This is a genomic window from Peribacillus sp. RS7 (genome assembly GCF_041956845.1).
Taxonomy (GTDB): domain Bacteria; phylum Bacillota; class Bacilli; order Bacillales; family DSM-1321; genus Peribacillus.
In genome coordinates, this window is record NZ_CP168135.1 from 3,978,527 (window position 1) to 4,093,869 (window position 115,343).

Genomic DNA, 115,343 nt, shown 5'->3' on the forward strand with positions numbered 1-115,343 from the left:
CGCGCATAAAGATCAATTCGATTCAATCATCTTTGATTATGAAAAAGCAGCCAGCTTGGCGATGGAACATTTGGGAGATTATGGGTACAAGCGAATTGGCTATATTGGAGGGACAGAACGAATATCCGTTGAAGATGCACAGGCATTGAAGAAGATTTATACACCTGATGCGCGCAAATCCGTTTATGAAAGCAAAATGAAGCAGCGAAATGCCTATGATCCGGATTTGCTGTTTGTAAAAGAATATTCAATTCAGTCCGGCTACGATTTAATGAAAGAAGCGGTTGAAAAGGGCAGCTTGCCAGAAGCATTTTTTATCGCGAGTGACTCTATGGCGATTGGTGCCATAAGAGCGCTCCAGGAGGCAAATATCCGGGTCCCGGAAGATGTAGCAATCGTCAGTTTTAACGATATCGAAATGGCCCAATTTACAACACCGCCGCTGACAACTGTGAAAATCCCTACAGAAGAAATGGGGCGGTTTGGCGTCAAAATGATGCTTGATAGGCTAGAAGGCCGGGAAATGCCCGTAAAGATTATGGTTCCAACCACTTTAATTGTCCGGGAAAGCTGCGGTGTAAAGCAAAAGAAGCGGGCAGAAAATCATTCACTAAAAGATATTCATTTACAATCGGAGGGAAATCCATGAAAAAACGAATGTCATTATCTGTACTTTCTTTATCAGCAATTATGGCACTGACAGCCTGTGGAAATAACAGCGTGGATGGCGGAGGAGAAAGCGGCGGTCAAGTTAAATTAACACTCATGTCCACGGCAACGGTAAAAGCGGACATGGATACTTTTAAAGAAATCGTAGCGGATTTCGAGAAAGAAAATCCAAATATTGATATTGAAGATACATACCCGGGGGACGGTTATGAAGACCTTGCACGCGTTAAAATGGCAGCGGACGATATGCCGGACTTATTTGATACGCACGGATGGGCAAAAAGCCGGTATGGGGAATACACTGAAGATTTAGGTGATATGGAATGGGCAGCAAACTTGGATCCGGCGATGAAGCCTATTTTGACGGACGATGAAGGAAAACTTCACGCCTATCCAATTAACCAGGCTCTGGATGGATTGTCATACAACAAAACCTTGTTAGATGAATATGGCATTGAAGCACCGTCAACATTCGATGAATTCATGGCGGCACTCGAAGCCGTTAAAGAAAAAAGCAATGGAGAAGTGGTTCCATTTTGGTTGGGCGGATCAGATAAAAGCCAATTTGGCCAATATTTTGATCAATTTTCAACGCCTCTCCTTATCACCGATAAAGAAGACAGCTATAAAAAAGAGCTTTTGGACGGTTCCTTTGACTGGTCCAACTACACGTATCTTCCTGAAAAGCTGAAAGAAATGAATGATAAAGGACTGCTGAATAAAGACGTGCTGACAGCCCAGGTAACACAGGGGCCTGAATTGATGGCACAAAATAAAATTGCGTTTACGATGCTGAACGGTTCGATTGGCCGTGAAGTAACGGGGCTGAATCCGGAAGTGAAAGTTGGCACAATGCCGGTTCCGGCTATTCATCCAGGCGATTCACCAAGCTGGATCGGGGGCGAACGACTGACGCTTGCTGTATCGAAAAAATCGGAGCATCTCGAAGAAGCAAAGCAATTTATCAAGTATATTGCCCAGCCGGAAGTAGCGAAAAAGTTCGCGGAAGGTACGTCTCTTCCATCAGCGTTGACAAATGTAGAAGCAGACAACTACTTTGCGGAATTTTATAAACAATATAAAGGAACACAGATTCATCCTTACTTTGATCGCGAGTATTTGCCAAGCGGTATGTGGGATCCAATGGGTTCAACCGGACAAGAACTTATTGCCGGGACGATGAAGCCAGAACAGGTTTCTGAAAAAATGGCACAGGAATACACACGTTTAAGAGGGAAATAACAGCATCGGGAAAAGGAGCGGGCACCAGCTCCTTTTCTCCAATCGCTTAGAAAAAGGAGATGGATAAAAATGGCTGTAGTGCTAACGAAGGCATCTGAAAAAACGAAAACGACGAGTCGAAAAATGAAAAAAAGCCGGCGGGAATCGTCACTGTGGTGGATGTATCTGCCAAGTGTACTAATTGTGTTTTTGTTTATTATCTATCCGTTCTTGGACGGCATCAGGATTTCATTTACAAACTGGAACGGCTTCTCGCAGACGTATGACTACGTTGGGATTGATCAATATAAGCGGATGTTTGCCGACCCTGATACATGGCTAGTAGTAAAAAATACATTGCTTTTTGGCATCGGCAGCACGATTTTACAAAACATCGTTGGACTTGGATACGCTTTATTGCTCAATCACAATTTAAAAGTACGATCCTTTACGAGAACGATCATTTATTTGCCTGTTATTATCAGCCCACTTATTATGGGGTACATCTGGTATTTCTTCTTTGCATTCCAGGGCGGTGCGTTAAACGATATTATTATGTTTTTCGGCAAAGAGCCAATTAACGCACTCGGCAATCCAGCGGTCAATCCTTACATAATTGTATTCGTTAACACGTTCCAGTTTGTTGGCATTGCGATGATTATATATCTTGCTGGCTTGCAAAGCATTTCAAAAGATTACTTTGAAGCAGCGGATATTGATGGGGCGACTGGCTGGCAAAAGTTTAAAAACATTACCATTCCTCTATTAATGCCTTCGATCACAATTAATATGGTACTGAACATTATCGGCGGATTAAAGCTGTTTGATGTAATCGTTGCATTGACGAACGGCGGGCCGGGAAATGCATCTCAGTCGATGTCGACATTTATGTATAACTTGTATTTTTCAAGACAGGATGCGGGATACGCCGCAACGCAAGGGATATTGATGGCTTTGATTATTTTATTCATCAGTATGGCGGCACTTTTCTACTTTAAACGAAAAGAGGTTGAAGCTTAATGGGGCAACTTTCATCACGGACAAAATGGCTGTTGACCGGACTGGCGCTGTTGATCACTGCGTTTCACCTGATCCCATTTTATATTTTAATCACGACGTCCTTAAAAAAGACGGACGATTTCACATCCAAATGGTCTTTTCCCGATTACTTTGACACAGAAAACTTCGCGCTCGCCTGGGAACAAGCTAATCTCGGAAATGCATTTGTAAACACGGCAATTATTACAATCTTCTCTGCAGTGCTTCTCATCTTTTTCGGCTCAATGTCAGCATATGCACTGGCAAGAAGAACAACAAAGCTAAACAAATACATGTATTTGCTGTTTGTAGGGGTTATGGTTATCCCTCCACTTACAGCACTTGTTCCATTGTACCGCCTTGTTGTCGATATCGGACTCATGAATACGCATTTGGTTGCGATTTTAAACAACGTCGCGGCATTTATGCCATTGACGATTTTCTTGTATGCAGGTTTTATCCGTTCAACCATTCCGAAAGAACTGGAAGAAGCCGCAAAACTAGACGGCGCTAGCACGCTTGGTGTATTTTTCAAAGTGGTATTTCCGCTCTTAAAACCGATTACAGCAACAGTATTGATTATCTCATCCGTATACATCTGGAACGACTACCAGTTTGCAATTTTCTTCCTTCAGGATTCAAGTGTGCAGACATTGACTGTCGCACTCGCAGGATTCTTTGGACAGAATGCCAGCCAGCTTAACCTGGTTGCAGCAGCCGCTTTAATGGCGTCGCTTCCGATGGTTATTGTCTTCCTATTCCTACAGAGGTTCTTTATCGAAGGACTGGCGGCTGGAAGTGTAAAGGGATAATCCTTCAGGTCCGGTTTTATACCGGGATTTTTTCTTTTAACATTGTGGGAAAACCTTGAGCAAGCCCACTTACTAAACCTAATGTTTCCTTGGATTATCAGATTTGGATCACATCTCCCTTTCGGGGTTGGCGCCAGCCGCTTAGGTGAACCTTTGAGGTTGGACACAGAATGTCCAGAACACACCACTCGAATGGAGAGGTGCCGATTTATATAGAAAATAAAAAAAGAGCGATCGTTTAATGATCTGAGGAGAAGCAGAGGAAGGAGTTAAAGTATTATTATGAAACAACAAGAACTAGAAGCATTATTTCAAGAGAAGTTTGAACATAACAACTATCGTTTATTTTTTGCACCTGGTCGTATTAATCTAATTGGAGAACACACTGATTATAATGGCGGGCATGTATTTCCATGTGCCATTACTTTTGGTACTTATGCTTTAGCAAGCAAACGAGACGATAAACTTATTCGCTTATATTCAGTGAATTTTCCTGAAGAAGGGCTTATTCAGCTTCACTTGGATAACTTACAATATGACCCAAAACATTCTTGGACTAATTACCCGAAAGGGATGATTCGCTTTTTAAGAGAGGGTGGCTATGAAATTGAGACCGGTTTAGATATATTGGTTTACGGCAATATCCCTAATGGTGCAGGTTTATCCTCTTCCGCTTCGATTGAATTGGTCACTGGTGTTGCAGTGCAGGAGCTCTTGAATCTGGCTATAGACAGAGTGGAGCTAGTTAAAATCGGTCAGAAAGTTGAAAACCATTTTATCGGCGTCAATAGCGGCATTATGGACCAGTTTGCTATTGGTATGGGAAAAAAAGGATTTGGAATGCTTTTAAATTGCCAGACGTTATCTTTTGAATATGCCCCTATTGATTTAAATAATTACCACATCATTATTATGAATACGAATAAGCGGCGCGAATTAGCCGACTCTAAGTACAATAAACGAAAAAGTGAATGTGAGTGTGCGCTTAAAAAACTGCAGGAACACGTAAATATTGCATCACTTGGGGAATTAACGGAAGAATTATTTAACAGTTATCAAAATGTTATTGAGGATGAAGGGATTCGAAGACGGGCAAAGCATGTCGTTTATGAAAATTGCCGGACGATTAAAGCGTTGAAAGAGTTAAAAAACGGTAACTTATATACATTCGGAGAATTAATGAATGATTCTCATCGTTCTTTACGTGATGATTATGAAGTAACGGGAAAAGAGTTAGATGCATTAGTAGAAGCTGTCTGGCAGCAAAAAGGCGTAATCGGAGCCCGAATGACAGGGGCCGGTTTTGGCGGATGTGCCATAGCGATTGTAAAATCTGATCAAGTAGATCAGTTTATTATGGATGTTGGCAGTTTGTATAAAGAAAAGATCGGTTATGAAGCAACCTTTTATGTTGCTCATATCGGAGATGGAGCGAGAGAAATCACAGGGGAGGAATTAGTATGAGTATTTTAGTTCTTGGAGGCGCAGGATATATTGGTTCACATGCTGTTTACCAGTTAATAGAACAAAATTTCAATGTAGTCGTCATAGACAATTTGCAAACGGGCCATGAAAAAGCTATTCATCCTAAAGCTGCATTCTATAAAGGAGATATTCGTGATAAAAGCTTTTTAAGTGAGGTTTTTGAACAAGAACATATTGATGGAGTAATGCATTTTGCAGCGAACTCATTAGTTGGAGAATCTGTAAAAATCCCTCTTAAATATTATGATAATAATTTATACGGTACTCAAATATTATTAGAAGTGATGAATGAATTTGGAGTCAATCATATTGTCTTCTCTTCTACCGCTGCAACATATGGAGAGCCAACTCAAGTTCCGATTACAGAGGACATGCCAACATGCCCAACTAGCCCGTACGGAGAAACAAAATTAGCCATGGAAAAAATGATGCATTGGTGCAGTGAGGCATACGGTATGAGGTATGTATCCCTTCGTTATTTTAACGTGGCAGGAGCCAGGGAAGATGGTGCCATCGGAGAAGATCACTCACCGGAAACTCATCTCATTCCTGTCGTATTAGAAGTACCCCTCGGTAAGAGAGAGTCGATTACTATTTTTGGAGAGGATTATGATACTCCTGACGGCACATGTATTCGCGATTATATCCACGTTGAGGATTTAATAGAGGCTCATATTCTATCCCTTCGTTATTTGCAAAATGGTGGAAAAAGCGACATTTTTAATTTAGGTAACAATCAAGGATTCTCTGTAAAAGAAATTATAAATGCCGTAAGGGAAGTGACAGGACATGCGATTCCGGAAAAGATAGGGACAAGAAGAGCTGGGGATCCAAGCAAATTGGTGGCGTCTTCATCAAAAGCTCAAGAGATTTTAGGGTGGTATCCAAAACGTACGTCAGTTTACAAGATTATAGAAGAAGCCTGGAACTGGCATAAACATAACCCAAATGGGTATGAGGATTAAGGAAGGAGAGGTTTATGAATATTTATCAATTGATTCAAGAGCTGATTAATAAAGGTCTGGAAAAGAAGCTGATCGAGCGGGAAGATGAGTTATATGTAAGAAACCGAATCCTTTCCTTGTTAAATATGGACAACTTTATCGAAGGGGAGCCCATTGTATCAGAAAGAGAGATTCCAGAAATTCCAGATATTTTAGAGTCCCTAATTGCTTATGCTTGTGAGCAAAAAATCATCGAAGACTTTTTGGATGCTAAAGAAATTTTAGCCAGCAAAATGATGGACTGCTTTATTTCAAAACCTTCTGTTATTAATCATAACTTTTATGAAAGGTATGAAGAAAAAACTGAATATGCAACTGACTATTTCTATGAGTTAAGTAAGAATAGCAATTATATTCAAACTAAGAGAATTAATAAGAATGTCAGTTATAGGGTAAACACAGAGTACGGAGAGCTGGACATTACGATTAACCTATCCAAACCGGAGAAAGATCCAAAACAAATTGCTAAAGAAAAAGCGGATGGTGGTACTAAAACAAATTACCCTAAATGTTTGCTCTGTATTGAAAATGAAGGATTTGAGGGAAGAATAGGACATCCTGCACGATCTAACCATAGAATGATACGATTTAATCTTAGGAATGAGGAATGGTTTCTACAGTATTCGCCTTATGTATATTACAATGAACACTGCATTTTGTTATCAAAAGAACATCGTGATATGAAAATTTGCAAGGAAGCTTTTTTACGTTTACTGCTGTTTGTAGAAAAGTTTCCCCACTATTTTACTGGTTCTAATGCTGATTTGCCAATTGTAGGCGGGTCTATTTTAACCCATGATCACTATCAAGGCGGCCGCTATGAATTTGCTATGTCCAAGGCGAAAGATGAGTTTTCCTTTAATATAGACAGCCACCCTCAAGTTAAATTTTCTGTGTTAAAATGGCCAATGTCAGTTATTCGAATGAGAAGTGAGGATATCCATTCATTGGTCGAAGCTGGTGGATATATCTTAGAAAAGTGGAAAGGTTATAGCGATCGATCTGTTGATATTCATGCCTTTACTAATAACACAGAACATAATACAATTACGCCAATTGCAAGGAAGAAAAATAATCTATACGAATTAGATCTTGTTCTTCGAAATAATCGAACAAACATTGAGCATCCGCTTGGTATATTCCATCCGCATCAGGATGTACATCATATCAAAAAGGAAAATATCGGTCTGATAGAAGTGATGGGATTAGCTGTGTTGCCAGCACGTTTGAAATCAGAACTTGCTGAGGTAGAAAAATTTTTAATAGACCTTTCTCATAACATCGCCCATCATCATATGACCTGGGCAGAAGAGTTAAAGGTTAAATATCGTCACAAAATCGATAAAGAGAGTGTAAATAGAATCGTTAAGGAAGAAGTAGGTAAGAAATTCTTACGTTGCTTAGAAGATGCTGGTGTGTTTAAGCGCAATGAAGACGGTGCAGTGGCATTTAAGAGATTTATAGAGACATTATAAGTTTTAACTAACCATTAGCGGGGACCTTCTTCCTCACTGATGATTAATGGATCCGATCGCGCTGTTATGGGAGCTATAAAAACGCAATGGGGTTGAGAATTAATGAAGGGAATTTCACAGAAGTTTGGAGTAATATGCAATCAAGGGGTCCTACCAACAAAACGCGAAAAACATACGCTAAGAGAAATTCAGGATAAAAAATCCGATTTTTCCTACGCTAAGGAGTAACATCAGGAAAATACGGATTTACAATGGTAAGGAAATCCAAATATAAAAAAGCCCAATTTCTTGCTTTCAACACTGAGAAATTAGGCTTTAGTTACTTCATTAAAGCGCCCGATTGTTGAATAAGGTTATTAGTTAGTTGCAATGAATATCCAAAGTGCCCATAAAAATATCCCAACTTATATTGATATAATTACTAATTCCCTTTACGAAAATATTCTATAAAATAAAGTTAAATAATTATAAAAAGCAACTGCCTTCTGCATGGAGGACAAGGTTGAATACTGCGTAGTAATTTCTTGAAAACGCTGTACCTGTGAGTCACAATCAATAAGGGATACATACGCCAAATTTTCCATTGTCGTATATATATACTTTTGCCACCAGCGTGGAAGAAAAGTTCAAACGCGTTATATGAAATTACAAAATTACAATCAAGGAGGATATATCATGCGGACTATGAAACTTGGAAAAAGTACTTTAGAGGTGCCGGTTGTTTCAGTCGGCTGTATGCGCATTAATTCTCTGGAAAAGGCCGAGGCTGAGCACTTTGTCCAATCAGCGCTTGAATTAGGTGCAAATTTCTTCGACCATGCTGATATTTATGGGGGTGGAACATGCGAGGAAATATTTGCTGAAGCCATCCATATGAACGATGATATTCGTGAAAAGATTTTTTTGCAATCTAAGTGCGGTATTCGAGAAGGAATGTTCGACTTTTCAAAAGAACATATTTTAGAATCAGTTGACGGAAGCTTAAAGAGATTAAATACAGATTACCTAGATATTCTGCTGCTACACCGTCCGGATACTTTGGTTGAACCAGAAGAAGTGGCAGAGGCTTTCGATATTCTTGAAAGTTCAGGAAAAGTTCGTCACTTTGGTGTTTCCAATCAGAATCCAATGCAGATCGAATTACTTAAGAAGTCGGTGAAGCAAACAATCGTTGCTAATCAACTTCAATTAAGTATTACCAATACAAATATGATCTCTAATGGATTTAATGTGAACATGGAAAATGATTCTGCTGTGAACAGAGATGGTAGCATACTTGATTATTGTAGACTGAACGATATTACCATTCAGCCATGGTCCCCTTTCCAATACGGGTTCTTTGAGGGAGTATTCCTAGGTAACGACAAGTTTCCTGAATTGAATCAAAAGATTGATGAAGTCGCGAATAAATATGAAGTAAGCAACACAACCATCGCTATCGCGTGGTTATTGCGTCATCCAGCAAACATGCAACCGGTTATCGGTACGATGAATGAAGGCCGTTTAAAGGATTGCTGTAAGTCAGGTGATATCCTTCTTACTCGCGAAGAGTGGTATGGCATCTATCGTGCTGCAGGTAATGTACTGCCTTAATTTCTTTTTTCTATAATTTATACAAATGTAAATAAAGAATCCAAAACACGTCCTATAAAATAAAGCACCCTAAAGTCATTGTTGACAAAGGGTGCTTTATTTTTCAGTTGAACAACCGATAGAGTATTTCTTGTGGTTCTGGTGCAAATATGACTTGTTAGGAACATAGAACCTCAATATCCTTTTCATCTATGAATTATGAGGCTACTCCAAATAATTTATGTATAAATTCAATCTCACTTTGGACAGACTTTACCCCTTGTTGAAGTTGTCCTTTTTTCAGCATATGCATCACCTCCACTCCACATATGATTTGTTTGGCTGTTCGAAACGTTTTTAATCCTAGCATAGAACGGAATCGCTACTTTATAAAGCGATGATCTTGCTCCACTATGTTATTCAAGTACTTCTGTTGTCTAAGTTGCATACCATCAGGTATGCTTTTCTCTTTTTTCAACTCTTCAATTACTATAGGATAAGCCGGATTCTTATCGACCGTCATGACACGAGGCTTAGAAACATGAAAAGACCGTAAAGCTTTCTTGAAAAAGCGCTTTGCAGCCTTATTGTTTCTTGTTTTACTGAGATAAAAATAAATCGTGTTTCCTTTGGAATCCACTGCACGATACAGATACATCCATTGACCTTTTACTTTGATATACGTTTCATCTACTTTTCATGAATCATTGATTGGCTTAAGATGACGTCGTATTCGCTCATCTAATTCAGGACCATACTGTTGAACCCAACGCATAATCGGACATTAATATGGTTTTTAAGTGGAATACAAATGGTGAAAATATCCTTTAATTTTACTAAATAATGAATCTTCTGACCAATAATGCAGGGCCTTTCCCAATGGAATACCATCATTGCAGTTCCATTCAAATCAAAATCTTAACCGATTGCACATCTGTTGAATGATTGTTATCTAATATTAGATACAGAAAAACTAAAGGATGGGGATCCAAATTACCTTAATATTTTGGAGTTTACAGAGCTTTCATCTCTAAATCTTAATTTTGAAATCTTTTTAGACCGCTACATTATTTCACAAGGTGAAGCGTTTTGGAGCTGGCCTATTTACACAGCTGAAAACTACTATAGGACCAGGTAAATTAAAAGAGCGATTGCTAATTAAATGCAGTCGCTCTTTTTCATATTATTTCGACTCGATTTCAAGTATCACTGTTTGTGTATGCTTAGTTTTGTTTGCTTCGTATATAAAAGAGTCTGCGGGATCTTTTAGTTCTGACTCTTCTTTAGATGTCTTTCCTTTAGATACCTTTACATTCGATTGAGTAGAACAACCAATTAGCATTAAGCCAGCAAGTAAAATGACAGCATATTTTTTAATCATATTACAGCTCCTTATTCGTTTGTTAAAAGCATAGCATGGAAAGACATCACTTTTGTGTCACATTTTGAAAAAGAGGGGATAAATGCGAAAGAAGCAGGATTTAAAGCGAAGTCATTAGATGAATACGAAAAATATTCTAAGAAAGATTTTTCAGGTACATTATTTACACAAACTCAAGATACTAAACTAAAAGAGAATAAAGATGTTATTGATTATTACAAGATTCCCGTTGATTACAAGGTATTTCGTTATGAAAAAGGGAAAGAAGATACAGCAGTACCTTCAACGTTATATGCCGATTATGCAAATGGTGTTAAATGCTTACTCTATATTTTTACATGGAGATTTTCCAATGATTAAAATTCAAAATAATGATAGTAATAAAGGGAGAAAACTAGTCGTTTTAAAAGAGTCTTATGGAAATGCATTTGTGCCATTTTTAATACCTCATTATGACGAAATATATGTAGTGGATTCTAGATATTACAATAGTAGTTTAACGAAATTAGTAAATGAAGAAGAGGTAAAAGAAGTATTATTCATCAATAATATATTTGCTGCTAATACGGAGAAAATTGTGAAAACACTTGAAGGATTACAGTGAAAAAGCAGAAGCCTATTCCAAGTGAGGAAACCATGTACGTCTTTGATTGCAGATGCGTAGATTACAAACACTTAAAAGATCGAACTGCCACAGCCTTTAAGGTTGTGGCAGTTTTTGCTTGTAACATTGTTGTCACACTGAGAATGTATGGTAGTAGTTAGTCTTCATACATAAGAGAGGTAGTGTGACTTTGAAAAGAGTAATTTGGAGAGTTATCAAATGCTTGTTCATCCTAAGCATAGTCGTAATAGGAATCATTGTTTCTGCATGTAAAATAGAGCCAAAACGCTTGGTGACAAGGGAATTTGAAGTAGAGCTGTCATCGGAAAGTCGGGAATCTATCAGTGTTGTTCAGTTTTCAGATGTGCATTTGGGTCCTAATTATTCATTACAGCAGCTAGAGAAACTGGTCGATAGTATAAACGAGCTTGAACCTGATATCATCGCTTTTACGGGCGATCTCATAGATGTAGCATCTGAGTTCGAGGGAAGGTCAGAAATAAGTGGCATATTGGGTAAACTAAATAGTAGATATGGCAAATATGCTATTTGGGGAAACCATGATTACGGAGGTGGCGGGGTCAGGTTTTATGAAGACATTATGATAAAATCAGGATTTAAGCTACTTAAAAATCAGAATAGTGTCATTGAACTTGACGGTGGACAGTTAGTAACGATTATAGGGTTGGATGATGCGATGCTTGGACACCCAGATATTGAAAAATCATTTGCGGGTGTTAACAGCCAGGAAGCCAAATTGTTACTGCTACATGAGCCGGATCTTGTAGACGAAATAGAGGCTGATCGTTTCGATTTAGCCTTGGCGGGACACAGTCATGGCGGGCAAGTGGTTGTCCCGTTATTTGGTCCTCTGGTGACACCCCCTTTTGCGAAGATATACACAAAAGGGATGTATCAGTTAGCGATGGACACATATCTGTATGTAAATAGAGGAATCGGCACGACGAAGATAGCTGTGAGATTTTGGAACCCTCCGGAGCTATCAGTGTTTAACTTAGCTATGTAAAACTTAATGCCGAAGGAGGAATAAGAAATGGCTGTTTTAATCGCAGATGATGAGCCGCAAATGGTTAAGATACTTTCAACCTATTTCAAAAAGGAAGGCTTCAATGTCCTGACGGCTAATGATGGGCAGGAAGCATTGGATATATTTGAATCGACCAAGATCGAGTTAGCTATTTTGGATTGGATGATGCCGAAAATTGATGGTATAGAGGTATGTAAATATATCAAGGATAATAGCCAGACTAAAGTTCTGATATTAACAGCGAAAGGTCAAACGGAAGATGAAATAAAGGCCTTACATAGTGGGGCTGATGACTATATTAAGAAACCATTTGATCCACAAATACTACTATTAAGAGCTAAAAAACTTATGAATAATAGCGAAGAAATTAAAGTAAGAGATATTAGGATAATGGAGCATGAAAAAAAGCATACAAGCACGAAGAATTACTACAGCTTACCAAGATTGAATATGATTTGTTGCTGTTTTTCAGTAGAAATAAAGGTGTTATTTTATCGAGGGACAGGTTGGTTGATAGCGTTTGGGGCATGGATTATGATGGTGATCTTCGAACAGTCGATACGCATATCCGGAGACTAAGAACTAAAATCGGTACTGATGTTATCAAAACTTACCGAGGTGTGGGCTATTGTCTGGAGGTGAAGGAAGATTAAAATCGGGAGCAAGTTTTCAGTTGGTGTGTCATCCATTGTTATTTGCACTTTTTTATTTTCGATGGTAGCAAATATTTTCCTGGTAGACAGATATTACATCTATGAGCAAAGGAAGATTTTAGACAAGTTAGCGAGCGATATACGTAGTGTATCTGAAAAAAATTTTGTGAACGACTTGGAACGCATAGAAGAGGAACACGCCGTAACCATAGTGTATTCAGAAATCGGTGGCAATTTGGATCGACTGAATGACAACATAAAATCAGAATTTGAAAGGAAGAAATTAAAGCTAAACAAATTTTGGATTACGGAAAGTACGTTACATACTTTGCAGAACAACAGTGTGAATAAAATCTATGACCAAGGCGTAAGCAAATATAAAGTTCTAACTAAATTTATCAAGATAGATCATTTTATTATTGCCATAGCATTGCCATTACCACATATGGAAGAAACAATTTTAATCATCAATCGATTGAATATATTTCTAATGACTATTTCAGTACTATTGATTGTTTCTTTAGTAGTCATTCTATCTAAAAAAATTACAAGACCTTTAGAATCCTTGAGAGTTTTGTCTCAGGATATAGCTGATTTGAAATTCAGGAAAGAAGAGATTAACACCAATGATGAGGTAGGCGATCTTGCAAAAAGTATAAATAGTATGAGTGAAAAATTAGAGAAATCCCATGATGAAATCAATTGTCAAAATAAGCGATTGAAAGAATTAATGTCAGATGTGTCCCATGAGTTAAAAACGCCACTATCCATAGTGAAAGTGTATGAACAAGGTATAGTGGACGGTTTAGATGACGGAACATTTAGAGATATAATTGAAGAACAGATTGAGAAAATGGATGTCTTAATTGAAAAGATGTTGTTTTGGACAGAATTAGAAAATAGCGCATATACCAAATCTAATTTTGATTTGGGTAAAAGAATGGTAGATATTATGGAGAAATACATGTTGATTCTAAAGGAAAATGATATTGATTGTTCCTTGCATTTTGATGCGAGTGAAGAATATTGTGTTAGTGCAGACAAAGAAGGAATAGATGTTGTTCTCGATAATTTAGTTACGAATGCAATTAAATATTCCAATGATAAGCGAATCGACATTAAGTTAACTAGAGAGGCTAATGGCGTGAAGTTGACAATTGCTAACGGGGTTGGCGACATGGAAGAAAGTGATTTGGACAGTATATGGAGACCTTTTTATGTATTAGAAAAATCAAGAAGTAAGGAGCTTTCTGGCACAGGTTTGGGATTACCGATTATCAAGACCATCTTGGATCATCATAATTTCGATTTTGGATTTGAATTAAAAAATAATAGATTAGTGTTTTTTGTAACATTCGTGTAACACACCGGGACTACACTAGTTATGGAGGTGCAATACATGAAAAAAATACTATCAATCATGTTAATCGCTACAATTGCAACGAGTGTCCTTACCGGCTGTGTGAAGGACAAAAATATACCTAGCAAAGAGGTCCATTCACAAATAGATAATTTAGACTTTAACTTTAGTGTGGATCCAGAAACTTTAGCGTTTGAGGTAGAGTCCAATGGAACTATTGAAAGAGCATCGGAACCACTGGAGAAAATGGAGGTTTCAAATTTAGAAGACAGTGGAGATACTATTACCTGGAGCTATTTAGAAAAGGAAATTGATGTTGAAATTGAAAAAAAAGATGAGTATGTAGATGTATCCATAATATCTAATAAAGATGGAGATAACATGTTCGCGTGGCCGAAAGTGAAAGGTGATGGATATATGCTCCCGTTAAATCAAGGGAAGTATATTCCAAGCAATGATTCTATTTGGAAAGAATATTTAAGTGAAGAAAAAATGAAGGTGATTGAGGCTTTCTCTATGCAGTTTTTTGCAGTTGAAAAAAGTGAGTATTCACTAGTCTATATAATTAAAAATCCTTATAATAGTGAAATTAATTTTAAGAAAAAAAATGATATTGAGTTTACTTTTAATCATGAATTTCCAGCTATTAACGAACAGAAGGAATATGGTTTTAGAATATATGTAACGAAAAAAGATCCAGTAGATGTTGCAAAGACCTATAAAAATTATTTGGTTGAACAAGGGGACTTCAAAACCTTGGGCGAAAAGACGGGAGAAAATAGTAATATTGAAAAGCTTTATGGTGCCCCACATGCTTATTTTTGGAATAGAACTGTGATTTCAGAGGAAAATATAGAATGGGCTATACTGAGAGACGCTATCCCTGAAAAACTGAAATTATGGATTCAGAGGTTACTAAATACTAAAGTTGAGGATGGTTCAGAACTTTCATCGGCCTTTAATGATTTAAATAACTTAGACTATGTAGACAAATATACTAAAAATAGAATTGTCAAAGGCTTAAGTGCTTTAATTCAGCTAAAAGAATTCTATAATCCAGAAATTTTTACTGAAGCAGATAAAGAAACACAGGAATTATTGAACAAAGGAATAGACAATATAAATGCTGTTGAATTAATTGAACTAAATAAGAGATTATTAAAAAGCGTACTTGGAAATGCAGTTGATCCAATAGAGCAGTGGGCAGATGCAAATACTGTAGATGTGATAAAGGATATGAAGGATTCTGGGCTAGAAAATATGTGGATTGGTTTAGATGACTGGCAAGAAGGATTTATTAAACCGGAGTTAGTAAAAGAAGTAGACGATATGGGCTATTTAATTGGCACTTATGATTCGTATCATTCAATCCATGAACCAGGTAAAGAGAAGTGGGAAACTGCTAAGTTTAAAGATACTTCACTTTATGAGAATGCAACTGTAACCAATAAAGATGGGAATAAGATTGAAGGATTCCAAGGTGAAGGTAGAAAGTTGAATCCGACGCTTGCAATGCCTAGTGTAAAAGAAAGAGTAACTTCAATTTTAAATACTGGCTTAGCATTTAATTCATGGTTTTTAGACACGGACGGCACTGGGGAGATCTATGATGACTATACGCCAGAACATGTGACTACTGAAGAGGAAGATATTCATGCAAGAATTAAGAGAATGAAGTATCTGCAAAAAGAATGGAATATGGTAGTTGGAACTGAGGGCGGCAATGATTTTGCTAACAAAAATGTTGCTTTTGCACATGGAATAGAAACGCCATCATTTTCTTGGATGGATAAGGATATGAGCAAAAACAAAGAAAGTGACTACTATGTAGGGAGATACTATTCGAGTACTGGTGGAGTTCCAGAATTGTTTTCAAAACAAATACCTTTAAAGAATAAGTACAAGAAGTTATTTTTGGATTCAAACTACACAATCCCATTGTATAAGTTGGTTTACAACGATTCAGTGATCACGACTTATTGGTGGGGATGGGGAACCTTAAAAATAGAAGATGAAATATCAAATAGGATGTTGTATGAAGTACTTTATAATGTACCTCCTTTATATCATATAGATAAACATGAGTGGGAAAAACATAAAGAAACAATAGTAAGACATTCTAAGGTATGGTCAAATTTTAGCAAAAAAGCAATAACTGAAGAAATGACGGGTTTCAAAATTATATCAGATGATAGGCTAGTTCAAATGACTGAATTTGGTGAAGCATTAAGTGTAGTAGCCAATTTTTCGGAAGATGAGTTTAATTTTCAGGGTGAGACAATACCAAGAAAATCATTGTTAATTATTGATGGAAATAGTAATACTATCTATACACCGAAAAAGTAAGCGTGAAATCGGCAACATTCTAATTGCTTATTTTTCATGAGACAATCTTCCAAGAGACTGAATCCTTGGTTGGCTGCTTTTACCACAACTTATCGCTAGTTTAAAAAAGCATATTACCAGCTTAAATGTAAGAGGCCATTGGAAAAGTCCATGTGAATCAAAAGGCGTTGTTTACTCATTTTTTTGAGCGAACGATGCCTTTTTTAAAAAGTAAATTACTTTCTACACAGTTAAACCCATTTTGATTTATTAGGGGTACAGTCACATACCCATCAAGCTAACAATGGAAATGACTAGATATAAAATGCCCATTGTCGCAAAACGAGCGAGTGATGGAGAAGTAGGCACGCCAAAGAAGCCTACTAAAATATGATTTTTTTGCTAGGCAGCTTGTCTAGGCTTCACCGTCTTTTCATACACAACCCCTAGAATATCAAAAACGGTCTGCTTCTTATATCGATGACATTTACGACCGTTCTTTTTGAGTAGCTGATAAAGGCGATGCAGAATCATTACAAGTTCATTTGGGTCTTCTTTCATTGCTCGAAACAGTAACGGAAAGTAATCTTTAATCATGTAAATCGCTTTGTATTCACTCAGCTCTTGCTTTTTCTTTTCAAGTAGAAGCTGTCGCATTTGAAACATCGTAGAAGAACAAAGGAGAATACCGATGAGTTGCCCATATAAATGGCATTCTAGGCGTTTTTTTTTGATATTTACAAAATGAGTGAAGACCACAATAATATAAGACGGGGGAAGAATGCTCGTGGTGATTGAAGAACAGCGAAATAAGTTTATAAAGCTCGTCCAACAAGATCTGCTCGATGAAACAATTTCCGGGAGATTTACATAAGAGTAGGTTTTTTCGAGGTCCTCATTGTGAGGGCTTTTTTTGTTGCAAATATAAACACCCAATTTATTCTAGGTATTTTAGGAGTAATAAGCGTATATTGTATTGGATGCGCTTCAAAAGGATTATTTTAAAAATAAGCCCATTTTACTAGGTTGGTTTGATATACTAGAAATGGAAAAATTGAGAGGGTCATTTTAATGAGTAGGGAAGTGTAAAAAATGCTCTGGAAAATTTACTTTTGGCTAATTATCGCTATATCGATAGCTTCAATGTTTGTAGAAGCGGTTCATGGTCCGGTGATAGAAACTACGGAGTTATCAGTATTGTTTCCACAACTGGATTATTTGGTTATGTATATAACAAACAATTGTTATCAAAGTCATTCTGGAAATTCGTATTTATAATAACTGTAATTGAAGTGCTTGCATACACAATGTTGGATGTGCTTAATGATCCAGAACTTGGAGTAGGAGGAATGATTTTCGTTACAGCTTTCACGCTTATCATAATGTATCCTTTCTTTCTAGGTTTATATAGATATGGATTCCGTAAGCAAAATTTAGCGTAGTGACTTCATAATAGCAGGTGCATTTGTTTGAATAAGGCATTAATAAAGGAGACCATAAAATATGTTAACAGTCGATAATTATATTGATTCCATTAAAGCTAACCTTGAGAAACATTCAGATTTGTTAGTAGGTAACCTTAAAAATATCATTACATACAACTATTTTTCTGAAATAGATTTGTTGGATTTTACCGCATTTATTGAGCCTACAAATTTTGAAATTTCAATAAGGATGTTCTCTATGGATAGAGAAGCTAACGAAGTTTTCTATGAAGGTAATGACACAACAGTATTTGCAGGTAGTGTTGATGTAATTTCTGATGTAACATACTATCAGTTAATCGACAATTCATTGGATGATTTTCTTGATAATTTTTACGAAGAAAACTATCCAGCAATATACGAGTTAGAACAAAAAGCGTTTACAGATTGGTTTGGTCAATGTTGGAAAAAATCAGGTGGAGATATATTGAGTTTACCATCGTTCTTTGTTTTCCACGACGATACTAAATCATATGAGTTAAAAAATAATCAATGGATTGATGATGAAGAAAAATGGTCATAAAAAACGATGAAGAATGCCTATATATATAGGCATTCTTTTTCATTATCGAAATATCTACATTAACGATTAATATAGCTTAAATTTAAACATCTCAAATTTGCAACCAAAGCTTTCGCAGATTTATACTGAAACAGCTAATCTCAGGCCACTAAGGATCAGTTGGCCATCAAAACAGTTGAATATAACGCAAAGGTTAAAGAGCTTGCTGCAGCTAACAATACGATTAAAACTTGAATGCTACACTTAAATATGCGGAAGAAAAGGCTGGACAAGCTGATAAGTTCGTCATTGATATATATATTCATTTTTTGTTATTGATAGGTTTTTGTATTACTTAATCTATATATTCTCAGACAGCAAGGCTCTTTATCTTGTAAATTTTAAAGGAAGTCTTTTCACTCCAAAAACGAACGGACTTGGAATCGCCTCCAGCTCAGTCCCTTTTACACCTTCCAATTTTGCAAATGTACTTAATAGTGTCACGAGAGCTACTTCTGCTTCTAGACGTGCAAGCGGGGCACCTAAACAAAAATGAATACCAAACCCGAAACTCAAATGAGGATTTAATTTCCTTTCTAACGTGAACCGATTAGGCTCTGTAAACTTTTGTTCATCCCGGTTTGCCGAAGCGACCCAGCAAATTACTTGTTCCCCCTTTTGGATTGTTTTGCCCCCAACTTTGACATGTTCCTTTGTAACACGGCCAATTGCCTGTATTGGAGGATAAAAGCGTAGTGTTTCTTCTACCAATTTTGGTATTAAAGGCAGATTTGTCCTAGCTTGTTCTTGAATGTTTTTATCTTCTGTCATATAGCGTACGGCATTTGTAATCAAATTAGTTGTTGTTTCATTTCCCGCAACTAATAATAAAACACAGAAAGATAGTACCTCTTCTTCTGTTAATTTTTCCCCATCAATTTTTGCTGCTAATAATAGCGAAATTAAATCTTCTTCAGGATTAACTTTTCTCTCTAAAATTATTTTTTTGAAATATTCTTTAAGAAACCCACTTCCTTCCTTACGTTTCTGTGCCATTATTTGAAAGGCTTCATTTGAATTATCTTTGGCACCTGCCACGAGAACATCAGAATAGGTTTTAAAAAGATTCCGATCCTTAGCAGGGACCCCCAATAATTCGGCAATTATTATGACAGGCAACGGACCAGCAAGGTTATGAACGAGATCCATAGTCCCCTTCTCATTAACTTGATCGAGAAGGTAAAGTGTCACCTCTTCGATTTTATTTTTTAAATCCTTCACTGCTTTAGGAGTGAATGCCTTGTTCACTAAGTTTCTCATTTTTGTGTGTCTAGGAGGGTCCATTGTCAAAATGCTTCCTTGAAGAGTTCCAGACCCTCGTTCCGAAGAAAACAGTTTTGGATTTTTTAGAATATAATGAACGTCCTCATATCGAAACACATCCCAGCAGCTTCGAGCCTCGTCGTACCTTACAGGAGTTTTTTGTCGTAAACTATTAAAGATTGGAAAAGGAAATAATTGATCTGCGTTCGAAGCAATTTCGCTCATGGGGATGAGATTAGCATACTGCTCCACTGCGCTTGTTGATTTACGTTCTTGTGTCATGGTTTCATCTCTCCTTTTATTGTGCCTAATATTCATACAGAAAATAGTCATGAACCGGTTCCTTAACTAAGATAACAAACTCGTAATTTGGTTTCAATTGACATAAATTGAGATATTTTTCAATGAGAAGAAAGTAATAACTCGGAAAATTTGATACACCACCTATTAAAAAACTCTTTTGAATTTCATAGCTTCTCGTTTAAGGTCATACCTGTACCCCAAGTCATGCCAGCAGTGTAATACTTAGCTTTTTATATTTATATCTCAATAAACTCTCAAGCTATCCACAAAATTCCTGCATATAATTCTATATTGATAATAAAGAAATAGTTGGGATGAAAGTTGGATACGTATGATATCAGAATAGTGATTCATTACTATACAAGTATGGTGTTTTGAAGGCACCGATAGCAGGATGGGTCAATCCTATATTTGCTTTATATCCGGTAGATTTTAATAGGGACGGGATATATGAGCTCGAAGCATTTCAGAGGATAGCCGGAAGGTACAATGCCGATTCACTCGGAGTTTTACAGACCGTTTTGAAATGGAACGGCAAGCGTTTGGTCCTGACCGTCAGAATGTGGCTATCTTTGGAAGGCATATAGAATTTAGGAAAGGAATGTTCATGAAGAAGGTAACGGGCAAAACCTTCGCCCAAAAGACACCGAAAGTATGAAAGGTATTAAGGGGAATTATATTAATAAAAAGTAATCTAAAATATAGCGGAAAAATGGATAGGGGGCTTAGTGGATTAGGTCTTCCAATATTGATTTATCACATATTTCATGCAGAAATTGTAACGGGAGATCATCTAACAAACCATTATACCTATATTTACTGCAGTCTTATCCACTATTATTTTTAGTCTGCCACTGAAGTTTTTACCAGAAGCAATAGGTGGGTTTCTGCAAAGGGTGTGTCAATCTAGGGATGCTGGCTACAGTTAAGGGAAATATCATAACTATCGGACAGAAAGGAAGTCCTATAAATTGGATTTAATGGTGGGAGGGGAGCCGGATGTGCGGCTCTTTGTTTTTGGGGTATTGTGAAAAAGCCTATTGAGGAGAGAATAAGTTTCAGATGATAAGCTGTAGCTTGGGCAGCTGGTCCAACCTAAGGTAAATGATCATTACTTGCTCATAAGATATTGAACAAGACATCCAGATTACTCCCCCTTTTAATCTCATGACTATACTTATAATAATTTGTGGTAATTGGCGCTGTTAGTGGTAAAGTTATATAATAAAAGAATGATGATAAAACTCATAATCCACGTATATTTGGAGGGAAGATTCTTGAAGAAAAAATCGGTCAATGCGATGGAGGTTGCGAAATTAGCTAATGTTTCCCAGTCAACGGTTTCGCGTGTGTTTACTCCAGGATCGAATGTGTCTGAAAAGACCAAGAGAAAAGTGAAGGAAGCCGCATCAACTTTAGGTTATCGGCCGAATGCTTTTGCCAGGGGATTGATTATGAACAAATCAAACATGATTGGACTGGCCATGAAAGATATCCAAAATCCGTTTTACCATGAAGTTTTAGGGAAATTTTCTAAGGGGCTTCGCGAAAAGGGATATCATGTATTGTTTGTTTATACCGAAAATGATGAGATTCAACAAGAGGAGATTGCCCAATTTCTTGAATACAATGTAGAAGGTGTTATTGTAACGGATGCCTTTTTGTCCTCCAATGTGGTTTCCCATCTCCATGAAAACAACATACCTGTTATTTTATTTAACCGATACAGTAAAGACATTCCGTGTCACTCCGTAAGCTGTGATAATTATACGGCTGGTAGGCGGATTGGTGAATACCTGCTTGAACAAGGGTACAGCAAATTAGCCTTCATTACGGGTAGGAAAAATACATCGACCAGTCAAGATCGGCAAAGAGGATTTTGTGAGTTTTTAAAGTCAAAAGGGATTGATCCGGTCATTGAAGAAGGGGACTATACGTATGATGGGGCCTATGAAGCCGCATTAAAGTTATTGACACAAGAAAATCGGCCTGAGGTCATTTTCGGAGCAAATGATATAACCGCTTTAGGCGCAATAGACGCAGCAAAAACGTTAAATTTATCCATTCCTGAGGATATTGCCATTGTTGGATTTGATAACATTCAAATGGCTTCATGGCCGTCTTATTCGCTCACTACATGGGAACAGCCTGTCGATGAAATGATTGAATTAACCATCAATACTCTATTAATCGAAATGAACCAAAAGGGTTCCAATTCCAAACCAACTCTAGTATCAGGGAGATTGATCGAAAGAAATACAACAAAATCTTAAACTTTTAAAAAAACTTGACAGATGAAAGCGATTTATTTATTCTATGTTTAGAAGATTTCATAAATTCTTAATTTTCCCCATTCAAATGCATACGTATGCATTTCTGAATGGGGCGACAATTAACTGAAAAATGCATACGTATGCATTTTGAAAGTTTTAATCATAGGTTTTCAAAAACAAGGAGGATTTATATGGCAACTTATTTAAAGCAAGGTAAAGCACAGGAAGAAATTGCACAGAATGACGCACAAGTATCCGATACGGTACGTCAAACGATACTAAAAATTGAGCAAGAAGGCGACGCGGCAGTTAGAGAATTATCTGAAAAATTCGATAAGTGGTCACCAGAAAGTTTCCGGCTAACTGATGAGCAAATTGGAGAAATCATTAGCCAGGTTCCTGATCAGACCATTGAAGACATAAAGTTTGCGCAAAGTAATGTGAAGCGATTTGCAGAAGAGCAAAGGAAGTCCATGATTGATATCGAGGTAGAAACACTTCCTGGTGTAATCCTTGGTCATAAAAATATTCCGGTCAATAGTGTTGGCTGCTATATTCCTGGTGGACGATATCCAATGGTAGCATCTGCCCATATGAGTGTATTAACGGCTAAAGTAACTGGAGTCAAACGAGTAATTGCATGCACACCTCCTATAGGTGGGGAAATCCCAGCAGCAACTGTAGCTGCAATGCATATGGCGGGAGCCGATGAGATTTATATACTCGGTGGCATTCAAGCAATGGCTGCAATGGCTGTCGGAACTGATACGATAAAATCCGTTGATATGATCGTCGGGCCAGGTAATGCATTCGTTGCTGAAGCAAAACGACAACTATACGGACGTGTGGGAATCGATCTTTTCGCCGGCCCTACAGAAACACTAGTCGTAGCTGATGAAACGGCTGATGCAGAAATGATTGCTACGGATATTCTAGGGCAAGGGGAGCACGGTCCGACTTCGCCTGGGGCATTGATTACTACTTCTCGTAAACTAGCAGAAGAAACTGTTGTTGAAATTGAGCGACAATTGGGAGTTCTTAAGACAGCAGACGTGGCCCGTGTTTCTTGGGAGGATTATGGCGTTATCATCCTGGTTGATACCATAGATGAAGCAGTACTTGAAGCAAACCGATTAGCATTTGAACATGTTGAAATTCTTACGGAAAATCCGGACTACTTCCTTGAAAATATGACTAATTACGGCTGCCTATTCCTGGGACCTGAAACAAACGTTGCATATGGGGATAAAGTCATTGGCACAAACCATACATTGCCAACAAAAGGTGCTGCACGATATACCGGTGGTTTATGGGTCGGTAAATTCTTGAAGACTGTTACCTATCAAAAAGTAGCGGAAGAAGCCAGTGCCATGATTGGGGAATATGCTGCGCGCCTTTGCCAATTGGAGAATTTTGCTGGACATGCTGAACAAGCACTTCTTCGTGTACGTCGTTATGGAAAAGTACCGGTTAATAACAAGTAAAAAAGGATAGATAAATTAACTAGTGAAAGAGGATACATAAGCTTTTTATGCATCCTCTCTTTTCAAAAAAATGCACGCTCATTATTTTTGAATTTGACTTTGCTGAAAGTGCAGCTAATGGGGGAAGGCGCACGCAAGACAATTTAAAATTTTACAAAATGCAGAAAACGCTTACAAAACAAACAATTTTATTAACAAACAAGTAAAAGGAATTTCTGAGTGATTCAATTTACAACTAACGAAGCTTTCACAATTCAATTTTGTGGTTTGAATATCCTACGGAAAAAGAAGGAAAACGCATCTAGGTTTTAAGCGATATAGGGGGGAAATAATGGATTTATTCATCATAATACTTGCTTTAGGGCTATTAATGTTTATTGCTTACCGTGGCTTTTCTGTCATTCTTTTTGCACCACTTTGTGCGTTACTTGCTGTCATTCTAACAGAGCCCAGCTATGTTTTGCCGTTCTTCTCTAATATTTTTATGGAGAAGATGGTTGGATTTATTAAAAACTACTTTCCTGTCTTTTTGTTAGGAGCCGTTTTTGGAAAGTTAGTCGAAATGTCGGGAATTGCTGAGTCTATCGCCAAGACGATTGTGAAACTAGTCGGCAAAAAAAGAGCAATTTTAGCAGTTGTACTAATGTGTGCCATATTAACTTACAGTGGAGTGAGTTTGTTCGTCGTTGCATTTGCAGTTTATCCATTTGCTGCTAATCTTTTCCGGGAAGCCAATATTCCTAAACGGCTTATTCCAGGGACGATTGCTTTAGGAGCATTATCTTTTACAATGGATGCGCTGCCGGGAACACCGCAAATCCAAAATGTAATTCCTACTTCTTATTTTAAGACAGATATATATGCAGCACCGATATTAGGAATTATTGGTTCGATTTTCGTTTTATCTATGGGTATGATTTACTTGGAAAGACGTCGTAAAAAAGCTCAAGAGGCGGGTGAAGGGTATTTAAGATTTAATGGAGATGGAGGAGAAACGGCAGTTGCTGCAGAATCAGTCAATCCATTACCGGTTCCTTTAGCTGTTAATACAAGTCCAGTACGACAAATATTTGCATTTATACCGCTAGTTTTAGTGGGTGTGGCGAATAAATTTTTTACTATTTCTATTCCGAAATGGTATCCAGAGGGATTTGACTTTTCAAAGATAGGATTAGATTTGTTTGGGAAAGTAGATCTTGCTACAGTAACAGGTATTTGGTCTGTCGAACTAGCTCTAGTTTTAGGTATTATTGCAACAGTTGCTTACGATTGGGGCCGTGTTACAACAGGGTTTCAACAGGGCATTAATGCCAGTATTGGTGGAGCGTTACTAGCAGCTATGAATACTGCTTCTGAATATGGATTTGGTGGAGTCATCGCTTCATTACCTGGATTCGCAACTGTACGTGATGGTATTTCACACACTTTTACGAATCCACTTGTAAATGGGGCCGTTACAACAAACGTTTTATCTGGTATTACTGGTTCTTCGTCTGGTGGAATGGGAATTGCGCTTAGTGCGATGGGAGATAAGTATATACAAGCTATTAATCAATATAATATTCCTCCCGAAGTAATGCACCGTGTCATAGCGATGGCATCAGGCGGGATGGATTCGTTACCTCATAACGGCGCTGTTATTACCTTACTTGCGGTTACAGGCTTAACACACAAACAATCATATGGAGACATCTTTGTGATTACAATTTTTAAGACACTAGCAGCATTTGTAATTATTCTAGTCTACAGCTTAACTGGATTAGTCTAATAATAAAAAGGGATTAGAAGATCATGATAAATTGTACTTAAAGCAACGATACTTTACTTCAATACCAGGAGCTGATTAGCAGCTCTTTTTTGTATGAAAACAAATAAGAACTCCATATTCTAATTTTTGAAGGACGTAAATGTACTATGTCGTTATTTTATCTGGTTACGCAGTTTGTTTTTCAGATGGAGCGATTGTATAGCCTTTCTTTTTTAGGTATTCGATCATTTGTCGATTGATCTTACCGTCTTCATCATAAACATGTTTCTGCCAACGATTTGAAACAAGTCCAACGGTGCACCTTCCAGCACCTTTCATTTATTGTGCTGATTCATGTCCTTTACCGTTTCAATTGCCCTTAGCAATTTGGACCCCAGATATTGTAAATGAGGAACCACCTTTAGCTCCCTTCGTATTTAGATTTTGAGACACCCTCTTATAACTAGACCACTCGGTATATTTCTTAACCTTCTTTTTTTCATGAGTAGTTTCATTTACTCGTTGACTACTAGCTGCGCTAGCTTCATTAGGCATTACAAAGAGCACAAAAGAAATACTAAACATTGCAAACGTTTAAATCTGGTGAAGCATTAATGGACTGACAACTAAGTCTTTTTCCTTTATTAAGAATGGAACAAAAGATTTATTTTTACGGAAGCAGATAATTGTATCTTAAGAGTTAAAGTACACTCATGATTTTAAAAGAGTGTTTTTTTGTGCTGTAACTCACTGAATTATCTAAATTTTCCAAATTATAATTGACCATACCGGGACAGCTGATTTAGAATTGATATGTATATGAAATTATGTTTTTTATATAAAACTAAAAGAAGGAGGAATAGTAATATCTTTTTATGGAGAATTTTTAATTGACTAAAAATTGATTTAGGGAGGTAAGGCATATGTTTAAGAATAAATTGGCATTCGTTCTGCTTTGTTTGGTGTTAATAGTAACTGCATGCGGTCCAAGTGACGAAACAACTACGGAAAATAAAGGGGATTCAGGAGGAAAAAAAGCGATTAAGCTTACTTTTACGGAACCTGCACGGTTATTGTCAGTTGCCCCTTTATATGTAGCCATTGAGCAAGGATTTTTTGAAAAAGAAGGAATAGAAGCTGAGATTGTATCTGGTGGTGGAGGAGCACAAGTCATTGCTTCTGTATTATCGGGAGAAGCTCAGTTTGCGGTCTCAGGTCCTCGAAGTATGTTCACTCCTCTTGACAAAGGTGAAGATTTAATGGCGATTCAATCTTTAAATTCAGCGCTAACTTATCAAATTACTCTCTCTAAACAATATCAAAAGAAAAAGAATGTTTCTAAAGACTCATCACTTGAAGATAGAGTTGCTTCATTGAACGGCGCGACTATTGGTACAAACCTTGTTGGCGATTCTGGAGACGTATACACCCGATATTTAATGCAAATGCATGGTATTGATCCCAAAACTCTTAAAGCCGTCAAATTAGCAGGAGATGGATCGAAGATTGGCGGTATGCAGGAGGGGATTGTTGACGGGGGAATAGCATCACCTCCAATGGGTTTACAAGCGGAAAGTAAAGATGTTGGTGAAATTGTAATTAATACAAGTGAAGAGCCAATGTATGGGAATATGGTCTGGGAAGCTGTTTTTGCTAAAAAAGAATATTTAGAAGAAAATCAGGAAACATCTTTGAAAGTAGTTCGGGCAATAGGGAAAGGTATGGAATTCACACGTAATAATCCAAGAGAAGCAGCCGAATCAATCGTATCTTATTTTGATGGAATTGATGTTGATATCCTAGAGGAATCACTAATCGGATTGAAAAACACTTTTAAAGGCTATGGGGAAATGAATCAAGAAGCTTGGGATAATGCCCAGGATCCATTAGTTGAATTCGGCAAGTTGTCAGGCGTTTCTACTAAACAGGATACTACTGAAGATGTTATTTGGACAAATAGTTATATAGAAGAAGCATTTAAAAAATAATTAGATAGAAAGGAGATGATAGGTAAGATGGAAAATGCACAACTGGAAAAGTTCAAATTGTCCACTCGTTTTTTGGATGTTACTTACGTAAACAATAAAACTGGTGCAGAAGTGATTGCCCTGCAGAATATAAACTTAAATATCAAAGATGGTGAATTTATATGTATTGTAGGGCCGAGCGGCTGTGGGAAAACCACTTTTTTAAATACTGTAGTTGGATTACTTAAGCCAAGTAAGGGAGAAATTCTATTAGATCAGCAAAAAATTGATGGTCCCGGCAAGGACAGGGCAATGGTTTTTCAAAACCCGAGCCTTTTACCTTGGAGAACAGTTTTGGAAAATGTTCTCTATGGTGTTGAACTGCTAAAGCAATTAACGGCAGAGAAGAAGGGAGAGGCTAAAGAATTTATTGAAATGGTCGGTTTAAAAGGTTATGAAAATCATTATCCCCACGAATTATCAGGGGGGATGCAACAAAGGGTAAACTTGGCTCGAGCATTAACGGTAAACCCGTCCTTAATATTACTGGATGAACCATTTTCGGCATTGGACGCACAAACCAGGGAGTTTATGCAAGGTGAGTTACTTAGAATATGGGATGAGACAAAAAAGACAAGTCTTTTTATTACACACCAAATTGATGAAGCCGTATTTTTAGCTGATAGAGTTTTTGTTTTTGGAGCAAGACCAGGACGTGTAGTGGAGGTTGTTGATGTTGATATACCTAGACCGAGAGATCTTCATGTGAAGCGCAGCCCGGAATTTTTAGAGTTTGTAGACCATATATGGTCCATTATTGAACAGGAGTCTTCAAAACAAGGTTTCGATAATAAAGAAAAATAATATAGTGAAAGGAGAATAATATGACGAAGGGTACGATCCAACTTACACAATCAAAGCACAAGATAAAAAAGGCGAAGAAAATAAAAAAAGAAAAGAAGTCGTTTTTTATCAGTGTTGCTTCTGTTTTAATATTCCTGTTGCTTTGGGAAGTTGCCTCTCAAAACGAATGGATAAATCCATTGTTCATTAGTTCACCAGTTGAAATTGCCCAAGCGGCAGTGTTAATGGTCCAAGAAATATCTTTTTGGGAAAATATGAAGGTGAGTGGTTACGAATTTGTTTCAGGCTTTGTTTTAGCCATACTTATTGGAATTCCGCTTGGTGTGTTATCGGGCTGGAATTCTAACTTTAATGCAGTCGTTAACCCTTTCATTTCAGGATTATATGTAACGCCTAAAGTCGCCCTTTTACCAGTGATCATAATTGCATTTGGAATAGGACCAGCATCAAAAATTGTTATAGTATTTTTGATGGCCTTCTTTCCAATAGTGATGAGCGCTCAAAAAGCTATGTTAACATTAGATCAAAACTTAATAAAGGCAGCAAGAACATTTAGTGCAAGTGAATTTCAAATTTTTAAAACAATCGCTTTGCCTTCGACGGTACCATTCCTTTTAAACGGTATTCGCTTAGGCATTGGTCAAGGATTAATTGCTGTAGTTGTAGGTGAATTATTCGCTTCGACTGCTGGTATCGGATATCAATTGACAAGCAATGGTCAAAATCTACAAACAGATCGTATGTTTGTTGGAGTGTTGGTCATTACGATTACGGGAATCATTCTAACTTCATTATTAGGCATTATTGAAAGACGCTTTTCATCTTGGAAACCAGAAAATAGTTAATGAAATTTATAATATAAACGTTATTTTTGCAGTATTGCTTCACAAAATGGTTACAGTGTAAAAGCCAAAAGACAATATTTCAAGTAAGCTTAATTTGGAAAAGGTAATTGTAAACGAGTTTGTAGACAAAAGGGGTTCCTTCTGAATATTTAAACATAGTTGATTGGAACGGAAGGTACGAGACTCCTGCGGGAAAAGCGCGTCCAAGGGAGACCCCACAGGCGCCAAGAGCGCCGAGGAGGCTCCCGGACCGCCCGCGGAAAGCGAGTGCCTGGAGTGGAAATCAACGTTCATATTTTACACTCCCTCAAAAAAATGTAGGCAATCTTAATATCGAGTTTGTCTACAGTCTGAACAAAAGGTGCTTCCTATACGAAGCACCTTTTGTTTAGCATGCTTTTCAAACCTAATCTATCTTTAAATGAAGATTTCCAATCCAATCCCATATGGAATAGAATTTCTACAGCGATGATTACAGCCCAGAGTGTACACAAATTCCTTTTCTTACTATGCCACTTCACAGCGAGATAGGAATTTTATTGAAGTTCTTACGTATCCATGATACCTTCAGGTTATAGTGAATGGTATGGGAGGAATTGGTTTTGAACACTAAAGCATTTTTATTGGCATCCATTACAGTTATTATTTGGGGATCTACATTCGCTGCTATTCGTGCAGGCTTACATGGCGGGTATTCAGCTGGTCATTTGGTACTTGTGCGTTATCTTATCGCATCAGGGATTTTTGTCCTTTATGCTCTATGGCCTGGCGTGAAATTTCGACTCCCGAAAAAAGAGGATTTGTTGAGAATATCGATCCTTGCATTTATTGGTATTAGTATGTACCATATCGGGGTGACATTCGGGGAACTTACCGTTTCGGCGGGAACCGCTGGAATGCTGATTGGTTCAGCACCCGTTTTCATCGCGATCATTGCTGCTATCGTTTTAAAAGAACGCCTCGGCTTATTCGGATGGATTGGTTTAGGAATAGGATTCACAGGGATCACCTTAATTACATTGGGTACTGCAGGCCCTTCGCTAACTATTTCGGAAGGAGCCTTTTTAGTGCTGATGTCTGCTGTTGCTTCTGCGGTGTTTTTTGTTTTCCAAAAGCCGTTGTTTAGCCGTTATAATCCCATTGAATTGACAGCTTATTTCACATGGATCGGTACAATACCCTTTTTTATATTTTTTCCTGGGCTATTTCAAGAAATGCAACACGCTACAATGGAAGGACATTTATCAGCGATTTTTGTTGGTATTTTCCCTGCGGCCATCGGTTATGTTACATGGGCAGTCGCACTCTCGTTAGGAAAAGCCAGCTCCGTATCCAGTCTGTTATACATTGAACCTGTAATTGCCATTTTCATCGCCTGGGTTTGGCTGCAGGAGGTACCCAGTACTCTTTCGGTCATTGGTGGTGTGATTGCGATATTAGGGGTCCTTGTCGTTAATGGGTTCGGAAAGTACAAATCAGTGATGAAAAAAGCAGCATGAAAACGTTTTCTGAACTCGGGATAGCGGGAGTTGGAGAATGTAATGATGGATATAAAGGATGAAATGTTTTAAAGAAAAGTGGGGAGGTAAAATTGGTAAAACGAAAATTCATGGATGCAGATATGAAAGAAGCAATCGAAAAGCTGCTTGAAATTGTTAATCATCAAATAGCTACACGCTGGGTTGCAGACTGTGCTTGGTTTAAAGATTGTTTAAAATCCTAGTAAAGTAGTTGGAAATGACATCGGATCCTAAAGATTCATGGGAGGCAATCACTTGGAAATTGAACAAAGACTGTACGAAATGGTCATTGACTTAATAAAGGAAAGATACCCTGAAGGATGGGGCGGTGCAGCGGCAGTATGGTTAGAAGATGGTACGGCTTTAACCAGCGTAGCTCCTGATATAATAAACGATTCAACAAATCTTTGTATGGAAACAGGAGCCATATTAGAGGCTCATAAATTGAATAAGAAAATTACTCATTCAATATGTGTAGTTCGTGATGATGAGAAGTCAGAATTTAAAGTGCTTTCTCCCTGTGGAATATGTCAAGAAAGGCTTTTTTACTGGGGTCCGTCAGTTAAAGTGGCAGTAAGTTTACCAAGACACGACCTAACGTTCAAAACATTAGCAGAAGTGCAACCGTATCATTGGACTGCAGCTTATGATGAATATAAGGAAAAATGGACTGATAAATAAATTCAAGAAAGTACAATGTCGGTTGAGTCTTAGATAGGGTGCGAGCTTATTTAGAAAAGAGAAAGATATTTCAGGTCTTAAAAGATATACAGATTACGCTAATGAAAAAGAGATAATAACATCTAAATTACTGGTTTTGGAAAAAACAAAATGATGATTAGAGCATGACGGTTTGAAAAATTCAACATTATATTTGGCTCCAAAATAAGGGAATCCCCCCAGGTTGAAAGATCGTTAATTATACCTGGGGATGGATTTTTTCGTCTTTTATATTAATTAAAATTAAATCTATTTTTAAAGTCCCAATCTAATTTAAATGAATTATTTTCACCTGTTAAAAATTTATAATCGACGTAGGATTTTTCTTTTTTAGACATTTCATCGACAAATGGGGAATAGGTACGAAAAAAAAGTTTGTTCTTCTTTTCATCAAATTCTACTAGTCTTAGCCAGCCATTTCCCCCTCGATAATTTGTTTGGTAATTGACTAGCATTTGAATGACATCATTTCCTGCTGTGTTTTGTTTTACACGATGTGCTATCCCGAAATAATGTCCATTTACAGTCATGAACACTTGATTGTGGTTCTTTACAAGTTCATCCCAAATCAGTTTGCCATTAGATGACTCGACGGCATTGGTTTTATCATCCTTAACCTTTGGAAAAATAATATCATGTGAGACGAGGATGGTCGGTTTATCTTTATGCTGATTCAGAACCTGTTTTGACCATTCCAAGTCCTTATGCAGATTTTTCATATCCACTATTAAGACTAAGTATTCATAACTCCCTGCCTTAGCTATTGCATATGAGCTATACCCAGAGTGAGACGACCCCTTATAGTATTTTTTATTCATAAAACGCTGCGGCCCATAATGTGTTAAGAAAGGATCTCCGTCAGCATAGTCATGATTCCCTGCAGCCATCATATATGGAACTTGATTTTTATCCAGATGGGAAATGGCTCCGAGGGAAATCTGCCATTGTTTTTCTGAATCACTATCGACAATGTCCCCAACAAATGTATTCATAACGATATTGTTCTTCTTTGTGTTATTGGAAATCCAGTTCATTTGGCTTTTGAAAATCTCTGGGTTTTGGCTTGAATATTTCTGGGTATCTGGAATGAAAAGGAAATTGTAATTCTTTTTATTCGTTAGAAAGGGTAAAGCCTTGTTTGATCCTTCGAATGGTTCATCATCACGAGCATCCTGCACAAGCCATTCTTTTTCAGTCAAAGCCTTATTAGCAATTCTTATTTCCTGGATATTCCCTTTGAATAGTGCATTAAACTTATTTCCCCACTCAGATGCTCCGATGTTCCAGCCTTTACCTTTAACTGCTGCAATACCTATTACTTTTTCTGATTTTCCGTAATCACTAACGCCATTCAAAGTTAAAGTCGTCGTGTTACCGTCATTAACAACCGCCAAATGGTACCATTCATCAGCATTTAATGATCGAGACCAATTGCTTACATTGTAATTTAAATTAGATGGATGGCTTGTCCATTGGATTTTTTGATCACTGGATACAGTTAAAGCAGAAAGGATTTTCTTCTCACCTTCCAATTTATTAAGATCGGCAGCCTGTCCTTGTCTAGAAAAAAGCCCCATGACACTCTTGGAATCACTTGGCAACTTAAAAATCGCTTCGATGGTAAAACCCTTATCGAATTTCTCCGAATTGATGGGTGAACCCTTTTTGGTTTCGAAATATCTCCCTGAAGGGGCGTTTTCGTAATTAGCGAACGCCAAGCTATCCACTTTTTCGAGATCATGATAATCTTCTTCAGACCATTGAATCATATTTTTTAATTCAGGCGAGGCAGGATCACCTATCGTCACTAACTCTAAATCATTTCCATGTTTGCTCGTATCTTCTATAATTAAATTACCTTTATCGATTGAACCGCTTTTAACATGTTGTTTTGTGAATTTCCAATTTGCCACGATACTGCTTCGATTATTTTCAGCAACGGAATCAGCCGACTTGGCAATACCAGGAACAATTATACATAAGAGTGAGAGACCTATTAATGCTTTTTTCATTCTCATAAAACATTCACCCCATTAATTTTGATTAAGCGATATACATTTCTTCTTTATACTACCTGGATAATTTGTAGCGAACTAAGCCTAGGTAGATCCCGTATAAGCTGCAATATGGTATAGTTTGCTTATCTTTTTGATAACTTATTAAGGATGAGTAAAAAAGACTTATTCCTACAAAACCCATTAGGAAATAAGTACTAATGGATTTGATTTGACTTTTTGAAGGTTCGCTCTAATCAAGGATTACTAGGTAATTGAAAATAGGATCAATATGAAGATTCATTATAAAATTGAACTTCTGACAGCCGGAAGGTAGACAAGCGATGTGCTACTATAAGGACAGTGATTCATCAAGATAACGAGGTGAAAGAAATGGTAAGAAGGAGATAGGTAGCCTCCTGAAATAGATGTGGTTTTAATCTTAGGAGGCTATCTTGATTTATAGGAGATGTATGAATAATGAAACAAAACAAATATGATGATACAAATTTCTTTTCTGCGTATGAGCAAATGCCACGATCAATCAAAGGACTTGAAGCTGCGGGAGAATGGCATGTATTAAAAGAACTAATGCCAAATCTGCGCAATAAGAGTGTACTTGATTTGGGCTGCGGTTTCGGATGGCATTGCCGATTTGCCCGTGAGCAACAAGCTAGTTCCGTGATTGGTGTGGATATTTCGGACAATATGCTTCAAAGAGCTCGTGAAAAAACGGATGACCGTTTCATTTCGTATATTAAGATGCCAATTGAAGACATCGATTTTTCCGACTCTGAATTTGATGTGGTCATCAGTTCGTTGGCTTTTCATTACATTGAGTCGTATGAGGCAATCTGCAAGAAGGTCTATGATTGTCTAAAGCCTGGAGGCACTTTTGTTTTCTCGGTTGAACATCCAATCTTTACTTCTCGAAACGAGCAAGCATGGTATGTAGATAAACAAGGAAATCATCTGCATTGGCCAGTTGACAACTATCAATCCGAAGGTGTACGTGAAACAACCTTTTTAACTGAAAACGTTGTAAAGTATCATCGTACGATTTCAACTTATATAAATGACTTGATTGGTGCTGGTTTCAGCATTAGTGCAGTAAAGGAACCGATGCCTTCTGATGAAATGCTAAGAAGTGTTCCTGAAATGAAAGATGAAAATCGAAGGCCGATGTTTCTAATGATTTCAGCAGTGAAGTAAATGGATTCTTTAAATGATTGAAACAAGTAAGGCGTTTCTACGAAAGTAGGGACGCCTTTTAGTTATTACATTTATTCTCTAAGCAATAAAGCGTTGATTATCGGTGTTAATTAGGTAATGATTAAAACAGTAAAATATGGAAAAAAGGACTTTGGAGGAGGGAAATAGGATGGGGAATGTATTTCCGCTTATTGAAACACGACGATTGATTTTAAGGGAAGTAACGATTGAAGACGCGGGTGATATGTTTAAATATCTATCTGATACGGATGTAGTGAAGCCAATGGGGTTAGATCCATGCCAAACAGTAAATGACGTATGGGATGAAATTAAGTGGTACGAATCTATATTCAAAGAAGGTACGGGAATCAGATGGGGAATTACATTAAAGAATTCAGGTAAGGTTATAGGAAGTTGTGGTTTTCTGAATATGGTCACCAAACATCATCGAGCTGAAATTGGATATGAATTAACTAAAGATCAATGGGGAAAAGGCATTGCGAGTGAAGCGTTGGAAGCCGTCGTTATGTATGGTTATCGTCACTTTCACCTGGAAAGGATTGAAGCCTTGATTGAACCGGATAATCTCCCATCCCAAAAACTAGTGGAAAAGCAAGGGTTTAGAAGAGAAGGATTGCTTAGGCATTATGAATATACCTGTGGCAAATTCGATGATTTATATATGTACTCACTCATAAAAGAAGATCTTAACGGCATCATGCATTGTGAAGACCGCTAACTAAGTGCGCGGTCACATTTTGTCGACAAAGTGGGTTTCGGAATGCATTCATCCCGAAACCCTTTCACGATTTTACGGAGGGAATGATTACCACTTTTTTTAAGGGGATTTTAGCGGTCTCAGGCTGAAGACAAACTCAATGGAAAGCGAGTTTGACTTCAGTTTAAAAAACGTTCCGGTTATTTTCAGAAATCAGCTCCCTTTCGGCCGACTGTATGCCAAGCCACCTAACCGCAGGCGTCTTTGGTGTCTGCCAGTTACTCTCCAGGAGTGTCGTAAATTTCTTCAATCTAATAAGTGTTTCATAAAACAGTAAAAATCCATAATGGAAACTAGTCTTAAACATGGTTCGGGATGAACAGCCTAATGTAAAAAAATTCTAGTTGATTGGAATGGAAGGTACGAGACTCCTGCGGGAAAAGCGCGTCCAAGGGAGACCCCACAGGCGCAAAGAGCGCCGAGGAGGCTCCCGGACCGCCCGCGGAAAGCGAGTGCCTGGAATGGAAATCAACGTTCAAATTTACAAACCCTCAAAAAAGTAAAAGCGGTCTTTTTTTATAGCTGAAAATTCATAAATTTCAGTCTCCCTATTTGCTTGTATAATCTCTTTCAACCTTACAAATTCGGGTTGAGTATGACGAGTACCAATCTTTCATGCCTTTTTCTTGTGCCTTTTTGTGAGCAGCATTTTCTTTCCAAAGCTTTATGGCATCCAGGGACTTCCAATAGGATACGGTAATTCCTAACCCGTTTTGATCTCTTACACTTTCGACTCCTAAATAGCCAACTTGTTGAGCGGCAAGTTCATCCATGAAATCAGCGGTTGAATTGTAACTTGTGTCATCCTTATCGCTTCTTTCAGAAGTGAAAATACAAGCGTAATAGGGCGGTTCAGGGGTATTTGCAAAAAACATGAAATGATGCCTCCTTCTAACTTAATATTCAAAATAATAACACATCCGGAAGAACATGGGGAGGGTCTGTCTCCTGATAAAGCTGATTGTAATATGAAAAGCCATTCCCGGAAAGTAACCATCTTCAGACAGTCAATGATGGTGATGGTGGGCGTTGGTCTTCAGCCAAGAAACTAGCGCAAGACAGAAAGTTCACTAATCCGCAGGTCATAGGAAGAAGGGATTTTTTTCTGATTCACGAATATATTAATTTGAAGGTTTTACAAAAAAAGGAGATGGTTTTCTTGTGCGGGATTCGTCAGTAAACATATAGAAAGGGATGCGTTTTTACCGAAACATCGCGATATTCTTTTGGGAAATGCATTAAAAGATTTATCGGCAGATCCAGATGTTTTGGCTATTTACCTAGCCGGTTCATTAGCAAAAGGAAACTATGATAATTACTCTGATATCGATTTGCACACCATTGTTATACCAGAACGGAAAGCAGGTTTTTTAAAGGAAAAAAGGAATAGAGCCAATAACTGGGGATATGTTTCATTTCACGAAGACTACAATCCTTTATCACCGTACGTTGTCTCTCATTATGAGTCCTTTGTGAAAGTGGATAGCTGGTATCACTCACCTGAGGAAATGGTACCTTCCATTTGGTTAAAAGAGGTTGAAGTCCTTTATGATCCCCTAAATATTATGAGCCATGTTATTAAGGAATCAGCTAAGCAAGTGTATAAACCCTCACCGGATGAAGTTGACCATTGGAGAGGAAAGCTGCTTGCATTTGTCCACGAAACCTACCGAGCTATTATGAGGGAAGAAATATTTCATGCACTATCCAATCTTGATAGGATACGATGGTTGATTGTGTCTGGTTGGTATATGGAAATGGAAGAACACGTAGATGGACCCTATGGAGTATGGACGAAAATCGAAGGTGAAAGAAGTAAATTAGATGAAAAGCAATTATCCCTTTTGGAAGGTTGGGATTGTGGCCGTAATACAAATGAAATCATGAAAACGTTAAGAGATATGATCCCAGAATTCCTTAGACTTAATAAATACCTTTGCACACAAGTGGGTGTCGAAGCAAATGAAGACCATATCAAACGAATAATGGATATGGCTATCTGATACTTTTGCTAAGGTTAAGGGACATCGTACATTTGGAGCTCAGGAAATAACATTAGTGTAATCACTTTTGGAGGGATGACTAAGTGGCAGAATTGGTATATCATGTAGCCGTTTCACTGGACAATTTCATTGCCGATCAAGCAATGTTGGAAGGGGATATCAATCATTCTTTTTTCTTATTTGAAGGAGATCATGTCCCAGACTTTTTATCTGATATCCAGCATTATGAAGCGGTGTTGATGGGAAGTAAAACATATGAATTTGGATTTCAATTCGGAGCTAAACCGGGTGAACCAGGCTATAAGGGTTTGAAACATTATATATTCTCGAGCTCCCTTCAGTTTGAATCGAATGAGGAGGTAGAACTTATCAAAGGAAACGCCGTGGCGTTTATTGAAAACCTCAAGCAGCAAGCTGACGGAAAGCTATGGCTTTGCGGAGGCGGAGAACTGGCTGGAACGTTATTAAAACATAAACTCATTGATCAATTGGTGTTGAAAGTGAATCCAATCATAATCGGTGAAGGCATCCCTCTTTTCGGCAGCGTTAAGCCGAGTCTAAAATTAGATTTAGTTGAAATGAAACAATATCCAAACGGAGTGATTAAACCCACATATAATATTATTTATACTTAGGAATATGGTTAAAACTTCATCTCCCAATTCAGGGGTGTTTTACTGCAGTAGTGGGGGGGCGTTGGAGCAGCCCCTTTTTTAATGCAACAAATCTTCATTCGGAGGGGATATTTAGCATCTCAAGGGCTTTTCTTAATAAAAGTTCCATAAAGATTACACTTTTCAGATAGTTTGCCGTGTGCAACATAGTTATCTATCACTTACTTATATAAAACGATACAAAAAGGTTGCTATAGACCCACCCATTTTTAAGTTGATATTATATTCATGTACTTAATTGTGGGGGGAAGTTGAATGGAAGAACAGAAGTATAATGACCTCAAATTAGGCGAACGTGGTGCAATCATTAGTATAATTGCTTATATTTGTCTATCTATCATGAAACTGGCTATAGGATACATAAGTGACTCAGCCGCTTTAAAAGCGGATGGTTTGAACAATACCACTGATATTATCGCATCGATTGCTGTATTGATCGGTTTAAGGCTAGCTCAAAGACCCCCGGATAAAGATCATGGTTATGGTCATTGGAAAAGTGAAACGATTGCTTCAATGGTAGCTTCATTTATTATGTTTGCCGTTGGTGTACAAGTTTTAATAGATGCAGTTGCTTCCATGCTTAAAGGTGGAAAGGAATCACCTGACATTATTGCAGGGTATGTAGGCGTTTTATCTGCAATAGCCATGTATTTTGTATACCGATATAATAAAAAACTTGCTCTCAAAATTAATAGTAAAGCCGTTATGGCAGCTTCAAAAGATAATATTTCCGATGCTTGGGTAAGTATCGGAACAGCTATAGGGATTTTCGGCTCCCAATTAGACATGCCTTGGCTGGATTCCCTGACTGCAATCATTGTTGGACTATTAATATGCAAAACAGCTTGGGATATATTCAGTCAAGCCTCTCATGAACTTTCTGACGGATTCGATGAAAATAAAATTCATCTTTATAAGGATGTAATTACAAATGTGGATGGGGTCAAGGGGATAAAAGAAATTAAAGGGAGAAATTACGGGAATAATGAAGTGATTGATGTTGTCATCCTTGTCAATTCTACGTTAGATATTAAAGAAGCTCATGATATAGCGACCCATGTAGAAAAAGTGATGATGAAAGATCATGGAGTGTACGATGTTCATGTCCATGTAGAGCCCAATTAACATGAACACTAAGGAAAACGGGCATCAATCAAGCTTTACAAACATATGATACTATGCAATCATTAATTCATTACATTGGAAGGAAAAGGTACCTCATACAATGAAGCAGTAATCTTATCTAATAAACAGTAAATCTAAATCTATTTCACTGGGTGTAAACGGTTAGGATGTTCAATGGAAGTACGCTTGTTAGCTCTCCTGATATTGGTGAGTAAAGTGAGCATCACTTTTTCATTTGAACAAGATTCTTTTTAGATACCTTGTGAGATTTTAATGATTATGTTTAGAGATGGGATTCGTCTGTTCATTTATAGGTACTAATTCATATACAAATACTTTTTCCGTTATCGAAATCGGAGAGGTATATTTGGTTTATGTATATGAATTTAGTAACAGGCGATCTCTCTCTAGAAAAATAGAGGGGGATTTTACATGTTATTTTTAAAAGCTAATGATTTAAAGAAAAGCTACGGGAACCGTGAAGTTATTTCCGTTGATTCACTTCATCTATACAGTCATGATCGTATTGGCTTGGTTGGTAAAAATGGAGAAGGTAAAACGACCCTGCTTTCTATTTTGGCAGGCGTTAAGGAACCTGATTCCGGTTATATAGAGAGCTATGGGACAGTCAGTTACATCCCACAGATAGAAGAAACTGAACAAGAAATAAGCGGGGAGTTAACGAGTATATGGAAACTGCCCAATGAGAATCAAGAAATGGTAAGTGGCGGCGAACGTACTCGAAGAAAAATTGCCGCCGCGTTGACTTCCAATGCGGATGTATTGATCGCGGATGAACCTACCAGCCATTTAGATGTATTCGGAATTGAACAATTGGAAAAGGATTTAAAGTCATTTAATGGCGCAATATTGCTTACTTCACATGATAAATCATTTTTAAATCATCTGTGTACGACAATATGGGAAGTTGAGAAAGGCAAGGTTACTGTATATGAAGGGAATTACGAAGCATATACCTCACAAAAGCAAGCAAAAACAGAAAAGGAAAATAAGGAATATGAAGAGTATACTCGCGAAAAGAATAGGTTGAAACAGGCTGCACAAAACCTCCAAGCCAAATCTGATTCAATCAGGAAAGCCCCTAAACGAATGGGCAATTCAGAAGCAAGGCTCCATAAACGCAGCTCTGGAAAACAGAAGGCGAAATTGAACCGTTCTGCTGAAGCGATTGAAACTCGAATCGATAAGTTAGCAAAAAAAGAAAAACCTAAGGAAGATACCCCCATCATCTTTGATATTTCAGAATTTCCATCTCTGCGCAGCAAAAGGGTCATTCGATTTAATGGCTGTTCCCTGAGCGTCGGATCTAGAATGTTGAAACAACATATTTATGGAGATGTACCCCTAGCATGCAGACTCGCCATCAATGGTCAAAATGGTTCAGGAAAAACCACATTGCTGAAAAAGATAGTGGAAAGACATGCAGATTTATATGTCGCGAAGCCAGCAAAGGTAGGTTTTTTTGCACAACAACAAGAAAATTTGAATGAAAGTAAAACGGTACTTGAAAATGTTTTGGAGGATAGTCCCTACAATCAAGCCTTTATTCGCACAGTATTATCACGATTAGCTTTTAAAGGAAATGACGTTCACAAACAAGTAACAGTCTTAAGCGGTGGGGAAAGAGTCAGGGCTTCGCTAGCAAAAGTTTTTTTGGGAAACTATAATGTACTGGTTTTGGATGAACCAACAAACTACTTGGATATTCATACTAAAGAGGCTTTAACCGAAGTGTTAAAAGCATATCCAGGAACCATCATTTTTGTGACTCATGATCGTTCATTGATTCAATCACTTGCAACACATGCACTTTCATTTGAAGATGAAACTCCGAGAGTAAGGGCTGTAAATCAAGAATCACCAAATTTGAATACTGGCAAGGAAGGTCATCAAGATAAACAGGCTGAATTTCTTATGATTGAAGTGCAAATCATCGAGACACTTGGAAAACTGTCCAGCGTTATGAATGAAGAGGAAAAAGAGGAATTGGATAGGGAATTCCTACAACTCTTGAAAAAGAAAAAGGAGCTTGAAGGTTAAATGCAATCCATTAAAAGGCCCTTCTCATTCGAGAAGGGCCTTTTAATGGATAAAAAGCTATAGTAAGTAAAGAATTTGGTTCCTCAAAACCTGAAGGTGAAAAAACGGTTAAGGAATGTTAAAATTAACCAGACACTTTAAGGAGGTACTTATTTTGATTGGGATTCGAATTGAAAAAATAAATGAAAATTTGATCATTAAATGGCAGTTTTCCAAGGTGACAATTCCCTTCTCGGACATCTTAACACTAACTAATGATGATACGTACGGGGGAGAAGGGAAGAGTGCGATTAGAATCGGTTCTCCGTATCCTGCCACGGACAGAATCATGATCAAAACAACTGAAGAGAAATATATATTGTTCACTTCGAATGCCGTGTCGCTTAAGAATAGATTAACATCATTTATTAATGAAAGTACGACGATCTCGTTCTGTTACTATTAAGTAAACGATAGATTTATAGTTTACACTAAAGCTTAAAAGCTGTTGAAGATATAATTAGTAGACAGATTTAAAAGTGTATACGATATATTAAAAGGGTGGGGCATCTATTGGCAAATAGTCTGCACCATTATGGCATTCGGGTAGAGGTTGCAAAAGATAATAATGATTTAAGGTACATGATTACAGAAAAAGGGATACCGATTCAAGATGCTTGTCTTAGGAATCCCGATCACTAGGCAAAGTGTGTGAAGCAGATGGAAATTAACGATACTGATAAAAATCTTAGAGATATTAATGCAAAATGGTCGAACTTCGTATTCGGATATAGGAAAAGAACTAAATCTATCACGCAATGTTGCACGTGATCGTGTGCAGCAACTAATGGAAAAGGGTGTTATTGAAAAAATCAGCGCTGTTGTCAACGCTGAAGCTGTAGGTAAAAAAGTATCGGCCTTTTTTGAAGTGGATTGCGAACCTGCAGACTTAGTGAAAGTTGCAGAAAAACTAGCTAAAAATCCAAGTGTTGCAAGCTGTTACCAAATGACAGGACCTAGTACTTTACATATGCACGTTTTAGTTGAGGACTTTTCTTCCTTGGAATTCTTTATCAATAATGAACTATACGGGATAGAAGGTATTTCTCGAGTGGAAAGTCATATTTTACTACGTCGTTTCAAAAGCAGATCAGGATTAAAACTATAATAAACTCCTCTTATAATCGGGGAGTTTATTTTTTTTAAGTGATTTTATTGAAAATTAAAAACTTTTGTAAAAATATGTTTTGTTTTTCCGGAAAATAGTATATAGTTATTTTGAAATCGTGCAATTGTTAATGAAAAATTGCATTTTAATTAACAAACGTTAGAAAAAACATTTTTTTCGTTCGTTTTGTTATTTTTTACTTGAAAATGAGTGATGTTACGTTTAAAGGGAGGGGTATTATAATGGCTTTACAGTTAGATCCACATTATTCACCTTACACATCACAACGAAATGTAGTATATGCCAAGAATGGAATGGTCGCTACGTCTCAGCCTTTAGCTGCACAAGCAGGGTTAGATATTTTGAAAAAAGGCGGTAATGCGATTGATGCAGCCATTGCAACAGCTGCTTGTTTGACAGTAGTAGAGCCTACCTCAAACGGAATTGGGGGGGACGCTTTTGCGCTTGTTTGGACTAAAGGACAATTACACGGACTAAATGCAAGCGGTCCAGCACCTATGAATATCTCTATAGAGAAGGTAAAAGAAAATGGACACGAAAGTATGCCAAAGTACGGCTGGCTGCCGGTAACTGTACCAGGTGCTCCGGCAGCTTGGGTAGAATTATCAAAACGTTTTGGCAGACTACCGCTTTTAGAAGTTATGAAGCCAGCAATTGAATATGCTGCAAACGGCTTTCCTATTTCACCTACGCTAGGTCGCTTTTGGAAAAAGGCATTTGAACAATATAAACAGGAATGTACAGGAGCAGAGTTCGAAGCTTGGTTTGAGACCTTTGCTCCTAAGGAACGAGCACCTGAAGTCGGAGAAATATGGTCGTCTCTTGACCACGCTGACACACTAGAAGAAATCGCAAGAACAAACGGAGAAAGCTTTTACAAAGGGGCACTTGCAGAAAAAATTGCAGCAGCTTCTGCGACTTACGGGGGCTATTTAACAAAAGATGATTTAGGAAACTTTAAACCAGAGTGGGTTGATCCCATTAAAGTAAACTATCGCGGCTATGATGTTTGGGAAATCCCACCAAATGGACAAGGTATCGTAGCTCTTATGGCACTAAACATACTAAAAGGATTTGATTTTACAGCAAAAGAAGAAACAAATACATACCACAAACAAATCGAAGCAATGAAACTTGCTTATACTTGCGGAAAGCAATACATTACAGACCCTAAGCATATGGGTGTAACTGCAGAAGAGCTATTAAGTACTTCGTATGGCCAGCAGCGTCAAGCACAGATTGGAAGTGAAGCATGCATGCCAGCTCCAGGTGTACCGCCACGTGGAGGAACAGTGTACCTTGCAACAGCAGACGGAGAGGGCAACATGGTATCTTTTATCCAAAGTAATTACATGGGCTTCGGTTCTGCGGTTGTAGTACCCGGAACAGGAATTGCCTTACAAAACCGAGGACATGATTTCAGCCTTGATCCTACTCATTATAACTGCCTTAAGGGCGGTAAGAAAACATACCATACGATTATTCCAGGATTTTTAACGAAGGATAATCAACCTGTTGGACCATTCGGTGTAATGGGAGGATATATGCAGCCGCAAGGGCATGTTCAAGTCATTATGAATACAATAGATTTTCACTTACATCCTCAAGCTGCTTTAGATGCACCAAGATGGCAGTGGAAGAATGAAAAAACAGTTGAAGTAGAAAAAACATTCCCATCCCACATTGCAGAAGAATTAGTACGAAAAGGCCATGATATTAAAGTGGCGGTAGACTCAGGTTCGTTTGGACGGGGTCAAATTATATGGCGAAATCCTGAAACAGGTGTACTGATTGGTGGCACAGAATCAAGGACAGATGGGGCAATTGCCAGTTGGTAATCCACAGTAAAGGATTAATTTCAATAAACAACTAGACATTTTTGACGCGTTTTTCGCAGCAGCATGCTTGGATATAGTGGGGGACCTACAACGATTCCTCTCGTTCAAGAAGAGGTAGTAGAGCGTTTAAATAGATGACAATGAGGAATTTGGCGAAGTGTTAGGGATTGAATATACGTTACCTGGTCCAATCGCAACAAAGATGGAAATCTACATCGGATTTCAAGAAGGTGGATACCTTGGCTCATTCCTGGCAGCAGTATTTGCAACAGTTGCTCCGTCTCTCATACACATGCTAACTCTAATGGTTCTTCTGTATAAATTTGGAGCTTATCCGCAAGTTAAACGCATGACGCTTATGTTAAACCGACAATTGCGGTGCTTCTTGGAATGATGGCATTTCAATCATTCTATTAATCTTACTTTCAAATAGGAATAGGCAGTTATTTATTAAAGAAAAAAAGTGAAAGTACACCCTGGATTAGTAGTATTTGCTTCATTCATATACGGTGCTATCAATTTGTAGTGTAATCTGTAGAGTCCCTATTTATAGGCTCTACAGATTACACAATAGGGTATGTTCTTAAACCCTACTACTAAAATCACAGATGAGTATTACACTTTATATTCATAATTCTCGAAAATTAAAGCGCTTTCATTTTTAAATTATGATAAAAAATCCAGCCGTATTGATCTTAATTAAAATTAATAAAGTCTATTGTGCTTCCTTATCTAAGTTGTCTCATGTATTGAACCAATATCATTTTATTATCAAAAAAGGATGTGTTTACTGTTATGAAATTAAAATGGGTTGTTATAGCTTTTTTGTCTGTTCTTTACTTGATTAACTTTACAGATAAGGCGATTATCGGGTACGCAGCTATTCCTATTATGGAAGATTTGGATCTAAACTATGGTCAATGGGGTATAGTTGGAAGCAGCTTCTTTTGGTTCTTTTCAATAATGTCTATAGTTGGAGCTGCATTGTCAGATCGAATTGGAACGGGTAAAATGCTCGTTTTCATGGCTATTGGTTTGTCAATAGTACAGTTTGGAGCATTGACAATTTATGGGTTGCCAATGCTAGTTATGTGTCGTGTCCTTCTAGGTGCTATTGAAGGACCGTTTCATGCAACTGCTATTAGCCATATAAGCAAACATTTCGTTCCTGAACAGCGAGGCCTTGCGATTTCCATTATGAATACAGGAAGCATGCTCGCTAAATTTATGGTCCCTATTCTTATTTACATGATTGGAATTTATGGTTGGCGAATGGTAATGGTTTTTTTAGGAGTATTAAGCCTGGTTTGGGCAGTTCTGTGGCTATTAACTTTTAAAGGGAAAAATGAGAGAAATATAGTGAAAAGTGAATCTACCATAGTTTCCGAAAAAGTAAAATGGTCAGAGATATATCCACTTTTTCTATCTTCAACTTTTATCTTTACTTGCCTTGCTCTATTCATGGCTTACTGGATTCTCACATGGTCGTTTATATGGATGCCGACCTATCTTGTTAAAATTGTGCATTTAACACAAACACAGATGGGCTATACAGTTATGTTCATAGGTCTTGGTTCTGCTATTGGTGGTATACTTATCTCATTTATCTCAGATCGGTTACTTAAAAAGACAAAAAATCTTCGAAAATCCCGTGTGCTTGTTGCTGGACCATCTCTAATATTAGCAGCTATATGTTTTTACTCTACAACATTAATCCAAAATGAATTTGGAGCAATTATTGCCTTATTTTTGGGAATGGCGTTTGTAAATGGTATGTTCCCACTTGCACCCCAGATTGTGAATCACTTACTTCCTGAACGAAGAGGATTAATGTCGGGTGTTTTGCTAGGGCTTGCAAACTTGTCAGGAATTATTGGCCCAGCTGTAACAGGTTTTGTTGTCCAATCTGCAGGCGATAACATTAAGACCGGATTTAATTACTCTGTTATAATGACTGCCACTTTATTATTAATTGCCAGTCTTATTTTCAGCATTTTTACTAAACCTGATAAACCCGTTAAAAATATATCATCATCTTCTAGAGTTGTAAATTTATAGAAATTTAAAAGGAAAGCTAACAACCGACCTTTCCGAAAACCGTCTGGTAACGGCGGTTCAATTAAGTTAAATCCAGAATAGAATATCTTTCATAGACGCTTTAGTGCCCTTGATGATTCCAATAGGAATTATCGAGGGTTTTTGTGTAGGGTTCTGGTGCAAAACCTTCAAAACAAGTGCAATTAATCTTTAAATCTGAACATACTGATACTAATCTAAAAGAGATGTGGATCAAATATGGCAATGAAAATTTGTTTAATGAAAGCATTATCAGCCTGAAAATATATTCATCTGACTGTTAGATTTCCGATTTGGGTGGAACGGACAGAGACAATAATGTTGGGGTATCCCCTCAAGAGGTAAGGCCCAGTATAACTCTTTCGCAAAGTCTATCGTTTAGCTTGCAAATCGTAGACAAACACTTGCCAACAGAAAGGACGAATAAATAGAGGGATTTGGGTCATTAAAGCACCTGTTTTTTTGTAGTAAATCCACGGGGAAAAGAGACAATTTTATACGTATAGTAAGATCAATGATGTGCAGAGTACTAGTAGTGAAGGTTTGAACTAGGACATCAAATAGGAATGCCAATTTTGATAAGCATTCCTATTCATTTAGATTTCGCTACTGTTGCTCTCGTTTTCCGGTTTCTTTATAATGGCATATGCAAGGTATCCTATTAAGCCCATGAACAATCCGGTGCCGCCTACAATATAAATCATTGTAAACACTTTTCCGAAGTTTGTCTGCGGTTCAAAACTCGGGTGTCCAACCGTGCTAAGAGTGACAACACAGAAGTAAAGGGATTCAATCACAGTTAAACCTTCCTGCTTAACATAGAAGATGGTGCCGGAAAATAACATAACCATGACCAATACGAAAAGAACTTGGAAGTTCTTCAATTTAAAAGCGGACCAAAGCGCTTTTAAGAAACGTTTCAAGGTGAGGATAAATGAAATCATTGGTAATCGCTTTTCCTTTCGGTTTCATTACAAGTAGTAAATGTTATTCGTCTTGATTAGTTAATCATTCTACTATACAGGAAGACAGTTCAGATTTACAAAAAAAACGCTTTCATTTTGGTCTGGTTTGAACAAAGTTACTCAATTTTATTATTGTCTAATAAGTTTCAGGAATTGGGAATGAATGATAGGGGATAAAGTAAGAAGGGAGCCGATCATGAAACCACGTATTACTGTCATTACATTAGGTGTGGATGACTTGGAAAAATCACTGGAATTCTATCGGGATGGCCTGGGGTTTCAAACAGAAGGGATAGTGGGCAAAGAATTTGAGCATGGCGCCGTTGCCTTTTTCGATCTACAAGCAGGCCTTAAGCTTGCCATATGGGGTCGAGAGGATATAGCACATGAGGCCAAGGTCTCTTTGTCCCCGGCAAGTCCTACTGAATTTACCATTGGTCACAATGTAGGTAGCAAGGAAGATGTGGATATCGTATTGGAACAAGCAAGAAAAGCTGGCGCGATTATAACCGATCCGGCACATGACACTTTCTGGGGAGGATACTCTGCACACTTTCAAGACCCGGATGGGCACCTATGGGAAGTAGTTTGGAATCCGCAGTGGGACATCAACGAATAATGTATTCAGTGTTGTTGGAAGCACCATCTCCAGATCAAGGGGATTAATGCAGAAAGCAAACAGGTTAATAAGATGAAACAAGCACTTTACCTAGAGGTTAAGTGCTTGTTTTTTATTAATGAATTCCCTACTTTTTGCAATCATTTCTTTATTCTTTTCAATCGGTTCGTTATTACTGTATTTCACCTGCGCATTAACGGTATCGTTATCTTCCATGTATTCAAGCAGCAAGTCTACAGCTTTGTCCATCAATCTTTCGATGGGGATATTTCTTTCTTCAACCAGGTTAGTAAGTCTATTAGTCAAATACGGATTGAGTGTAATGTTTATTGGTTTTCTCGTTTCGGAATTAATAGGTCGTTCCACCTTTAGTCTTTTTATCAATTATATACCTACAATTGAAGGTAAACAAATATTAATGCAGGGATATGTATGTAGGAATGGGCTTGTACAGAATCGAAAGAATCAGAGAGCATAAAGGCCCCCGCAATCATGGGATGTATATTTAAAAAAGAGTGGGTGACGCTTTTTATTCTAAACATTCAGATGAAAATCTAGATTTGCCTATTTTGTCATAGTCATTAATTGCTGAATCACTTTTTCACGTAAGTCTTCATCCAACGGGGCTATATTGAAAAGTTCTGAGTAATAAAGACCATCAATTGCCAATCGAATAATGGTTGCTGTTATCGGATCAATATTATCCTGTTCCACTTTCTTTTGAACATATTGATAACTTTGTGAAATGCTCTCAGATAAATCTGGATTTAACATGGAGGCAGCAATTATTCCAATATTCAATTCGGCGTTATGTTCCAAATCCCATTTGGAAACTTCGATTAATGCACGACACCATTTACCTTTTTCAATAGGGTCTACGTTCTCTGCATGTTCATTAAACCGTATATTGAATTTTTCGAAAATATATTCCGCTAAACCGATCATCAAAGCTTCCTTACTTGGGAAGTGATATAATAATCCACCTTTGCTGACTCCTGCTTGTTTTGCCACAGAGTCTAAAGTTAATGAATTAAAATCATTTTGGAGAATGAATTCTGTTGCAGATTTTAAGATATGTTGACGCTTGATACTGGCTTTTGATTCCATATGGTTCGCTCCTTATAAAACAACTGACCAGACGGTCTTTTATTTATTATACCTTTAGATGTTTTTTCATCAAATTGGTTCCATAAATAATAGCGTGTAAAAAGCTGGGGAAATCATTGAATAACGTACACTCACGCATTTTAAGAACATTTTAGAGAAGTAGGGCGGTAATTTCCAATAGGAATAGTCTTAAGAGTATAAAAAGTTCCATTGTTAAAGGGAATCCACGAAAGGGATTTCCTTTTTATTTATTGGAAGGCACTGTACTTCTAAGTAAGTTCTCTATGATTTCAAAGTTTGTAACGGGGACCATAATTTCTCAATAAAAATGTTGACATAATCAATATAACGTTATAATGTTTATTTATTGGAATTATGTGTTTTTTCAGACTTTTAATCAAAAGGGGGAAAAGTTATTGAATAATTTTATGGGGTTACTCGAAGCGAAGGTGCTGCCAGTTGCAAATAAAATTGGTTCACAACGACATCTACTGGCAATCCGGCACGGCGTTCTGGCAACACTTCCATTGACGATCATTGGATCATTCTTTGTAATTCTGCTGAATTTTCCAATTGATGGATATGATGAATGGATTGCTCCTTATCGTGCTGCTTTGGATGTGCCGTTTCGGTTTACAGTGGGAGCTATGGCTTTATATGCAGCATTTGGGGTGGGGTCAGCTCTTGCTGGCCATTATAAATTAGATCAACTCAGTGCAGGCCTTCTATCAGTCTTAGCCTTTCTGATCACATGTGTTGTGCCTACCCAGGTAATGGAATCTGTTCCAGGGGTGATAGAAGCGGGACGCTGGTTACCCATCAGCTCTTTGAGTGCAGCCTCTTTATTCGGAGCTATTGTAACATCCCTGATTTCCGTTGAAATTTTTCATTTTCTAATTAAACGCGATATAAAAATCAAATTACCGGAAAGCGTTCCGCCAATGGTATCGAATTCCTTTGCAGCCTTGATACCAACATTAGTGGTGGTCCTTCTTTTCTGGGGCATTCGGTATGGTTTAGGCTTTGACATTAACTCAATCATCACTACCTTGGTGTCACCTCTCAAAAATCTATTGGTTGGAAATAGTTTAATAGGAGGTCTGCTTACTGTCTTTCTCATCGTTTTCTTTTGGTCTCTGGGTATTCATGGACCTGCAATATTAGGTCCGATCATACGGCCAATGTGGGATTCGGCTATTCTCGAGAATATGGATGCATTTGCAAGAACGGGTAATGCAGCGAATTTGCCCAATTTATTTACCGAACAATTCATTCAATGGTTCGTTTGGATTGGTGGTGCAGGTTCGACTTTATCGCTTGTTGTACTGTTCTTGTTTTCAAAATCGAAGTATTTGAAAGAGCTGGGTAAACTGTCCTTTGTTCCAGGGATTTTTAATATTAACGAACCTATCATTTTTGGAGCGCCAATTGTCATGAACCCCATTTTAATGGTTCCATTCATTGTTGCTCCATTGGTAAATGTCATAGTTTCCTACACATTCTTTCAATTAGGATTAATACCTATGATAATGGCTAAGCTGCCGTTTACGGTCTTTAGTCCAATTGCAGCAGTAATCAGTACAGATTGGACAATCATGGCCGGGGTTCTGGTTTTATTGAACTTCTTCATCTCATTAATGATCTATTTTCCATTTTTCAAGATGTTCGAGAAGCAGCATTTGCGTGATGAAAATAAAATAGAAGCTGGACCAGAGGAAAAGAAGGCAGGCATCAAATATGCTTGAAATAATATTTGCAATCCTATCATTTGTAGGTGCCCAAATCATATTTTCCCGTACAGCGCTAGGTGAAAATTTAACACCATGGAAATCAGTCGGCCTGTCTATTTTAATCATTAGCTTTTCCATCATTCTGTTTAGTGCATTGGGATCGACTTATTATTTAATTGTCATTGTACCAACGATCATTTGTTCTGTAATGGTATCCTCCCGCTACCGTGACTATTTAATGGGTTTACAGGCTAAGCGGGCTCGATGGAAAGAAAGTAGAAAAGGAGTGAATGATAGCTTATGAGAAGATTGGGAATTTCAATCTATCCGGAGCACTCTACACCGGATAAAGACAAGCAATATATAAAACTTGCACATAGCTATGGTTTTGAACGAATTTTCACGTGTTTATTATCGGTTTCAAAACCTTATGAAATTGTTATCGAAGAATATAAAAATATTATTTCTTATGCGAAAACGTTAGATATGGAGGTCATTCTGGATGTTGCTCCAGCTATTTTCGACAAGTTTGATATTAGTTATGATGATTTAAGTTTTTTCGCTGAATTGGGTGCGGATGGTGTTCGTTTAGACCTTGGATTCGATGGCTTAAAAGAAGCTAAAATGACATACAATCCTTATGGATTGAAAATTGAATTGAATATGAGTAATGATGTCGATTATTTATCGAATATCCTGACGCATCAAGGGAATAAAAATCAAATGATTGGCTGTCATAATTTCTATCCCCAAAAATTCACAGGTCTTCCTTATGACTTCTTCATCTCTTGCAGTAAACGTTTTAAAGAACAGGGCATTCGTACAGCAGCATTTGTTAGTTCACAAAATGGTGATATAGGACCTTGGAGTATTAATGATGGATTATGCACATTAGAACAGCACCGAGAACTTTCAATCGATGTACAAGCAAAGCATCTGTGGGCAACTGGTTTAATTGATGATGTAATTATCGGGAATGCGTACGCGAGTGAAGCCGAATTGAGAATGCTGGGGTCGTTACAACGTGACATGATCGAGCTGAAAGTGGAACTCCATTCGGATGCGTCATCCATCGAGCGAAAAGTTGTATTGGATGAATTACACCTTCGCCGTGGTGATATCAGTGAGCATATGGTCCGTTCAGTGGAGGTTCGGAAAAAATATAAGAATGAAGATTTTGCAATCCGGGAAAGTATCCCACAGCGAAAAGGGGCAGTTTTCATCGGCAATGATTCTTTTGGTAAATACAAAGGTGAACTTCAAGTCATTTTAAGGGATATGCCATTGGATGAACGAAAAAATGCAGTTGCCCATGTAGTAAAAGAAGAACATTTTTTAATGGATTATATTAAGCCATGGGGAACATTCAGATTGATTAAATAACCTGTACCATTTGAATACAACTCATTTTTAAGGGGGAATATGGAATGAATATACTATTATGTTGTTCAGCAGGAATGTCCACTAGTTTGTTGGTTAATAAGATGGAGAAAGCGGCGGCGGAAGAAGGATTGAACGTAAAAATCCAGGCTGTTGCCACTATGGAAGTAAGAAACCATATTAATGAAGTGGATGTTATTCTCTTAGGTCCACAAGTTCGTTATTTACTTAATGATATAAAGAAAATAGGGGATGAGAAAGGGGTACCGGTAGATACAATCAATCCAATGCATTATGGATCATGTAACGGCAAGGAAGTATTACGTACGGCTCTCCAATTGATTTCAAAATAACAATATTATGGGGTGTTAATATGACGAAAACAAAAGAGGATCTATCACAATTATCATTTCAATTGATTCTCCATAGCGGGAATGCCCGCAGTTGTGCAATGGAAGCCATCGCATTGCAAAAACAAGGTAAATCAAGCGATGCCCAAGATAAATTAAAGGAAGCGGAACATGAGTTTGTCGCTGCACATAAAATCCAAACCGCATTGATCCAACAAGAAGTGAATGGTGAGGAATTCGAAATTCCAATGCTCTTAATCCATGCTCAAGATCACTTGATGACATCCATGACAACAAAAGATTTAGCGATAGAAATCGTGGAATTACACGAGAAAATACAAAGGGGCTAACTAAGTGATTTGATATTTCGTGCTGGAAAGGGGAAGGAGGTTGCTACGGCAGCCTTTTTCTTATGGATCAAACGTGGGAATCTGCACTCTTAAAGTGGCGATAAATAAATGTGGAATTAAAGGGTCACTCAAGATTAGAATTCTTCGGAATTTTAAATTATACTAAGGTTCATGGCAGTAGCGAAAGATACTGGCACAAAAATAAAAACAAGAACACAGGAAAGCCATAACAAACAACTAATTAACTAGCCGATCATGATATAAAAGGGGAGAAAAAACATGCAAAGAGTCAATCTAACTGAAGATCTTAGTCTTTCGCGCATTGTTCACGGTATGTGGAGATTGGCTGATTGGAAACTTTCCAACGAGGAAATCCTATCTCTTATTGAACATGGAATGGATCGGGGGGTCACTACATACGATCACGCTGATATATATGGTAGCTATACATGTGAGGGGATTTTTGGGGACGCACTTTCATTAAAGCCATCTTTACGCGATAAAATGGAGATTGTCACAAAATGTGGCATAGTCATCCGATCAGAAAACCGTCCTTCTCATAAAAGTCACCATTACAACACCGATAAAACTCACATTATAAAGTCTGTTGAACAATCTCTTATAAATCTTAAAACGGATTATATTGATTTATTACTTATCCATCGTCCGGATCCCCTAATGGACCCGGCGGAAACGGCTGAAGCATTTAATCAATTAAAAGAATCAGGAAAGGTCCGAAACTTTGGAGTATCGAACTTCAAAAAAACGCAATGGGATATGCTTCAATCTTACCTTGAATTTCCTCTTGTGACGAATCAACTGGAACTTTCTGCATACAATCTTGAAAACTTCGAAGACGGAACCATTAACTTATGTCAGGAAATGAGAGTGGCTCCTATGGCATGGTCACCGCTTGCAGGAGGAAGCATCTTTGAGGAATCGAATGAAAAGGCTGTCCGCTTAAGAAAAACGTTAGAAATCGTAAAAGAGGAAATCGGTGCTAAAGGAATAGATGAAGTTATGTATGCATGGCTGTTGAGACATCCTGCAAAAATCGTTCCTATCGTTGGATCCGGTAAGAAAGAACGTCTGGACAGTGCCATTGATTCACTAAACCTTAGCATGAAAAAAGAACAGTGGTTTAACATTTTAACTAGCTCGATGGGACATGATATCCCGTAATAATCTATACATTTGTACAAGAATCCTTTGCCTAGATCAATGGGGACTTCCGTAAGGAGATCCCCATTCTTAAACTGCAACAAACAACTGGGAATCATCTCTCCATTTATATTGGGAATCGTTTATACCAATCTTCTAATGACATCTCCCCAAAACTTTCTTCAAAGTCCAACCTTAATGGAGCAATCAATTCAAGGACATTTCCATCTGGGTCCTCAAAATAAACGGCAGCATGAGCTTGAGGGTTATTATCGAGAACTAAAGGCACTGTCCTTCAGTAAAATTAAAGAATGGGCGAATGTCAATTCCTCTATCTTTCAGCCAATCCTTCGCAGATGGCATGTCACCTAAATCAATTTGTAAAGCCACATGACGGATGGAAGGATGATAGGGGATTTCCACTTGGTCCGTTTTCCAAAGACCAAGCCAACTTTTCCCTTTCTCAAGCCAGAAGAAAACGACCCTCTCGGTTCGATAGGCAAGCTCTAATTCAAGTTTGTGGTAAAAATCAATCGACCTTTGCAAATCTGATACTGGTAAATGTGCTTCATAGAGACCTTTGATCATCTTGAACTCCCTTCAGAACAAATGTTTTGTTGGTGAATTAGAAATGAATACTTTATATGTGGAAGCTAAAAGCCGGTAATCCGAAAAAGCAACCCGATAATTCCGCAGAAATGTAATACACCATGCTAAGTGAAATAAGCATGCCAATGGAAAAGCTACTACATTTACTTTTCTGACTAAAGTAAACTAAAAGGGTGGCAGAAATGGTTCCAATTATCATGATCAAACGGAAAAGAAGGATAGGGTTGTAAGGAGGAAATGACAAAGTCATTAATACTTCCTTATTTCTCCCGATTCTCCATTCCTTATTCATAATATACTAAAAAATACAAATATGGGCGATGTTAGTTTATCGTAAGTGACATTACCATTTTCATAAGTTCTTGGGGAACGTGATGGACTACCACTTGCAAGCATGATTTTGGTGAATGTTTTTTAGCTACTAATAAGATTCTAGCGTTATAATAAAAATAATATTTCATTTTAGAGGTGAAACAACATGAAAATCGGTGTTATAGGCTCAAAGTATTTTTTGGAATCCTTATCTGTCCACTTTCCCATGTTTCCTGAGGTTCAATTCATTTCCTTTCAATATGATATGCCGGAAGAAACCAGTCTATTAATTGAAAATGCGGGCAAACAAACCGATTTAATACTGTTTTCAGGTTCCATCCCTTTTTATTATGGATACGAACAAGTTAAACGGAATTTAATAGAAGCTATCTATGTCCCTTTTGATGAATTGACAGTTGCGCTTTCGTTGTTATCGATTTCTCATAGGGAACAGGTTACTATAAATGAAATCTCAATCGATTTACCGGACAAAAACCGGTTAATGAAGGTATTGGAAGAATCAGAAATCGCAGAAAAACCCCTTTATGTGAAGGATTATCCTTGGATATACAAGAGGGAAGAAGATACCCAGATCCTAAACATAGCAGAATTCGTTCAATTCCACAGAAATATGCATAAGGAAGGAAAAACCCATTTCGCACTAACGAGCATTCATGCTGTTTATCAGGAGCTTCAAAGGCTATCAATTCCTTGTAGATATATGGTTCAGCCCAAACATACTTTAATGGACAGTCTCACAAAAGGTATTTCCTTGTTGAAGCTAAAGAAAACGGAAGAATCCCAGATTGCTGTCATTTCCATTCAAGATTATCAACAAAATCTTAAAGAAAGTGATCTATTTTTAAATTTTTTACAGAAAGTGAGTAAGAGATTACAGGCTCGTGTTTCTCTTGAATACTTAAATCCACATTTGATTTATACTACACGCGGAGCACTGCAGGCGTTTGAATCAGAAATTTATGATGAAATCATCGGACAAATGGAACAAGAGTTTCAAACTTTCTTCCAAATTGGCATTGGATATGGATATACGATTCAAGAGGCGGAAAAACATTCGGCACAAGCATTATTTTTTACCAATAAATTTCTAAAGAGAAAAACGGTAGCTTGCTTAGTTGATGAAGATCAAAAACTTCAGGGACCATTATTTGAAGGAAATCAACAGGTGGAATTGAAAAATGAAGATGAATCCATTCAAAAACTAGCCAGGGAACTAAAAATGAGTGCGAAAAATATAAAAATGATTCATCAGTTCATTTCGATAAATCATTTTCGGGCTTTTTCTGCAGCAGAGCTGGAGGAATACATGAGCTGTACCAGAAGATCGGCAGAAAGATTCGTTAAAAGACTCACTGAAGGAGGCTGTCTCAACAAAATTGGAGAGGAACACCCATATGGGCAAGGAAGACCTCGGAATTTATATGTACCTGCGGAAAAATTCAAGAAAATTACTGAAAATTAAATTTTCAGACTTTACAGAAAAAATAGATTGGTATATATTGTTTTTATTAACGACATATAGCGACAGTGAAAGGGGAGGATAGTTTTGTTTATTGAACGTTGTGAAATTCATGCCATTCATTTGCCATTAAAAGAGCCATTTGTCATTTCCTATGAAACATACAAGCATATGCCCTCTATTATCGTAAAATTAATAGCCGATAACGGGATGGTGGGATATGGGGAGGCAGTGCCTGATGAACATGTGACTGGGGAAACGTTTTATGCGACATTCGAAGTACTGAAGCATGTCCTGTTACCGGTTGTAAAACAGGAAAATCCTTTTAATTTAGAAAAGATACACGATATCATGAACTCTGCCATCATTGGAAATCCCTCCGCAAAAGCGGCCATTGATATAGCTTGCTATGACTTGATGGGTAAATATACCAAATTACCGATTTATGATTTATTAGGTGGGAAATTCCATGAATCCCTCTCTTTCGCTAAGGTTTTAAGTATTGACGAACCGGGGATTATGGCTGAAAAAGCACAGGAAGCCGTCGACCAAGGTTATAGTTCATTAAAACTTAAGGTCGGTTGGGATATTGACTCAGATGTGGAACGGATTGCTGCGGTTCGACAAAAAGTCGGGAAGAAGGTTCCAATTCGGGTCGATGCCAATCAAGGATGGGGAACTTATGCCAATGCACTTCCAGCAGTGAAGGCTCTGGAACCATTTAACCTTTCATGGTTGGAACAGCCGATTAGAATGGGGGACATTGACGGTCTTGCAAAGCTTAAGGAAAAAACGAACATACCACTTATGGCTGATGAAAGCATCCATCACGGAACCCATTTACAAGAAATCATTAAAAAGAATGCCGTAGATATAATCAATATTAAACTAATGAAATGCGGCGGAATCTATCAGGCTATCCAATTGGCAAAAACAGCAGAATTTGCAGGAATCAGCTGCCAAATCGGTTCAATGGTAGAATCATCAATCGGGTCCGCAGCAGGGTATCATACAGCCATTTCACGAAAAAACATTACCAGTACTGAATTGACGGGTCCGCTGCTATTCAGTCTCGATATTGGAAATCTTGATTATGAAATTCCATACGTCCATCTAACAAAGGAACCTGGGCTTGGAATCATAATTAACGAGGAAATTCTTGAGCAATTAACCATAAAAAAAGAACAGGTTTAAATATAATTCGTACATGATGAGGTGAATGGATGGAAACCGAAAAAAATAGTGTACCGGTCAAGAAAAAGACAAGGTTAAAAGTACCGCATACATACACGCTTATTTTTATCATAATCATCTTGGCAGGACTAGCCTCATATGTAATTCCGGCTGGTGAATTTGACCGGGTTGAAGATAAAGAATCGGGTAGAATGCTTGTAGTCGACGGAAGCTATCAAGCTATTGAACAAGACCCTGTGAGCTTCTTTGACCTTTTCACCTCCATTCCATTGGGATTGGAAAAGGGAGCCCAAATTATTTTTTACATTTTTCTTGTAAGTGGTGCATTCGGGATCATACGCACTACTGGGGCCATTGAAGCGGGGGTCTACAAAGGGGTCCGATCACTTGAGGGGAGGGAGAAGCTTTTAATTCCGTTGAGTATGCTGCTTTTTTCAATTGGCGGTTTTAGCATGGGGATGGCAGAAGAGACCATCATCTTTGTACCGATTGGTATCGCCATAGCAAGGGCGATGGGCTTTGATGCAGTTACTGGAACGGCCATGATTACACTTGGGGCAGCCAGCGGGTTTTTCGGAGGCATGCTCAATCCCTTTACGGTCGGGGTGGCACAATCACTGGCTGAAGTACCTTTATTCTCTGGAATCGGTTTTCGCTTTGCAGTCTATATTTTTGTACTGGCATTTGCCATTTGGTATGTTAGCCGTTATGCAAATAAGGTAAAGCTTAATCCTGAAAAAAGCGTAATCTACGATATTGAACAAAAAGAAAAACGCACGGATGGTTTGGTCGATTTCCCTGAATTGACGGCGCGTCACAAGCTAGTCTTCATAGCGATGATCTTTGGGCTGGCTTTTAACATTTATGGCGTGTTTAAATGGGGTTGGTTTTTAACCGAGCTCACCGCTTCATTTTTGATTATGGGTATCGTTAGCGGGCTTGTCGGCGGTTTACAGCTTGGGAAAATATTTGATTCATTTATCGAGGGAGCCAAAGCGGTAACATTTGGGGCATTGATCGTCGGCTTTGCAAGGGCTATAACAGTAGTGCTGGAAGAAGGGAAAATCATAGATTCATTGGTCTTCATGGCGGCGTCCGGGATAAGTCATTTACCGCAAACGTTGAATGTCGTAGGCATGTTCTTCACTCAAGCAATCCTGAACTTATTCATTTCTTCGGGTAGCGGACAAGCTGCGGCAACAATGCCGATCATGGTTCCCATTACGGATATATTGGGTTTGGAAAGACAGCTTGCCGTACTTGCCTTCCAATATGGGGATTCGGTTACGAATTCCATCATCCCAACGTCATCAGCGTTAATGGGATATTTGGCCATCGCTGGGATTCCCTATGAGCGATGGGTGAAATTCATTTGGAAATTAATTCTCGGGTGGGCTTTGATTGCTTGCATCGCATTAATTGCAGCAGTGGCCCTCGGTATCTCCTGAGAGAATAAGGAGTGGTTTGATGAAGGAATTATTGAATGAAATTAAACCTCAAGTTTTGGATTTTTTCCACCATCTTCATGAGAATCCTGAAGTAAGCTGGAATGAATATCAGACTACAGCTTATATTTCAGAGATTCTCATGAAAAACGATCTTGAGGTGACAAGTTTTGGGGATATGCCTGGGATCGTGGGCAATTGGTATCCAAAGGAAGGGCGAAATAAGTTAACGGTCGGATTGCGGGCTGATATGGATGCTCTCCTTCAGGAGGTCGACGGGACAATACGTGCCAACCACTCATGTGGGCACGATGCTCACATGACGATTGTATTGGGTGTCTTGCTGTTATTAAGAAAAATGAAGACCAATCTTCCTGGTACGTTGAAGTTTATTTTTCAGCCTGCCGAGGAAGTTGGTGAAGGTGCTTTAAAGATGATTGAAAAACAGGTATTGGATGATATTGATTTTCTCTATGGTCTTCATTTGCGCCCCATTCAGGAAATTAAGTATGGACAAGCTGCTTCAGGAATCATTCACGGGTCAGCCGATACAGTGTTCGGTGAGATTCACGGATTTGACGGGCATGGTGCCAGACCCCATTTGACTTTAAATGCCATTGAAGTGATCACTGACATCGTTGAACAGCTTAAAGGAATACGGCTAAACCCGCAATTATCCTATTCAGTAAAAATGACACAGGTTTCTGCAGGAGGGGAAAATGCGAATATTATACCTGGGTCCTCCAAGTTCAGTCTTGACTTACGCGCCCAAACGAATGAAGCGATGGATGAATTGATCGAGAAGGTGGACGATGTCTTGACGAAAATGTCGGTCTTCCATCAATGTCAAATTAGCTTCGAGCACAAAGAAAGAGTTTATGCCGCATGCATTGACCAAGAAGCGGAACGATTTATGGAGAAGGCAATCGAAAAAACCTTAGGGGCTAAAGGGGTCGTTAAGCCCATCATTACCCCCGGCGGGGAGGATTTTCATTTTTATACAAAGGAAAGACCTGCAATCAAAGCCACGATGCTTGGAGTGGGCTGCGATTTAAAGCCAGGGTTACACCATCCCAACATGGCATTTAATCAGGAAGCCATTTTCACAGGTATTGAAATATTAACGAGGGCAGTCATTGAAACCTTTTCTAAATATAACAATAAAGAAGGTATCATTTAACCGGTCTTCGTAAAGATGATGAATATTTCTTTGGGACCAGACCTATTAGTTGAAAGAATCTTTTATTGTTCATGTAAATGGAAAACAAGCGAAGGTCACCAAAGGATTGGTGACCTTCGCTTATTAATTGTTTGTTCTGTCAGAGAAGTTTTCCCCTATTTTATCCAATTGATTATATTGCAAAAAATCTTCCATGATCTGCTCAGATTCCATTATTACTTTTTTTATGAATCACCTAGCTCCATTATTGTCCTCGCCCCTTCAACTGCACGAATGATATCCAAGTAGGAAGTTTCCATTTTATCCTTGTTTAGACGCTATCCCCCTTGAACACCTGAGGCTGGATCGATCAGGCCATGTTTCGCTAACTTCGTTAGAACTTTCGACAAGTAGGTCGAAGAACCCCCCCGTTTATTGTATATTTCATTAAAACCACCTATTCCATCATAAAAAGTCTGTATGAACCATTATTACTGTTTTAACAAAACGGCCGTCAAGTCAGGTCGAGCTATTAGATTGACTCCTGTAATCATTGAAGCTATTATAGAGTCACAATATCTGTAATTGATTCGTCCATCTTCTATAGATAAAGTTAGCCTTTGATGTCTTTAATGATATAGGTTAATTTGGTTATCACTATTGAACCAATTTGAGATGAACATCATTTTTTGGATTGGTAAAGGCTTAGATTTTTTCCTATTTCAGTAAGGGGGAATGAATATGATGGTATTCGATTGTGTAGTTCTAGGAGCCGGCCCTGCTGGTTTAAATGCTAGTTTAGTTTTAGGTAGGGCGCGCAGGAAAATAGCTTTGTTTGATAACGGAACGAACAGGAATCGAGTCACGACTGAATCTCATGGTTTTATAACCCGCGATGGTATTAAACCCGCAGAGTTTAAAAGAATTGCATTGAATGAACTGAAAAGCTATCCATCTATTCAATATTTCGAAGAAACCGTAACACAAATTTCGAGAGAAGCGGTTAACGATATATTTAGAATACTGACAGTGGATGAAAAAGTGTACTTTGCAGAAAAGATAATAATTGCAACAGGTGTTCATGAAGAATTTCCTTCCGTACCAGATATAAAAAGTTTTTATGGGAAAAGTATTTATAGTTGCCCATATTGCGATGGATGGGAATTAAGAGATCAACCTCTAATTATAATTACAGAGAATGAAGATGCTGCACATCATATGGCAAAACTCGTTTACAATTGGTCAGAAAATTTAGTGGTGGCAACGAATGGGCATGAAATGTCTAAAATGAAAAAGGATGAACTGCAACAAAGGAACATCACTATCGTGACAGAGCCTATAACAAAACTGCATGGCAAAGATGGGTACTTGCAAATGGTTGAATTTGCTTCAGGTCTTAAAGTGGAAAGGACTGGGGGATTTATTGTGCCATCATTTTATCGACCTCATCAATTTGCTGAAATACTGGGTTGTGAACTGCAAGAAAATGGAGCTATCGTAACGGATGATGCCGGTCGTACCTCTCAAAAAAATATTTATACCGCAGGGGAGTCTTCTCAAGCAGGTCCATCTTCATTAACCCTTGCTGCCGCAGAGGGTAGTAAGTCTGCATTTGCTGTAAATGCAGATATCACCAATGAAAGATTCTAGAGCATACCAGGAATATGGATAAAGTATAGTAATAGTTTTTAAAATTGAAGCTGTCGATGCGGCAGCTTTTTTATGTTGAGTTGAAGTGGGGATTTTCTTCGTTTAAACAGATGAAGAATCCAAGGATAATAAAGAGTATTCCATGAATTTTTTTAGTGATGAAAGGATATTGTTCAAAGAACCAAACGGAAATATGGAGAGGTACAGAAATGAGGCATTTATCAAAAGAAAAACATTCAAAATTTTTATGTTTGAACTTTAGGATGAATCTACTCTGTAAATGATGCTCTCAACAGGTCCTTCTCTTTTTTCCTAGATTCACATTGCGGGACATATGTCCTTTCCTGAATTCTCTTTCTGTTATTTAATGATGGAGAGATTGAAGGGGGGAAGACACAGTGAAAGGGATTTTCTTTTCATTTTTTGGCGGAGCCTTTCTAACGTTGCAAGGTGTAGCCAATTCCCGGATTAGCCGGGACCTTAGCACGTGGCAAGTCGCAACAATCACCCAGTTCACTGGTTTCATCATTGCCGGGTTGATTTTAATTCTGATACGTAAAGGGGATGCGCTTGAATTCAAAAAAGTCAAACCATTGTATTTGTCAGGTGGCACTTTTGCTGCGGTGATTATTTTCAGCAATATTACTGCTTATAAACAAATTGGTGTAACATTTTCGGTATCAGCTCTATTATTAGCTCAGCTAAGTTTTAGCTTTATCATTGATAGCAATTGTTGGTTTGGGGTAACGAAACAGAAGATGCAACTGCCACAGTTCATTGGGCTTGGCTTGATGATGGCAGGCATCATTTTATTAGCAGTATAATTGTAAGGATATAAGAAATAGGCAGGAAGTGAATCTTAACAGATGAAAGAAATAATGGATACTGAAAAACTCAATCACTATTTGAAGGTCCATCAGTTGGAAAACGTTTTTAAGGGAGCATTGGTGCCCCATTTATCTCTATACCAGGTTGAGCAAGGCGAGTGCATTTGCTCCCAAGGCGATCGCTTGAATTATTTGTACGTGCTGGTTAAGGGAAAAGTTAAAGTGTATACGACTTCAGTTGAAGGCAAGAATCTGATTCTGTCCTTTAAAACACCTCTTGAGGTAATCGGGGATATTGAATACATACAGAGTATAGATATCATTAATACTGTTGAAGCGGTATCAGGTGTCTGTGTAATCGGCATCCATCATCAATGGTTAAAAAAGTATGCTGAAGGTCATCCGTCCTTCCTGCAATTTTTACTAAGAGTCATCACTCAGAAGTTTTACATTAAATCCAAGTCACTTAGTTTTAATTTAATGCATCCAGTTGAAGTAAGGCTTGCAAGTTACCTCCTATCTGTTTCGTTTGATGAAACAAGTGCCCAAATAACTGGACGCCTGAATACAGAGAGCTTGAAGGATACTGCAAACTTTATTGGAACAAGTTACAGGCACCTGAATCGAGTCATCCAGCAGCTTTGCAAGGACGGTTTAATTGATCGGTCCAACGGCTACATCCAAGTTAAAGACTGGGAAGGGTTAAAGGCACTATCCAGCCATAATATCTATGAATAGATTGTTTGATAAGAGAATTGGAGGAGGAGATACGATGTTACTTGGATTAAGTTGGGCAATCCTCGCGGGATCAATGGTTAGTTTGCAAAACGTTTTTAATAGTAAGGTAAATGAACATGTCAATCCATGGTCAACGACTACTCTTGTATTAGGATTGGGGTTTCTTGCCTCATTATTAAGCGGGTTCGTATTTGAGGGATGGGATCTTTTTCAACTGCAAAACATGAAGCCCTGGTATTGGTTCAATGGTTTGGTTGGCATAGGCGTAGTCACTTGTGTGACGCAGGGAGTAAAGCTTCTCGGACCTACCTTCGCCATCTCAATCGTTATGGCCTCACAGCTTGTGTTTGCTTTATCTTGGGATTCTACAGGCTGGTTAGGGTTGGAGAAGGTTCCTTTTACGTTTAAGAAGTTGGCAGGTATCCTGATAATCATTGCAGGGATGATAATATTCAAAATAGGAGGGAAAAGACAAAGGGCTCCTGAAATGACCTAGTCAGGCTCTGGCATGGTCAAAGTTAGATGGAATACGGTATGGAGTGATACACTTGAACAGATACAAAGCTTTATTTTTTGATATAGATGATACTCTTTTAGATTTTCGTAAGGTTGAAGTGATGCACTGCGCTTGCTTCTCAATGAGAACAAATGAGGTTTATACCACAAGTGGAAGCGTATTATAAAACCATCAACCAGGCTTGTGGAAGTCCTTGGGGGGAATATCGCTGGAAGAGGTAATCAATACGCGCTTTTTCACTTTTTTTAAAGAATATGGCCGGGTGGTTGATGGGTTTGCACTGAAGAAAACCTATCGTAGTTACTTGAACAAGGGCACCTGGCTGTTAATGGGGCACTTGATTGGTGGCGAATTTAGAGAAACGGGAATAGCCAACCTACGAAATCAATCAGCTTAGTGATCTTAATGCCATATTCAAAAAAGCTTGTGACTTGAGTTAAGACAGCTAGTCGCCTTGTCATCGTATTTTGCTTTTAGTACATAAATGATAAAGGGATGGCTTACTAAAGGAAATATAACCTGAAGAAAAGGAGTGAAATAAATGGCTGAGCCTTTAAAGGATTTATATAGTGAAACTTTCATTCGTGAATTCAGTGAAAAAGTAAGAGATGTCCATCCGTCCTTTTCTTCTGAATCGTTTATTGAGGAAGTTATGGATGAACATTGGGATGATAGGAAATTAAAAGAACGTATCAGACATATTTCCATAACCCTTGGAAAGCATCTACCTAGTGATTATCAAAAGGCTTTGGGTATATTGTATCGGCTTGATAAGGATTGTGAAGGTTTTAGGTATTTATTTTTCCCGGATTTTGTAGAGGTACATGGATTGGATAAGAAGGATTGGCAGTTATCGCTTGCTGCCTTGGAGCGGTTTACTTCAAAGTCATCTTCTGAATTTGCAGTACGTGCTTTTATCTTACTCGATCCCGCTCAAATGATCGAAAAGATGAAAGACTGGACAAAACATGGGGACGAACATGTCCGCAGGCTGGCAAGTGAGGGATGTAGGCCCAGGTTACCTTGGGGGCAATCTTTACCGATGTTCAAATCCGATCCGAAACCAGTCTTGGAATTACTTGAGAACCTGAAAAAAGATTCGTCCCTATATGTTCGTAAAAGTGTGGCCAATAACTTGAATGATATTGCCAAAGATCATCCCAAAGCCGTAATAGAAACTGCCAAGCGCTGGCATGAAAGTGGAGACGCCAACACGATTTGGATTGTCCGGCGGGGATGCAGGAACCTTGTTCGTCAGGCAGATCCAGAAGTCCTTTCATTATTTGGTTACACGGATGTCTTGAATAATCCTAATATCATTTCAAACGCTTTTATTAGAAATGAACCAGACTCGATTTTTATTGGCGAAACCAGTGAACTTCATTTCGGCTTTCGTGTGCAAGAAAAGAATCCAGTGAAACTGCGTATTGAGTACGCCATCGATTTTGTAAAAGCGAATCAGAAAACTTCCCGTAAAATTTTCCTTCTGGCAGATAGGAATTTCACAGATAGTGAGGCAGTTGAAAGAGTGAGGATTCACAATTGGAAAGATTTGACTACACGTCGCCATTACAAGGGAATCCATCGAATATCACTCCTTGTTAACGGAGTGGAAGTAGCAGGAACGCATGTAAAACTAAACGCTGAAAGTTAATATTTTGAAGAGTTAACTACAGGATTTCCTTTCGAATATCTAACAAAGAAGGGAGGTGAGATGACCCTCTTTTTTGTTAGATAAGTAGTCGGTACAAAAATAAAATTATTTCATTATAGTGAAACATTGCAAAATATCATTACGGTTCATTCTAAATAATCATTCTTTCTTTTACTCATTTTGAATAATTCATTAAATCGTTTACATCAAATCCAAAAAGTTGGATAGTTCCGATTGCTGCGCAAATTATTAATTAACAATGCCAGGAAAACGATTATAACAGCACCAGTTAAAACAGGCGTAATTAAATAGCTCCAGCTATAGTGGCCAAGCATAACAACAAGTGGGTCTGCCCCGGCTGGAGGATGGGTCGTTTTTGTCAGCATCATCACAGCAATCGCTAATCCGACAGCCAAGCCGATCGCCCAAGGCTCGTCGCCAAAAAGATGATAGAAAGCTAAACCTACGAATGTTGAAACAAAATGGCCTCCAATAATATTCCGTGGCTGTGATAACGGCGCGTTCCACAGACCGAACGCCAGTACACAGCTGGCACCAAATGGAGCCATTAACCACACTGCTGATGTCATGTTTGTTAAAAGAATTAAAGCGAAGATCGTTAAAAATCCACCAATCAATCCCGTTATTGCGTCCTTTACATTTATCTGTAAAGGACTTCTTCCTTTTCCCTTCATCTTAGATAAATAACGTATATGAAAAAAACGTGTTTCTTTTTCCCTCGCTACTGATATGCGGTCCATCATTAGCCCTCCTTTTTTATATATGTAAACATTACACGAAATGAACTAACCTGTCAAAGTTGTTTTTAATGGTTAGTTAAAAACCATAAAAAAAGAACCAACTCTTTCAATAAGTTGGAACTTCATTCATCATCAGATTTGCGGTGTTGAAAGCGGGCTACCTTTTTTCTATTACCGCATATTTTCATTGAACACCACTTGCGTCTTCCACTTTCATCAATAAATAACAGCACGCAATCATTATTCGAGCATCGCTTTAATGATGTAAGCTTATTCTTTTCAATTAAAGTTAAAAAGTCATAAGCAATAAAAGACAGCAGGATATCTTCGGCTTCTCCAACAGGTATGGCAATCAGTTTTTGATCCATTAATTTATAAGTGAAAGGTGATTTTTTGATTTTTTTTTCTAAAAAAGCGATAAATTCATCAGGAATTGGATTCCCATCTGCTATTAATTCAAATTGTATTCTTAAAATAGTACGCATTTCTAGAATACTTTCTAATACCTGTCCGATTCTCTCTTTTATTTTTAGGATTAGCTGATCATCCCAAAATGAGTTTTCCCCTTTTATTACCTGAATCCAGTCCAGTGCATTGCCTTCTGAAAGCAATAAGTCTTGACGGTGACCACGATTTACAAGTTCTGTGTTCACTAAATCCAGAGATAGATAACCGGATATAAGTGGGAATTTATTAGTTTCAGACATAAAATTCATCCCCCGTTTGCCTTTTATATTCTAACCACTGAAATGTTATTTAAGAGGTTATATCATCATTATACCCTATATAGGCATTTCTCAGAGATACTTATCATGTTAGGAAGAACTTACTGTATTACATGCAACTTTTACGGGATAACATGAATCGTGTTAACAACTTTTTTATCAATTTTCAGATCGGTAAATCAAAGCCCGTGAGAATCAATCGTTTTAAAAGATAAATGCAAGAGAGGAAAAAAGTTCTTGACAGAACCTGTACGTACAGGATAATATGAAAGCGTATACAGAACCTATACGTACAGGTTATAAAAACAACTATATTTTGCTTTCTAGGGAAAGGAAGTAGTGAAATGAGTAAATACACAGAACCAGCAACGGATTTGCTTCAACATGTCGGAGGGAAAGAGAATATTGCGACGGTTACGCATTGTGCGACAAGAATGCGTTTTGCTTTGAAAGACCCCTCCAAGGCGGATGTAACGAATATCGAATCGATTAAGCTTGTGAAAGGAACGTTTACACAGGCTGGCCAGTTCCAGGTCATTATCGGGAACGAAGTATCATCGTTTTATAATGAATTCGTTTCCATAGCTGGTCTTCAGGAAGCGTCAAAAGAAGATGTGAAAACGGCAGCTAAACAGAATATGAGCTGGCTGCAGCGAATGATTGCCCATCTTGCGGATATTTTCACCCCACTGATTCCTGCCATAGTCGTTGGCGGACTCATCCTTGGTTTCCGTAATATAATCGGCGATATTAAAATGTTCGATGATAGCACGAAAACCCTTGTGGATATTTCACAATTTTGGGCAGGGGTCCATGCCTTCCTTTGGTTGATAGGTGAAGCTATTTTTCATTTTCTTCCAGTTGGGATTACCTGGTCCATCTCAAAGAAAATGGGCACGACTCAAATTCTCGGCATCGTCCTTGGGTTAACCCTGGTTTCCCCACAACTTCTTAATGCATATGCAGTTGCAGGCACAAAGGCAAGTGACATACCTTTTTGGGATTTCGGTTTTGCCCAGGTCGATATGATCGGCTATCAGGCCCAAGTCATCCCAGCTATACTTGCAGGGTTCGTTTTGGCGTATTTAGAACGGTTCTTAAGAGATAAAGTACACAATTCCATTTCCATGATCGTCGTTCCATTTTTTGCTTTACTACCAACTGTAATCATTGCCCACACCATTTTGGGGCCTTTAGGATGGAAAATCGGTTCAGTCATTTCTACGGTTGTATATTCCGGATTGAATTCATCAGTGGGCTGGCTATTTGCTGCCGTTTTCGGCTTTGCCTATGCACCGCTTGTCATCACAGGACTGCATCACATGACAAACGCAATCGATCTTCAGCTTATGAGTGAATTGGGTGGAACGAACCTATGGCCGATGATCGCCTTATCCAATATTGCACAAGGTACAGCAGTGCTTGCGATGATTTACATCAACAGAAAGGATCAGGAGGAAAGACAAGTTTCGATTCCTGCCACGATTTCATGTTATCTCGGTGTAACAGAGCCAGCCATGTTCGGCATTAATCTGAAGTACGGCTATCCGTTCTTAGCCGGTATGATCGGTTCACTTTTCGCAGGAATCGTTTCTGTCGGATCTGGAGTAATGGCAAACTCAATCGGTGTCGGGGGTATTCCAGGTATCCTTTCCATCCAGCCACAGCATATGGGAATGTTTGCACTCGCGATGTTGGTTGCTTTCGTTGTCCCATTCATTTTGACTATAGTATTCTCCAAGCGTCCACAAATGAACTTGAAAACAAGAACGAAACCAACGAAATTAAATGCTTAATAATGCGGAGGGAGAGCATTCTCCCTCCTTTTTACCATACTGACCAAAAAGATACATCCGGGACAGCAGAGGAGGATATAAATTGAAGGATTTTAAAAAAAGTACCATATATCAAATTTATCCGAAGTCTTTTAAGGACTCAAACGGTGACGGCATCGGTGACATAAATGGTGTAATTGAAAAACTTGATTACCTTGACAAACTGGGAGTGGATTATATTTGGCTGACTCCCTTTTATCGTTCACCTCAAAATGATAATGGATATGATGTAGCGGATTACACATCTATTGATCCTGTGTTTGGGACAATGGATGATTTCGAGAGATTGGTGAAGGAAGCTAATTCACGGGATATCCACATCATGCTGGATATGGTATTCAACCATACATCAACGGAGCATGAATGGTTCCAAAAAGCATTGGCTGGAGAGAAAGAATATAAAGACTATTATATTTTCAAGAAATCGAAAGATGGAGAGCCCCCTACGAATTGGATTTCGAAATTTGGAGGCTCTGCATGGGAATATTTAGCGGAACATGATGAATACTACCTTCATTTGTTCGATCGGACACAAGCTGACCTTAACTGGGAAAATCCCAGAGTAAGGGAGGAAATTTTCAATGTAGTAAACTTTTGGATGGATAAAGGTGTCAAAGGATTCCGGTTGGATGTCATCAATCTTATATCGAAACCCGATTTATTTGAAAATGACAAAGATGGAGATGGACGTTGCTATTATACAGATGGCCCGAAAATTCATCAATTCCTTAAAGACCTGAATGAAGAAACTTTTGGTAAGGATGAAGAGGTGATGACAGTAGGGGAAATGTCATCAACGACCATTGACCATTGCATCAAATATTCATCTCCAGATGAAAAGGAGCTATCCATGGTATTCAGTTTCCATCATCTAAAGGTGGATTACAAGGATGGGGAAAAGTGGTCACTTGCAGATTTTGACTTCAGGAAGTTAAAGGATATCCTAAGCAGCTGGCAATATGGGATGCAAGAGGGAAATGGGTGGAATGCACTGTTCTGGTGTAACCATGACCAGCCGAGGATTGTGTCCAGGTTTGGAAATGATCAAGAGTATCAAAAGGAATCGGCCAAGATGCTGGCAACAGCCATTCATATGCTCAGGGGGACCCCTTATATATATCAAGGGGAAGAAATAGGGATGACCAACCCGAAATTCAATGATATTGAACAATATCGGGATGTGGAATCGATTAATTATTACAATATTTTAAAAGAGGCAGGCAAGGATGAAAAGGAAATAATCGAAATCCTTCAAGCTAAATCCCGTGATAACTCGCGAACTCCCATGCAATGGGAAAATACGGAGCATGCAGGCTTTACAAAAGGGACGCCATGGATTACAGTGCCTGATAATGCTAGGATCATCAACGCTGAACAAGCACTGAAGGATAAGGACTCCATTTTTCATCATTACCAAAAACTTATATTCTTAAGGAAGAAACATGATATCATTGCATATGGGGACTATCAGGAAATTCTAGGAGATCATGATCAATTGTTCTCCTATATACGCAGTTATGAAGATGAGAAACTTTTGGTCATCAATAACTTTTATGCAAAAGAAGCGTCCTTCGAAATTCCAAAAGATGCTGACCTATCAGGATTCAAGTCAGAGCTCCTACTTTCAAATTATATCGATTCGAAAGACCTTGCAGATGATATTATCCTTCGTCCCTATGAATCGGTTGTCTATTTGTTGAAAAAGGAAGAGTAGGGGACTAACAAAAATATATTGTGGTGATGAAATGAACAGCAAATACCTATCGCTTTATGGTGATATTGTTTCAAAAATCGAAGAAGGAACCTTTCCGACAAATTCAAAGCTTCCTTCCGAAAGCAGCTTCATGGAAGAGTACGAGATATCCAGGGATACTGTGAGAAAGTCCTTACATTTGCTCGAACAAAATGGGTATATCCATAAAATCAAAGGCAAGGGTTCCTTTGTGTTGGATTTCAGTAAATTTAATTTTCCTGTAGCAGGCTTGATTTCCTATAAAGAAATGGTGGAAAAGTTGAATCTGCATTCCAAAACGATCATCCATACCATGGAGCTTGAGACCCCCGACTCAAGCCTGATCAAGCTTCTTGACTTAACTGAAGGTGAGGAAGTATGGAAAGTGTTCCGGGTTCGGCAAATTAATGGGAAGAAAATCATTTTGGACAAAGACTATTTCAATAGTGAGTTCGTAACTAACCTGACAAAGGAAATTTGTGAGGATTCGATTTATGGTTATATCGAAAAGGAACTCGGGCTCCAGATTGGTTTTTCCAATAAGGAAATTACCGTGGAGCCATGCAGTGAAGAAGATAAACAATTATTGGACATAGAAGACTACGATATGGTGGCAGTTGTGAAAAGTACCGTCCATTTAATCGATGGAAGCTTGTTTCAATATAGCGAATCAAGGCATAGACCTGATAAATTCAAGTTCACGGACTTTGCACGAAGGACTTGGTGAAAGCCTGAGCTATAAGAGGAAAAGGCAAAGGAAGAAATGTGATAACCAATTAGGTTATCAAAAAAAGGTCAAAGCATTAAATTCAATATTCAAAAATAGAAGGTCGCCATGGCGGCCTTTTCTAATGCGGTTCAAGGTGTAAGGTAAAAATGTAAGGAGTAAAGAGGACATCGGCTCTTTTTCTTGTTCAACGAGCGGGGAAAGAGGATCGTCAAACCATTAGTTTGACGTTTCTCCTGCTTGTTTCGGGGTGTGTGAAGCATTTAGCAAAACCACTCCACCAATGATCAATACCAAGCCACCCAACGTAATGATACTAAATGGCTCATTCCATAATAATACGCCAATTAATGCTGTTAAAGCTGTCCCTATTCCTGCCCAAATGGCATATGCCATGCTTAACGGAATTGTTTTAAGACATAAAGATAAGCTGTAAAATGCTATTCCAAATCCTATAATAACCCCAAATGACGCGAATAAATGTGTGAATCCTTCAGATAACTTAAGCATGGTCGTACCAAATAATTCACTTATGATAGATACTCCTAAGGCTATGTACCCTTTCATATTATTACCTCCGATTATTAAAATGTTAATGAGATCCGCCACTGGAGAGTTTCAAAACAACCACTCCTCCAATGATTAGGGCTAGACCTAAAAATTTTTTCAGGTTAAAGCTCTCTTTATAAACGATAACTCCCACTAAAGCAGTTAAAGCAGTCCCTATTCCCGACCAAATAGCATAAGCCGTTCCAAGCGGAATGGAAATAAGAGATAAAGACAGGCAATAAAAAGCCACCCCCATTCCCATTACCACACCAATGGAAGGGTATAACTTTTTAAATCCGTTTGATACTTTTAACATCGAACTACCAAAAACTTCACTTATGATGGCTATTGCCAAAAATGCATAAGGATTCAAGATAATCTCCTCCTGTATATTCATTACTCTTTCCAATCATATTCCCAAGCATCTTATCATCTAAAGTCCCCATATTAAACTAAAACCTTATTGCGAGTCTAATATTTTCTATCGTTAAAAAATATATCCTATCCTAGTTGAAAAAGGATATAATTAGCCACTTCAGCTATTAAAGCTTGTTTCGCAGCCGTTCTTACGATAAAAGAACAAATTCCTTTTAGTCAATTGAATCCATGAGTAACATTGAAACACAAAACCGTCCGGACGGTCTTTTTATATTTAACGATACCTGCAGGTTACTTGTCAAGTGCATCTAGTACTCTTGAAATTCAACATCTTCCAGTAAAAGTATGGAAATTTGTATAGAAAGATTAAGAGTATCGTTATGAGATATGCATTGCATGCTTGCCCTTCCTATTATAGAAATGTTGCTGGGGAGTTTTCTTTTGCAAGACTTGCTTAATATTAAGGTCAAACAGGGGTTTTTAGGGATTTTGTCGAATTAAGTTCATTAAACGATTATGATGGGGTGAACTTCTTTCATGGAATTTTTAATAAAAAAAGAGTGTTTCATTAAAGCGATTTCTGAAGTCAGTCATGCAGTTTCCATAAAAACACCAATACCCATTTTATCAGGAATAATGATAGTGGCTAATGACGATAGCTTAATCCTTATTGGCAGTGATTCCGATATTGTCATTGAAAAAAACATTCCTTTAACGATTGATGGAGTAAGGGTATTGGAGGTTTACCAAAAGGGTACTGTCGTATTATCGGCAAAATATTTAAGTGAGATCGTTAAAAAATCACCTAATGATATCCATGTAAAGCTGAACGAAAATCAATCAGTTACCATTATATCAAATGAAATTGTAACGAATCTAAATGGATTCCATTCGGAGGAATACCCAAACCTTCCTCAAGTTGATGAAGATGGTCATTTTAAAATCCCAAGTGTTGAATTACTGGAAATCATTAAGCAGATTGCGTTTGCCGTTTCTAAAACTGAGGCCAGACCCGTTCTGACAGGCGTCAATATGACATTCAGGGATAACATACTTTCTTGTGTTGCAACAAATACTCATCGTTTAGCGGTAAGAGAACTTGCGTTAGAATCGAAGGTGAATGGTTCGTTCATCATTCCAAGTAAAAGCCTTAATGAATTAACCAATTTAATTAATAATCAATCGGGTGTTATACATATTTTCATCTCGAGAAGCCATATGGTGTTTAAATCAAACAACTTCTCACTTTTTTCTAGGCTGATTGAAGGTAATTATCCTAATGTATCAGGGTTGCTGCCAAAAGATTTAAAAACGATCATCACCTTGGATACAAATCTACTGTTGAAAGGTATTGATAGAGCCTGCCTTTTTGCAAGTGAATCGAGGAATAACAATGTACATCTGGAAATCCTGGATAATACTAAGTTAAGAATTTCTTCTACCACATCAGAACTAGGGGAAATAGAAGAAACGCAAAGCATCATGGCAATCACAGGAGAGGAGGGGCTAAGTATATCACTAGATGGAAGTTTTTTAATGGATGCCTTAAAAGCGATAAAAGAAAAAGAGGTCAGACTAAGTTTTGGTGGTCCAATGAGTCCTGTCTTAATCGAGCCAAGCGGTAATTCTTCATATCGTCATCTTATTTCACCAGTGAGAACAAACTAAAGGATTAAAGTATAAAGGAAACGAATAAAAGGTTAAATCGATTAACGGAGCAGCAATTAATAGAAAGTTATGATGGGGAATGGTCAATAGCATCCACCATAAAAAAAGAACAAAGAAAAGAGACCCAGTAGAAAACTTATAAAAGTCTGGGCCCATTGTATTCATATCGATTGAAGTAATAGTTTACTATAGGTTTTCATTCCTGGCTTAATGCCGGCAACTTTATTTCGAAGGTAAAGATAGAACCTTTTTCGCTTGTCCCAGCAAGCCAAATGCGTCCGTCCATCAATTCCGTCAAACGTTTGCAAATGGAAAGCCCCAATCCGGTTCCTCTGTTCATTTCTTCATATCCTTGGGGATGCATATGATTGAAAGAATGGAACAATCCATTGATTTTGTCAGTTGGGATACCGATTCCTGTATCCCTCACAGTGAAGGATAGACGAATGAAATCAAGGTTTTTTTCATCGGGAATCAAAGCGGCGGCAATGTTAATTTCCCCGTTATTCGTAAATTTAATGGCATTTCCTACTAGATTAATGATGATTTGACGAATCTTATGATCATCGCCCAATAATACCATAGGAATATTAGAATCGATTTCCCCTAGTAGTCGGATTCCCTTTTTAGCGGTTTCCGCTGTGAATAGTTGGATGACCTGTTCCACACAGGAACGGATATCAAATGGTTGAATGTTCATTTCCATTTTACCTTCATCCATTTTCGAATAATCCAATATATGACTGAGCACCGTAAGCAGTGACTTTCCGCTCGTTTCAATGATTTCTGTATATTCTTTTTGTTCTTCAGTCAATTCAGTTGATTGTAACAGTTCTGCCATTCCCATAATCCCGTTCAAGGGGTTTCTGATTTCATGACTTAAGACCGCCAATAAGTCGGATTTATCCTTGCTGAGTTTATTTATGTGAAGTGAAGCCAGACGCAATTCCATTTCATCCATGACGATTTGTGCAAGAGACCTGAGCATATCCAACTCTTCTTCTGTAATTGTACGCGGTTTATAATCAATGACACACAACACGCCAAGGTTATGGTTATCATGGGTATTCAATGGGATGCCTGCATAAAAACGAAATCCGTTTTCACCTGCAACCAAAGGATTCGCTAATGATCGGGGGTCTAAACTAGCATCATTAAGAATATAAGGAACATTATTAAGAATGGCCGAAGCACAAAGCCCTGGCTCCCTATCTATTTCCTCCACATCCAAACCATGATGGGACTTGAACCAAATCCGATCCGTGTCGACGAGGCTTGTTATTGCGATAGGGACATTGAGTAGTTGCGATGCAAGGGCTGTAACCCTGTCAAAAGCGCCATCTGGCGGTGTATCAAGTATTTGATACCGCTGTAAAGCATTTAAACGCTCTCGCTCAAGTTGGCTTTTTTCTTTCATATTGTTCAATATTATTCCTCCTATGTCATACGGATTGCCAAGGGTAGTAAAAGCCCATTATAATAGGATCCCTTTTAAAATTAAAAGGGAATTACATTAGAATCCTATCTGACATTCCTAAACAGCAACATAATGTGAGACTTCATCAAGTTATTAAAGAAATTTTGTTTTCTTCGACTTAAAATTTCAGGTAAGCCCTCTTTAATGAAAGGCACTAAAGTCTTTCAAAATGTTGTTTATTCTTCTGATTACTACTAATTATAACACTAAGTCACGGCTGGATTGAATTTTGACGGACTTGTCTATTCGGGGCAGCGGAATCTTTTTTCTATGAATCTTCGGAATAGTAAAGTGGTAAAAAATTAATTAATGATTATGATAAACGTTAGTATTTCATTTGAACGTGGTATGGCTTGGACTTTCTTAATAAACAAGCAGCAGATAAGTGAGCTTTCGGAAAAAACTGTGGGAGTTTCATCAGAAGCCTCCATATCTGCTTACTTTTAAAAGATATACGTTATTTAGACAAGTTCTACAATATCCATATTTTTATTAACTTAGCAACTTGGGGTGGAGGGAGTTTGTAGTATCCAGAGTCGGTATCGGTATAACTGCATTTTTGGCTTCGTGAACTAACTCCACAGAAAGTATATTCATATATTTAATGCTATCCACTGTCCATGTGCCACTTGCCGTTAATAGCTGTATCCGTACATACTTTAAAGGGGGATAATTATTATGTATGTTAGTCAAACCTGGGATCATGTAGTAATTGCAAAATTAAATCAAACTGTTCACAGCCTGCATGCGAAACTATATCCTAAGTATTTTAAGGAATATAAGTATAGCGCAATGGAAGAAACTTTTAAAAATTTGATTAAAAATGACAGATTTGTTTTTCTTCTATTAAAAGAACATGAGGAACCGATTGGTTACGCTTGGATTGAAATAAAAAGCTATCCAGAAAATGCTTTTAAATATGGGTATAAATCTGTATATGTGCATCAGCTTAGTATCGTTGAAAGTCAAACCCAAAAAGGTTATGGTAAGCAACTAATGAATGAGGTATATGAAATTGCGAAAAAGAATGATATAGATTTAATTGAACTGGATTATTGGTTTGGAAACAATGATTCAAAAGAGTTTTATAAGAAGCAACACTTTAAAAGTTATAGGGAGTTTGCATTTAGACAGTTATAACCACTTTGAATTTCCGGTTTTTTAAAGGTTTGGAGGAAGGAAATAAAACCCCGAATCGGGGTTTTTTAATTAATATCTTAACATTCTCCTTGAAAAACAGGGGGGTTGAGGAACTCCACAAATAAATCTTTGGCTTTGGGTATAACACTCTGCCACGACACTTCGGGTATGCGGAAAATTATGCTTATACGTGATGAAGTGCTTATTCACGGTAGTTGTATGTGTCGGATGAAAAACTGGAATCACATTGTTAATGACATTTGTTTTAACATATTGCTTTGTTGGAGAGGTTTGTGGCGGATTATACTGAGTAGGCATTGTTTGAGGTGGGCAATATTGTGGTGGACATTGACTGCCTTTCGGATGTCTCCAGGGCTTATTATACATTTCAACACCTCCTATATTTTTTTGAAACTCATTGTTAGTTTATGAAAATAAATGATAAAGGGACTAGTATAAATGCCTTTATCAAAAATAATGGCTGCATCATGAACCTGTCATAAACTTTCCCGTAGTTGGGGAAAGAGAATTTATCTAAGGAATAATATCTCACTTATTAAACGGTTATTAATTTTTTCCAATCTGGGTAATCGCTTGATGAACAAATGACTTGTGTCTTTCCCGCCAGATATTTTCCTTGCTTTTTTCCAAGCCCCATTCAGGAAATGAAGATAATCGTAATGCAGCAAATAATTGCCAGAAGGGTAAGTTTGTAAAATTCACTTCAGGCATCATGGATTTATATTGATTGGAGAAGTTATTCATTGCTTCCATTCCATAATGAAATGAAATTTCGAGTTGGCTATTGGCAAGGTCAGCCAAAGGGTCCCCTAAGCCTGAGTCTTCCCAATCAATAATGGAAACTAATTTATCCTCCTTCCATAATATATTTCCAGGCCAATAATCACCATGAAGGATCACTTCCTTATTCATTGAGGATAATGGCATGAATGATTTTAACACATCTCTAATTAAGCTCAGATTTAATCCTTCGTCCTTGATTACCCTTTCTTTATTTAACATTTCTACATATGAATTTTCTAGTTTGGGCAGGAATGATAAAGATAGATTTGCACAATCAACACGATGGATCTTTGCTAGATTGATTGCAATCTGTAAGATATGATCATTAAGATTTGAGGGGGTGAACTCTGGCTTGCCCTCAATAAACTCGATAAGTATACATGGTTTGGAAAAAAACCCGCAGGATTCGAAGTAATAGGGAGTCGGTACAGGCAAACCTGCAGATTTCAATATTCCTAAGAGCTTGTGTTCATCTGCCGCAATATTTGGATTCCGTTTCAAGTCATTATCACCATGCTGACGAATGATCATTTTTATGATTTGCCCTGTAGATTGTAACAATTCAAGTCCTGTCACCTGTGCAGAAATCCCGCCTTTTAATTCCCATGTGCGAATGAGCTTATTTCCTGGATCCAACTTTTGAACCAATTGTTCAAACTTACTACATTCATTATTCATAGGCCCACTCCTTTTAAGGGTTTAAGTTCACATTTTATATGGGTATCATTCAGCACTTTTTTCTTTTTGGCAATGTTAAAGGTAAGGTTGATTTATAAAAAATATAAATTGAAAACCAATTGAATGCTACCAATGTCCAGTTTTCCTATTACTTTCGTAAAAGTTGTATTTCTTAGAATCCCATTAGCTTTTGGCTAGAACTTCAATAAATGAAACCAATCGCTTGTTACACACGTAACGGAATGTAAACAAAGTGAGGTGTCATACATTGAAAATAGAGAAATATAAAGTGGAAACACTGCAAGGGACGTTACAATATAATATTAGTGGAAACGGAAAACCAAATATAGTTTTGATTAACGGTGGTTCGGGACCGATGGAGGGTTGGATGAAAATCCTACCGGCAATTTCGGAATCATCATCAGTATTTTCCTATAATCGTTTGGGTGTTGCTGGCAGCGATAAACCGAAGGAAAACCAAGACGGGATAAATATTGTTAACACTTTACGTGAAGCACTAACATTAGTGGGCTTTAAACCTCCTTTCTTATTGGTTGGACATTCGCTAGGCGGCTTATATGCTAATTTATATGCCAGACTTTATCCAAATGAAGTAGAAGGAATTGTTTTTTTGGAATCCAGCCACCCGAAAGATATAAGTCTTAATGAATATCAAGGCAAGGCAGTAAAAATCATTAATAAGATCTTCAAGATGTTTGATTCCTTATCTTCACATAAACAATTCAACGAAGTTAATTTTGTAAAAAAAACTATAAATCAAATCCATCAAATTAATGATTTTCCCGATATACCTGTATTTGTCATTACAGGTGGACAAGAAAATCGAATGATGCCAGAGGAAGTTCGAAAAAAACGACTTGAGAATCAATTGGAATTACTTTCATTGTCAAGAAACAGCAAACACATTGTCGCTGAAAAAAGTGGACATTTTCCACAATTAACCGAACCAACTGTAGTGATTGACTCGATAAAAGATTGTGCAGAAAAAATAACAAACCATAGCCAATAAATGCAAAGACTTTTATTTAGAGTATTGTTGTTTATATGCTATGTTAAAGATAAAGGTTGAACTATTTTAGGCTATGTTCTTTCTATACGTTGATAAAATTCAAAAAGTATTGGAACTCCTTTAGGTCCTATTTTTAAATATTTATTATAGTTTAGCTTTAAACAAATTTTAATTGTCGTTCATCTTTGTCGCTAATCCAATTCAATTTAAAATATAATCCTTAAGCCCTCTATCTCCTTCCATCACCTTGTTGATAGTTTGATGGCAATTACTCTTGTTTGAATTTACCAAAGTGAAATAATGGAATGAATCTTTTTCAAGAAGTCGAAAGATTCTCGTCCATGGGGTTGTAATAATACACCAGCAGTGGTGTATTTTTTTTGGAACGAAAGGGAGAAGGAGGGCATCATTTCTTGTTAATAGAGACAGCTTGTACGGAAAACGAAGAAGAATCTCTATTATTATAAAATTTCTTTAATCCGATGGTTATGTGTACAAGCATTTGTTTATGCGTAACATAAGATTAATAGAGGTGATCGAAATGGTAAAAGTGTTTATTGATCCCGGCCACGGTGGTACGGATCCAGGCTCGGTGGGGAATGGATTGAAAGAAAAGGATTTAACTTTATCCATTGCAACTCGAATAAAAGACATCTTATTAATAGAATATAATAACGTTTTTGTAAAAATGAGCAGGACCCAAGATACGTCCGTCTCTTTAAACGATCGGACGAATCAAGCGAACGCTTGGGGAGCTGACTTCTACCTCTCCATCCACATTAATGCTGGCGGCGGCACTGGGTATGAGGATTACATTTATACGTCAACTAATCAGGTAACAAAAACGTATCAAGATTATATTCATTCAGAGGTCATGAAGCTTATCAACATCCAAGACAGAGGACAAAAAACAGGAGATCTACATGTACTCCGTGAAACGGATATGCCTGCACTCCTGACTGAAAATGGATTTATTGATAATGTCAATGACGCAGCCAAGTTGAAAACGTCATTCTTTATCGAATCACTGGCTCGCGGACATGTAAACGGTTTAGTTAAATGCTTCAAACTTACAAAGAAAAGTACTGCTGTATACCACAATGTCGATAGTGGGGACACCGTATATTCCTTAAGTATGACCTATGGCAGTACTGTTCAGCAAATTAAAGATTGGAACGGTCTTGACAGTCAGTTCACCATTACAGTAAACCAGAAATTGCGGGTGAAATGAATAATTAATAATTGACTGGTTAAATTATTTATAATTTCCAGTAAGCACACCACTCAGGGAAGCCCTTCTCTAAAAGAGAGGGGCTTTTTCTGGTTCTGGAATATTCAAGTTAAGAAATAATCTTGTCCATTCTTTCGATAATAGAGAAAATCTTTGTTAAAAAAGAGAGAAATGGTATTTTATGACTAAAATATTATTACCTAAAGTTGATTTTTTACAAAGTCTATTAAAAACCAATTCTTAAAACTGATAAACAAAGATTCTTATTATTTTTAGAAGAAAAAACATCCTTAACGAATGTCTTATCAATTAACCATGGATTCCACCTCATTATATGTAATGCCTGGAATATAACTAAATCCATTCTTATTCATCAAGCCTGGCCTGGCAGTCTATATTAATTGCAGTTTATCATGGAATCAAGCCTCTGACGGGATTCGAACCCGCACTCCTTTCGTAAGCATAGGCTAGGGAGAGAACACGCTTCCCTACGGATTTTCACCGGCAGGAATTCCACCTGCCTCAGCTTATTTGCTTTTCGGTGCTTCTGAAACCCTTGCCTTACGACCCGGTGGCTACAATGTTTTCCGGCGCTCTGCCCTTCTAGAGAGCTACAGAGGCGAATGCTTATCATCCCATTATACGATTCTTATATGAGGTTGTGAACCGAAGAATAAAAGATTGAAAATGTGATTGTCAAATACAGATATTACTTAATTGGAGAAATATTTACTGTAATAACTAAAGGAAAACCTTGGTTGGATTGATGAAATGGAATAGTCTGCAATTCGAAAGCAAGGAGACTAAAAAAAGCGTCCTCGGACGCATATATTTGCCAATCCGTTCACTCAATGAAATAACTAACTTGAGGAAAACCGATATGATGTTTTAAATCCCCGATTGACAGTTGCTGGTGATTAGCGACTCCCGTTAGTTTTCCCTTTAAGGATTCATTTATTGGTACGGCAGTTATTGTTTTTCCTAAATTCATCAGTAAATGGTCAAAGAAAACTGGTTCTGTAGGAATTGTATAAGTTGGTGATGAACTTTTCATCGTATTCGGAAAGTTGCTATATAGGAATAATGTCCAGGAGACGGTATCCTGGTTTCATATCGATCATATTGCATGAATCATTTCACTCCTTTACTAATGTAAGGTATGCTTTATTAATAGGTTGACACAAATTTATATCTTTTGGATAAGGCAAATCATCAAAAAACAATACTAAAAAGCACAAACCAAAATGATTTGTACCTAATATGTATCAGGGAATACAGGCCTGAACGGAACGAATTGAATCTAATTAATGTATTATTGCCTGTCATTAATTTATTCATTGCCGCAATTGAAACCCTAGTGATGGATATTAATCGTATATTTTAATGGCTTGAACCACTTTTCCTAAAATTCGGACTCTATCATTTTTGATGTTATAGGTTTTTTCTTCATAAAAAGGATCCGTGCTGCAGGGCATGAGTGTGATATTTTCTTCATTAATATTCACTTTTTTGACTGTGGCATCGTGACCATTTACCAAAACCACACCAATTTTTCCGCTTTCGACGTAGGTTGTTTTTTCAACAAGGATCAATGATCCGTCACTGAATTCTTTGTTCATGCTGTTGCCTTTCACTCTAAGGAAAAAATACTCTTCATTCGATTTTAGCATGGAATTTAATGTCGGCATATACGCTTCTATATATTCGTTGGTGAAATTAGGCTCTCCAGCAGGGATATTTCCGTAGACACCAATTAATCTTACATTCTTTTCATTTAAAAATTCCATTGTAGGATTGGTTCTAACGATTGGTGCTCCTTCAATAAGGTGGGACAGCGGGATTTCAAAGCATGAGGACATCATGCTCAATTTATCCATTAAAGGTTTATTCCGTCCGGATTCCCAAGCTGATACTGCCGTTGGGGCCACTTTTAATATATTTGCCAAATCTTCTTGTGTCATTTTTCTTTCTTTTCTTAACATTTTAATACGTTCACCAATGTGCATATTTCTTCACCTCTCACTTGAATATACACTATGAGTGAAAGTGAGTAAACTTGAAGTGCGTGAATTTTACAAAAATTTGTTGAAAACTATACTTCAAGTGTGATATCATTTTTTTAGACAGGTGGTGACAAGATATGACAAACGTTAAGTTCACACTTAAACAAGCGAGGAAGTATAAAGGATTAACTCAAGACGAAATGGCTAAAGTGCTAAAGATGGCCAAGAGAACCTACATTGATTATGAACAATATAAGATTCCTTTGCGAATTGATAAGGCGTATATGTTCGCTGAATGTGTAGGATTCTCGATCGACGATATCATTTTTTTTGATCCTGACCTACACTTCAAATGTAGTTAAAGGTTTAAAGGTTATCAGCTTCCGTTACTTGTGTGACCATTCCTGGGTTGAAAAATTTAATCAATAGCACTGATCTGCCAAGGGACAAAATTCATGATTATGATGATTTAAGTGAGGATGGAAAGAGGGTGAAAAAAGTGGAAAGGGAAATTAGGTCCTCTGAAGTTGCAGTAGGAGCTACCGTTAGCACCTTTGCGATTTGAAAGGAGATTCGTGGAGAGTTCATTGATGATATTATCGTACACGACGGTGTATTCAAATTGTTCAATCGAAAGGACGAGCTTTTAAATGAAATTAATTTTCCAGTTCTCAGGGTTAATTACGGGTATGTGGGAGGAGGGGGCTTAAAGGAGTGTTTTTAACCAAAAAAAGGTCGCTGCATGTAAACTCCCAATCGGAACATGATGGTGGTGAATTTGATGGAAATGCAATTTCGATGGGGGACCCAATTGTAATGGGGAAATTTTATTGATGAAGAATCATGATTAGGGGCAATTGGACAGTGGCACATTCGAAGGGGAATTTTATAAGGATGTTCATAAAAAAAGTCAAGCCCTCTATCCCTTGCAGGAGAAGGGCTTGTTCTATTTTTTGTATTTATATAACAATCGCTGTTAAGTATTTCCTTCATAATTTGTTCTGGAGTCCAATTATCCTAGTGGGATTTTTCCCTTAACCTGCTTTAACGTCGCTACTATAAGAAAGCTAACAATCACTATTAAGAAGCATCACTCACCTTTCCTAGATGAACGATACTCCATGAATCGGATTGGTTTGGATATTCCCACGCTCCAAAGAATGTTGCGATATTTTCGGCTATCCATATAAAAAATCCGATGAGCAAAAAAGAAAGTGCGAGTGGCATACGGTAACGAGTTCCATCAACCTCGTATGTGCCCCATGATTGCCTAAAAACGATAATTACAAGTCCAGATAACCACCAATGAACGTCAATCCAATAATGTGGGTGAAGAAATTCAAACGCAGCTGCAGAGGTACTACTAGCAAAAACGGTGGCCACTTAACCAGTTCAACCTTTAATCTCCTCCATGTCTGGCAAAGATAACTGACTATACTCCTTACATGAATCCGCTAAACAAAGGTACTCCAAAAATTTTGAAATGTCCTCCCTCTGGATAAGAGTTACTCATGAATTTAACCATTCAACAATGGAGGCACAAATCATGAGATCACTAAAACCACTAAAACCACTAAAACCACTAAAACCACTCGTTCATTTTGGTTGGGAGCAGGCCCTATCATGTTTGTTTCCTGTCGTTATTTTTGCCTCTTTGGCTTTTACAAAAATCATGCCACTTCCCTTCCTGCCACGGTATGACTGGATGATCATCATCTGCCTTCTGATGCAGTGGTGGATGGTGCGTTCCGGGCTTGAAACAAGGGATGAGCCAAAGGTTATCACATTTCTCCACCTTATTTGGACTTGCCCTTGAGCCAGCATCACTTCAATAATAATTGCCAAGTTATTCACCACAGACTATTAAGTCATTTTCTGATTTTAAATCAAAGTAATCGGATTGCTTTTTACTTTTGTGTATGTTTCATTCATTCTCTATCGATCATTGGTTTGTTTGATAATATGTCTTTAAAGTATAAAAAGGTGTCTTCAAAATGGAAATACGATTCCTACATAATATCTTATAATTACAAATGTAGTAAGTAACTATTAGTTAAACTTCCAGCTAATATAAAGCGTTTACATTTAATGAGCAATCAATAAGTGACAAATTTCATAAGAACTAATGGTGAAGATGCCGAGTGGAATATTTATTTGAAAACAAAATGTCAAAGTATTAAAAGGAGTCTTCATAAAATAACATTGGTTAAAATGTATTGTCCTGTAATTGTAAATGAGATTTTCAATAATAACTTTATATAAAAGTAAAATAGAAAATTGAACTAGATCCATATATGGCTTGCCACCCAAGGGAATATTACATTTTGAGTAGAGGACTTTTAAAAGTTCTTTAACTGAATTATTATAAGGTTATTAGCTATTTTAAAAGCCCAGATTTTCTCATTGTTTAGCATATTCTATCCTTATAAGGTGAACAAGTGTAAACCAATTGTATATCATTAAATTTCTGAATTTTAAAATAATTAACTTTACCATTTCGAATATAAAGAAAAATTGAAGAAAACGGATGAAAGGTACATAAACCTTTTTAGATAGTTAAAAATCCAGTAATAATCTTTTTATTGTAGCCTGGTATATGTTATTCGGAGGAATCCCTACATGCATTTTATTATGTTCAGTAAGTAAACAATCCGTTTTAGGGGGACTTTTTTTGAATCTAAATGAATATACAGCGGGAAAAATGGCTTTGAATCAATATGTTCATCGTTTAGCGCACAATGGAGCTTCTTTTTATGTTCACTATTGGGGGGGCATGCCAGCTCATTATGATAATCTTCTTCATCAACATTCCTTTTTTGAAGTGTGTTTTGTAGTGGATGGGGAAGGGGAGTATATGGATGATGATTGTACCTATCCGTTACAAAAAAATACCATGTTTTTTTCAAAACCAGATGTTTTGCACCAAATAAAAAGTGAAAGCGGACTATCTCTCCTTTATGTTGCGTTTGAATTGATAGAATCGGAATCAAGTGACGAATGGATAAAAATCATGGAGGAGACTAAGCAATGTCCTGAAGTGATTATGAATTTGAACGAAGAAAAGGATATGATGGCTGCACTAATTTGGAAATCCCTGCTTATCCAAGCGACAAAGACCGAACAAGCTTTTTTCGAGGAAATGCTAAAAAATTTGGCTTATTCCCTCATTCTTTCGTTAGTACAAACTTTTGTTTCTCATTCACATAATGATAATCAACATACCTTTCCCAAAACGGCTTCTTCACTCTTTAATATAGCTAAATTGTATATCAAGGATAATCTAACACAGCCTTTAAAACTTACTGATGCAGCAAATCATTTGCATATATCCGGTCGGCACTTGTCTCGAATATTTGTCTTGGAATCAGGTGTAAGTTACTCGGAGTTTGTTCAAAATGAGAGAATACAGAGAGCTGCGACCTTACTCAAAACAACAGATTTATCCATTAAAGATATTTCGGAAGAAACCGGCTTTAAAAATATTCACTATTTTACTCGTGTTTTTACTACCGCAATGGGTTCTTCGCCTGGGCGTTTTCGCTCTCTCTATATAGACTTAAAAGCAACTACCTATACAGAGGGGCAGGTGCAAAAACAATTACTATAGTATAGAACCATAATTCTAATAAAGGAAAATTAACAGGAATGTTTCACCTTGTTAATGGCCAAGTGGCAACAGATGCTGAAATTGACTTTGCAATGGGGCCAAAAGATGTAATAAGAGGGTTCCTTTAAAAGGATACACGGGGTCAACACATTAAATAGTAATGCGAAATCCAGTACTGTTCGATTTATCGAGGGGAAATCTAGTTGTAAAAAATGCCTTACTTAGGATTAAAAAGTAACGTATAGAGTAGATGAAAAGTTCTAACTCTAAAGTAATCCTATTTATGCTAGCACCAGGGTAACGTAATCAAATATTAACTATGGAGGGTATTTATAATGCCACTAATCAGATTTGATTTAATCGAAGGGCGAGATAAGAATTCTTTAAGAAAGCTATTGGATGCTGCTCACCGGGCAGTTGTTAAAGCTTTCGATGTACCCGAAAAAGATCGATATCAAATAGTTCATCAGCATCCAGCTCATGAATTAATAATAGAAGATACCGGGTTAGGTTTTAAGAGAAGTAAGAACTTAGTAGTAATAAGTGTAACTAGTAAACAAAGAAGGGAAGATCAGAAGCAATATTTTTATAAAGTTTTGGTTCAAGAGTTGGGAGAAAATTGTGGAATAGAACCAAATGATATTATGGTTTCAATTGTTACCAATGGGGATGCTGATTGGAGTTTTGGACTAGGGGAAGCCCAATTTTTAAATGGTAAATTATAAATGAAATTCTCTTAAAAAGGATGGCGGGGTCGCGTGGAAATCTGACCCACCAGAAACTACACGAGCCTCTCACGCGGTTTTAATGTTTGGGAGCCAGGTAAATTCACGTAGGCATCAACCTAAATAGAATTTTCACAAGGCGTACTCCATGAACAGCTTCATAAATGAAAAAGCCTGTATATTAGATGAGTTCAAGGAAATCTTCATACTTTATCTCTATGTTAATGAATTTTCTTCTAGTTTTTTTCTCCCATCTTTTATGAATTCAGCAGGTAATGGCATGCGATAGTACAAATATAAACTAATGAATGCTATAGAAGACCTGTAAAGGAGGGCATTGATAATAGGCGAATTCGAAAAATTCCATAGGATATAGGGGGAGATAGCAATTGAGAAAGAAAGTAATCAATTATGTCGTTTTTCTTGTCCTCATTCTTACCATATTAATAATGGCTAAGCCTAACATTTCCTCAGCAGGAAAATTGAAGCCGCCATCCGAAACTTTCAACCCAGGGGATTGGTTTTTGGGAAGTATCCCTCCCAATCTTGACACAAATAGACCTCCGATCGTTTTTGTCCAAGGGAAAAATGGCAGTTCAACCAGCTGGTACGGTGAAACAGACTATCATGGTGTCAATGATATGTATACCAAAGCATATGAAGCCGGTTACCAAACGGTTTTTGTTCAGCTTTATGATTCAGCTGGAAATGGATCAGTGAGCCAATATGCTAATGGAAGGCTGTTAGCTCAAATGCTTGCAGAAATCAGTAACCATTTCGGCGGCGAAAAAGTAAATATAATAGCCCACAGTAAAGGGGGGCCAGACACCCAAGCGGCTCTAGTACACTATGGAGCGCACCAATATGTCGGAAGGGTCATCACTTTAGCGTCCCCTCATCACGGTTCTAACCTAGCTGATTTGGCTTATAGCTGGTATGCGGGCTGGCTTGGTTCCCTATTGGGTCAAAAAGATGAAGGAACTTATTCTTTACAAGTTGGTAAAATGGCGGAATTTCGATCTGTCACGGATAACCATGTTAACTCCCGTAAAAATATGTATTTCACCGTGGCCGGTATGAATAGGGGGCCGGTTCTTTCAGCTTTATCAATGGGTGGACAATATTTATCTTCATATGGAGAAAATGATGGTCTAGTGAATGTTTGGAGTACAAAAATACCCTACGCATCACATTTATTTACGGATCCCAACTATGATCACGACAATATTCGAGTAGGTTCAGCAGTATTTTCAAGAATTGAACCCTATTTAAGAAGCAATTCTACTGCTGGGATTCCTGGTTTAAATGTCAATTATAAAGAACGGGTTGAAGATGATGTCATCACAACCGCACTCTCTCAAACCGTCCTGGGAGATGTCCTGCAACAAAATGTCTGGAACGAAAAAAGTTTCCATGTAAATGAAGCAGCCCCAGGTAATATAACCATATATACAGCTTCAAATGATGTCGAGGTCGAATTAATTTCTCCTTCTAATAAAAAGTATGCACCTTCCTTAAAAGTTCATTCTGCAAAAAATGAAACCTCCTTTTTTAATGGTGCCACCATCCAAACATTTAAAAGAAATAACCTAGAAATTGGTGACTGGAGAGTTCGACTGAAGACTAAATCGCCAAAAGACGCATACCTGTTCACAGCACATTTTAACGAAAAGAATCCCATTACATTAAGTATGGCCGGCAAAGTTAAGCAAAAAGATGCAAAATTTTTAATAAAGAATCCAATGAATGATTACAAAAGGCCAATCAGCACAACATTTTCGGTTCATCTAATAGATGAAAACGGTAATGAAATTCGTGAAAAAAGCTCAATTAAGGTAATGGACGCCGAAAATTTTTCTGGTACTCTTCCAGAAGTACCTAAATCAGGTGTTTATAATGTAACGATTGATGTCAAGGAAAAAAATGTGAATGGTACTGAAAGAACCCGTACATTGATTCGTTCGGTCTATATAGAAAAATAGTAATAATGATTAGAAAAGACCTTCTCTTAATTGAGAGGTCTTTTTTTGGGATGAAATGTATTGAAATAATTCAGCAAAAGGAAACAGCCAGGCCGTATTTCATATTGGTACTAAGTGAGCGGTTGATCGAAGGGTATTTAGCAAGTCAAATCCCCCTGCAACAAAAAAGATTCATGAAATCCAACGAGTGCCATCTAGGGTCTAATCCGTCTTTTGATAAGATTCCCTATAAGATAAAATACCAGTTTTGAGTGCAGAATAATTGCCAATGCTTGCATAGCCATAAAACCAGCCCATGAAAATTCCTGCAACCAAATGATGACGGTGGCTAATGAAAATGGAAATGAATAAGCCAATACCCAAAGCGATGGTAGGGATGAATTTTGATGGAATATGAAAAATGACCTTAATAAGTTGAGTAAGAATCATGATGGTAGGAATGGCTATCACTGCATCCCAAAAGTTTGTATGGATGGTTGGGTAGTCCATAATGTCACCACCTTAATTTAGAAGTTTTATAAAATTAATTTTTACCAATTATAAAAGGTTTATACCATAGTAATTCAAAAGTTTATGCAAATGGTTATGAAGATTTTCAGCTTCAATTAAAAAGCCATCAATCCATTGAATATTAATTGGTTTGATGGCTTTTACTAGAGAGGGAGAATGATTAATCCAAATTGAAGCCATACTTTGTAAGTTATCACCTTATTGATAATAGTGAAAACAATTAATAACATTTTTTTTGCTGGACAAGCTGTAAAGTTTCTCATAGTTTAGAATACGATAAGAATGAAGATATCCAACTAATAATGGGAGGTTCTAATGAGCGAGGAATCGTTTATTAAGGAAATTGCCCCTTATGCCCAGAAAATTCAAAAGGAATTTAAAATTTTACCTTCTGTTGTCATTGCACAAGCTTGTTTGGAGAGTGGTTATGGGACAAGCTTATTAGCAAATCAAGGGAAAAATATATTCGTACAAAAGGTGACTATAAAGGAGAGTCTGTCAGTATTCAAACAATCGAATAAGTCAACGATGCGCCTGTTCAAGTATGGTCCAAATTCAGAAAATATCCAACATGGGCAGAAAGTTTACAAGATCTTGCCAATCTATATGTAAAGGGGACTTCATGGAATAGAAGTTTGTATACAGCTGTCATTAGGAAAAAAGATTACAAAAAGGCACTTCAAGCAATATTCGATGCGGGCTACGCCTCGGACCCGAAATATATAGAAAAACTGGTGAATCTAATCGAAACAAGTGATTTAACTAAATATGACGCAAGCAACGAAGAGGTCTATCATATAGTCAAAAAGGGGGAATCCGTCTCTGAACTTGCCAAAGCATATGGTTCTACACAAGTGCAGATTCAACAGTGGAAGGGTTGGCCGATCTTAATCTCATTAAAGTGAACCAAAGATTAAGAGTGAAATGAACTTTTAACAGGGAGCGGGATTTTAACGCTCCCTTTTTTTATTGGAATGCGGGTTTCCTATTTTTCAAAATACATATATCCAGAAAGGCGTTAGTTTCCCTTTCATCCTGCATAAATGAGAAAGGATGTTAATAATCTTAAGAAAACTCGAATCTATCAAAAAAATATATCAAAACCTAGTCTTCCATATGCATAATGAGAGAATTCGGGACATAAATTAAACAAACAAAAAAAGCGCGGTTAGCGCTTTTAGTGTATTTGTCTATATAAGCCTATAACTTTTCCAAGTATCGAAACATCTCTTAAAATAATTGGTTCCATATTCGAGTTCTCAGGCTGAAGCCTTATGTAATCCGGTTCCTTAAAGAATCGTTTTACAGTGGCTTCATCATCTTCCGTCATGGCCACGACGATATCTCCATTATTGGCGCTGCTTTGTTGTTTCACGATGACATAATCTCCATCATGAATTCCTGCTTCGATCATACTTTCACCCATGATTTCCAGCATGAATACATGGTCATCATGCGGAACCATGCTTTCGGGAAGCGGAAAGTATTCTTCTATGTTTTCGATGGCCGTTATCGGCATGCCCGCTGTTACTTTTCCAAGTAACGGAACGTTCACGACATTAACTTTGGGGATATTGTTCGCTTCCTCCAAATTCAGTATTTCAATGGCCCTCGGCTTGGTTGGGTCACGTCTTATCAGGCCTTTACTTTCCAGGCGGGATAAATGTCCGTGTACTGTTGAACTTGATGCAAGTCCAACTGCTTCACCAATCTCCCGTACGGAAGGTGGATACCCTTTTTGGCGGACCTCTTCTTTAATGAAATCAAGGATATCTTGCTGCCGTTTTGATAGTTTAGTCATATGTGCACCTCTTCTCCAATGTTCTTTGCTACATTATAGCATGGCCCCCAACTCTATACAAACATAAGTTCGAATTTTGTTGTTGACTGAAACAAACGTTCGTATTATAATTTGGACGTAACATACGAACGAACATTCGCTTTGGAGGGATATTTATGAAAAAATTATACAAAAATTATATTTCTACGATTCTATTAGCGGGATCGGTATTCATCTTTTCAATTTTATTCTCTTGTACATTAGACAATGATCAAAAAAAGGATTTCCTTTCTATAGAAGTAAGTGAAGGCGACACCCTATGGGGAATTGCCGAAGAGTATGAAGAAGCTGATTTGACAAAAAAAGAATTCATTGGTTGGATAGAAGAGCATAATGGAGTCAGGGCGGATACGATTATACCTGGTCAAGTCATTGTCATACCGGTTAAAGGGGAAGAACTTGTTCAGAATTTGGCCAGTCAGCAGTAAGTAGTGAAGGTAGGGTATTATGAAGGCAGTAATCTATTGTAGGGTTAGCACAGAAAAAGAATCCCAGGAAACATCATTGGCACGGCAGGAAGATGAATTAGTTAAATTGGCGGAAAAGATGGATGTGGAAGTTGTTTCCATAATAAAAGAACAGGCAAGCGGTTATGAGTTAAATCGGGATGGCATATTCGACATGCTTGAACTATTTAAAACCAAAGAAGCTGAAGTTCTATTAATCCAGGACGAAACTAGACTGGGGAGGGGAAATGCCAAAATAGCCCTTTTCCATGTCATCCTTAAAGAAGACGTGAAAATTTATACGCTCTCACACGATGGAGAACTTGAGTTATCTGATTCGGATGCCATGGTCATCCAGATAGTCGGTATTGTAGAAGAATATCAAAGGAAACTACATAATCTAAAAATAAAACGCGGGATGATAAGAGCGGTTGAAAAAGGATACCGTCCGCAAAAAAATCTTCATAACCAAAGGAATTCTACTGGAAGGGAACGTATGGAGATTCCAATTGAAGAAATTATTAAACTCCGGGCCAATGGATTGACATTTGCAGAAATCGCAGCCACTTTAAGGGGCTTTGGATACCATGTATCTAAAGCCACTGTGAACAGGCGTTTTCTCGAACATCAACTCAATACAGAGGAAAGTCAATCATAGAACTTGTAATTTCGCTTTTTTTTTAATACCATGACAATATCCGCAGATTACGAAGGAGCGAAATTATGCTATCAAAAGAAAAATTAGCCCGTATTAATGAACTTTCAAAAAAGGCCAAGGCTGAAGGTTTGACGGAAGTTGAGGCGAAAGAGCAAACCCAATTAAGAAGTGAGTATTTGGAGACATTCAGACGGTCCATGTCCGATACGTTGGAGCATGTGAAAGTCGTTGATCCAGAAGGTAATGACGTCACTCCTCAAAAGATAAAGAGTATTAAAGAAAAAAGAAACTTACATTAATGCTTGGACTATTCTCATGGAACACTCCATTTGTGGATTCTTTTAGCCTTTAGGAATAAAAAGAGAGTGCATTCATGTATGTATTCCCCTATTTAGCTTAATCTAAATAGGGGACTTCTCTAATTTGTAGAAAATTGTAATATTGGGTTAGTAAATAGTGATTTTAGTTGTGATATTATGCTGGTCACTATAATATAAAGAGGTACATTACAGGAAGGGATGTTTTACTATATGTTAGATAAATTAGATGCACTTTCTATCAATACGATTCGTACGTTATCGATTGATGCAATTGAAAAGGCTAATTCCGGCCATCCAGGTATGCCGATGGGGGCAGCGCCGATGGCGTATAAACTATGGACTGAATATATGAATCATAACCCGAAAAATCCGGATTGGTTTAATAGGGATCGCTTTGTTCTTTCAGCTGGTCATGGGTCTATGCTGTTATACAGTCTTCTTCATTTATCGGGCTATGGCTTATCTATCGATGATTTGAAAAGCTTTCGCCAATGGGGAAGTAAAACTCCGGGACATCCTGAATTCGGACATACTGCAGGTGTAGATGCAACGACGGGACCGCTTGGACAAGGTATCGCAATGGCAGTCGGCATGGCAATGGCAGAACGCCACTTGGCAGAAAGCTACAACCGTGATTCTTATAATGTAGTCGATCATTATACATATAGCATTTGTGGAGATGGAGATTTAATGGAAGGGGTTTCTGCTGAAGCTGCTTCATTAGCTGGACATCTACAACTTGGAAGGCTTGTTGTTTTATATGATTCTAATGATATTTCCCTTGACGGCGACTTAAGTCAATCATTTAGTGAAAGCGTAGCAAACCGGTTCAAATCTTATGGATGGCAATATATCCGCGTTGAGGATGGGAACGATCTTCAGGAAATAGCCAAAGCAATTGAAGAAGCGAAAACCGACGAAGCACGCCCAACTTTAATAGAAGTCAAAACGGTTATTGGTTACGGTTCACCAAACCGTTCAGGTAAATCAGCTGTTCACGGCGCTCCGCTTGGTGCAGATGAGCTTAAGTTGACTAAAGAAGCATATAAATGGACATTCGAAGCGGATTTCCATGTTCCAGAAGAAGTGTATTCACACTTCAATGAATCTGTTGTGGATGCAGGCGCTCAAAAAGAAGAAGCTTGGAATGAATTGTTCAAAAATTACAAAGAAGCACATCCTGAGTTAGCCGAGCAATTGGAGCTGGCAATCAAAGGTGAACTGCCTGCTGACTGGGATCAGGAAATTCCGGTTTATGAAGAAGGAAAAACATTAGCTTCCCGTGCTTCAAGTGGAGAAGTGTTAAATGCGATTGCCAAAAGGGTGCCTAGCTTCATTGGTGGTTCTGCAGATTTAGCCGGATCTAATAATACTGCCATTAAAGGTGAGACAGACCTATTACCTGGTAATTACAGTGGTCGTAATATTTGGTTTGGTGTACGTGAATTCGCTATGGGTGCGGCCTTAAATGGTATGACCCTTCATGGTGGATTAAAAGTGTACGGAGGAACATTCTTCGTATTCTCTGATTATTTGCGTCCTGCTATAAGAATGGCAGCACTGATGGGACTTCCTGTAACGTATGTATTCACCCATGACAGCATTGCTGTTGGGGAAGACGGACCGACACATGAGCCAATCGAACAATTAGCATCATTACGGGCAATGCCTAACCTAGGGGTAATCCGTCCGGCTGATGGCAATGAAACGGCAGCAGCCTGGAAAGTGGCAATGGAGTCTACAAATAAACCAACTGCCCTTGTACTGACTCGTCAAGGATTGCCAACAATAAAAGACACTTCCGAAACTGCGTATGAAGGTGTTTCAAAAGGGGCTTACATCATCTCCGCTTCTAAGAAAGAAGTAGCCGATGCATTACTTCTTGCGACTGGTTCCGAAGTGAACTTGGCTGTCGAAGCACAGAAAGCTTTAGCGAACGAAGGAATTGATGTTTCGGTAATCAGCATGCCATCATGGGATCGATTCGAAACTCAATCTAAAGAATATAAACAAAGTGTAATCAATCCGGCAGTGAAAAAACGTCTGGCCATTGAAGTGGCTTCACCGTTTGGCTGGGATCGTTATGCAGGTGATGAGGGTGAAATATTGGCCATCAATCATTTTGGAGCTTCGGCACCAGGCGGTAAAATCATGCAGGAATTTGGTTTCACAGTAGAAAATGTAGTTGCTCGAGTTAAAGAAATGCTAAAATAATCGTAATGGGGACTGACACCAACTAGTTTGGTGTCAGTTTTTTTATCAAAACTTCGTATTGTATGTTGAAAGTGCTCTTATTCTATGGGGAATCTTTCATTCGACAAAAAAAGAAGAAAATTTCTCCAGCAAACAACATATCTTTTCAGTTTGTCAATATATAATGAGAATAAATAAATTTCGTTTGAATGTGTCAGTTAAAGGGGAAAGTCATCAAGAGTGGAAAATGATGGAAAGGTCCTGATTGTTAATTGTTCTGGTGACCAAACCAAAATAGGAATGCTAGGAGGCATTGGCTGATGAGAACCTATGAAATTTTTTTAATCGAAGATGAATTTGCCCATCATTATTATGGTAGAGAAAAGCTATTTTTCAATTTGTTTTTGGAGTATATTCAAGCTAGGGGCAGACTGAAGAGTATTTTGCAAAAACAAATCGAATATGTCACCAAAACAGTCCCGATAATCCAGTTGCAGGTAGCTATTGAACAACGTTTGCAAAAAAAGATGAATTTTTGGGCTCAAAATGGAAAATACTATTTAGAAAAAACAAACGGATCCAGTAAAGCCGTTTTAATCATCCAGGATGATTCCATTATGCTTAAAGCTGAAGGAGACTATGAAGCGGAAACGGCCTTCTTTGAGTGCATTCGAAAATATGAAGCGAGTTTTCTAGCCATTGATTTTGAACACGAAAAATACGGTTGGTTAAAACCGATAAAAGAAAGAAAATTTGTCTAAATGGGGGACTTTTGGGTAGCGGGTATTGTATAATAACCTTTGGTCTAGTACACTGATGTTAGACAACACGAAGGAGGAAATAGTATGTGGGTTTACATTCTAGTTGGCGTACTGGCATTGATTGCTGGAGTAGTGCTGGGATTTTTCATCGCTCGTAAATACATGATGGATTACTTAAAGAAAAATCCGCCAATTAACGAACAGATGTTAAAAATGATGATGATGCAAATGGGTATGAAGCCATCCCAAAAGAAAATTAATCAAATGATGAGCGCCATGAATAAACAACAAACAAAATAAGATAGCATGAAACCTTGATATATCAATGTTATTGGAAGATTGGATGCAAAATTTTATATAATATCGAAATGGTAGCTTCATTCAGGCTGAATCCTTCCGCCGATTTTATATAAAATTTTGGTTTATCTTTCATTGTTGTTCCTAAAACCACTTTTTCTGAATGAATGATTCAGAAAAGGTGGTTTTTGTTTTGGAATTAATAGATATGAGTAAAAGAGTATGATTACCATTGTTTAGCAAAAGGATTTACCCAAGATGAAGTCAGAGACACGATTAATGCTTTTGATACTAAGTCGTTCATAGAAGCGCGTAATAAGGTTATAATTGCCACTTTATCTGATGCTGGGCTTATAGCTATGGAATTACGGGAATTACCCTTCGAGATTGTTAGAGATACGAGTATTATTGTCCACGTGAAGGGTTGTGAAGTGCTTTAGAGTTGGTAATATAGAATATCTATAGTCTCTCACGACTTTTAGGACACGGAGATATTTAAGTAACAGAGCGATATTTACACTCCATTATCAAATAAAGCATTTTCCAACGTCCGTTGATGAATATAAATAATTGAGATAATGATTAAAATCAGCTATATAGATCTAAAAAGTCTGAGTTACGTTACCTGATATATCTGGTAAGTTTATAAAATTGGTTAAAGTAGTTTAAAGTTAGTGCTTTATAGTTAGTGTAAGAAGCAGGTATATAGAAATAAGAAGTACAATCAAACTATTAAAATGGGACAAGATAAAGGGAAATGCTAACCTCATTGCATATAGTTTGTTCGGGCACCTTCGTAAAAAGTCTTAAGCTCATTAATGGCTATTATAGATTGCTGTACGTCTTTTTCCATTAATGCTTTTAAGTCATTGTCAAAACAAATTCCTTGCATTAATTTGGATTTCATTAAGCATATTGTTTTAAAATTTAATATTTCATGGGTTTCCAAGGTCTCGTGAAAGGCCAGCTTTTCATTTCCCATTCAATCACCTCCTCAGTCTATGTAACAAAGGTAATTCTCTCTATTCAACTCTCAGGTATACAGAGGGCTACATGTTGTTTTTCTAAAGGTTGTAACCTTTTATAAAAAAATGAAAAGTAATGAATAAGACATTTTGAACAACGAAAGATAAGTAAGTGAATTTAAATGAAAGGAGAGATACTTAGTGGAAAAGTTAGGATTGCATGTAAGGTTAGAATTGCATGAAATATTGAATTTCAAAAGCCTTTGTCTATCAAAAGCTTCTACAAAGAAGGGATTAGTCCAAGATACGGAATTGAAAAACATTCTTTTACAGGACATGAGCAGCGGCAGAGAGCACATTCAAAGATTACAGGAAATCCTGGTTAATCAAGGAGAGGGAAAAAATAATGACTAACTTTTTGCAAAACATGGCGGGTATGGGCGGTATGACAAATCAGGTGATTGCTACTGACTTTCTGAATTCAGCCAAATCAGGAATAAGAAATACGGCTTTCGCCATAACAGAAACAGCTTCACCTGAATTGAGGGCTGCATTTCGGGAACAGCTGAGATCTGCTGTAGAACATCTGGGTTAATAAGTGATTATATGGTTTCAAAAGGTTATTATCATCCACAGGATATAAGTGAGTAGTCGCAGGTGAATTTAAAAGCGGCTAATACGGCATTGAGTCTTTCTCAAAAATAAGGTTTTCATTTTCCAACAAATGCCCTCTATTATTTGATAGGGGGGAATTTCACTGCATTTATAAATTAATCAACAAAGATGAGTAGGCTGTTGAGTTTTTTATGTTGACTTTATCAACTGTAAATATTAATATTACAGTAATCCCCTTGAGGAGGATGCAAAAGTGAATAGTGATTTTACAATAGCTGTGCATAGTTTGGTCTATTTAGCTTATCTACCAGATCATATGGCAAGCAGTGAGTCTATCGCAGAAAACGTTGGTACAAACTCTGCAAGGATTCGGAAAATGATGAGCTGCTTAAGGAATAAAGGATTTGTTAAGACTAAAGAAGGTGTGGGCGGAGGCTATATTCTAGACTGTAATCCTGAAGAGGTGAGTTTGGCGAATATTTATATAACGGTATCACATGGAACTTTGAAGCCTAAGTGGTGTACAGGTGATCCCGAGAAAAAATGTGTCATATCTTCCAACACCCAGGTGGTCATGGATCAAATATTCGATGAAGCTGAGTTATATTTTGAAAAATATTTAGAAAATATAACGCTTAGCACTTTTTTGGAAAAAATTAAACAATGTCCGTGATATTGATTTAGTTTTTTCTTTTGCACTTACTGTATATTTTTTTATTACAGTTAATAACTATAAATTGAATACCAAATGAACATAAAGGGGTGTTAATGATTATGGCTGAAAATAATCAGTTCAAAAATGAGGATTGGGTACAGGGAAGATCAAGAGAAGGGGAACTTATCCATGGTTTCATTGAAAAAGTAAGCGCGGATCGAGAAATCGTTAAAGTGAACGTGGTGGAAAGTGACAATGAAAAAGCGGTGGGGAAATCGATTTGGATTCCGAGTAAATGGGCTGAAAAACTGCCGGATCTAGAAATCAGTAACGAAAATCATCTTTTGGCTTTAATTGATTTGGCGTTGCTTTCTAAAGATGAAACGTGGTTTATGGAGTTATCCGGTAAATTGGAATCCATCAAAATCCATCCGAAAATAAATGCCAGGAAATCAGAGTTTCTTATTCCGGGAAATAGAATCGCTAAACTTGATTTAAATAGATGATGAGTAAAGACCATAAATATTTCGGATAATACAAGGAGGAAATGAACATGACAATAGAACATGTAACGGATGATAATTTTGCTAGTGAAATCAAGGAAGGGTTGGTACTGGTTGATTTTTGGGCACCGTGGTGCGGTCCATGCAAAATGATTGCCCCAGTGCTTAATGAAATTGATGTTGAAATGGGTGATCGGGTTAAAATCGTAAAACTTAATGTGGATGAAAATTCAGATACGACAAGCGAATATGGAGTGATGGGGATTCCAGCCCTTATCCTATTCAAAGATGGAGAAAAGGTAGATCAGGCAATTGGCTTCCAGCCAAAAGAAGCCATTGCGGAATTAATTGCAAAACATGCATGATTAAGATTTTAAAATGCGTGCTGTGTATTGTAATGTAATGTAAGGTAAGGTAAGGACTTATACCAACCAACACCGTAAAGGGTGGGTAACTAAATGGAGGATTACTAAATGAATTCTAAATATACACCATTATTTGAATCGTTCAATTTAGGAAAGGGGATAGAGGTGAAAAATCGGCTGGTGATGGCGCCTATGACAAATTTCTCTTCGAATCCTGACGGCACTGTAACCGATGCCGAAATTACTTATTATGAACGACGGTCAAGCGGGGTAGGCATGGTAATAACGGCATGTACCTACGTGACGGCAAATGGAAAAGGTTTTCATGGTGAATTTGGCGGTGATCAAGATGAATTGATTCCTAGCCTAAGTCGTTTAGCTTCAGCGATTAAAGCGAAAGGTGCAAAAGCAATCCTCCAGATTTTTCATGGTGGACGCGAGGTTCCACCGGAATTAATACCAAATGGCGATGTAGTCAGTGCAAGCAATATTCCATCGGAGGGAGAAGGGAAAGCAGTTCCGCGTCCACTATCTGAAAAGGAAATTGAATCGATCATTCTGGATTTTGGTGAAACCACCCGACGTGCCATAGAAGCGGGATTTGATGGTGTCGAAATTCACGGTGCGAATGGTTACTTGCTTCAGCAATTCTTTTCGCCACATTCAAACCGTCGTGAAGACAAGTGGGGAGGATCTCTGGAAAAACGGCTGAATTTCCCATTAGCTGTTGTGGATGAAGTGAAAAAGGCTGTTGCAGAACATGCCAAGGGTCCGTTCATCGTAGGATATCGTTTTTCACCGGAGGAACCGGAAACACCAGGAATCACTATGGATGATACACTCTCATTAATTGATGGACTTGCGACAAAGGAACTGGATTATCTCCATGTTTCATTAATGGAATTCTGGTCGAAAGCAAGACGGGGAGCAGAGGTTGACCGACCTCGGATAGAAATTATAAAAGAACGTGTCGGAGATCAAGTTCCTATCATCGGTGTTGGTTCCATCTATACAGCGGATGATGCGATCGAAGCACTTCAATCTGGCGTTCCATTAATCGCATTAGGACGTGAACTCATAATCGATCCAGAGTGGGTACAAAAAGTGGAACAAGGAAAAGAAACAGAAATCGTTACAAAAATAAACAAGGATAATCAGCAGCAACTTGATATACCAGATCCATTATGGCAAGCGATCATCCATTCCCCAGGATGGTTTCCAGGCATTGAATAGGTAGACGTTCATATATTAGTGAATTAAACGATGCTAATAGTGTGCAAAATCGTATGGAATGATTGTACTTGGATAATGAAAATCCCAATCGAATTGACCGATACCCCGGATAACGGACACACATAAAAAAGTGTTCCTTATCCGGGGGTTTTTATGTTTATGGAAGGGTCATTGAAAAGAGTAAAGAATCTATATAGTGATTTTTAGATTGAATCCTTAAAGGAATGAATAACCGAGTATTCAATTTCTAAGCTGTTTCGGAAAATAAAAAGGGGAAAGACTTACGAATTTTCATTGACCAGCAATTAAGTCTCAACGGCAGATGCATTCGGAAATTTCTGTGAGTAAAGGGGGCTACCTTTACGGAACGCCGTGGATATGGAAGGAGCACACAGCTCTTCCAAGTCACAGTCTGTAGTGGACCAACCTAAGAAGACTGCTATTCAACAACATAGAAGAGCAACCATTAATGGCTGCTCTTCTGATGTTATCTTCTTTTTAATAGAATAGCTAATATCAAAGATATTTGGAGAGTAATTATAAGTAAAAGAGACAACATAAAATCACTATCTAAAGATGCATCATAGCTAAAGATAAAAAATAAGATTACTGATATTACTAGAATGAAAATGAAATTAATAATGATTTGCCTCATGGCCCCCCCATTCTAACAACAGATCAATAAGATAGTGTTAATGCATATGACCTTGTATCTGTAGCTGTTGTTGGTGTAATAGATAAACCGGCCGGATAAACTGACACAGAAGGTGTACCAGCAATTCTTCTATGACCATAAGTTATTTTTATGTTTATTTTACCATTTTTGGATGTGGGAACATATACATATTGTCCAATATACCCTTTATGCTTGGTTTTACTAGTAGAAGCTTTTAAATCATATGAACCAGCCACACCAGCACTTGGTTCCCAATTACTTGGAGAATACTTGATTGCATAATCAATCCAACGTCCATTTCCTTGTTGATCTTGAGAATATCTGTGCTGGTGTTGTTTTACTTTCCCTCCACTGGTTGGCAGGTACAGTCCTGAACTTGAAGGGAAACCAATTGTCATTTTATCCACTAAAGTATATGAAGGTGTTTTTAACCATTGAAAATTACCGTATATATAAAATTTATCTTCTTTTGAACGATCACTTTTTACTTTATATACAGTTCCACCTAATTTTAAAGTTGTTGCAGCGATAGATGCAAAAGTACTGATTTGCCCTGGGCTATTAACTTCTGAATCATAAATACCCATAATTTCTGATCCAGAATCTATAACTTTAGCTTTCTCTTCAATTAATCGCCTTGAAATTTCAATAGGTAAATCCTCGGATTCTTCTTGAGTATTGCCGACTTCATTTACAAGGTAATCCAACTCTGCTACTGTGAGTCTTTCCTTGCTAACGCTTAGACCATTTTCCCCAGCAAATCCTGTTGTAGCAAGACTAAAAGAAAATAAAAATACTGCCACAAAAGATAAAAACTTCATTTATTTTGCCCCCTTTTTCATTTAATAACTAAACTATTTATTTCTGTATTTTCTGTTTTTAAGGATTAAAAAGTATTAATCGAAGTAAAGTTTATGAAACAGTAAATAATAATGTCATCACTCGGGGATTTATATTGTTTATCTTAGTAGTAATTTCATATTTTTTTTTACTAGAGTCTAAATATCTATCGTATTTAAATTAAAGTACCATTGATTTCTATTATCCTCAGATTGAATTGGAGCACTTTAACTGTATCTGAGGGAATATTTAACTTATAGCGGATCTTTTGATTCAGAGAGGACACGCCGGAGATAAAAAAACATGAGGTTATGATTATTCTCATTATTACTGTATTCTATTTTTCCTGATTTTTAGTTTTAGTTTTTAGACATGATATTTCAAATTGGGAACTTTTGTTTTTATCCAAAGTTTCATATTTTATTTTATATAGGCACTAGTCCTGTGAAAAATTTATACCTAAACGGAAGAGGAGGAACAGAATGAAATAGATAGAACACAATAATTTAATGGCATTAACCCAGCTTGTAAGATGAACTTAAAGTTTTTACGGTTATAAATCCTACCGTACATCCATGATGCAAAGGCGGTTTGCGTTTCATAATTGAAACCATCTATTTTATATTTGGAATATACGAGAAAATGTTTACGTATAAGAGGTGAAAAAGGAAACTAGTATTTATGCCAATATTAATAAGCATATAAAGTTTAAAATTCAATGGTTCGAAGTTTGATGCTTAAGCATTCGTACCGAAGATTAGGTTTGGAGAAAGTATGATCTGTTGTTTTATAGAGACAATGGGGGAAATGAAAAAACACGGAGTGGATTAATCCACTCCGTGTTTTCGAAAATAGGCATTAGCATATCCAAGCGATTTCCTTAAAATAGATAGGAATCAAGTGAGTATGGGCCAGCTCCGGTCATCGCTACACCAATCGCCACTGCAAGGATGGCAAGATTATATTCATAACCGTTTTGAGTTGCCCAGTAGCCATTTGCGCCGTGAACTTTAACAATCGCAACGAGCATTGTAAGTGCAATCAATATACCTGCAAAGGGTGTAAGGAGACCTAAAGCAAATAAGGCTCCGCCAATAAGCTCTGATAGACCAGCAAATAGGGCCATGGTAACTCCTGGCTTCATGCCAATTGAGTCAAACCAGCCTCCAGTACCTTTCAAGCCATGACCGCCAAACCATCCAAACAGTTTTTGCGCCCCGTGTCCAACAAACGATAATCCAATTACTACACGTATAACTAATAAACCGATACCAATCATTTATGATTCCTCCTGGAATTTGTTTTGAATTTAGATATCTTTAATTCGAGATTTATGTTTAAAAAAATACTGTAATATCTCGAATTAATTTATCTTTAATTAAAGATAATATCTTTTGAGTGATTTGTCAAACTTTATTTTAACGCTTAAGGCTCGTTCATCGGGAAAGGTACTGAAAAAACCGGGTGATTTCAGCTTGGAGGCCTACAATAAATTAGAAATCCTAACACATTCATAGTCGTTTAGTGATTACTGTTCCGGACAGTTCTTCCATCTTGGCTGGGTCTCCTATTATACTTGTCGTGATAAACTATGCACCGACATCAGATGTTGATATTGCTACGTAATTCATGTACATGATATTAAATGAAAAAACAAGAAAACAGGCAGTGCCAATGCCGTTTGCCTGTTTTTTAGGATAGTTAAGGATATGCTTATGTATTCATTTGTGGAACGAAAAGGAAAAAGAGGAGATAGTCCGTTCAAATTAAGCATATAATGACATGGTGGTTATCAATGGGAGATGAAGATGAACTGGTAAGAGATTAGGGGATTAAAGGCCTGTACCAGTTTTATAAAAAAGTTCATTATATTTATTTAATAATTGATCAAGTTGCTGGCTATATTCAACGGCCACATGGGAGTTTAAACCATCTTTAGCAACAATTTTGATAAGCTCATTTCTCTTTAATTCGATCTGTTCGAGAAATTCATTCTTCTTAGCCATTATATTTCCTTTCTGGCCCCAACTTTTTTTCAAGGTACCTTTTATTTATGTTTTCGTTGTAAAATTTGTATGAATATAACAATTATATCGACTTGGACCAATGAATTCAAATAAGTTAACTTAATGAAAATTGAACCCGTGGCCCATTCCGATGTCCGCCATTTAGTTGTCATGAAATATTCACAGTTCCATAAATGTATTTTTTTATCTTATTTGTTACAATGTTTATAGGTTGACATACATAGGAGTGAGCTCATTTGAATGATATAAATATGTTTTTAGCTTTTGGGGCAGGCTTTTTGAGTTTTATTTCGCCATGCTGCTTACCGCTATATCCAGCCTTTTTATCTTATATCACTGGTATGAGCGTTGGTGAAATCAAATCCGAGAACGCCATGCTCCAAAGAAGAAGTATGCTGCATACTTTATTCTTCCTGCTTGGTTTTTCTCTGGTTTTTATTGCGATTGGTTTTAGTACGACCTATCTAGGTTCTTTTTTCTCGAATTACAAAGAATTGATACGTCAGATTGGTGCCATCCTGATTATCATTTTTGGGTTATTCGTTGTTGGAATCTTTCAGCCGAAATCATTGATGAAAGATAGTCGTTTTGAATTTAAAAACCGACCTAGCGGATATATTGGTTCCATTCTAATCGGACTTGCCTTTGCTGCTGGATGGACGCCTTGTGCAGGTCCACTTTTAGGTGCGGTCGTTTCTTTGGGTGCAACTAACCCTAGCGCCGCCATGAGCTATATGACTGCCTATATTTTAGGATTTGCCATACCGTTTTTCATATTATCTTTCTTTGTCGGAAAGTTGAAATGGATCAAAAAGTACAGCCAATACATCATGAAGATTGGCGGATATTTAATGATTGTAATGGGTGTGATTTTGTTTTTTGATTGGATGACCAAAATAATTGCAGTCCTGTCTAGACTATTCGGTGGCTTTACGGGGTTTTAGTCCATAATAAGCTATTTTTTCAAAAATATTCAATTGGCATTACCCTTCGTCAGGACTTATTATTGGTATATTATTTTTTTATTCGTTTTTCTTGTTATTTTGTGTCTAAAGTCACATAATCTTTGCGTATTATAGAATCACTACATTTCTAATAAGGTTTTATAATACTGTTGTTTGAAATGAAGATGAAAGGCCATGGCCCAAATATTAATAGTTGATGATGCCAAAGTTTATGAGAATGATACTTTCAAATATTTTATCAAAATCAGGACAAGTAGTGATCTTGTGTGAGCGAGAAGCCATTGAATAATATCGAAATTTGAATCCTGGCCCAGTGACGATGGATATTACCGCCAATCATTAGCCGTCTGGATGCCGTTAAAGAAATTGAGAAGGAACTTCGGTTGCAAAGGGTATGATGTGCTCTGCTATGGGTCAGCAAAAAATGGTTGTCGAGCTATAGAAGCCGGGACAAAAGATTTTATGGTCAATCTTTTTGACGAGAGCAGGGAATTGAATGCATCAATAGGGCGCGTAATTAAAAACCCTCACCTTGTTTATCTTAAGTAGGTAATATATACTTTGTTTATAAATTGAAGTCATATATAATTTTTAATGGTACTTACCTATTTTTAGTTAAAAGGGATGGTTAAGAGATGATATATATATCAACAGGTATAGCGATTGTGATGGCTATGGGTGTTTTCATGTTCCGGATGAAGGAAACAAAAAAACCAGTGAACGAAAAGAAAATCATCTTACCGCCGCTTTTTATGAGTACGGGTGCTTTGATGTTTATTTTTCCTATGTTCCGGGTGACTCGATACGAATTTTTGGAGGCTCTTGTTGCAGGGATGTTATTTTCCATCCTATTAATTAAAACATCAAAATTCGAAGTTAGAGATGAAAAAATTTATATTCAGCGCTCTAAAGCTTTCATATTCATATTGATTGGTCTCATGGTGGTTCGGCTGGTGGCGAAACTGATGCTGGGAAGCACGATTGAAATCGGTGTCTTGAGCGGAATGTTTTTCTTACTTGCTTTTGCCATGATCGTTCCATGGAGAATTGCCATGCTATACCAATACAAAAAAGTTAAAGCAGCCAGTTTTAGTGGAAGTAATATGGTGTGATAAAAGTAAATGAAAATGGATAAAAGGGACAATCCAGGAAACCTGAGTCGATATTAAAATGACTCAGGTTTTTTGATTTGCCTGGGAACCTTTCAAGTCAATGAAGACATTCATGATTTCTAGATTCTATAAAACACAATCAAAACCCTAGTAATTTCATCCGGATTATATTATATTGGTATTATATAATTATTTTACTTAAGGAGGAAACGGTTAATGTTACAAATGATTGTGTTCGGGATTATTTGTGGTTTATTGCTGGGGTTTGTGCTACAAAGAGGCCGTTTCTGTGTTGTTGGTGCATATCGGGATTTGATTTTAGCTAAAGATGGACGGATGTTCTTAGCTACATTCGTTGTTATAGCAATACAAAGTATTGGTGTTTATGCATTGAATGATACAGGGGTCATTCAGTTTGGAAATGATGGTTTTCCATGGTTGGGAACAATCGTGGGTGGCTTCATTTTTGGTATTGGAATGGTTCTGGCAGGCGGTTGTGCAACTGGAACATGGTATCGTGCCGGAGAGGGCATGATTGGGAGTTGGGTTGCCCTTTTTGGATATATGCTAGGGGCTGCCATGACGAAATATGGTGTATGGAAAGTTGCTGGGGATAATTTGTTGTCCTATCGTACGAGTGATACGTACATTCATGAAACATTTAATGTTTCGCCGTGGGTGCTTGTGCTTATTGTGACACTTTTGGTTGGCATCTTGGTGATTCGTGAATTGAGAAAACCGAAACTGCCAATCTTTAAAATGAAACCGAAAAAAACGGGATTGGTCCACATCTTATTCGAAAAACGGTGGCATCCCTTTGTTACAGCATTACTGGTTGGCCTTATTGCAATCATGGCATGGCCGCTAAGTGCTATGACAGGCAGAATGTTCGGACTTGGAATTACAGCACCTTCCGCGAACATTCTAACCTTCCTTATTACAGGCGATGATGCGTTAATCGATTGGGGTACGTTTTTGGTATTGGGCATTTTCCTTGGTGCTTTCATTGCTGCCAAAGGAAGTGGGGAATTCCGTTGGCGCTTGCCCGATATAAAGACGTTACGTAACAATGCAATCGGCGGTGTAATCATGGGGTTTGGTGCAAGTGTTGCCGGAGGGTGCACAATCGGTAATGGTCTGGTGAACTCGGCGTTATTTGCTTGGCAAGGCTGGATTGCGATTGTCTTTTTCCTACTAGGTACATGGGTAGCAACTTATTTCACGATTATCCGTAAGCAAAAGCAGGCAGCAGCTACATCAAAAGCGGCTTAAGGTAAAAGGAAAAAAACATTAATCAAGGAGTGGAATATAAATGGCGAAAGTGTTGGAAACGACTGGAATGGTATGCCCATTCCCTTTAGTGGAAGCAAAAGAAGCGATAGTGGATATGGCAAAAGGAGAGGAATTAATCATTAATTTCGATTGCACACAAGCAACGGAGAGCATTCCGCGTTGGGCCGCAACTGAAGGTCATGAAATCACGGAGTTTGAGCAAATCGATGACGCTAAATGGCGTATCATCGTCCAAAAGGGAAATTAAATTGATTCAAAGAAAACGTGCCAGGGTTCCTGTGCACGTTTTCGAATTTTTTAAGGCTGAATCTTTGGCGCTGAAAGTTTCTAGTGATAACATGTCTTTAACTACTTTTTAAGGAGATGTTGATAATGGTAGACGAGGTCATTTTAAATGATGTTCCCCTGCATGTTACTGATTTTGTTTCTGAACCTGTAAAGGATTCTGAAGGTAAGGAAGTCAGAAAAGTCAGTTTCAATTTCAAGGTTACACATAGTGAATATCATGATATTACAACACTGCTTTATCAAATGGTATTTGATTTAAAGATCCCTCAGACAAACGAGGAGTTTCGAGCAGAGATCTTTAACTATGCGACTTCGGTCACGAACCTTTATGAAGAAAATGCCGTAGGGGATTTTTCGCTGGTCTTGCTGGAAGTGAACAAGCCCGAATGATTACATTGCCAGTCTTGTAAAGATATGGGTTACTGTCTATAATAATAGTGACGATCATTCTATACATATGAGGTGGTACTTTGCTTAGTGGATGGTTTTTATGGTTTATTCTATTTTGGGTAGCCCTTTTAATTATATTGATGAGCATAGGTGGCTTTTTCATGTTTCGGAAGTTCCTGAAAAGATTTCCCAAAGAAGATGGGAAATCCGATATGGATTGGGAAGAATACTATTTGGACCAAACAAAGCACTTATGGTCAAAGCAGCAAAAGGAATTACTCGAGGATTTAGTGAGCCCTGTACCAGAACTTTTTCGTGATGTTGCACGTCATAAAATTGCGGGGAAAATCGGTGAATTGGCATTAAAAGAAAAAGCGGGCGATATTACGGAAGATTTAGTGATACGCGGCTATATCATTGCCACACCAAAACGTGACCATAAATTTTTACAAAAAAAATTAGCTGAAAGAAAAGTGAATATGGGTCCATATGAACACTTATTCAGCTAATGCTGAAAAAGGCAGACTCTTTTGGAGTTTGCCTTTTTTTATTCTAAATAATTGAAAATAATAGGGCAGTGTGGTAAAAATTAGAACGTTTGTACCCAAACCATGCTATTCGTTAAATTTTTGATATAATAATAGTAAGTAAAAATGAGGACGGAGTGAAACTATGAAATTTATCCATACGGCCGATTGGCATTTAGGAAAAATCGTTCACGGGGTACATATGACAGATGACCAAAGGCATGCACTCTTGCAATTCATAGAAATTGTCGAGGAAGAAAAACCTGATGCGGTTGTGATTGCCGGTGACCTATATGATCGTTCCGTTCCGCCGACTGAAGCGGTAGAGCTTCTTGATGAAATCCTCTATACGATTAATGTGAAAATGAATACACCGATCGTTGCAATATCAGGAAACCATGATTCTGCGGAAAGGCTTGCATTCGGTTCATCATGGTATCGTCATAGCCAGTTATACATTCATGGGAAATTGACAAAGGCATGTGAGCCGGTTCGCATCAAGGGCGTGAATTTTTATTGTGTTCCATATGCAGAACCTGGAACGGTTCGCCATCTTTTTGAAGATGATAGTATCCATTCCCACCAAGAAGCGATGAAGCGGATAACCGGAACGATTACGGAGACTTTCAATAAGGATGAACCGAATGTCTTCGTAGGACATGCTTTTGTATTAGGCGGAAAAACGAGCGATTCGGAACGAGTCTTGTCGGTGGGTGGTTCTGGCTGTGTTTCATCTGACTTATTCGATGCGTTCGATTATACGGCACTTGGACATTTACATAGTCCAGACGCAATACGTCATCCTAAGGTGTTTTACTCTGGATCACTATTAAAATACTCTTTTTCAGAGGCTAAGCAAAATAAGTCGCTTTCCATTGTCGATATGCACGAAGATGGAAGTTTCGAAATAAACTATCGATCATTGGCACCCAAGCTGGATATGAGGGAAATATCCGGAACGATGGAAGAGTTACTCGATCCTTCTTTTTATCAATCGCAAAAAAAGGATGACTACTTGAAAATAACACTAAATGATGAGGGTTCGCTCATCGATCCGATTAATCGCTTGCGCCAGATTTACCCGAATGTACTGCATCTAGAGCGAAAATGGGATCTGACCGACCTTAGAAGAAAAAAATCCTTCTCTTCTATAAAGGATGAACGAAAATCAGAATTGGACCTGTTCGAAACGTTTTATCAAGAAATGACAGATCGGGACTTTGATTCTCAAAAGCAGGATTTGATGGTTTCGGTAATTGAAGCCGTGAAGAAAGAGGAGGCATTGAAATGAGACCTCATATTTTAACGATGCAGGCATTCGGACCATATGCAGGAAGGGAAACCATCGATTTTAATTCCCTTGGAGAACGGACCATGTTTGTCATCTCTGGAAAGACAGGCGCAGGGAAAACAACGATATTTGATGGGATCAGTTTTGCGATATATGGAAAAGCCAGTGGAGAAGACCGAAGCGGGCAAGATTTACGAAGTCAGTTTGCCGAAGATGATATGTTAACGGAAGTCTCGCTGCAATTTACCCTGCGTGGGAAAACGTATTTGGTGACCCGGTCACCGCAGCAGGAACGAAAGAAAAAATCAGGAGAAGGAACGACGACGGTTGGAGCAAAGGCTGAATTATATGAGATATTGGCGGAAGGGAAAAAATTGCTTGGTGCAAATGTGCGTGAGGTTGAGGAAAAAATCAAATTACTCATTGGACTTGATGCCAATCAATTCCGGCAAATCCTGATGATTCCACAGAATGAATTCCGAAAACTGTTAACTTCCGACAGCAAAGATAAGGAACTGATTCTCCAGAAATTATTTCATACTGAACTTTATAAACGAATAGAAGAAAAATTAAAAGAAGAGGCTTCCATCCTTAGAAAGAAAAGTGAAAAAAGCGCTCAGCGGCGAATTGAATTAATGAAAGGTATCAAACCAGGCAACCATGAAGAATTGCAGGCACAATTGCAAGCGGAAGAGCCTAACGAACAACAGGTTTTACCACTGTTACAGGAAGTCATTTTGGCAGCAGCAGAAAAAAATGAGTATGTAAATAAACAAATACAGGAAAAGCAGAAAGCTCGCGATCAAGTAAATCAAGAGCTTTCAAAGGCGGTCGATTTAATAAATAGATTTTCGGAAAAAGAAAAGCTACGAAAAGAAAAGGAGGACCTTGAAGCAAAACAGCCTGAAATGGAACTAGTGAAAGGCCAAATTAAAATGGCACACAAAGCGGCTTCGCTTGAAAAGCAGGAACAATACTATTTGCGAATTGGCAAACAAGTACAAGATGCGAATGCTGAACTTCAAAAGTTAAGTGAGCAGGCCGAAAAGTTACGGGCTGAGCATATCGAGAAGCAGGCTTCCTATGAGCAGGAAATGCTGAAGGAAAACCAGAGGGATCAGGCCGTACGAACTGTTCATCAGCTTGAGCAGGTAAAAGATGCTGTCATGACTTTTGCAAGCTTAAAAGCACAGGTTGCATTGGATGAAAAAGAGTGGAGAACCAGTAAAGGGCTTCGTGAAAAAAATGTTTCGGAACATCTAGCAATCGAAGAGGAAGCAGAGAGAGTTGCTCGTGAAAAAACAGAAGCGGAAAAAGCGGCAGTTCTTCATCGCGATAAGGAAATCGAAGCTGAAAGAAATAATCAATCGTTATTGAAAATAAAAAAGCTTCAAGAAGTTCTTTCCGAGACTCAGAATGTGAAGCGGGTTCTGGAAGAAAAGAATAATCGATTTCAAGATATTCAAAGAATTCAAATCCAGGAAAAGGGAAAACTGGAAGCTCTGAATCAAAATTGGCGATCAGGCCAAGCGGGCATGCTTGCTACCATGTTACACCTAGGAGAAAATTGTCCTGTGTGCGGTTCGTTAAGTCATCCTGACCCAGCCCGAATGCATGAGGATATGCCAACGGATTTGGAACTGAAAGAGCAAGAAAACAAGCTGAAAACTGCAGAACAACAAAAAAGCCAAGCCGAAAGTGAATTTTATCAAGCAAAATCTAAATATGATGCACTAGTCGATTCGTCACAAGAAAAGCTTAGGGACTTACAAAATGACCTGCCGGAGTTTAGGTTTGAAGATCTTGCTGGTCATTTGAAACGATTTGCAGAAAAAGGAAAAGCACTGCAAGAGCAGTTAAATGAATTGATGCGGAAAAAGTCTTTATTTAATGATCTGGAAAGAAAGTTGCTGGAATTAAAAGAGAAAGCATCCAAGCTAAAGGAGAATCTGGCCTCTCTAGAAAGAAAAGAGGACCAAGGGAAAACCAGATATATTGAGAACTCTACAAAACTGACAGGATTAACCGATTCCCTTCCAGATGGAATACGAACAGAGGAAGAATATGATGCAGCATACCAAATGGCTGTAAAAACACAGAAAAAATTACAAATTGCCTTGGAAGATGCACAAAAAAACCTCCAAATGGTTAAGGACAAAGAATCGGTCATCAATGCAAAAAAAGAATCTCTAATTGGAAATATAGAGGCTTTAAATCAAGAATTGAAAGAGGAACGGGAAAAGTTAATTACGGATATGACCAATCAAGGCTTTTCCAATTATAAAGAATATACCGCCGCAAAAAAATCGGAAGCGGCACTTGGAAATTTGGAGGACCAAATCCAGCAGTATAATCAAAATTGGCAAAGTGTTTTAAGTCTGTTTCATGATTTGGAATTGAAGCTGAAAGATGTGATCAAACCGGACCTTGAAGGATTGAAAAAGACTTTTGATTTCATAGATTTGGAATTGGAGTCGTTACGCCAAAATCAGAATGAATTACATGCAGAAAAACGGACTAACGAAGAAATCGAAAGGAAATTGGCGCAAATCAGGGAAGATCAGAAAAGTCTGGATGAAAGGTACAGTATCGTCGGTCACCTGTCTGAGATTTCCAAAGGCCAAAACTCCTTCAAAATAACTTTTGAACGGTATGTATTGGCAGCCTTTTTAGATGATATCCTAAAAGAAGCCAATTCAAGATTACTGAAAATGACAAGCGGCAGATATCAGCTGTTGCGAAAGCTGGATCCTACACGCAGGAATATCCAGAGCGGTCTGGAGTTATCCGTGTACGACCAATATACAGGACAGGAGAGGCATGTCAAAACCCTTTCGGGAGGTGAAAGCTTTAAGGCATCCCTTGCACTTGCTTTGGGTCTTGCGGATGTTGTCCAGCAGAATGCAGGCGGGATCTCACTCGAAACGATGTTCATCGATGAAGGGTTCGGTACGCTAGACCCCGAATCTCTTGATCATGCGATAGAAGCATTGATGGATATACAAAGTACCGGGAGATTAGTCGGGATAATTTCTCATGTTCCAGAGCTGAAAGAAAGAATCGATGCCCAGCTTCAAGTCATTTCGACACAAAAAGGAAGTCGTACTTCCTTTTACTTTGCTGGATAAAACAAAAAAAAAGAATGGCTAAGGAGAATGTGGCTCCCTATGCCATTCTTTTTATTATTATTAATGAACTACTCTATGTTAATATCATCGGCTGTTATTCCGGGGGAAAACTTATGGATGCGAATCACCAATATCGGATTTGAGAATTCAGCGGTAATTCTTCGAGAGCAAATCGAAAAGGGGAAAGGGATTTTTCTCTGTGTAGGTATTGTATCCGCTTTATTTTCAAGAAATGGTTTATGAGTATCGTCAACGATGATCGATAGCTCATTATCACTTAAGCAAACTTTAATATCTTTTACATCATGATTTTCCAAAACCGCTTCAACCATATACTCATCGTCACTTTCGTATATATCAATTGAAAAAAGTTGATGATCCAACGCACAAGTTTCCGGATCCAGAAAAAATTTTTTTACCCATTCATCAAACTTTTCAACCTCATTCATTTGCGATACATGTTGATTGTCTTGCATGTTGATACCCCCGGTTTTCCTTTGTTGCATTATATGTTGGAGTAAGAAAATGGTGCTTGAAAAAGTGAAAATGGATGATGATAAAAAGATTTCCGAAAACGTGGTTCAAAAAATATAAAAAGCAGTAGAGAAGTAATCAAAGCAAAGGAACGATGGTATGTGGGTATAACAGGGAATCAAAAAGTAGAAGGAATTCAATAAAAAAATGATGACCAATTCTAAATGAGTTGGTCATTTTTTTATAAACAATCGTGTTGATTGATCATGCCCGCACCCTACTGCCATTAAAGTTAATACAATTTCAAATGTCATATTAAATGTATTTCATTGCAATTCTGAAAATACCTTCGATCTGTTTCCTCTTAAGCAAACTTTGTTACAAATTCAGAAGAACCGTATCATTTCTGAAATCCCACTGATCACTTTTGGAATTTATCAAGTTGAAACTTAGTTTATTATAGATTCACTAGATATATAGTTAGGAGGTAATGATAATGGAAAAAAATCAAGAAGGTATAAAATGTTCGTAAACCTGCATTAAAGTATTTCTTTATTTCCATTGAAAAGGAAAATCCGACATGTCCATTTTGTGATGGCAAACATGTGGAATTATATTCATCCTTCGGTACTGCACAGTTCGTTAGGCAATACTATTGCTTAAACTGTAAAACTTTTTTTAAAAATATAGGATGGAAAGGTTCTTTCTACTGATCGACCTCATTAGCCAACCGATATAAATGGGTGTCAATACCTGTTAAGGGGGATGGCTTATCAGAATATAAGTTTCATAGCCTGATGGAATCACTTACCCTTGATTAACTGAATGAAAAAGAGCATTGTCAGGAAGGGAATTCGCTCAAATTAGTTCGTATGGCGTTTCCAAATGAATAAAAATGGAAGGTTAAGGAATTTATCCGGCTTTGTAATGGAAGCCGTCTTCTTTTTGGAATAAAAGAAGACGGTGGGATGACGCTTTTAAAACCAGTAGCTTTTTGAGGAGGATAAATGTGTGATAAAAACCGAATGTAAAATTAAAGGGTTAGGCTCGATGTACAATGCTTCCTATAATTTCTTACAGAAAAATATTGAAGCTGGCAGAGGGGAAAAAACCGCGATTTATTATGGAAATCAATCTTATACTTATCAAGAAATCGACACCATTGGCAATCAATTTGGTGCGGCATTAAAAGATCTGGGCATAGAGATGGAACAGCGCATCCTACTTTTATTACATGATTCTCCAGAATTTATCATTAGTTTCTTCGGTGCAATAAAAGTTGGGGTAATCCCGATTCCATCCAATACGCTTTTGCTTACAAAGGATTATGAGTATCTTTTGAATAATAGCCGTTCAAAAGTGTTGGTCACTACTTATGAACAGTGGGAGAAGTTAAAGCTTGTTAAAAATAGATTACTTTTCTTAAGGCATGTCATCTTGGTTGATGGGGTTGATCACAATTTCGAGGAAGATAACGAACATTCTTTTCAGGGTCTTACTCGCAGACAAAATAAGGATCTGCCGCCTTGTTTTAGCAACATTAATGATCAAGCGTTCTGGCTCTATACATCAGGAAGTACAGGTGAGCCAAAAGGGGTTATACACCTTCAAACCGATATGGAAGAAGCTTTCAAAAACTACGCCAAAAACATTTTGCAAATCACCGAAAATGACATTACTTTTTCGGCTTCGAAGCTTTTCTTTGCTTATGGTTTGGGAAATGCGATGTATTATCCTTTTGGAGCCGGGGCTACGACTGTTTTAATGCCGGACAGACCGACTGCAGAAAAGGTGTTCGAGACGATAGAAAAGTATCGTCCAACCATTTTTTTTGGTGTCCCGACCCTGTATGGATCGATGCTCAATTACCTTGAGAAGACGAAGGAAACCTATGATCTTTCTTCAGTTAGACTTTGCGTATCAGCAGGAGAGGCACTGCCGGCTACTTATATTGAACAATGGAAGAGAGTTTTTGGATTGGATATTATAGACGGAATTGGTTCGACCGAATCACTTCATATATACATTTCCAATCAAGTAGATGATATTCGGCAAGGAAGCACA

The 115,343-nt window shown here is 37.8% G+C and carries 108 protein-coding genes and 13 pseudogenes (2 of these 121 running past the window's edge); 93 read left to right on the forward strand and 28 right to left on the reverse strand.

Translation table 11 applies throughout. The annotated features are described in order from the left end of the window. From ACDZ29_RS19975 to ACDZ29_RS20010, 8 genes are all read left to right on the forward strand, one after another. Window positions 1-649, forward strand: the 3' portion of a protein-coding gene (locus ACDZ29_RS19975; RefSeq protein ID WP_375088431.1) for a LacI family DNA-binding transcriptional regulator. It extends 467 nt beyond the left edge of the window; only the last 649 of its 1,116 coding nucleotides appear in the window; its start codon lies beyond the left edge, outside the window; it ends in the stop codon at window positions 647-649. Then, a complete protein-coding gene (locus ACDZ29_RS19980) occupies window positions 646-1,911 on the forward strand; it encodes an extracellular solute-binding protein (RefSeq protein WP_375088432.1) in 1,266 nt (421 codons plus the stop codon). The genes ACDZ29_RS19975 and ACDZ29_RS19980 overlap by 4 nt, the downstream gene beginning before the upstream one ends. Window positions 1,912-2,034: 123 nt before the next feature. After that, window positions 2,035-2,910: a carbohydrate ABC transporter permease gene (locus tag ACDZ29_RS19985; protein ID WP_289327283.1), complete on the forward strand. Its 876-nt coding sequence runs from the start codon at window positions 2,035-2,037 to the stop codon at window positions 2,908-2,910. Next, window positions 2,910-3,740, forward strand: a complete 831-nt coding sequence (locus ACDZ29_RS19990) for a carbohydrate ABC transporter permease (protein WP_375088433.1) — start codon at window positions 2,910-2,912, stop codon at window positions 3,738-3,740. The genes ACDZ29_RS19985 and ACDZ29_RS19990 overlap by 1 nt, the downstream gene beginning before the upstream one ends. 282 nt (window positions 3,741-4,022) lie before the next feature. Continuing rightward, entirely contained in the window at window positions 4,023-5,204 is a 1,182-nt protein-coding gene (locus ACDZ29_RS19995; protein WP_375088434.1) for a galactokinase, read from the forward strand. Continuing rightward, window positions 5,201-6,190 carry a UDP-glucose 4-epimerase GalE gene (gene galE / locus ACDZ29_RS20000; RefSeq protein WP_375088435.1) on the forward strand — a complete coding sequence of 330 codons (990 nt, stop codon included), beginning with the start codon at window positions 5,201-5,203 and terminating at the stop codon, window positions 6,188-6,190. The genes ACDZ29_RS19995 and galE overlap by 4 nt, the downstream gene beginning before the upstream one ends. Before the next feature lie 14 nt (window positions 6,191-6,204). Further along, window positions 6,205-7,704 carry a UDP-glucose--hexose-1-phosphate uridylyltransferase gene (gene galT, locus ACDZ29_RS20005; protein WP_375088436.1) on the forward strand — a complete coding sequence of 500 codons (1,500 nt, stop codon included), beginning with the start codon at window positions 6,205-6,207 and terminating at the stop codon, window positions 7,702-7,704. Window positions 7,705-8,379: 675 nt separating this feature from the next. Beyond that, on the forward strand, window positions 8,380-9,297 hold the full coding sequence (locus tag ACDZ29_RS20010) for an aldo/keto reductase family oxidoreductase (protein ID WP_375088437.1): 918 nt from the start codon (window positions 8,380-8,382) through the stop codon (window positions 9,295-9,297). Window positions 9,298-9,493: 196 nt separating this feature from the next. On the opposite strand, the pseudogene ACDZ29_RS20015 reads toward ACDZ29_RS20010, so the two are convergent. After that, a pseudogene (locus ACDZ29_RS20015) lies at window positions 9,494-10,054 on the reverse strand (IS6 family transposase); the annotation flags it as partial. A gap of 144 nt (window positions 10,055-10,198) precedes the next feature. Between ACDZ29_RS20015 and ACDZ29_RS20020 the strand changes: the two are divergent. Continuing rightward, window positions 10,199-10,414, forward strand: a pseudogene (locus ACDZ29_RS20020) (SMI1/KNR4 family protein); the annotation flags it as partial. Between the two features lie 45 nt (window positions 10,415-10,459). Here ACDZ29_RS20020 and ACDZ29_RS20025 read toward each other — a convergent pair. After that, window positions 10,460-10,657: a hypothetical protein gene (locus ACDZ29_RS20025; protein ID WP_375088438.1), complete on the reverse strand. Its 198-nt coding sequence runs from the start codon at window positions 10,655-10,657 to the stop codon at window positions 10,460-10,462. Between the two features lie 54 nt (window positions 10,658-10,711). On the opposite strand from ACDZ29_RS20025, the gene ACDZ29_RS20030 reads away from it, so the two are divergent. From ACDZ29_RS20030 to ACDZ29_RS20055, 6 genes and pseudogenes are all read left to right on the forward strand, one after another. Next, on the forward strand, window positions 10,712-11,017 hold the full coding sequence (locus ACDZ29_RS20030; protein ID WP_375088439.1) for a hypothetical protein: 306 nt from the start codon (window positions 10,712-10,714) through the stop codon (window positions 11,015-11,017). Continuing rightward, window positions 11,010-11,261, forward strand: coding sequence for a DHHW family protein (locus ACDZ29_RS20035; protein ID WP_375088440.1), 252 nt, complete (start codon window positions 11,010-11,012; stop codon window positions 11,259-11,261). Before ACDZ29_RS20030 ends, ACDZ29_RS20035 begins: the two co-directional genes overlap by 8 nt. Window positions 11,262-11,451: 190 nt before the next feature. Continuing rightward, the gene (locus ACDZ29_RS20040) at window positions 11,452-12,288 is read left to right on the forward strand and encodes a metallophosphoesterase (protein ID WP_375088441.1); all 837 of its coding nucleotides are present in this window, start codon (window positions 11,452-11,454) and stop codon (window positions 12,286-12,288) included. Window positions 12,289-12,315: 27 nt separating this feature from the next. Then, a pseudogene (locus ACDZ29_RS20045) lies at window positions 12,316-12,962 on the forward strand (response regulator transcription factor). 61 nt (window positions 12,963-13,023) lie between these two features. Next, complete coding sequence (locus ACDZ29_RS20050) at window positions 13,024-14,325, forward strand: sensor histidine kinase (protein ID WP_375088442.1); 1,302 nt, start codon at window positions 13,024-13,026, stop codon at window positions 14,323-14,325. A gap of 36 nt (window positions 14,326-14,361) precedes the next feature. Beyond that, the gene (locus ACDZ29_RS20055) at window positions 14,362-16,668 is read left to right on the forward strand and encodes a glycoside hydrolase (RefSeq protein WP_375088443.1); all 2,307 of its coding nucleotides are present in this window, start codon (window positions 14,362-14,364) and stop codon (window positions 16,666-16,668) included. Between the two features lie 381 nt (window positions 16,669-17,049). Here the strand turns inward: ACDZ29_RS20055 and ACDZ29_RS20060 are convergent. After that, a pseudogene (locus ACDZ29_RS20060) lies at window positions 17,050-17,385 on the reverse strand (IS4 family transposase); the annotation flags it as partial. A 374-nt stretch (window positions 17,386-17,759) separates the two neighbouring features. Here ACDZ29_RS20060 and ACDZ29_RS20065 point away from each other — a divergent pair. Further along, window positions 17,760-18,089, forward strand: a complete 330-nt coding sequence (locus ACDZ29_RS20065) for a hypothetical protein (RefSeq protein WP_375088444.1) — start codon at window positions 17,760-17,762, stop codon at window positions 18,087-18,089. Between the two features lie 61 nt (window positions 18,090-18,150). Continuing rightward, complete coding sequence (locus tag ACDZ29_RS20070; protein ID WP_375088445.1) at window positions 18,151-18,654, forward strand: hypothetical protein; 504 nt, start codon at window positions 18,151-18,153, stop codon at window positions 18,652-18,654. A 366-nt stretch (window positions 18,655-19,020) separates the two neighbouring features. On the opposite strand, the gene ACDZ29_RS20075 is transcribed toward ACDZ29_RS20070, so the two are convergent. After that, window positions 19,021-20,238, reverse strand: coding sequence for a cytochrome P450 (locus ACDZ29_RS20075; protein WP_375088446.1), 1,218 nt, complete (start codon window positions 20,236-20,238; stop codon window positions 19,021-19,023). Between the two features lie 389 nt (window positions 20,239-20,627). On the opposite strand from ACDZ29_RS20075, the pseudogene ACDZ29_RS20080 reads away from it, so the two are divergent. The 5 genes and pseudogenes from ACDZ29_RS20080 to ACDZ29_RS20100 all read left to right on the forward strand — a co-directional run. Then, window positions 20,628-20,836 (forward strand): annotated as a pseudogene (locus ACDZ29_RS20080) (VCBS repeat-containing protein); the annotation flags it as partial. 700 nt (window positions 20,837-21,536) lie between these two features. After that, window positions 21,537-22,532, forward strand: a complete 996-nt coding sequence (locus tag ACDZ29_RS20085) for a LacI family DNA-binding transcriptional regulator (protein WP_375088447.1) — start codon at window positions 21,537-21,539, stop codon at window positions 22,530-22,532. Window positions 22,533-22,723: 191 nt separating this feature from the next. Beyond that, window positions 22,724-24,016 carry a histidinol dehydrogenase gene (gene hisD / locus ACDZ29_RS20090; RefSeq protein ID WP_375088448.1) on the forward strand — a complete coding sequence of 431 codons (1,293 nt, stop codon included), beginning with the start codon at window positions 22,724-22,726 and terminating at the stop codon, window positions 24,014-24,016. Window positions 24,017-24,347: 331 nt separating this feature from the next. After that, a pseudogene (locus ACDZ29_RS20095) lies at window positions 24,348-25,005 on the forward strand (GntP family permease); the annotation flags it as partial. Between the two features lie 80 nt (window positions 25,006-25,085). After that, window positions 25,086-25,784: pseudogene (locus tag ACDZ29_RS20100) on the forward strand (GntP family permease); the annotation flags it as partial. A gap of 165 nt (window positions 25,785-25,949) precedes the next feature. Here the strand turns inward: ACDZ29_RS20100 and ACDZ29_RS20105 are convergent. Next, window positions 25,950-26,102 carry a hypothetical protein gene (locus ACDZ29_RS20105; protein ID WP_375091236.1) on the reverse strand — a complete coding sequence of 51 codons (153 nt, stop codon included), beginning with the start codon at window positions 26,100-26,102 and terminating at the stop codon, window positions 25,950-25,952. A gap of 584 nt (window positions 26,103-26,686) precedes the next feature. Between ACDZ29_RS20105 and ACDZ29_RS20110 the strand changes: the two genes are divergently transcribed. The 6 genes from ACDZ29_RS20110 (at window position 26,687) to ACDZ29_RS20135 (ending at window position 31,640) form a co-directional block, all read left to right on the forward strand. Continuing rightward, on the forward strand, window positions 26,687-27,751 hold the full coding sequence (locus tag ACDZ29_RS20110) for an ABC transporter substrate-binding protein (protein WP_375088449.1): 1,065 nt from the start codon (window positions 26,687-26,689) through the stop codon (window positions 27,749-27,751). A 27-nt stretch (window positions 27,752-27,778) separates the two neighbouring features. After that, window positions 27,779-28,594 (forward strand): ABC transporter ATP-binding protein, encoded by an 816-nt coding sequence (locus ACDZ29_RS20115; RefSeq protein WP_375088450.1) that lies wholly within the window; start codon window positions 27,779-27,781, stop codon window positions 28,592-28,594. Between the two features lie 20 nt (window positions 28,595-28,614). Next, the gene (locus tag ACDZ29_RS20120; RefSeq protein ID WP_375088451.1) at window positions 28,615-29,439 is read left to right on the forward strand and encodes an ABC transporter permease; all 825 of its coding nucleotides are present in this window, start codon (window positions 28,615-28,617) and stop codon (window positions 29,437-29,439) included. 602 nt (window positions 29,440-30,041) lie between these two features. After that, window positions 30,042-30,938 carry a DMT family transporter gene (locus ACDZ29_RS20125; protein WP_289324535.1) on the forward strand — a complete coding sequence of 299 codons (897 nt, stop codon included), beginning with the start codon at window positions 30,042-30,044 and terminating at the stop codon, window positions 30,936-30,938. A gap of 92 nt (window positions 30,939-31,030) precedes the next feature. Further along, window positions 31,031-31,162 carry a hypothetical protein gene (locus ACDZ29_RS20130; protein WP_375088452.1) on the forward strand — a complete coding sequence of 44 codons (132 nt, stop codon included), beginning with the start codon at window positions 31,031-31,033 and terminating at the stop codon, window positions 31,160-31,162. Between the two features lie 52 nt (window positions 31,163-31,214). Beyond that, window positions 31,215-31,640: a cytidine deaminase gene (locus ACDZ29_RS20135; RefSeq protein WP_289324537.1), complete on the forward strand. Its 426-nt coding sequence runs from the start codon at window positions 31,215-31,217 to the stop codon at window positions 31,638-31,640. Between the two features lie 272 nt (window positions 31,641-31,912). On the opposite strand, the gene ACDZ29_RS20140 is transcribed toward ACDZ29_RS20135, so the two are convergent. After that, window positions 31,913-33,697, reverse strand: coding sequence for a LamG-like jellyroll fold domain-containing protein (locus tag ACDZ29_RS20140; protein ID WP_375088453.1), 1,785 nt, complete (start codon window positions 33,695-33,697; stop codon window positions 31,913-31,915). A gap of 456 nt (window positions 33,698-34,153) precedes the next feature. On the opposite strand from ACDZ29_RS20140, the gene ACDZ29_RS20145 reads away from it, so the two are divergent. Together ACDZ29_RS20145 and ACDZ29_RS20150 are read left to right on the forward strand one after the other, a co-directional pair. Further along, complete coding sequence (locus ACDZ29_RS20145; RefSeq protein ID WP_375088454.1) at window positions 34,154-34,885, forward strand: class I SAM-dependent methyltransferase; 732 nt, start codon at window positions 34,154-34,156, stop codon at window positions 34,883-34,885. A gap of 169 nt (window positions 34,886-35,054) precedes the next feature. After that, complete coding sequence (locus ACDZ29_RS20150; protein WP_375088455.1) at window positions 35,055-35,624, forward strand: GNAT family N-acetyltransferase; 570 nt, start codon at window positions 35,055-35,057, stop codon at window positions 35,622-35,624. A 587-nt stretch (window positions 35,625-36,211) separates the two neighbouring features. On the opposite strand, the gene ACDZ29_RS20155 is transcribed toward ACDZ29_RS20150, so the two are convergent. Then, window positions 36,212-36,538, reverse strand: coding sequence for an antibiotic biosynthesis monooxygenase family protein (locus ACDZ29_RS20155; RefSeq protein WP_375088456.1), 327 nt, complete (start codon window positions 36,536-36,538; stop codon window positions 36,212-36,214). A 351-nt stretch (window positions 36,539-36,889) separates the two neighbouring features. Here ACDZ29_RS20155 and ACDZ29_RS20160 point away from each other — a divergent pair, with 351 nt between their 5' ends. The 10 genes and pseudogenes from ACDZ29_RS20160 (at window position 36,890) to ACDZ29_RS20205 (ending at window position 46,590) form a co-directional block, all read left to right on the forward strand. After that, window positions 36,890-37,666, forward strand: a complete 777-nt coding sequence (locus ACDZ29_RS20160) for an aminoglycoside 6-adenylyltransferase (RefSeq protein ID WP_375088457.1) — start codon at window positions 36,890-36,892, stop codon at window positions 37,664-37,666. Window positions 37,667-37,749: 83 nt separating this feature from the next. Then, a complete protein-coding gene (locus ACDZ29_RS20165) occupies window positions 37,750-38,301 on the forward strand; it encodes a dihydrofolate reductase family protein (RefSeq protein ID WP_375088458.1) in 552 nt (183 codons plus the stop codon). A gap of 294 nt (window positions 38,302-38,595) precedes the next feature. Further along, complete coding sequence (locus ACDZ29_RS20170; protein WP_289316937.1) at window positions 38,596-39,465, forward strand: cation diffusion facilitator family transporter; 870 nt, start codon at window positions 38,596-38,598, stop codon at window positions 39,463-39,465. A gap of 432 nt (window positions 39,466-39,897) precedes the next feature. Further along, complete coding sequence (abc-f, locus tag ACDZ29_RS20175; RefSeq protein WP_375088459.1) at window positions 39,898-41,526, forward strand: ribosomal protection-like ABC-F family protein; 1,629 nt, start codon at window positions 39,898-39,900, stop codon at window positions 41,524-41,526. A gap of 154 nt (window positions 41,527-41,680) precedes the next feature. After that, window positions 41,681-41,971 carry a hypothetical protein gene (locus ACDZ29_RS20180; protein WP_375088460.1) on the forward strand — a complete coding sequence of 97 codons (291 nt, stop codon included), beginning with the start codon at window positions 41,681-41,683 and terminating at the stop codon, window positions 41,969-41,971. 107 nt (window positions 41,972-42,078) lie between these two features. Beyond that, window positions 42,079-42,207, forward strand: a complete 129-nt coding sequence (locus tag ACDZ29_RS20185; protein ID WP_289335752.1) for a hypothetical protein — start codon at window positions 42,079-42,081, stop codon at window positions 42,205-42,207. A gap of 18 nt (window positions 42,208-42,225) precedes the next feature. Further along, window positions 42,226-42,673, forward strand: a pseudogene (locus tag ACDZ29_RS20190) (Lrp/AsnC family transcriptional regulator). A 242-nt stretch (window positions 42,674-42,915) separates the two neighbouring features. Then, window positions 42,916-44,532 carry a gamma-glutamyltransferase gene (gene ggt / locus ACDZ29_RS20195; protein ID WP_289316934.1) on the forward strand — a complete coding sequence of 539 codons (1,617 nt, stop codon included), beginning with the start codon at window positions 42,916-42,918 and terminating at the stop codon, window positions 44,530-44,532. Window positions 44,533-44,689: 157 nt separating this feature from the next. Then, a complete protein-coding gene (locus ACDZ29_RS20200) occupies window positions 44,690-44,926 on the forward strand; it encodes a chromate transporter (protein WP_375088461.1) in 237 nt (78 codons plus the stop codon). Window positions 44,927-45,327: 401 nt separating this feature from the next. Then, window positions 45,328-46,590, forward strand: a complete 1,263-nt coding sequence (locus tag ACDZ29_RS20205) for an MFS transporter (RefSeq protein WP_375088462.1) — start codon at window positions 45,328-45,330, stop codon at window positions 46,588-46,590. A gap of 614 nt (window positions 46,591-47,204) precedes the next feature. Here ACDZ29_RS20205 and ACDZ29_RS20210 read toward each other — a convergent pair. Then, entirely contained in the window at window positions 47,205-47,552 is a 348-nt protein-coding gene (locus ACDZ29_RS20210; RefSeq protein ID WP_289324550.1) for a potassium channel family protein, read from the reverse strand. Between the two features lie 217 nt (window positions 47,553-47,769). Here ACDZ29_RS20210 and ACDZ29_RS20215 point away from each other — a divergent pair, with 217 nt between their 5' ends. Further along, window positions 47,770-48,192, forward strand: coding sequence for a VOC family protein (locus tag ACDZ29_RS20215; RefSeq protein ID WP_289324551.1), 423 nt, complete (start codon window positions 47,770-47,772; stop codon window positions 48,190-48,192). Between the two features lie 90 nt (window positions 48,193-48,282). On the opposite strand, the gene ACDZ29_RS20220 is transcribed toward ACDZ29_RS20215, so the two are convergent. Together ACDZ29_RS20220 and ACDZ29_RS20225 are read right to left on the reverse strand one after the other, a co-directional pair. Beyond that, entirely contained in the window at window positions 48,283-48,498 is a 216-nt protein-coding gene (locus tag ACDZ29_RS20220) for a hypothetical protein (protein ID WP_375088463.1), read from the reverse strand. A gap of 258 nt (window positions 48,499-48,756) precedes the next feature. After that, window positions 48,757-49,299 carry a TetR family transcriptional regulator gene (locus tag ACDZ29_RS20225; RefSeq protein ID WP_375088464.1) on the reverse strand — a complete coding sequence of 181 codons (543 nt, stop codon included), beginning with the start codon at window positions 49,297-49,299 and terminating at the stop codon, window positions 48,757-48,759. 416 nt (window positions 49,300-49,715) lie between these two features. Between ACDZ29_RS20225 and ACDZ29_RS20230 the strand changes: the two genes are divergently transcribed. The 6 genes from ACDZ29_RS20230 (at window position 49,716) to ACDZ29_RS20255 (ending at window position 54,291) form a co-directional block, all read left to right on the forward strand. Further along, window positions 49,716-51,044, forward strand: a complete 1,329-nt coding sequence (locus tag ACDZ29_RS20230) for a PTS sugar transporter subunit IIC (RefSeq protein ID WP_375088465.1) — start codon at window positions 49,716-49,718, stop codon at window positions 51,042-51,044. Continuing rightward, window positions 51,037-51,333: a hypothetical protein gene (locus tag ACDZ29_RS20235; RefSeq protein ID WP_375088466.1), complete on the forward strand. Its 297-nt coding sequence runs from the start codon at window positions 51,037-51,039 to the stop codon at window positions 51,331-51,333. Before ACDZ29_RS20230 ends, ACDZ29_RS20235 begins: the two co-directional genes overlap by 8 nt. Beyond that, window positions 51,330-52,412, forward strand: coding sequence for a DUF871 domain-containing protein (locus ACDZ29_RS20240; RefSeq protein WP_375088467.1), 1,083 nt, complete (start codon window positions 51,330-51,332; stop codon window positions 52,410-52,412). The genes ACDZ29_RS20235 and ACDZ29_RS20240 overlap by 4 nt, the downstream gene beginning before the upstream one ends. A 44-nt stretch (window positions 52,413-52,456) precedes the next feature. Then, window positions 52,457-52,762 carry a PTS sugar transporter subunit IIB gene (locus ACDZ29_RS20245; RefSeq protein ID WP_375088468.1) on the forward strand — a complete coding sequence of 102 codons (306 nt, stop codon included), beginning with the start codon at window positions 52,457-52,459 and terminating at the stop codon, window positions 52,760-52,762. 20 nt (window positions 52,763-52,782) lie between these two features. Next, window positions 52,783-53,109, forward strand: a complete 327-nt coding sequence (locus ACDZ29_RS20250) for a PTS lactose/cellobiose transporter subunit IIA (protein ID WP_375088469.1) — start codon at window positions 52,783-52,785, stop codon at window positions 53,107-53,109. A 279-nt stretch (window positions 53,110-53,388) separates the two neighbouring features. Continuing rightward, complete coding sequence (locus ACDZ29_RS20255; protein ID WP_375088470.1) at window positions 53,389-54,291, forward strand: aldo/keto reductase family oxidoreductase; 903 nt, start codon at window positions 53,389-53,391, stop codon at window positions 54,289-54,291. Window positions 54,292-54,397: 106 nt separating this feature from the next. On the opposite strand, the pseudogene ACDZ29_RS20260 reads toward ACDZ29_RS20255, so the two are convergent. Beyond that, a pseudogene (locus tag ACDZ29_RS20260) lies at window positions 54,398-54,858 on the reverse strand (VOC family protein). A 559-nt stretch (window positions 54,859-55,417) separates the two neighbouring features. Between ACDZ29_RS20260 and ACDZ29_RS20265 the strand changes: the two are divergent. The 10 genes from ACDZ29_RS20265 (at window position 55,418) to ACDZ29_RS20310 (ending at window position 65,855) form a co-directional block, all read left to right on the forward strand. After that, a complete protein-coding gene (locus tag ACDZ29_RS20265) occupies window positions 55,418-56,674 on the forward strand; it encodes a MarR family transcriptional regulator (protein WP_375088471.1) in 1,257 nt (418 codons plus the stop codon). 84 nt (window positions 56,675-56,758) lie between these two features. Then, on the forward strand, window positions 56,759-57,865 hold the full coding sequence (locus tag ACDZ29_RS20270) for a mandelate racemase/muconate lactonizing enzyme family protein (protein WP_375088472.1): 1,107 nt from the start codon (window positions 56,759-56,761) through the stop codon (window positions 57,863-57,865). Between the two features lie 29 nt (window positions 57,866-57,894). Beyond that, on the forward strand, window positions 57,895-59,313 hold the full coding sequence (locus ACDZ29_RS20275) for a YfcC family protein (protein WP_375088473.1): 1,419 nt from the start codon (window positions 57,895-57,897) through the stop codon (window positions 59,311-59,313). A 19-nt stretch (window positions 59,314-59,332) separates the two neighbouring features. Further along, window positions 59,333-60,490, forward strand: coding sequence for a M20 peptidase aminoacylase family protein (locus ACDZ29_RS20280; RefSeq protein ID WP_375088474.1), 1,158 nt, complete (start codon window positions 59,333-59,335; stop codon window positions 60,488-60,490). A 720-nt stretch (window positions 60,491-61,210) separates the two neighbouring features. Then, on the forward strand, window positions 61,211-62,119 hold the full coding sequence (locus ACDZ29_RS20285; protein WP_375088475.1) for an NAD(P)/FAD-dependent oxidoreductase: 909 nt from the start codon (window positions 61,211-61,213) through the stop codon (window positions 62,117-62,119). Window positions 62,120-62,517: 398 nt separating this feature from the next. Beyond that, a complete protein-coding gene (locus ACDZ29_RS20290) occupies window positions 62,518-62,943 on the forward strand; it encodes a DMT family transporter (RefSeq protein WP_375088476.1) in 426 nt (141 codons plus the stop codon). A 42-nt stretch (window positions 62,944-62,985) separates the two neighbouring features. Further along, on the forward strand, window positions 62,986-63,684 hold the full coding sequence (locus ACDZ29_RS20295; RefSeq protein WP_289324564.1) for a Crp/Fnr family transcriptional regulator: 699 nt from the start codon (window positions 62,986-62,988) through the stop codon (window positions 63,682-63,684). 34 nt (window positions 63,685-63,718) lie between these two features. Further along, window positions 63,719-64,180 (forward strand): DMT family transporter, encoded by a 462-nt coding sequence (locus ACDZ29_RS20300; protein WP_375091178.1) that lies wholly within the window; start codon window positions 63,719-63,721, stop codon window positions 64,178-64,180. A 202-nt stretch (window positions 64,181-64,382) separates the two neighbouring features. Then, window positions 64,383-64,598 (forward strand): hypothetical protein, encoded by a 216-nt coding sequence (locus ACDZ29_RS20305; RefSeq protein WP_289324566.1) that lies wholly within the window; start codon window positions 64,383-64,385, stop codon window positions 64,596-64,598. Between the two features lie 144 nt (window positions 64,599-64,742). Then, a complete protein-coding gene (locus tag ACDZ29_RS20310) occupies window positions 64,743-65,855 on the forward strand; it encodes a DNA alkylation repair protein (RefSeq protein WP_375088477.1) in 1,113 nt (370 codons plus the stop codon). Window positions 65,856-66,061: 206 nt separating this feature from the next. Here ACDZ29_RS20310 and ACDZ29_RS20315 read toward each other — a convergent pair whose 3' ends face one another. Further along, window positions 66,062-66,616, reverse strand: coding sequence for an HPP family protein (locus ACDZ29_RS20315; protein ID WP_289324568.1), 555 nt, complete (start codon window positions 66,614-66,616; stop codon window positions 66,062-66,064). A 122-nt stretch (window positions 66,617-66,738) separates the two neighbouring features. After that, window positions 66,739-67,323 carry a CGNR zinc finger domain-containing protein gene (locus tag ACDZ29_RS20320; RefSeq protein WP_375088478.1) on the reverse strand — a complete coding sequence of 195 codons (585 nt, stop codon included), beginning with the start codon at window positions 67,321-67,323 and terminating at the stop codon, window positions 66,739-66,741. Window positions 67,324-67,685: 362 nt separating this feature from the next. Here ACDZ29_RS20320 and treP point away from each other — a divergent pair, with 362 nt between their 5' ends. The 3 genes from treP to treR all read left to right on the forward strand — a co-directional run bounded on the left by treP (window position 67,686) and on the right by treR (window position 71,635). Next, the gene (gene treP, locus ACDZ29_RS20325; protein ID WP_375088479.1) at window positions 67,686-69,137 is read left to right on the forward strand and encodes a PTS system trehalose-specific EIIBC component; all 1,452 of its coding nucleotides are present in this window, start codon (window positions 67,686-67,688) and stop codon (window positions 69,135-69,137) included. 82 nt (window positions 69,138-69,219) lie between these two features. Next, window positions 69,220-70,890, forward strand: a complete 1,671-nt coding sequence (gene treC, locus ACDZ29_RS20330; protein WP_375088480.1) for an alpha,alpha-phosphotrehalase — start codon at window positions 69,220-69,222, stop codon at window positions 70,888-70,890. 31 nt (window positions 70,891-70,921) lie between these two features. Continuing rightward, window positions 70,922-71,635: a trehalose operon repressor gene (gene treR / locus ACDZ29_RS20335; protein ID WP_289324572.1), complete on the forward strand. Its 714-nt coding sequence runs from the start codon at window positions 70,922-70,924 to the stop codon at window positions 71,633-71,635. Window positions 71,636-71,854: 219 nt separating this feature from the next. On the opposite strand, the gene ACDZ29_RS20340 is transcribed toward treR, so the two are convergent. Next, the gene (locus ACDZ29_RS20340; RefSeq protein WP_375088481.1) at window positions 71,855-72,202 is read right to left on the reverse strand and encodes a DMT family transporter; all 348 of its coding nucleotides are present in this window, start codon (window positions 72,200-72,202) and stop codon (window positions 71,855-71,857) included. Window positions 72,203-72,227: 25 nt separating this feature from the next. Beyond that, entirely contained in the window at window positions 72,228-72,557 is a 330-nt protein-coding gene (locus ACDZ29_RS20345; protein ID WP_375091179.1) for a DMT family transporter, read from the reverse strand. A 542-nt stretch (window positions 72,558-73,099) separates the two neighbouring features. Here ACDZ29_RS20345 and dnaN point away from each other — a divergent pair. Further along, a complete protein-coding gene (gene dnaN / locus ACDZ29_RS20350; protein ID WP_375088482.1) occupies window positions 73,100-74,230 on the forward strand; it encodes a DNA polymerase III subunit beta in 1,131 nt (376 codons plus the stop codon). 196 nt (window positions 74,231-74,426) lie between these two features. Here dnaN and ACDZ29_RS20355 read toward each other — a convergent pair whose 3' ends face one another. Next, window positions 74,427-75,647, reverse strand: a complete 1,221-nt coding sequence (locus ACDZ29_RS20355; protein ID WP_375091180.1) for a GAF domain-containing sensor histidine kinase — start codon at window positions 75,645-75,647, stop codon at window positions 74,427-74,429. A 738-nt stretch (window positions 75,648-76,385) separates the two neighbouring features. Here ACDZ29_RS20355 and ACDZ29_RS20360 point away from each other — a divergent pair. Next, on the forward strand, window positions 76,386-76,847 hold the full coding sequence (locus ACDZ29_RS20360; protein ID WP_375088483.1) for a GNAT family N-acetyltransferase: 462 nt from the start codon (window positions 76,386-76,388) through the stop codon (window positions 76,845-76,847). Window positions 76,848-76,916: 69 nt separating this feature from the next. On the opposite strand, the gene ACDZ29_RS20365 is transcribed toward ACDZ29_RS20360, so the two are convergent. Continuing rightward, window positions 76,917-77,234, reverse strand: coding sequence for a CotD family spore coat protein (locus ACDZ29_RS20365; RefSeq protein ID WP_375088484.1), 318 nt, complete (start codon window positions 77,232-77,234; stop codon window positions 76,917-76,919). A 180-nt stretch (window positions 77,235-77,414) separates the two neighbouring features. Next, the gene (locus ACDZ29_RS20370; protein WP_375088485.1) at window positions 77,415-78,329 is read right to left on the reverse strand and encodes a phosphotransferase family protein; all 915 of its coding nucleotides are present in this window, start codon (window positions 78,327-78,329) and stop codon (window positions 77,415-77,417) included. Between the two features lie 268 nt (window positions 78,330-78,597). Between ACDZ29_RS20370 and ACDZ29_RS20375 the strand changes: the two genes are divergently transcribed. Together ACDZ29_RS20375 and ACDZ29_RS20380 are read left to right on the forward strand one after the other, a co-directional pair. Beyond that, on the forward strand, window positions 78,598-79,359 hold the full coding sequence (locus tag ACDZ29_RS20375; RefSeq protein ID WP_375088486.1) for an alpha/beta fold hydrolase: 762 nt from the start codon (window positions 78,598-78,600) through the stop codon (window positions 79,357-79,359). A 541-nt stretch (window positions 79,360-79,900) separates the two neighbouring features. Continuing rightward, window positions 79,901-80,590, forward strand: a complete 690-nt coding sequence (locus tag ACDZ29_RS20380; RefSeq protein ID WP_289324578.1) for an N-acetylmuramoyl-L-alanine amidase — start codon at window positions 79,901-79,903, stop codon at window positions 80,588-80,590. Window positions 80,591-81,434: 844 nt separating this feature from the next. Here the strand turns inward: ACDZ29_RS20380 and ACDZ29_RS20385 are convergent. Next, window positions 81,435-81,644, reverse strand: coding sequence for a hypothetical protein (locus tag ACDZ29_RS20385; RefSeq protein WP_375088487.1), 210 nt, complete (start codon window positions 81,642-81,644; stop codon window positions 81,435-81,437). 313 nt (window positions 81,645-81,957) lie between these two features. After that, on the reverse strand, window positions 81,958-82,596 hold the full coding sequence (locus ACDZ29_RS20390) for a LexA family protein (RefSeq protein WP_375088488.1): 639 nt from the start codon (window positions 82,594-82,596) through the stop codon (window positions 81,958-81,960). Window positions 82,597-82,730: 134 nt separating this feature from the next. On the opposite strand from ACDZ29_RS20390, the gene ACDZ29_RS20395 reads away from it, so the two are divergent. Further along, window positions 82,731-82,955, forward strand: a complete 225-nt coding sequence (locus ACDZ29_RS20395; RefSeq protein ID WP_289316901.1) for a helix-turn-helix transcriptional regulator — start codon at window positions 82,731-82,733, stop codon at window positions 82,953-82,955. Between the two features lie 650 nt (window positions 82,956-83,605). Here the strand turns inward: ACDZ29_RS20395 and ACDZ29_RS20400 are convergent. Then, window positions 83,606-84,097: pseudogene (locus ACDZ29_RS20400) on the reverse strand (DUF817 family protein); the annotation flags it as partial. Window positions 84,098-84,139: 42 nt separating this feature from the next. On the opposite strand from ACDZ29_RS20400, the pseudogene ACDZ29_RS20405 reads away from it, so the two are divergent. The 4 genes and pseudogenes from ACDZ29_RS20405 to ACDZ29_RS20420 all read left to right on the forward strand — a co-directional run. Then, window positions 84,140-84,394 (forward strand): annotated as a pseudogene (locus ACDZ29_RS20405) (DUF817 family protein); the annotation flags it as partial. Window positions 84,395-85,264: 870 nt separating this feature from the next. After that, a complete protein-coding gene (locus tag ACDZ29_RS20410; protein WP_375088489.1) occupies window positions 85,265-86,200 on the forward strand; it encodes an AraC family transcriptional regulator in 936 nt (311 codons plus the stop codon). Window positions 86,201-86,535: 335 nt separating this feature from the next. Continuing rightward, a complete protein-coding gene (locus ACDZ29_RS20415; protein ID WP_289324581.1) occupies window positions 86,536-86,925 on the forward strand; it encodes a tautomerase family protein in 390 nt (129 codons plus the stop codon). A 449-nt stretch (window positions 86,926-87,374) separates the two neighbouring features. Beyond that, complete coding sequence (locus tag ACDZ29_RS20420) at window positions 87,375-88,907, forward strand: esterase/lipase family protein (protein ID WP_375091181.1); 1,533 nt, start codon at window positions 87,375-87,377, stop codon at window positions 88,905-88,907. Window positions 88,908-89,108: 201 nt separating this feature from the next. Here the strand turns inward: ACDZ29_RS20420 and ACDZ29_RS20425 are convergent, their stop codons facing one another. Beyond that, the gene (locus ACDZ29_RS20425) at window positions 89,109-89,396 is read right to left on the reverse strand and encodes a hypothetical protein (RefSeq protein WP_375088490.1); all 288 of its coding nucleotides are present in this window, start codon (window positions 89,394-89,396) and stop codon (window positions 89,109-89,111) included. A gap of 336 nt (window positions 89,397-89,732) precedes the next feature. On the opposite strand from ACDZ29_RS20425, the gene ACDZ29_RS20430 reads away from it, so the two are divergent. From ACDZ29_RS20430 to ACDZ29_RS20440, 3 genes and pseudogenes are all read left to right on the forward strand, one after another. Next, window positions 89,733-90,029, forward strand: coding sequence for a glucosaminidase domain-containing protein (locus tag ACDZ29_RS20430; RefSeq protein WP_375088491.1), 297 nt, complete (start codon window positions 89,733-89,735; stop codon window positions 90,027-90,029). Further along, window positions 90,014-90,115: pseudogene (locus ACDZ29_RS20435) on the forward strand (hypothetical protein); the annotation flags it as partial. The gene ACDZ29_RS20430 and the pseudogene ACDZ29_RS20435, both read left to right, overlap by 16 nt. 36 nt (window positions 90,116-90,151) lie before the next feature. Next, window positions 90,152-90,322 (forward strand): LysM peptidoglycan-binding domain-containing protein, encoded by a 171-nt coding sequence (locus ACDZ29_RS20440; protein WP_353957939.1) that lies wholly within the window; start codon window positions 90,152-90,154, stop codon window positions 90,320-90,322. Between the two features lie 272 nt (window positions 90,323-90,594). Here the strand turns inward: ACDZ29_RS20440 and lexA are convergent, their stop codons facing one another. After that, entirely contained in the window at window positions 90,595-91,218 is a 624-nt protein-coding gene (gene lexA / locus ACDZ29_RS20445) for a transcriptional repressor LexA (RefSeq protein ID WP_289316897.1), read from the reverse strand. Window positions 91,219-91,373: 155 nt separating this feature from the next. Here lexA and ACDZ29_RS20450 point away from each other — a divergent pair, with 155 nt between their 5' ends. From ACDZ29_RS20450 to ACDZ29_RS20475, 6 genes are all read left to right on the forward strand, one after another. Further along, window positions 91,374-91,685: a LysM peptidoglycan-binding domain-containing protein gene (locus tag ACDZ29_RS20450; RefSeq protein ID WP_375088492.1), complete on the forward strand. Its 312-nt coding sequence runs from the start codon at window positions 91,374-91,376 to the stop codon at window positions 91,683-91,685. A gap of 19 nt (window positions 91,686-91,704) precedes the next feature. Further along, complete coding sequence (locus tag ACDZ29_RS20455) at window positions 91,705-92,361, forward strand: recombinase family protein (protein ID WP_375088493.1); 657 nt, start codon at window positions 91,705-91,707, stop codon at window positions 92,359-92,361. 65 nt (window positions 92,362-92,426) lie between these two features. Beyond that, window positions 92,427-92,660, forward strand: coding sequence for a DUF896 domain-containing protein (locus tag ACDZ29_RS20460; RefSeq protein WP_289324587.1), 234 nt, complete (start codon window positions 92,427-92,429; stop codon window positions 92,658-92,660). A gap of 231 nt (window positions 92,661-92,891) precedes the next feature. Then, window positions 92,892-94,895, forward strand: coding sequence for a transketolase (gene tkt, locus ACDZ29_RS20465; RefSeq protein WP_289316893.1), 2,004 nt, complete (start codon window positions 92,892-92,894; stop codon window positions 94,893-94,895). A gap of 299 nt (window positions 94,896-95,194) precedes the next feature. Beyond that, window positions 95,195-95,635 carry a sporulation inhibitor of replication protein SirA gene (sirA, locus tag ACDZ29_RS20470; protein WP_375088494.1) on the forward strand — a complete coding sequence of 147 codons (441 nt, stop codon included), beginning with the start codon at window positions 95,195-95,197 and terminating at the stop codon, window positions 95,633-95,635. Window positions 95,636-95,719: 84 nt separating this feature from the next. Continuing rightward, window positions 95,720-95,935 (forward strand): YneF family protein, encoded by a 216-nt coding sequence (locus ACDZ29_RS20475; protein WP_034312934.1) that lies wholly within the window; start codon window positions 95,720-95,722, stop codon window positions 95,933-95,935. Window positions 95,936-96,698: 763 nt separating this feature from the next. Here the strand turns inward: ACDZ29_RS20475 and ACDZ29_RS20480 are convergent. Further along, window positions 96,699-96,914 carry a spore coat protein gene (locus ACDZ29_RS20480; RefSeq protein ID WP_370014592.1) on the reverse strand — a complete coding sequence of 72 codons (216 nt, stop codon included), beginning with the start codon at window positions 96,912-96,914 and terminating at the stop codon, window positions 96,699-96,701. Between the two features lie 184 nt (window positions 96,915-97,098). Here ACDZ29_RS20480 and ACDZ29_RS20485 point away from each other — a divergent pair, with 184 nt between their 5' ends. The 6 genes and pseudogenes from ACDZ29_RS20485 to ACDZ29_RS20510 all read left to right on the forward strand — a co-directional run bounded on the left by ACDZ29_RS20485 (window position 97,099) and on the right by ACDZ29_RS20510 (window position 100,268). Beyond that, entirely contained in the window at window positions 97,099-97,311 is a 213-nt protein-coding gene (locus tag ACDZ29_RS20485) for a hypothetical protein (RefSeq protein WP_375088495.1), read from the forward strand. After that, window positions 97,304-97,548, forward strand: a pseudogene (locus ACDZ29_RS20490) (spore coat protein). The gene ACDZ29_RS20485 and the pseudogene ACDZ29_RS20490 overlap by 8 nt, the downstream one beginning before the upstream one ends. Before the next feature lie 217 nt (window positions 97,549-97,765). Next, a complete protein-coding gene (locus tag ACDZ29_RS20495) occupies window positions 97,766-98,185 on the forward strand; it encodes an Rrf2 family transcriptional regulator (protein WP_289324590.1) in 420 nt (139 codons plus the stop codon). Window positions 98,186-98,286: 101 nt separating this feature from the next. Continuing rightward, on the forward strand, window positions 98,287-98,673 hold the full coding sequence (locus ACDZ29_RS20500) for an IDEAL domain-containing protein (protein WP_370014593.1): 387 nt from the start codon (window positions 98,287-98,289) through the stop codon (window positions 98,671-98,673). Window positions 98,674-98,720: 47 nt separating this feature from the next. Beyond that, entirely contained in the window at window positions 98,721-99,035 is a 315-nt protein-coding gene (trxA, locus tag ACDZ29_RS20505) for a thioredoxin (protein ID WP_289316887.1), read from the forward strand. A gap of 108 nt (window positions 99,036-99,143) precedes the next feature. Further along, entirely contained in the window at window positions 99,144-100,268 is a 1,125-nt protein-coding gene (locus tag ACDZ29_RS20510; protein ID WP_375088496.1) for an NADH-dependent flavin oxidoreductase, read from the forward strand. A gap of 678 nt (window positions 100,269-100,946) precedes the next feature. Here the strand turns inward: ACDZ29_RS20510 and ACDZ29_RS20515 are convergent. The 3 genes from ACDZ29_RS20515 to ACDZ29_RS20525 all read right to left on the reverse strand — a co-directional run bounded on the left by ACDZ29_RS20515 (window position 100,947) and on the right by ACDZ29_RS20525 (window position 103,790). Continuing rightward, complete coding sequence (locus tag ACDZ29_RS20515) at window positions 100,947-101,765, reverse strand: hypothetical protein (RefSeq protein ID WP_375088497.1); 819 nt, start codon at window positions 101,763-101,765, stop codon at window positions 100,947-100,949. Window positions 101,766-102,664: 899 nt separating this feature from the next. Next, window positions 102,665-103,063 (reverse strand): DoxX family protein, encoded by a 399-nt coding sequence (locus tag ACDZ29_RS20520; RefSeq protein ID WP_289316884.1) that lies wholly within the window; start codon window positions 103,061-103,063, stop codon window positions 102,665-102,667. A 553-nt stretch (window positions 103,064-103,616) separates the two neighbouring features. Then, window positions 103,617-103,790 carry an aspartyl-phosphate phosphatase Spo0E family protein gene (locus ACDZ29_RS20525; protein ID WP_289316883.1) on the reverse strand — a complete coding sequence of 58 codons (174 nt, stop codon included), beginning with the start codon at window positions 103,788-103,790 and terminating at the stop codon, window positions 103,617-103,619. Between the two features lie 257 nt (window positions 103,791-104,047). On the opposite strand from ACDZ29_RS20525, the gene ACDZ29_RS20530 reads away from it, so the two are divergent. The 8 genes from ACDZ29_RS20530 to ACDZ29_RS20565 all read left to right on the forward strand — a co-directional run bounded on the left by ACDZ29_RS20530 (window position 104,048) and on the right by ACDZ29_RS20565 (window position 112,805). Then, the gene (locus ACDZ29_RS20530; protein WP_289316882.1) at window positions 104,048-104,755 is read left to right on the forward strand and encodes a cytochrome c biogenesis CcdA family protein; all 708 of its coding nucleotides are present in this window, start codon (window positions 104,048-104,050) and stop codon (window positions 104,753-104,755) included. Window positions 104,756-105,411: 656 nt separating this feature from the next. Continuing rightward, window positions 105,412-105,888, forward strand: coding sequence for a CcdC family protein (locus ACDZ29_RS20535; protein ID WP_289324595.1), 477 nt, complete (start codon window positions 105,412-105,414; stop codon window positions 105,886-105,888). 216 nt (window positions 105,889-106,104) lie between these two features. Continuing rightward, window positions 106,105-107,160, forward strand: a complete 1,056-nt coding sequence (locus ACDZ29_RS20540; RefSeq protein ID WP_375088498.1) for a YeeE/YedE thiosulfate transporter family protein — start codon at window positions 106,105-106,107, stop codon at window positions 107,158-107,160. A gap of 40 nt (window positions 107,161-107,200) precedes the next feature. Continuing rightward, on the forward strand, window positions 107,201-107,428 hold the full coding sequence (locus ACDZ29_RS20545; protein WP_375088499.1) for a sulfurtransferase TusA family protein: 228 nt from the start codon (window positions 107,201-107,203) through the stop codon (window positions 107,426-107,428). Between the two features lie 125 nt (window positions 107,429-107,553). Further along, complete coding sequence (locus ACDZ29_RS20550) at window positions 107,554-107,859, forward strand: DUF3219 family protein (RefSeq protein ID WP_375088500.1); 306 nt, start codon at window positions 107,554-107,556, stop codon at window positions 107,857-107,859. An 80-nt stretch (window positions 107,860-107,939) separates the two neighbouring features. After that, a complete protein-coding gene (locus tag ACDZ29_RS20555; RefSeq protein WP_034312903.1) occupies window positions 107,940-108,368 on the forward strand; it encodes a DUF2621 domain-containing protein in 429 nt (142 codons plus the stop codon). Between the two features lie 163 nt (window positions 108,369-108,531). Then, entirely contained in the window at window positions 108,532-109,677 is a 1,146-nt protein-coding gene (locus tag ACDZ29_RS20560; RefSeq protein ID WP_289316878.1) for an exonuclease SbcCD subunit D, read from the forward strand. Further along, entirely contained in the window at window positions 109,674-112,805 is a 3,132-nt protein-coding gene (locus ACDZ29_RS20565; protein ID WP_375088501.1) for an SbcC/MukB-like Walker B domain-containing protein, read from the forward strand. The genes ACDZ29_RS20560 and ACDZ29_RS20565 overlap by 4 nt, the downstream gene beginning before the upstream one ends. Window positions 112,806-112,873: 68 nt before the next feature. Here ACDZ29_RS20565 and ACDZ29_RS20570 read toward each other — a convergent pair whose 3' ends face one another. Further along, on the reverse strand, window positions 112,874-113,281 hold the full coding sequence (locus ACDZ29_RS20570) for a hypothetical protein (protein ID WP_370014599.1): 408 nt from the start codon (window positions 113,279-113,281) through the stop codon (window positions 112,874-112,876). Between the two features lie 1,009 nt (window positions 113,282-114,290). On the opposite strand from ACDZ29_RS20570, the gene ACDZ29_RS20575 reads away from it, so the two are divergent. Continuing rightward, window positions 114,291-115,343 carry the 5' portion of a benzoate-CoA ligase family protein gene (locus ACDZ29_RS20575; RefSeq protein WP_375088502.1) on the forward strand. The gene runs 549 nt beyond the window's last position, so 1,053 of the gene's 1,602 nt are visible here — the first part of the coding sequence; it begins with the start codon at window positions 114,291-114,293; its stop codon lies off the right edge, out of view.

Excerpts from the sequence above, each read along its gene's own strand:
- ACDZ29_RS20070 (WP_375088445.1), top strand. The coding sequence starts at position 18,151 with ATGTTAACAGTCGATAATTATATTGATTCCATTAAAGCTAACCTTGAG.
- ACDZ29_RS20415 (WP_289324581.1), top strand. The coding sequence starts at position 86,536 with ATGCCACTAATCAGATTTGATTTAATCGAAGGGCGAGATAAGAATTCT.
- ACDZ29_RS20285 (WP_375088475.1), top strand. The coding sequence starts at position 61,211 with ATGATGGTATTCGATTGTGTAGTTCTAGGAGCCGGCCCTGCTGGTTTA.
- ACDZ29_RS20515 (WP_375088497.1), bottom strand. The coding sequence starts at position 101,765 with ATGAAGTTTTTATCTTTTGTGGCAGTATTTTTATTTTCTTTTAGTCTT.
- ACDZ29_RS20420 (WP_375091181.1), top strand. The coding sequence starts at position 87,375 with ATGGCTAAGCCTAACATTTCCTCAGCAGGAAAATTGAAGCCGCCATCC.
- ggt (WP_289316934.1), top strand. The coding sequence starts at position 42,916 with ATGGCTTTACAGTTAGATCCACATTATTCACCTTACACATCACAACGA.
- ACDZ29_RS20275 (WP_375088473.1), top strand. The coding sequence starts at position 57,895 with ATGGAAACCGAAAAAAATAGTGTACCGGTCAAGAAAAAGACAAGGTTA.
- galE (WP_375088435.1), top strand. The coding sequence starts at position 5,201 with ATGAGTATTTTAGTTCTTGGAGGCGCAGGATATATTGGTTCACATGCT.
- ACDZ29_RS20550 (WP_375088500.1), top strand. The coding sequence starts at position 107,554 with ATGGTAGACGAGGTCATTTTAAATGATGTTCCCCTGCATGTTACTGAT.
- ACDZ29_RS20250 (WP_375088469.1), top strand. The coding sequence starts at position 52,783 with ATGACGAAAACAAAAGAGGATCTATCACAATTATCATTTCAATTGATT.
- ACDZ29_RS20560 (WP_289316878.1), top strand. The coding sequence starts at position 108,532 with ATGAAATTTATCCATACGGCCGATTGGCATTTAGGAAAAATCGTTCAC.
- ACDZ29_RS20545 (WP_375088499.1), top strand. The coding sequence starts at position 107,201 with ATGGCGAAAGTGTTGGAAACGACTGGAATGGTATGCCCATTCCCTTTA.
- treP (WP_375088479.1), top strand. The coding sequence starts at position 67,686 with ATGAGTAAATACACAGAACCAGCAACGGATTTGCTTCAACATGTCGGA.
- ACDZ29_RS20055 (WP_375088443.1), top strand. The coding sequence starts at position 14,362 with ATGAAAAAAATACTATCAATCATGTTAATCGCTACAATTGCAACGAGT.
- ACDZ29_RS20120 (WP_375088451.1), top strand. The coding sequence starts at position 28,615 with ATGACGAAGGGTACGATCCAACTTACACAATCAAAGCACAAGATAAAA.
- ACDZ29_RS20365 (WP_375088484.1), bottom strand. The coding sequence starts at position 77,234 with ATGTATAATAAGCCCTGGAGACATCCGAAAGGCAGTCAATGTCCACCA.
- ACDZ29_RS20310 (WP_375088477.1), top strand. The coding sequence starts at position 64,743 with ATGGCTGAGCCTTTAAAGGATTTATATAGTGAAACTTTCATTCGTGAA.
- ACDZ29_RS20075 (WP_375088446.1), bottom strand. The coding sequence starts at position 20,238 with ATGACACAAGAACGTAAATCAACAAGCGCAGTGGAGCAGTATGCTAAT.
- ACDZ29_RS20295 (WP_289324564.1), top strand. The coding sequence starts at position 62,986 with ATGAAAGAAATAATGGATACTGAAAAACTCAATCACTATTTGAAGGTC.
- ACDZ29_RS20225 (WP_375088464.1), bottom strand. The coding sequence starts at position 49,299 with ATGGAATCAAAAGCCAGTATCAAGCGTCAACATATCTTAAAATCTGCA.
- ACDZ29_RS20255 (WP_375088470.1), top strand. The coding sequence starts at position 53,389 with ATGCAAAGAGTCAATCTAACTGAAGATCTTAGTCTTTCGCGCATTGTT.
- ACDZ29_RS20050 (WP_375088442.1), top strand. The coding sequence starts at position 13,024 with ATGGTAGCAAATATTTTCCTGGTAGACAGATATTACATCTATGAGCAA.
- ACDZ29_RS20145 (WP_375088454.1), top strand. The coding sequence starts at position 34,154 with ATGAAACAAAACAAATATGATGATACAAATTTCTTTTCTGCGTATGAG.
- ACDZ29_RS20455 (WP_375088493.1), top strand. The coding sequence starts at position 91,705 with ATGAAGGCAGTAATCTATTGTAGGGTTAGCACAGAAAAAGAATCCCAG.
- ACDZ29_RS20430 (WP_375088491.1), top strand. The coding sequence starts at position 89,733 with ATGAGCGAGGAATCGTTTATTAAGGAAATTGCCCCTTATGCCCAGAAA.
- ACDZ29_RS20340 (WP_375088481.1), bottom strand. The coding sequence starts at position 72,202 with ATGAAAGGGTACATAGCCTTAGGAGTATCTATCATAAGTGAATTATTT.
- ACDZ29_RS20280 (WP_375088474.1), top strand. The coding sequence starts at position 59,333 with ATGAAGGAATTATTGAATGAAATTAAACCTCAAGTTTTGGATTTTTTC.
- ACDZ29_RS19985 (WP_289327283.1), top strand. The coding sequence starts at position 2,035 with ATGAAAAAAAGCCGGCGGGAATCGTCACTGTGGTGGATGTATCTGCCA.
- ACDZ29_RS20535 (WP_289324595.1), top strand. The coding sequence starts at position 105,412 with ATGATATATATATCAACAGGTATAGCGATTGTGATGGCTATGGGTGTT.
- treR (WP_289324572.1), top strand. The coding sequence starts at position 70,922 with ATGAACAGCAAATACCTATCGCTTTATGGTGATATTGTTTCAAAAATC.
- ACDZ29_RS20300 (WP_375091178.1), top strand. The coding sequence starts at position 63,719 with ATGTTACTTGGATTAAGTTGGGCAATCCTCGCGGGATCAATGGTTAGT.
- ACDZ29_RS20210 (WP_289324550.1), bottom strand. The coding sequence starts at position 47,552 with ATGATTTCATTTATCCTCACCTTGAAACGTTTCTTAAAAGCGCTTTGG.
- lexA (WP_289316897.1), bottom strand. The coding sequence starts at position 91,218 with ATGACTAAACTATCAAAACGGCAGCAAGATATCCTTGATTTCATTAAA.
- ACDZ29_RS20540 (WP_375088498.1), top strand. The coding sequence starts at position 106,105 with ATGTTACAAATGATTGTGTTCGGGATTATTTGTGGTTTATTGCTGGGG.
- ACDZ29_RS20510 (WP_375088496.1), top strand. The coding sequence starts at position 99,144 with ATGAATTCTAAATATACACCATTATTTGAATCGTTCAATTTAGGAAAG.
- ACDZ29_RS19990 (WP_375088433.1), top strand. The coding sequence starts at position 2,910 with ATGGGGCAACTTTCATCACGGACAAAATGGCTGTTGACCGGACTGGCG.
- ACDZ29_RS20240 (WP_375088467.1), top strand. The coding sequence starts at position 51,330 with ATGAGAAGATTGGGAATTTCAATCTATCCGGAGCACTCTACACCGGAT.
- ACDZ29_RS20215 (WP_289324551.1), top strand. The coding sequence starts at position 47,770 with ATGAAACCACGTATTACTGTCATTACATTAGGTGTGGATGACTTGGAA.
- ACDZ29_RS20425 (WP_375088490.1), bottom strand. The coding sequence starts at position 89,396 with ATGGACTACCCAACCATCCATACAAACTTTTGGGATGCAGTGATAGCC.
- abc-f (WP_375088459.1), top strand. The coding sequence starts at position 39,898 with ATGTTATTTTTAAAAGCTAATGATTTAAAGAAAAGCTACGGGAACCGT.
- hisD (WP_375088448.1), top strand. The coding sequence starts at position 22,724 with ATGGCAACTTATTTAAAGCAAGGTAAAGCACAGGAAGAAATTGCACAG.
- ACDZ29_RS20035 (WP_375088440.1), top strand. The coding sequence starts at position 11,010 with ATGATTAAAATTCAAAATAATGATAGTAATAAAGGGAGAAAACTAGTC.
- ACDZ29_RS20475 (WP_034312934.1), top strand. The coding sequence starts at position 95,720 with ATGTGGGTTTACATTCTAGTTGGCGTACTGGCATTGATTGCTGGAGTA.
- ACDZ29_RS20460 (WP_289324587.1), top strand. The coding sequence starts at position 92,427 with ATGCTATCAAAAGAAAAATTAGCCCGTATTAATGAACTTTCAAAAAAG.
- ACDZ29_RS20525 (WP_289316883.1), bottom strand. The coding sequence starts at position 103,790 with ATGGCTAAGAAGAATGAATTTCTCGAACAGATCGAATTAAAGAGAAAT.
- ACDZ29_RS20480 (WP_370014592.1), bottom strand. The coding sequence starts at position 96,914 with ATGGGAAATGAAAAGCTGGCCTTTCACGAGACCTTGGAAACCCATGAA.
- ACDZ29_RS20150 (WP_375088455.1), top strand. The coding sequence starts at position 35,055 with ATGGGGAATGTATTTCCGCTTATTGAAACACGACGATTGATTTTAAGG.
- ACDZ29_RS20140 (WP_375088453.1), bottom strand. The coding sequence starts at position 33,697 with ATGAGAATGAAAAAAGCATTAATAGGTCTCTCACTCTTATGTATAATT.
- ACDZ29_RS20025 (WP_375088438.1), bottom strand. The coding sequence starts at position 10,657 with ATGATTAAAAAATATGCTGTCATTTTACTTGCTGGCTTAATGCTAATT.
- ACDZ29_RS20010 (WP_375088437.1), top strand. The coding sequence starts at position 8,380 with ATGCGGACTATGAAACTTGGAAAAAGTACTTTAGAGGTGCCGGTTGTT.
- ACDZ29_RS20245 (WP_375088468.1), top strand. The coding sequence starts at position 52,457 with ATGAATATACTATTATGTTGTTCAGCAGGAATGTCCACTAGTTTGTTG.
- ACDZ29_RS20110 (WP_375088449.1), top strand. The coding sequence starts at position 26,687 with ATGTTTAAGAATAAATTGGCATTCGTTCTGCTTTGTTTGGTGTTAATA.
- trxA (WP_289316887.1), top strand. The coding sequence starts at position 98,721 with ATGACAATAGAACATGTAACGGATGATAATTTTGCTAGTGAAATCAAG.
- ACDZ29_RS20450 (WP_375088492.1), top strand. The coding sequence starts at position 91,374 with ATGAAAAAATTATACAAAAATTATATTTCTACGATTCTATTAGCGGGA.
- tkt (WP_289316893.1), top strand. The coding sequence starts at position 92,892 with ATGTTAGATAAATTAGATGCACTTTCTATCAATACGATTCGTACGTTA.
- ACDZ29_RS20355 (WP_375091180.1), bottom strand. The coding sequence starts at position 75,647 with ATGAAAGAAAAAAGCCAACTTGAGCGAGAGCGTTTAAATGCTTTACAG.
- galT (WP_375088436.1), top strand. The coding sequence starts at position 6,205 with ATGAATATTTATCAATTGATTCAAGAGCTGATTAATAAAGGTCTGGAA.
- ACDZ29_RS20500 (WP_370014593.1), top strand. The coding sequence starts at position 98,287 with ATGGCTGAAAATAATCAGTTCAAAAATGAGGATTGGGTACAGGGAAGA.
- ACDZ29_RS20360 (WP_375088483.1), top strand. The coding sequence starts at position 76,386 with ATGTATGTTAGTCAAACCTGGGATCATGTAGTAATTGCAAAATTAAAT.
- ACDZ29_RS20105 (WP_375091236.1), bottom strand. The coding sequence starts at position 26,102 with ATGAAAGGTGCTGGAAGGTGCACCGTTGGACTTGTTTCAAATCGTTGG.
- sirA (WP_375088494.1), top strand. The coding sequence starts at position 95,195 with ATGAGAACCTATGAAATTTTTTTAATCGAAGATGAATTTGCCCATCAT.
- ACDZ29_RS20235 (WP_375088466.1), top strand. The coding sequence starts at position 51,037 with ATGCTTGAAATAATATTTGCAATCCTATCATTTGTAGGTGCCCAAATC.
- dnaN (WP_375088482.1), top strand. The coding sequence starts at position 73,100 with ATGGAATTTTTAATAAAAAAAGAGTGTTTCATTAAAGCGATTTCTGAA.
- ACDZ29_RS19995 (WP_375088434.1), top strand. The coding sequence starts at position 4,023 with ATGAAACAACAAGAACTAGAAGCATTATTTCAAGAGAAGTTTGAACAT.
- ACDZ29_RS20115 (WP_375088450.1), top strand. The coding sequence starts at position 27,779 with ATGGAAAATGCACAACTGGAAAAGTTCAAATTGTCCACTCGTTTTTTG.
- ACDZ29_RS20390 (WP_375088488.1), bottom strand. The coding sequence starts at position 82,596 with ATGCACATTGGTGAACGTATTAAAATGTTAAGAAAAGAAAGAAAAATG.
- ACDZ29_RS20520 (WP_289316884.1), bottom strand. The coding sequence starts at position 103,063 with ATGATTGGTATCGGTTTATTAGTTATACGTGTAGTAATTGGATTATCG.
- ACDZ29_RS20155 (WP_375088456.1), bottom strand. The coding sequence starts at position 36,538 with ATGTTTTTTGCAAATACCCCTGAACCGCCCTATTACGCTTGTATTTTC.
- ACDZ29_RS20385 (WP_375088487.1), bottom strand. The coding sequence starts at position 81,644 with ATGAAAAGTTCATCACCAACTTATACAATTCCTACAGAACCAGTTTTC.
- ACDZ29_RS20170 (WP_289316937.1), top strand. The coding sequence starts at position 38,596 with ATGGAAGAACAGAAGTATAATGACCTCAAATTAGGCGAACGTGGTGCA.
- ACDZ29_RS20370 (WP_375088485.1), bottom strand. The coding sequence starts at position 78,329 with ATGAATAATGAATGTAGTAAGTTTGAACAATTGGTTCAAAAGTTGGAT.
- ACDZ29_RS20320 (WP_375088478.1), bottom strand. The coding sequence starts at position 67,323 with ATGTCTGAAACTAATAAATTCCCACTTATATCCGGTTATCTATCTCTG.
- ACDZ29_RS20205 (WP_375088462.1), top strand. The coding sequence starts at position 45,328 with ATGAAATTAAAATGGGTTGTTATAGCTTTTTTGTCTGTTCTTTACTTG.
- ACDZ29_RS20570 (WP_370014599.1), bottom strand. The coding sequence starts at position 113,281 with ATGCAAGACAATCAACATGTATCGCAAATGAATGAGGTTGAAAAGTTT.
- ACDZ29_RS20315 (WP_289324568.1), bottom strand. The coding sequence starts at position 66,616 with ATGGACCGCATATCAGTAGCGAGGGAAAAAGAAACACGTTTTTTTCAT.
- ACDZ29_RS19980 (WP_375088432.1), top strand. The coding sequence starts at position 646 with ATGAAAAAACGAATGTCATTATCTGTACTTTCTTTATCAGCAATTATG.
- ACDZ29_RS20565 (WP_375088501.1), top strand. The coding sequence starts at position 109,674 with ATGAGACCTCATATTTTAACGATGCAGGCATTCGGACCATATGCAGGA.
- ACDZ29_RS20265 (WP_375088471.1), top strand. The coding sequence starts at position 55,418 with ATGTTTCCTGAGGTTCAATTCATTTCCTTTCAATATGATATGCCGGAA.
- ACDZ29_RS20380 (WP_289324578.1), top strand. The coding sequence starts at position 79,901 with ATGGTAAAAGTGTTTATTGATCCCGGCCACGGTGGTACGGATCCAGGC.
- ACDZ29_RS20395 (WP_289316901.1), top strand. The coding sequence starts at position 82,731 with ATGACAAACGTTAAGTTCACACTTAAACAAGCGAGGAAGTATAAAGGA.